This window comes from Neisseria sicca, from assembly GCF_003044565.1.
Lineage (GTDB): Bacteria > Pseudomonadota > Gammaproteobacteria > Burkholderiales > Neisseriaceae > Neisseria > Neisseria sicca_A.
Genome location: NZ_POXG01000005.1, coordinates 1 through 114,691, shown reverse-complemented (window position 1 = coordinate 114,691; position 114,691 = coordinate 1). Strand labels below are relative to the sequence as shown.

Sequence of the window (114,691 nt, the reverse complement as noted above, 5' to 3'; positions counted from 1 at the left end):
ACTTCCGTTTTTTTGATAAAAACGCTCCAGAAATTGGGCGTTTTCCAGCATGGCGGCCCGCACTTCCTGCAACTTGGTATCTGCGACGTATTTTTGGTAAGACGGATAAGCAATCGCCGCCAAAATCCCTACCATCATGATGGTGAAAACCAATTGAGACAAAGAAAATCCCCGCTGAATTTCCTTCATTCTGCCCCCTTTCGAAACATAAACCGAATATTTGATGTTTATTGTTGTGAGATAAAAATGGGGATTGATGTTTTATCTTGGCTCACTTCAAAACCATACGGCGTGGTTGCCTACGGCAAGCCAGAACGGTTTCTGAATCAATCCCTTATCAAATGAGGTTGGTATCTTATCGTCCTTATGACAGGTATTCAAACAATATCTAAATATTTCCTAGCTTATTATTTCTCAATGTATTGAATTCGCAACAGGCACGCCTGCGCCCGATTTATGCGGTGGACACACGAAGCCTACCTGCGGGTACGGCTTTTATAGTGGATTAACAAAAATCAGGACAAGGCGACGAAGCCGCAGACAGTACAAGATAGTACGGAACCGATTCACTTGGTGCTTCAGCACCTTAGAGAATCGTTCTCTTTGAGCTAAGGCGAGGTAACGCCGTCCTGGTTTAAATTTAATCCACTATATTATTCGCGGTGGTAGGGATGGTTGTGGAGAATGGAGACGGCGCGGTAGAGCTGTTCGGTCAGAAGGACGCGCACCATGCCGTGCGGTAGGGTGAGGCTGGAGAGGCGCATCATCATGCGGGCTTGTTGTTTGAGGCGGTCGGTCATGCCGTCGGCGCCGCCGATGACGAAGCAGACGTGTTCGCCGTTTTGCTGCCAGCTTTTGAGGTGTTCCGCCAGCTCGACGGAGGTCGGGGCTTTGCCGCGTTCGTCGAGGACGATGAGGAACGCGCCTTGCGGGATGGCTTCGAGGATGCGTTTTTCTTCCGCCGCCATGCCTTGTGCGGCGTTGACGCCTGCGCCGCGTTTTTCGGGTTTGATTTCTTTGAGGGTGTAGGCGACGTCGCGTCCGAAGCGTTTGGCGTATTCGCCGACGGCTTCGTCCACCCAGCGGGGCATTTTGGTGCCGACGGCGAGGACGGTGATGTTCATGGGTTTCCTTGGTCGGATGGGTCGTCTGAAAGGTTTCAGACGACCTTTTGGTTTGAATGATGGTGAAACGGGATTCTTGAAGCCGATATTGTTATAGTGGATTAAATTTAAACCAGTACGGCGTTGCCTCGCCTTAGCTCAAAGAGAACGATTCTCTAAGGTGCTGAAGCACCAAGTGAATCGGTTCCATACTATTTGTACTGTCTGCGGCTTCGTCGCCTTGTTCTGATTTTTGTTAATCCACTATATTGTTCAGTCAAGGGGTCGTCTGAAAAACGTTGGTTTGGGCAAAGATGGGATTCGGCGTGCGCAATAAAGCCGTCTGTGTACACAGACGGCTTGGGATGGCTGCTTAGTCGGCGGCGTGCCAGGGTTTTTGCGCGCCGGCGTGGAAGCTGGGTTTTTCGCCGCCCCAAAGGGTGTCGATGTCGTAGAAGTCGCGGACGGCGGGCAGCATGACGTGGACGACGAGGTCGCCTGCGTCAACGAGCGTCCATTCGCCGCTGTCGCCTTCGGTGCTGAGGATTTCGAAGCCTGCTTCTTTGAGGCTGACGGCAACGTTGTTGGCGAGGGCTTTGACTTGGCGGGTGCTATCGCCGCTGGCGATGATCATGCGGGCGAACAGTGAGGTTTTTTCTTGGGTTTCGAGGACGGAGATGTCTTTGGCTTTGATGTCTTCGAGAGCTTCAACGGCGGTTTCGACCATTTTTTGCAGGTCTTGCAATTCTTGTTCGTTCATTGTTTTCCTAATGGTGGGAATGAAATGGGGTTTGTACGGTATTATAACTTATCTGTATGAATTTACGCTATTTTCCGATTTGGTACAGTTTGTGTTCGCGGATGTAGCGGGCAACTTGGGGCGGGAGGTCGTCTGAAAGTCTGCCACTTTGGAGGGTTTGGCGGATTTGGGTGGAGGAGGTGTTGTGCAGGGGGGCGTTGAGGATGCGGACGCTGCCGTTTTGGAGGGCTTCGCCCAGCCAGGCGTGGAGTTCGCGCGGGGTTTGGTTGAGGTTGTCGCCTTGGCGCATGGCGACGGCGATGTGGGTTTGGCGCACGAGGGTCTGCCATTTTTTCCAAGTGTGCAGTTTCATGAGGCTGTCGCTGCCCATGAGCCACCAAAGTTGGGCGTCGGGGAATTGCTGGCGGAAGATTTGGACGGTGTCGAAGGTGTACGTTGCGCCGTCGCGGACGATGTCGCAGTCGCTGGCGGCGAAGCGGGGGTCGTCGGCAATGGCGAGTTCGGTCATGATGAGGCGGTCTTGGGCGGAGGCGCGGGACGGGTCTTTGTGGTAGGGGTCGCCTGCGGGCAGGAAGACGACGGTGTCGAGTCCGATTTCGTCGGCGAAGGCGCGGGCGATGTGGAGGTGGCCGTTGTGGATGGGGTCGAAGGTGCCGCCGAAAAGTCCGATGTTTTTCATGGGTGTCCTTGGGTGTAGGGTGCGCTCTGTTTGGGTTTCAGACGACCTGTCGGGTTTATGGGTTGGCGGGGTCGTCTGAAAGGCTTTCTGCTTCGGGGCTGCCGTCAACGACCAGGGTGAGTTTGCCAGTGGTCGGATGGATGACGAGTCCGTGGACGGCGATGTCGGCGGGCATGAGTGGGTGGTTGCGGATGACTTTGACGGTGTGGCGGACGCTGTCTTCTACATTGTCGAAACCGGTCAGCCAGTTGTCGAGGTCGATGCCGGCGTTGCGCAGGGTTTCGATGCGGTCGTCGGGAATGTCGCTTTCGTGTACTTTTTCAAGGAAACCGGCGGCGTTCAGCCCCTTCATGCCGCAGTCGTGGTGGGCGATGACCATGATTTCTTTGACTTTGAGTTCGAACACGGCGACCAAAAGGCTGCGCATGACCGACCCCCAAGGATGGGTAACGACTGCGCCGGCGTTTTTAATGAGCTTGGCGTCGCCGTTTTTCAGTCCGAGCGCGTTGGGCAGCAGCTCGATGATGCGCGCGTCCATGCAGGACAGGATGGCGAGTTCGCGGCCGGGATATTTGTCAGTGAAATATTTTTCGTATTCGCCCGATTCGACAAAATTTTGGTTATAGGCGAGAATTTCGCTCAATTCGCTCATGGTGTTGGACCTCCGACAGAATGGGACGATTATAGCGGTTTTCGGGCGGTTTGGCTTTGCAGCGTGCGCCGCCTGCTTGTGGATAGAGTTGGTTGCAAATTGAGGCGGAGCGGATACAATCCGCTTATGTTTATGTATTGATTGGATTGAGGAACAGTCATGTCTTCGCGCCCTTGTTTTTCCGAAACGCTCGACCGCCGCACCCACGACGCGCTCTACGATTGGGCGCGGGCAAGTTACGGTGCGGCAGACGACTGGAACGCGCTCTATCTGAACGGGCTGGCGTTGGGTCGTCTGAATCCGTTTTGGCGCGAACGGATCAAACAAGACTGGCAGGAAGGGTTTTCTGAAGTTTCAGACGACCTCTACCTGCAAACGGACAACTGGCTGGCGATGGGCGACAGTTTGCAGCACTTGGCGAACGAATGGAAAAGCCTCGGACTGCTGCACGGCTGGCGCGACGAAAAGTTTGACGTGTGCGACGACGCGGGCAAAGTTCTTTTTGCGTTGGAACGCGCCGCCTTCCGCCCGTTCGGACTCATGAGCCAAGCCGTCCACCTCAACGGACTGGTGCAAACCGACGGCGGCTGGCATTTTTGGATAGGCCGCCGCAGCCCGCACAAAGCCGTCGATCCCAACAAACTCGACAACCTCGTCGGCGGCGGCATTGCCAGCGGCGAAACCCCGTTTGAAGCGGTCTGCCGCGAAAGCGAAGAAGAAGCCGGACTGATGCCGCCCGCCCTCGACAACCTCCGAGCCGCCGCCCGAATCCACAGCCTGCGCCCCGTATCGCGCGGTATCCACAACGAAATCCTGCACATCTTCGACATCGTCCTGCCCGAAACCGTCCGCCCCGAAAACCAAGACGGCGAAGTCGCAGGGTTTGAATTGATGAACGTTTCGCAACTTGTCGAAACCATGTTGTCCCAAACCATGATGCACGATGCCCAGCTCGTTACCCTCGAAGCCCTCAAACGCTACGGCGCGCTCGACAGGCAACATTCGCTAAGCCTTTGGCTGGACAGCATTCGCCGCTGAACGAAACCAATAAACAAAACCCCGCCGTTTTCCTTCCCCGATTCCCCAAAAGGTCGTCTGAAACCTATGCTCCGACTTACCGACATCTGCAAACGCTTCGACAGCAAAACCGTCGCCGACCGCATCAGCCTGACCGTGTCCGCAGGCGAAACCCTCGCCGTCCTCGGACGCTCCGGCTGCGGCAAATCCACCCTGCTCAAAATCATCGCAGGCATCGTCAAACCCGACAGCGGCGAAGTCTGGCTGGACGGGCAGAACATCACCGCCGTCCCGCCCGAAAAGCGCAACGTCTCGCTGATGTTTCAAGACTACGCCCTGTTCCCGCACCTGACCGCCCAAGAAAACGTCGGTTTCGGACTCAAAATGCGCCGCCTGCCCAAAGCCGAAATCGAAGCACAAACCATGCAGGCGCTGCGCGACATCGGTTTGGAAAACGAAGCCCGCCGCAAACCCGGCAGCCTCTCCGGCGGCGAACAGCAACGTCTCGCCCTCGCCCGCGCCCTGATTATCAAACCGTCCCTGCTCCTCTTGGACGAAGCCTTCTCCAGCCTCGACACCCACCTGCGCCACAACCTTTACCGCCTGACCGACGAGAGCATCCGCCGTCAAAACATCCCCGCCGTCCTCGTGACCCACTCCCCCGAAGAAGCCGCCGCGCTGGCAGACCGTATCGCCCTCATGCACGAAGGGCGCATCCTCCAATACGGCACGCCCGCCGAACTCTTCCGCCGCCCCGCCAACGCCCAAGCCGCCCGCCTGCTCGGGCTGCCCAACACAAACGATGCGCGCCACATCCCTACGCACGCCATCCGCCCCGACCCGCAAGGTACACCCTGCCGCATCCTGTCCCTCACCCCCCTGCCCGACAGCCTGCGCCTGACTTTCGCCCATCCCGAATACAGCGAACTGACCACCCTGCTGCCCGCCGAACACTTGCCCGCCGGCGATACCGTGCCGATACATATCGATAAAGGACAAATCGTTTGGTTTAAACCATCTCGATGATGTTTTGTGTCCCGCCTGTCTGTTGACACATTAGGCAAATCAAAAAAGGTCGTCTGAAAATTTTCAGACGACCTTTTATGTCAACACATCAAGGCGTTATCAAATATTGGTTTCCAGATAAACGACTTGGGTTTGCAGATATTCTTCCAAACCGTGTTTGCCGTCCGCACCGCCGATACCGGATTTTTTCCAGCCCGCATGGAAGCCCTGCATGGCTTCGAAGTTTTCGCGGTTGATGTAGGTTTCTCCGAATTGCAGGCGGCGGGTGACGTAGAAGGCTTCGTTCAGGTTGGTGGTGTAAACGGAGCTGGTCAAACCGAATTCGCAGTCGTTTGCCAAGGCGATGACTTGGTCGAGCGTGTCGAAAGTGGAAACAGGCAGGACGGGGCCGAAGGTTTCTTCTTTCATGATGTCCATGTTGTTGTCGGTGTCGGTCAGCAGGGTCGGTTCGAAGAAGTAGCCGCGTCCTTCGGCGCGTTTGCCGCCGCAGACCAGCGTCGCACCTTGTTTGACGGCGCGTTCCACTTTTTCGGCAACGGCTTTGACGGCGCGCTCTTCAATCAGCGGACCCATTTCCAGTGCGCCTGCTTCGGCTTCGGCAGGGTTGCCGTAGCGCACGCCTTTCATGGCGGCGGTCATTTTTTCAATGAACGCGTCTTTCAGGCTGCTGTGAACATAGACGCGCTCGGCGCAGTTGCAGATTTGACCGGTGTTGCCGACGCGCGAAGCCAAGATGGATTTCACTGCCAAGTCCAAATCCGCGTCTTTCAAAACGATGGCAGGTGCTTTGCCGCCGAGTTCCAGCGAGACTTTGGTGATGTTGGCGGAAGCGGCTTCCATCACTTGGCGGCCTGCTTCGACGGAGCCGGTCAGGCTGACCATATCGACTTGCGGATGGGCGGACAAGGCATTGCCGATTTCCGCGCCGGGACCGTTCACCACGTTGAACACGCCTGCGGGCAGTCCGACCGCATCGACGATTTCGGCGAAGATGTGGCAGTTGATCGGGGTCACGCTGCTGGGTTTGACGACGATGGTGTTGCCCGTGACCAAAGCGGGGCCCATTTTGCGGGCAATCAGGAAGAAGGGGAAGTTCCACGGCAGGATGCCTGCCACGACGCCCAGCGGACGTTTGAACAATAAAATATTTTCGCGCGGGCGGTCGCTTTGGATGATTTCGCCTTCATAACGGCGCGCCCATTCGGCTTGGTAATCGAGATAGTCGGCGGTGAACATGACTTCTACGCGCGCCAAGTCTTTGGTTTTGCCGCCTTCGGCAACGATGGTGTCGGTCAGCTCGTCGGCGCGTTCGCGTATGCCTTGGGCGATTTTGCGCAAATACGCGCCGCGTTCGACCGCAGGCAGCCGCTCCCATGCCGGTTGCGCCGCACGCGCCGCCGCTACGGCACGGTCAACGTCCGCTTTGCCGCCTTTGGGTTCGCGGGCGATGGCCTCTTCGGTGGAAGGGTTCAATACGTCGCGCCATTCGCCGTTGAAATCGTTTTCAAAGCGTCCGTTGATGTACATGGCCAATTGTTTCATTTCAAGTTCTCCTGTTGTTGTAGTCGCGTGTAGTCAGTGTATGCCTTTTATGCCGCCGCTGCAATAAAAATGCCGTTTGAAAATGCAAATTTAATATAGTGGATTAACTTTAAACCAGTACGGCGTTGCCTCGCCTTGCCGTACTATCTGTACTGTCTGCGGCTTCGTCGCCTTGTCCTGATTTAAATTTAAGCCACTATAATATGGGCGTTTGTTTTCAGACGACCTTTTGCTTTTTTATGTGCAAGGCTGTAAGGTTTGGGCATCCCCAACGTCTAATCATACAAACTGTCCACACAGGAAACATAGAGATGAAACCCCGTACCTTCTTTTCCCTTTGCGCCAAGTTCGGCTGTCTGTTTGCGCTGGGCGCCTGTTCGCCCAAAATCGCCGATGCTGAAGCCGCGACCGTGCCGCACACTTTGTCTACTTTAAAAACCGCGGACAACCGCCCCGCCAGTGTTTACTTGAAAAAAGACAAACCGACCCTGATTAAATTCTGGGCGAGCTGGTGTCCTTTGTGTTTGTCCGAATTGGGGCAGACCGAGAAATGGGCGCAGGACAAGCGGTTCAGCTCCGCCAACCTGATTACCGTCGCGTCTCCGGGCTTTCTGCACGAGAAAAAAGACGGCGACTTCCAGAAATGGTATGCCGGTTTGAACTATCCCAAGCTGCCCGTGGTTACCGACAACGGCGGCACCATCGCCCAAAGCCTGAATATCAGCGTTTACCCTTCGTGGGCGTTAATCGGTAAAGACGGCGACGTACAGCGCATCGTCAAAGGCAGCATCAACGAAGCGCAGGCATTGGCGTTAATCCGCGACCCGAATGCCGATTTAGGCCGTCTGAAAAACGCGTTCTACAAACCCGACACACAGAAAAAGGATTCAAAAATCATGAACACGCGCACCATCTATCTCGCGGGCGGCTGCTTCTGGGGCTTGGAAGCCTATTTCCAACGCATAGACGGCGTGGTTGACGCCGTATCCGGCTACGCCAACGGTAAAACGCAAAACCCGAGCTACGAAGACGTATCCTACCGCGACACGGGCCATGCCGAGACCGTCAAAGTCACCTACGATGCCGACAAACTCAGCCTCGACGACATCCTGCAATACTATTTCCGCGTCGTTGACCCGACCAGCCTCAACAAACAAGGCAACGACACCGGCACGCAATACCGCAGCGGCGTGTACTACACCGACCCCGCCGAAAAAGCCGTCATTGCCGCCGCCCTCAAACGCGAGCAGCAAAAATACAAGCAGCCCCTCGTCGTCGAAAACGAGCCGCTGAAAAACTTCTACGACGCCGAGGAATACCATCAGGACTACCTGATTAAAAACCCCAACGGCTACTGCCACATCGACATCCGCAAAGCCGACGAACCGCTGCCGGGCAAAAGCAAAGCCGCCCCGCAAGGCAAAGGCTTCGACGCGGCAACGTATAAAAAACCTAGCGATGCCGAACTCAAACGCATCCTGACCGAAGAGCAATACCAAGTTACCCAAAAAAGCGCGACCGAATACGCCTTCAGCCACGAATACGACCATCTGTTCAAACCCGGAATTTATGTGGACGTCGTCAGCGGCGAACCCCTGTTCAGCTCCGCCGACAAATTCGATTCCGGCTGCGGCTGGCCGAGCTTCACCCGCCCGATTAACGCCGCCGCCGTTACCGAACACGACGATTTCACTTACAACATGCGCCGTACCGAAGTGCGCAGCCATGCCGCCGATTCGCACTTGGGACACGTCTTCGCCGACGGCCCGCAGGACAAAGGCGGACTGCGCTACTGCATCAACGGCGCAAGCTTGAAATTCATCCCGTTGGAACAAATGGACGCGGCAGGCTACGGCGCGTTGAAAGGCAAAGTGAAATAAAGATGCGATAACACGAAAGGTCGTCTGAAAAACAAAAATCAGTTTTCAGACGACCTTTTTACCGCCGCGGACCTTGTTCCTTCTATCAACATACGGAAGCGCGGATGACTGGCGAATACGGTTTGAAATGATAAAAGGGCGCATCATGCGCCCTTTTTGTCCTTCACACGTCGTCTGAAACCCGACAACGGACAAACCGTCAATCTTCTTCGCCTTCCGACACGCCTTTATCCTGCAAAGTATCCTGCAAGGCGGATTCTTGGGCGGTTTCCGCCAAATCGCGTTGCAGGCGTTTGGTGGTTTTCACGCCCAGCGCACGCAGTTTTTCGGCGCGGCTGACCAAATTACCCTTGCCTTGAGAGAGCTGTTTGAAAGCTTGTTGGAACTGGTTTTGCGCTTGGTCGATGTTTTTGCCGACGCCCTCAAGCGTTTGGACGAAGCCTGTGAATTTGTCGTAAAGCCTGCCGCCTTCTGCCGCGATGGCGAGGGCGTTTTGATTTTGCTGTTCGTTGCGCCAGATGTGGGCGACGGTGCGCAGGGTGGCGAGCAGCGTACTCGGGCCGACCGGCATAATGCGCTTGTCGAAACATTCTTGGAACAGGGCGGCATCGTGTTGCAAGGCGAGCAGGTAGGCGGGTTCGACGGGGATGAACATAAACACGAAGTCCAGCGTGCGCACGCCTTCGAGGTCGGTATAGTCTTTTTGCGACAGGCTGCGGATGTGGGCGCGGATGCTGGCGACGTGGGCGGCGAGTTCGCGCTCGGCGGTTGCAGCGTCGGCGGCTTGGGTGTAGCGGACGTAGGCGGTCAACGAGACTTTGGAATCAATGACGATTTGTTTGCCTTCGGGCAGGTTGACGAGGACGTCGGGCTGGAGGCGGCGCGCGCCGTCTTCTTCTTGGCGGACGGCAGCGGCTTGGACGGTGTATTCACGCCCTTTTTGCAGACCGGAATGTTCCAAAACGCTTTCTAAAATCATCTCGCCCCAGTTGCCTTGCGTTTTGTTTTGCGTGCCGGTGAGCGCGTCGGTGAGGGCTTTGGCGTCGCTGTGCAGTTGGGTGTTGAGGGTTTGCAGGCGTTTGAGTTCGTTTTCGAGGGTCAGCCTTTCGCGCGCTTCTTTTTCGTAGGTTTGCTGAACCAGCTCGCTGAAGCCGTGGATGCGTTCGTTAAGCGGGGTGAGCAGTTGGCTGAGATGGTCGCGGTTTTGCTCGGTGAAGCGGCGGCTTTTCTCTTCCAAAATGGTGTTGGCAAGGTTTTGGAACTGGTCGCCCAAACTTTGTCGGGCTTCAGTCAGCAGCTTGAGCTTTTCGTCGGCGGCGAGGCGTTCCTGTTCGAGCTGGATGTGGAGGCGTTCGTTGCGGACGTGCAGGTTGTGCGCGTTTTCCTGAAGCTCGGCGTAATCTTGTTTCAGACGACCTGCTTCCTGTTCGCGCTCTTGAAGGTAGCCGATTTGGCGTTCGGCGGCGGCGAAGCGGTTGCCCAATTCCTGCAACTCGCCCTGCAAATCTTGGACATGATAACGCGCATCGGCAAGCTCGGCGGCGGTTTGCGCCTGATTTTGTTCGGCAAATTCAAGATGTTGGCGGCACTCGGCAAGCGATTGCATCAGGGCAAACTGCTGCGTCTGCGCCTTGTTGCGGGCGAGCAGCCAAGTGATGAGCGCGCCAGAGAGAAAGGCAAGCGCGGCGGTCAGAAGGAGCGGGAGATTCATAGGTCGTCTGAAAACGGAAAAAGCAAAAACGGCAATATAGCATGTTTGCAGGACAAGCTCGCTGCGCGCTTGAGTAGGATGGGGCGGAATGGCTGATAAACCGATGCCGATCAGCGGATTTCAGAATGCAGGGCGCAGCAGTCGAACTGGATCAATCTGAATCAATTTGATTGAGGCGTGAACGGTATCGACGAAACAGAAAGCCTTTTCAGACGAGCCATCCAACCCATAAATACAAATAGGTCGTCTGAAAACCTGAAAACAAGTGTTGCACGTTTCGCTGCGCCCAAACCGCGCGTTCATCTCCGTCAGCTTGGAAAATCGTTCCCTTTAGGGTTTCGTTTGAAGTAAGGCGGGACAATGTCGCAGCGTCGGATGAGAGATTTATTTAATGAGCGATTTCACAAGAAAACAGCGGATTCAAGTTTGTCGGGCAGGGATTTTGGTTTCAGACGACCTGTTTTTGCCGAAAAAGGATAGATAATTTTAAAAATGGCAATGGCGATTATAGTCTAAGGCTAAAAACCAAAAAGCCAAGCGGAAAAGTGTTGTTTTTTATCTAATTGAAAAATATAAGAAAAATTTAAAATTCGTCCAAAATGATGTAATTTGGCAACAAAAAATCCGAGAGCATCTATTCTAAAATAAACAATTTGTAATCGGCTTGTAACTAAGACATCGGTGTCATTCCTCAAGACATCGGTGTCATTTTCAAAACTAATAATAAATTATCAAAATAATTACAATAAGCCATTTTTACCGCGTATTTCTTTACTAAAAACTGTATAATTTATCAATTAAGGCGGTATCATGACCTCTGTCGATACGGCAGACACGCCGCCGGCAAATGCAGATGTTATTAAATAACATTTAATGAGTATGATAAAGGATTACCTGAAATGAAAAATTTATTGACCTTAGCCGCAGCCTCTTTAATCGGTATGGCCGGTGTTACCGCTTCAGCCGCTATGGTTGCCCGCAATATCGAAACCGCTGCAAAAAAATAATTTGAAAACAAACGAAATATTTTAAACGCTTCCCAAAACCCCACAAATAACCCTTCCCGCCCAAGGCGGAGCGGCTTTCGGCTATCAACCGATTCCGGCATCAGATGCCGACACAAGCACGAACCGCAGACCGCCAAGTTCGGCGGCGGGAACAAAAGAAAGAGAGATTACCATGAAAAACTTAATCAAATTGGCAGCCGCCTCCCTGATTGGCATGTCCGGTCTGACCGCCAGCGCGACGACCGTCGCCAAAAACATCGCCGAAGCCGGCAAATAATAAGCCGACCCGACGATAACATCCGCAACACAAACACAAGAAAGAGACTCAAAATGAAAGAATTGATCAAACTCGCCGCCGCCTCCCTGATTGGCATGTCCGGTCTGACCGCCAGCGCGACGACCGTCGCCAAAAACATCGCCGAAGCCGGCAAATAATAAGCCGACCCGACGATAACATCCGCAACACAAACACAAGAAAGAGACTCAAAATGAAAGAATTGATCAAACTCGCCGCCGCATCCCTGATCGGTATGTCCGGTCTGGCCGCCGGCGCGACCCACATCGCCGACAATATGCGTACCGCGATTAAAAAATAAGCTCGGGCAGTTTTAAACCCCCAAACTCTTGGAAGTAAAAGCAAAGGTCGTCTGAAAAGTTTCAGACGACCTTTTTTGATGGGGCTGGGTTTGCGCGATAAGGTGCAAACCTCAAAACGGGGGCAGCCGTATTGGAGAAACTGTTTTCCTTATATCTGTCAGGAAAGTGTGGTTTTGCGAACTTTATGCCCCACGTCCGAAAGCCGCTTCTTCCCATCCTTTTGCTATCGGGCGGAAGAAAAGACAAGCTTGTCCGTCATGTCGAAGAGGTCGTCTGAAAACATGGAAACGGATTTTCAGACGACCTCTTTGCATTGAATCGGGTGTTCAAGCAAAGGTTGAACTGGATAAAAAACCGACCTTCCGTTTTGCAGCGGATGGTCGGTTTTATAGTGGATTAACTTTAAACCAGTACGGCGTTGCCTCGCTTAGCTCAAAGAGAACGATTCTCTAAGGTGCTGAAGCACCAAGTGAATCGGTTCCGTACTATCTGTACTGTCTGTGGCTTCGTCGCCTTGTCCTGATTTTTGTTAATCCACTATACAAAGCGTTATGCCAATTCGAGCTGTTTTTCCAAGCTTTCCACCAGATTGTCGTCCAGTCCCAAGGCTTGCGACAGGCGGCTGAGGAACACGATTTCTTTGCGCGACAAATCGGCGCAGACCAAACGTGCCGCGAGATAGGTTTCTGCTGCCAATGCCTGATCGGTGCCGACGGCGGCGGCGAGTTCTTCTACGGTCGCCGGATTGTTGTATTCGGCGGCAAGCCATGCGGCGGTTTCGGGGTCTTCGCCGCTTTCACGGGCGATGACTTGTTTTTCGGTTTCGTCAATCAGACCGTCCGAAGCCGCGGCGGCAATCATGGTGCGCAAAATCACGCGGCTGTGGTCTTCGGCGAGCAGTCCGGCAGGTTCGAACGCGCCTTGCGGTACGACCTCCTGCTGTTGGTTTTTCTGCCAATTTTGATAACCCTGATACGCCAGATAACCCAAAGCCGCCACGGAGCCGACTTTGACCAGCGATTTGGCGGTTTTTTTCTTCATCAGCATGGAAGCCAGTCCGCCGACCAAAGCGCCGCCGCCAAATGAATTGAGCGGGCTTTTGGATGCGGATTTTCCGCTTTTTTGAACGGTTCCTAAGATTTGATTGAGCAGGTTGTTGAAGTTCATGATGGTTCCCTCATGGTGGTCGGTTTGGGTCTGAAATGGATGCTTGGGGTCGTCTGAAATCGGGATGGGTGTTTCAGACGACCTGTTCGCACAAGGCTCTTAACCGCGTACCCGTTCAATTTTCGCGCCGACTTGGCCGAGTTTTTTCTCGATGTGTTCGTAGCCGCGGTCGAGGTGGTAGATGCGTTCGACAATAGTTTCGCCGCCTGCGACCAAGCCTGCCATGACGAGGCTGGCGGAGGCGCGCAGGTCGGTCGCCATGACGACGGCGCCGGAGAGTTTTTCCACGCCTTTGACGAAGGCGGTGTTGCCTTCGGTGGTAATGTTCGCGCCCATGCGGTTAAGTTCGGGAACGTGCATGAAGCGGTTTTCAAAGATGGTTTCGACGACGCGGCTGTCGCCTTCGGCAACGGCGTTCATCGCCATAAACTGCGCCTGCATGTCGGTCGGGAAGCCGGGGTGTTCGGTGGTGCGGATGTTTACCGCTTTCGGCCGTTGCTGCATGTCGATGGAAATCCAGTCGTCGCCCGCTTCGATGATGGCGCCGGCTTCGACGAGTTTGTCCAAAACGACTTCCATGGTTTTGGGGGCAGCTTTGCGCAGGACGACTTTGCCGCCGGTCATGGCGACGGCGCAAAGGAAGGTACCGGCTTCGATGCGGTCAGGCACGACGCTGTGTTCGCAGCCGTGCAGCTCTTTCACGCCTTCGACGGTCATGGTTGACGTACCGATGCCGCTGATTTTCGCGCCCATTTTGACGAGGCATTCTGCCAAATCGACGACTTCGGGTTCGATGGCGCAATTTTCCAAAACGGTGGTGCCTTCGGCGAGGGTCGCCGCCATCAGCAGGTTTTCCGTACCGCCGACGGTAATCATATCCATCACCACGCGTGCGCCTTTCAGACGACCTTTGGCTTTGACGTAGCCGTGTTCTATGGTGATTTCCGCACCCATGGTCTCGAGGCCTTTGAGGTGCTGGTCAACGGGGCGCGAACCGATGGCGCAGCCGCCAGGCAGGCTGACTTGGGCTTCGCCGAAACGCGCCAGCGTCGGGCCGAGCACGAGGATGGAGGCGCGCATGGTTTTCACCAGTTCGTAGGGGGCGCAGGTGTTGTTGACGGTGCCGCCGTTGATTTCGAATTCGTGAACGTTGTCGGTCAAAACGCGTGCGCCCATGCCTTGCAGCAGTTTTTGGGTGGTTTTGACGTCGGCGAGCATGGGTACGTTTTTCAGGCGCAGGGTGCCGGAGGTCAAGAGTCCGGCACACATCAGCGGCAGGGCGGCGTTTTTCGCGCCGGATACGATGATTTCGCCGTTGAGCGGGCCGTTGGCGGTGATTTTGAGTTTGTCCACAGTGTTTCTTTCGTTGTTGAGACAAGTCCCGTCGGCGGCTGCCGGCAGGACGGGATTCGGTTAGATTCGGAATTATAAGGGATTTTGACGGTTTTTGCGGGCGGGCGGGGAGAATTCTTCCGAAGGGCGTTTACGGGGTACGAATGGTCGGAAGGGTCGTCTGAAAAAAGGTTGGGCGCAGCTTCGCCGATGTCTGTTCGGACTTCGTTGAAGCTGCGCTTTCAGACGACCTTTTTGCCGTGTGGCGAAGGGAAACCGCGGTACTGCCCAAGCTTTGCCCGACAGACCGTATCCGCCGGACAAGGATGGGTAAAGGCGTTATTCGGCACCGACGACGACAATGTGCAAATCTTCAGGTTTGACGCGGCGCTGCCAAGCGTCTTTGACTTGCTCGACGGTCAGTTTGCCGATGGCTTTGGGGTAGGCTTCGAGATAGTCGTTGGGCAGGTTGTGGTGGCCGATGATGCTGAGGTATTTCACCAGTTTGGCGTTGGAATCGAAACGCAGGGGGAAGCTGCCGATGATGTTGGCTTTGGCTTGTGCCAATTCTTCTTCGGTCGGGCCTTCTTCGATAAATTGTTTGATGACTGCCTGAGCCTGTACGAGCGAATCTTTGGTGTTTTTCTTCTGGGTGGAATAGGCGATGGTGAACATACCCGCTTCGGTTGCCGGTTCGAGGTTGCTGTATACGCCGTAGGTGTAGCCGTAACGGTCGCGCAAAACTTTCATCAGGCGGCTGTCGAAGCCGCCGCCGCCGAGGATGTAGTTGCCGGCAACCAAGGCGTAATAGTCGGGGTCGTGGCGTTTAATCAGCGGCATACCGAGCAAGACTTGCGCCTGTTCGCCGGCAAACGGGATGTCGCGGCGTTGTGCCGGATTGGGTTTGACGGGCGGGACGGTGTGGGCGGCTTTGCTGCGGTCGGGCAGGCCGTTCAACACGTTTTTCACAAGCTGGTCGGCTTGTTTGCGGTTGATGTCGCCGACGATGGCGACGATGGCGTTGTCTTTGCCGTAGCGGCTGCGGTGGAACGCGCGGATGTCGTCAAGGTTGACTTTGCGGATGCTCTCCGCGGTGATGTTGGCGCCGCTGCCGTATGGATGGTCGGGATAGGCAAGTTTGGTCAGGGCGCGTCCGGCGGTGAAGTCGGGGGTGGTTTCCTGTTGCTGGAGGGTGGTCACCGCCTCTTTTTGACGGCGGTCGAACACGGCGGGGTCAAAACGGGGGTGCGTCAGGGATTGGTTGAGCAGTCCGGCGGCTTTTTTGAGCGTTTCGGGGCGACTCAGGCTGCGCAAGACGGCGGCAGAGCTTTCCTGTCCGCTGCTGCTGTCGATTTGGGCGGCAATATCGTCGGCGGCGGCATTAAAGGCTTCTTCGTCCAGCTTTTCCGTGCCGTCGGTCAGCAGGGCAGCGGTGAATTCCGCCACTTCGCTTTTGCCTTCGGGGTTGAACACGCTGCCCGCGCCTTTGAAGTTGACCTGCATATCGACGATGGGGTTGTCGTGTTGCTCGACCAAAAGGACTTCTGTGCCGTTGCCGGTGGTCCAGCGTTGGATGTCCACGCCTGCCTGCGCGGCGGTGGAGAAGGCGAGGGCTAATATGAGGGGAAGGGATTTCATCGGATATTCCTTTGCGGTTTAACCCGGTTACCGGGGCAGAAGGGCGGTTTGGCGCCGTATTCCGTCCCGTTCCGAGTCATGTGCCACTTCGGGCGGGGTCGGTTCGGAGGTCGTCTGAAAACGGGAAAAGCGGTTTCAGACGACCCCTTTGGTCGGTTTATTTAGGTTGAGGCTTGTTTGCCGCCTGAACAATCGGGTGGTACAGGATTTTCGGGTCGGGCATCACGACCACGGTCGCCAAGCGGTCGTCCGTCAGCAACTGCGCGGCGGCCTGCACATCTTCGACGCTGACGGCTTTCAGGCGGCGGCGGATTTCCGCTTCGTCGCTGTATTCGAAGCCGCGCGCCTCCAGCCGCCCGATGATGGAAGCCTGTGCCTCCATAGAGTCGCGCTCGTAGATTTCGGACGCTTCCGACTGCGCTTTGATGCGGTTCAGCTCTTCGGCGCTGACTCCGTTTTCGGCGATGTCTTTCAATTCGCGGCGTAATTCGGCGATGACGGCATCGACTTCGACGTTGTCCGCCGGCATGGCGAAGATGCTGAACAACGGCATTTCACGGCTGATCAGGTCGTAACTTGCGCCCGTACTCAAAGCCATCTGTTTGCCGCGTATCAGGTTTTTATCCAAGCGGCTGGACGAGTTGCCCGACAAGATTTCCGACAGGACATCCAGCGCATAGGGCAGTCTGTCGTCCAGACTTTCCAATCCGGGGACGCGGTAGTTCAAGCTGACCAAGGGTTGGCGCGTGACCACCGAGGTCGTCTGAAAATTCACAGGTTCGCGTTTGAACGGTTCGTTGGCAAGCATATTGCGGTCGGGCTGCTGCTTGGCGGGAATGTTGCCGAACAGTTCCGCTGCGGTTTTGAGCGTCTTCTTGGCATCGACATCGCCGACAATCACCAAAACGGCGTTGTTCGGCGCGTAATATTGCCGATACCAGTCGCGCAAATCGTCGGCTTTGAGCGTGTGCAAATCATCCATATAACCGATGACCGCGGCTTTCATCGAAGGCAGCGTAAAGCTGTTCAGATACACCTGTTCCCACAGCTTGCCGTCCGCCGTGTCTTCCGTGCGTTGGCGGCGTTCTTCGCGGATGACGTTCATTTCATTTTGAAATTCTTCATCGCTGAAATTGAGGTTGTGCATCCGGTCGGCTTCGAGCTTCAACACTTCGGGCAGGTTTGCCGCCGCGATATTTTCGTAATAAACCGTCTCGCTGCGGTTGGTGTAGGCATTGTTCTCTCCGCCCAAAGCGGCGACGCGGCGGTTGAACTCTCCCGAAGGTACGGCCTGCGTGCCTTTAAACATCATGTGTTCCAAGGCGTGGCTCAAACCGCTTTTGCCCTGTTTTTCATCCACGCTGCCGACTTTATACCAAAGCTGCGACACGGCGACCGGCGCGCGGCGGTCTTCTTTCACAATAATCTTCAACCCGTTGGGCAGCGTTTGCGATACGGTCTGCGCCAGCGTGAGTACGGGCGCGGACAAAGCAAATATCAGGGCAAGATGGCGTAAGCTGTTCAATCTGGATTCCTCTCAGTCGGTCTGGCGCAGAGCAGGCTCTGCTTGAGTGCGAAATATTACCGAGAACGGGACGAAACGGCTGTCCGCCCGTTTCAGTCTGCGCTGAAGCAAAATCAATAAAAACGGTGATGAAGCCGCCGTTTTCGAGTGATTCTGCTTCAGCCCAAATATGCCGGAGAGACTTCAAATCAGGACAAGGCGCGGCAACGCCGTATCGCTTTGAAGTCAATCCTTTTATAGAACGTTGCAATGATAAACAGTTCCCATATGCGTAAACAAAAAGGTCGTCTGAAAATCAAAGATTGGGTTTTCAGACGACCCCTGCGTCACAAGATGGGCGTCACATTCAACCGGATTGTCCGTCCCCCTCCAATACCAATTCCATTACCGACACCGTCTCGCCGTTGTGCGGACAGGTCGTGATTTCACGCCAGCCGTATTTCTCGTAAACCGACTGCACGTCCGGCGTATAAAGGTAAAGCTTGGGTAGGCGCATTTGGCGGGCGGCGGCGAGGCAGTGTCCAATCAACAGGCCGCCCACGCCCGACCCTCTGTGTTCGGGCAAAACGAACACATCGCCCAGCCAATATTCGTATTGGGGAAACTCTTCCATATCGTGCCGTTTGAGCGCGGCAGAACCCAGCAGCGCGCCGTCCTTTCCGATGGCGGCAAACGCCAGCGGCAGGTTTTCACCGTTTAGGCATTCCGCGTAATAGGCGCGGATTTTCTCCATAGACGACCACGGCGCAAAGTCATGCCATTGCAGATAAAGCGCACGGGCGAGCGGTTCGACGTGTTCGGGGCGTAAAGGCGTGATGTTCATGAAGGGCATGATACGCCCGCGCCTTCCGCCTGAAAATGCCTCCTTTTTGCCGATACGTTTTCAGACGACCCCTGCTTAAATCAAAATGCGGTTTACCTGTGCAGCCTCAAACCTTTGCCATATGCCGTTTGACAAGTGTTTCAGATTCGGCTAAAACCAAAATATGTTTGGCATCGTAAACTCCTGTAAATCCGAATAAAACCTTTGGATACGGGCGTTTCCGCCAAACCCGCAGGGTGCGGCAGGCAATCCTTAGGCACGCACCCGCTCTAAGAAAAATATTGAAAATGCCGGTGGAGGCGGGCAGGTTTCTGCCGGGGCAGCCCGTCTGCCAAACCTCTGCCAACAGGAGAACTTTAATATGTCTGACAACCATTCCGCCCATAAGGAAAAAACCTTCTTCGGGCATCCCATCCAGCTCTCTACCCTGTTCCACATCGAATTGTGGGAACGTTTCTCGTTTTACGGGATGCAGGGTATCTTAATGATCTATCTCTATTACGCTGCCAATAAAGGCGGTTTGGGCATAGAAGAGTCGCTCGCCGGAGGCATCGTCGGCGCATACGGCGGCAGCGTTTATTTGTCTACCATCCTCGGCGCATGGCTTGCCGACCGGATTTGGGGCGCGGAGAGAACGCTGTTTATTTCCGGCATCGTGGTCATGCTCGGACACATCGTTTTGGCAATCGCACCGGGTCTGTACGGACTGCTATGCGGCTTGGTACTCATCGCACTGGGCAGCGGCGGCGTGAAATCGTCGGCAAGCTCGATGGTCGGCTCGCTTTATGAGGCGGATCACATGAAGCCGCTGCGCGATGCCGGTTTTTCCATTTTCTATATATCCATCAACATCGGCGGCTTTTTAGGCCCGCTCCTGACCGGCTTACTGCAAACGAAGATGGGTTTCCACTACGGCTTCGGCGCGGCGGCAGTCGGTATGGCTTTCGGGCTGTGGCGTTACTCTGTGGGGCGCAAACTTCTGCCGCATACGCCTGCGCCCAATCCGCTGCGTCCTGAAAAAGTGAAAACCGCGGTGGCAGTCGCCGTGTTGATTGTCTTGGTTATCGGCAGCCTGATTGCCTCGGGCGCGCTCAATTTGGACAACTTCTCCAAATTCCTGCTCGGCACGGTCATTCTTACCGTCATTGCCTATTTCGCGCGTCTGCTCGGCAGCAGCCATGTGTCGTCTGAAAACAAACGCCACATCATTGCCTATATCCCGCTGTTTCTGACCATCTGCCTGTTTTGGTCGGTCTGGTTCCAAGTCTATACCGTGGCGACGGTGTATTTTGACAAAACGGTTGACCGCACCCTATTCGGCTGGACTGTCCCCGTCGCATGGAAAGACTCGATCCAAAGTATGTGGGTCGTCCTCTTCTCCGGCGTGATGGCGGCGATTTGGACGAAAATGGGCAAATATCAACCGAAAACCCCGTTTAAATTCGTGTTGGCGATGATTGTTGTCGGCATATCCTATCTTGGATTCGTACCGTATATTTCATCAGAGACACCCATGCCGATTATTGTGTTCGCGCTGATCTTGCTCGCCATCACCATAGGCGAACTGATGATCTCGCCGATTGCACTTTCCATCGCCACCAAAATCGCCCCGCCCATGTTCAAAACCCAAATGGTCGCGCTCAACTTCTTGGGCTTTTCGTTGGGCTTCACTTTGGGCGGCGTGTTGTTCAAAGAAGGATTCAACGACAAAGCCCCGCTGGATTTCTACTGGATGCTTTGCGGCATAGGCGTAATCACCGGTTTGGTATTATTGCTACTCGTACCTATTTTGAATAAAATGCTCAAAGGCGCGGATTAAATACTGATTCATTAAGAAGGTCGTCTGAAATGCCGTTTCAGACGACCTGTTTTTAAGGACTTTGAACCCATGAAACCCCACTCTTTCCTCCTGCTCCTCCTGCTTGCCGGAGCAGCCCATGCCAACGACAGCACAGGTACAGTCAGCACGAGCGGCATCAAATATCTGAAAAATCCGCATATCGATATGCAGAGCGAAGATTTGTACATCAGCGAAAACCAGATTCGCGTGCATTACCGGTTTAAAAACACCTCCTCGCAAGACATTATCGAAACCGTCCTTTTCCCTTTGCCGATTGTTCCTGCTTTCACCGATTACGACTTTGCCGACACCAAAGGCTTGGTTGACAGCTTCCGAATTTACGCCGACGGCAAACCTGTCCGCCCGCAAGCCCACGTCCGCGCCTATTTTGAACGGAGTAACGGCTCGCTAGTGGACGTGACCGCCGATTTGAAAAAATGCGGTTTGAGCGATCAGGAACTGATGCACCCTTGGACGCAAAAGCAAGACGGTGAAAAAATCGGCAGCAAAATCAGAGCCTGCCGCTCCGCCAAAGTCCAATCCATGCTGCCCAAGCAGCCGGATGAACTGCCCGATTGGTCGGCGCAGATTGTTTACAGCTGGAAGCAAACCTTCAAAGCCGGCAGCGTCACCGAAATCAAACACCAATACACCCCGCTGGTCGGCGGCAGCTTCCTGCCTTCGCTCAAAGCCAAAGACAGCAAAGCATTTATTGACGCTTACTGCATGGATGAAAACTTCCTCAACAACTTTAAAAATGTGAAAGAAGAAAAGGTCTATCACCATTTGGGCTATATCCTGACCACAGGTGCCAACTGGGCAAAACCCATCGGTAAATTCACCCTGACCATAGACCGCGAGCCCAATACCGTACTGTCACTCTGCTGGGACAAATCCCTGCGCAAAGTAGGGCCCAACCGCTTCCAAGCAGTCAAAGAAAATTTCCTGCCGAAAAAAGACTTGGACATTATTTTCGTTTACGAAAAACCCTAAGCGGCATACATATAGTGGATTAACTAAATCAGGACAAGGCGAGGCAACGCCGTACCGGTTTAAAGTTAATCCACTATAAAAGGTCGTCTGAAACCTTGTTTTAGGGTTTCAGACGACCTTTTGCTACAATAAGGCTTTTCCGTTTTGCAAGGCATTCCCATGAGCAAATCCGCCGTTTCCCCGATGATGCAGCAGTATCTCGCCATCAAATCGCAGCACGCCGACAAGCTGGTGTTTTACCGCATGGGCGATTTTTACGAGCTGTTTTTGGATGACGCGGTGGAAGCGGCGAAGCTGTTGGACATTACCCTGACCACGCGCGGGCAGATGGACGGCGTGCCGATTAAGATGGCGGGCGTGCCGTTTCACGCGGCGGAGCAGTATCTGGCGCGGCTGGTGAAGATGGGCAAAAGCGTGGCGGTGTGCGAGCAGGTGGGCGAAGTCGGCGCGGGCAAAGGACCGGTGGAGCGCAAAGTCGTGCGCATCGTTACGCCCGGCACGCTAACCGACGCGGCGTTTTTGGAAGACAAGGAAACCAACCGCATCGCGGCGGTAAACGCGGATAAAAAAAACATCGCCATCGCGTGGGCATCTTTGCAAAGCGGCGAATTTAAAACCAAGCTGACGACGGCGGACAAGCTCGCCGACGAGCTGGCGCGTTTGCAGGCGGCAGAAATCCTGTTGCCCGAAGGCAAAAGCCTGCCTAATGGTTTTCAGACGACCTCCGCCAACATCACGCGCCTGAACTCATGGCAGTTTGCCGCCGACGCGGGCGCGAAATTATTGACCGAATATTTTGGCTGCCAAGACCTGCACGGCTTCGGTTTGGACGGCAAAGAACACGAAGCCGCCGTCGGTGCGGCGGGCGCGCTGTTGAACTACATCCGCCTGACGCAAAACCTGATGCCGCAACACTTAGACGGCATTTCGCTCGAAACCGACAGCCAATATATCGGCATGGACGCCGCCACGCGCCGCAATCTCGAAATCACGCAAACCCTCTCCGGCAAAAAATCGCCGACCCTGTTTTCCATACTTGACGGCTGCGCCACCCACATGGGCAGCCGCCTCTTGGCACTCTGGCTGCACCACCCCTTACGCAGCCGCGCCCACATCCGCGCCCGCCAGGAAGCCGTTGCCGCATTGGGTTCGCAATACGAAACCCTGCAAGGCCGTCTGAAAAACATCGCGGACATCGAACGCATCGCCGCCCGCATCGCCGTCGGCAACGCCCGCCCGCGCGACCTCACCGCCCTGCGCGACAGCCTGTTTGCCCTGTCCGAAGTCGAATTGTCCGCCGAGGGCAGCAGTCTCTTAGAAACCCTCAAAGCCGTTTTTCCCGAAACCCTGCCCGTCGCCGAAACCCTCAAAGCCGCCGTGATGCCCGAACCCGCCGTCTGGCTCAAAGATGGCGGCGTCATCAACCAAGGCTATTCGGCAGAACTCGACGAGTTGCGCCACATCCAAAATCACGGCGACGAATTCCTGCTCGACCTCGAAGCGCGCGAACGCGAACGCACCGGCCTTTCCACCCTCAAAGTCGAGTTCAACCGCGTCCACGGCTTCTACATCGAGTTATCCAAAGTCCAAGCCGAACAAGCCCCCGCCGACTACCAACGCCGCCAGACCCTGAAAAACGCCGAACGCTTCATCACCCCCGAACTCAAAACCTTCGAAGACAAAGTCCTGACCGCGCAAGAGCAGGCATTGGCATTGGAAAAACGCCTGTTTGAAGCCCTCCTCAAAGACATTCAGACGACCCTTCCCCAGCTTCAAAAAGCCGCCAAAGCCGCCGCCGCCCTCGACGTACTCTCTACCTTCGCCGCCACCGCCGCCGAACGCGGCTTCGTCTGCCCCGAGTTCGCCGACTACCCCGTCATCCATATCGAAAACGGCCGCCATCCCGTCGTCGAGCAACAAGTGCGCCACTTCACCGCCAACCACACCCGCCTCGACCACAAACACCGCCTCATGCTCCTGACCGGCCCCAACATGGGCGGCAAATCCACCTACATGCGCCAAGTCGCCCACATCGTCCTCATGGCGCACACCGGTAGCTTCGTCCCCGCCGACGCCGCCCAAATCGGACCCATCGACCAAATCTTCACCCGCATCGGCGCCTCCGACGACCTCGCCTCCAACCGCTCCACCTTCATGGTCGAAATGAGCGAAACCGCCTACATCCTCCACCATGCCACCGACCAATCCCTCGTCCTCATGGACGAAGTCGGACGCGGCACCTCCACCTTCGACGGTCTCGCCCTCGCGCACGCCATCGCCGAACACCTGCTGCAAAAAAACAAATCCTTCAGCCTCTTCGCCACCCACTATTTCGAGCTGACCAAACTGCCCGAAGCCCACGCAACGGCGGTCAACATGCACCTCTCCGCACTCGAACAAGGACAAGACATCGTCTTCCTCCACCACATCGAACCCGGTCCCGCCAGCAAAAGCTACGGCATCGCCGTCGCCAAACTCGCCGGCCTGCCCACCCGTGCCCTCAAAGCCGCCCAAAAACATCTGGACGAACTCGAAGCCCAAGCCGCCGCCGTCCGCCCGCAGTTGGACATCTTCAGCATGATGCCGTCTGAAAACGAATATAGCGGGTTTAGCCAAGACGAAACAGCGGACACTGAAGCCCCAACCGCCGCAAGCCAAGAAACCAACCCCGCCCACAACGCACTCGCCGAAGCCCTAAACCAACTCCGCCCCGACGACCTCACCCCCCGTGAAGCCCTAGACGCACTGTACCGCCTTAAGCAGATTGTTGAAGGTGTTGAAGGCGGGGAGTAAGCGCGTTGGTTTATATAAAACAAGGTCGTCTGAAAATTTTCAGACGACCTTTTTAGTAGCGGGGCTTTGCCCACGAAATAAATAACAGACACAGTTTCCCGATTCAGACAACCTGCCCCTCTCCCGTCCGGCGGGAGAGAGCTGGGGAGAGGGTGGCTCTTAGGGCTACACAAATTCGATTTTGCCCAAACCCACAAAGCCACTCCCATCCTAACCTTCCCCCGCTGGTGGGTGAAGGGACAAGTTGCCGTTGCAGCAATCCGTAGCGTGGGTTCTACCCACGAGATGAAAGTAAATTCGATTGTTGTCTAGTATGGGTGGTTAGACAGCAGATTTCGTGGGCAAAGCCCACGCTACTTGAGTTACCCCCAACCTGCGTTGATTGAATAAAAGGTCGTCTGAAAACGAGCATGAACAAGTTTTTCTAAAACTAAAATCTCAAAGTTTTCAGACGACCTTAATTTTAACCTGCAACCCGCCCCCTCTCCCGTCCGGCGGGAGAGAGCTGGGGAGAGGGTGGCTTTATGGGCGGTATAAATCTCATTTTACCTAAACCCACAAAGCCACCCCCATCCTAACCTTCCCCCGCCGGCGGGTGAAGGGACAAGCTGTCTTACAGCCACCCGTAGCGTGGGTTTTACCCACGATATAAATAACAGGTACAGCTAACGGATTTAGATTGGCAAACAGCAAGTTCACAGGCAAAGCCCACGTTACTTGAGTTTTCCCAAGCCAGCTTTCATTGCATAAATGGTCGTCTGAAAATCCGATTCAGGTTTCAGACGACCTCAAAAAGACTACAAAAAGTACGGGGATTGGTTATATCAAGAAGGCTGTCAGCAAATATAGCCCTGGTGTTGTCATTCTCAATGTTCCAAGTACACCTGCTCCGCTAAGAGGAAGAAAGCTTGAAGGAAAACTTATTTTAGAAGTTCCTGCTCAGGTCAATCCAATTCCACAATCTGTATTAAGGGCGGCACAAGAAGAAAATGTTATCATTAGAGATACAACAGGAAGGATTTACAAATGAAGAAAGATATTTTTTATTGTGAGCAGTGGTCTTATGGTTATAAGAAACTTCATAAACCTTTTTCTGAGAAACAAGCTGAGGAAAAACATCTTAAAGGGGAGTTATATACTGCCGTAATAGGTTCGATGACACAACCTGAATATGTAATTACCTTGCGAGAGGAAGTAGGTTTTTTTTCGGTAGATTTTTTCGATAAATTTGGAAGGGATTATTTAACCCATCAATTTCAAAAATATTCTAATTCGAATTATTATTTTCTTTCTATGGCTGTATGGAGAGATTATATAACTTTAGAATCTCATGATTTGGCAGAAGGATATACTTATTTCTTCAATGAAAATACAGATGATTGCTATGTTTTGAAAGAGGATTTTATTAATAATGAGCGATATGAAAAAACAGAATTATATCCCCAAAAAGATAAGGTAATCCTATTTCCAAAGTTTGGCGAATATGATTTGGTGCTGAATCCGGATATTATTTGATTGAATTTTAAGGCTCCTTAATTTGTACCTGCAACCCGCCCCCTCTCCCGTCCGGCGGGAGAGGGGGGCTCTTAGGGCTACACAAATTCGATTTTGCCCAAACCCACAAAGCCACCCCCATCCTAACCTTCCCTCGCTGGCGGGTTAAGGGATAAGTTACCGTTGCAGCAATCCGTAGCGTGGGCTTTGCCCACGAGATAAATAACAGACACGGTTTCCCGATTCGGGTTGTCAGACGGTGGATTCGCGGGCAAAGCCCACGCTACAAACTTGAGTTATCCCCAAGCCCGCTTTGACTCAATAAAAAGGTCGTCTGAAACCTGAAAATTCGGTTTTCAGACGACCTTTCGCTCTTTTTCAAAGCAGAAAATCCATCCTAACGCCGTCAGGCATTATTCGTAAACTTTCAACAGCTCCACTTCAAACACCAATGTCGCGTTAGGCGGAATCACGCCGCCCGCGCCGCGTGAGCCGTAGCCCATTTCGGCGGGGATGGTCAGCTTGCGTTTGCCGCCTTCCTTCATGCCGCCGAAACCTTCGTCCCAGCCTTGAATGACCTGACCCACGCCCAGCGTAATGGTCAGCGGCTGACGGCGGTCGAGGCTGGAGTCGAATTTGGTGCCGTCTTCCAGCCAACCGGTGTAATGCACGGTAATTTCCTTGCCCTTCACGGCCTCTTTGCCGTGGCCTTCCTGCAAATCTTCAATAATCAAACCGCTCATGTTTTATCCTTTCATAGCGTTTTCAATCAGTTAACAATATCGACTCTTCGATATTCCGCGCTGAAGGGTATCATAGCTGCCGTTTCCGATAAAGAAAAAGGTCGTCTGAAAACGGATGGATACGTTTCAGACGACCTTTCAACTTATCGTCAACCGCTTGGCAATCAATTTGAGCCGTTTTGCAATGAGCGGGCATAGGTGTCGTTATAGCCGATGTCGGTAATTTCGCGCACGCCTGTGGCAGGTGCGGTGAATTTTACGCGGTCATCATCCTTGCGCATATCGTGCGCGTCGTGATATTCGACTTTGGTTAAGCCCGGAATGGGGCCGGAGTCGTTGGCATGGTTCCATTCAGGAATGCGGCTGTCGGCGAAAGATGCGGCGGCGGCAACGGCGATGAGGGAGGCGAAGAGTGCTTTTTTCATGATTACTTTCCTTATGATGTTGAGTATTAAGATGAACTGTGTAGGCGTTCAAGCGATGGAAAGCATTTTATTGATTTCGTTTGGATTAATAAATATCCATTTTGTTGAAAGAATATTTATCAATAAGAAACAATAAACCCTAACCCGTTTTCAGACGACCTCCCTGCAAAACTTATCCACAATGGTGCAGCGGCGTAGCCCATTCTTGTTTTACGGTTTTACTTTTTTCGTAGCGTCGCCATGCCTTTTCGTAGAAATAAAAAACGACGGTGTTGGCAAGCGGTTCGACCAGCGCGACTGCGCTTGAAATGCCGATGCTGCCGGTCAAAATATAGGCAACGCCGAACGCGGTGGTGAAATGTAAAATGGCAAAAGTCATGGTTTTAATCATAATGGTTTCCTGATATGGTGATGTCTGTATGATTCGGATAATCATAGTGGATTAACTTTCAACCAGTACGGCGTTGCCTCGCCTTAGCTCAAAGAGAACGATTCTCTAAGGTGCTGAAGCACCAAGTGAATCGGTTCCGTACTATCTGTACTGTCTACGGCTTCGTCGCCTTGTCCTGATTTTTGTTAATCCACTATAACTATTCTCAACTGCGCCGTATCTTTTGAATATTTTATTCAATATTAGTTTATTTAAATCATTATTTTATTTTTGATAGGTAAAACATGAATCCGCTGTGCATTGCCGTTCTCGACCGCGACACGCTTGCCGACCGTCCGTTTGACTTTGATTTTCCGCATACTTTAAGCAGCTATGGTTCGACTGAGGCACATCAGACCGCCGAGCGCATACGGGGCGCGGACATCATCATTACCAACAAAGTCGTGATTTCCGCCGAACACATCGCCGCCAACCCCCAGCTCAAGCTGATTGCGGTAGCCGCGACGGGCGTCAACAATGTTGACCTTGCTGCCGCCAAGCAAGCGGGCGTGGGCGTGTGCAACATCCGCGCCTACGGCAACGAATCAGTGGCGGAACACGCCTTTATGCTGATGATTACCCTGATGCGCAACCTGCCCGCCTATCAGCGCGACGTTGCCGCCGGAGTATGGGAAAAAGCACCGTTTTTCTGCCATTTCGGCGCACCGATGAGCGATTTGAACGGCAAAACGCTGGCAATTTTCGGTCGCGGCAACATCGGACAGACGCTGGCAACTTATGCGCAGGCGTTCAAAATGAAGGTCGTGTTCGTCGAACGCAAACACGCCGAAACCGTCCGCGACGGCTATGTTTCCTTTGACGAAGCCATCCGTACCGCCGACGCGTTGTCGCTGCATTGTCCGCTTACGCCGGAAACGGCAAACATGATAGGCGAAGCCGAGTTGCAGCAGATGAAGCCAGGCGCCGTCATCATCAACTGCGGACGCGGCGGACTGGTGGACGAACACGCACTTATCGCTGCCTTGAAATACGGACAAATCGGAGGCGCGGGCTTCGACGTGTTGACGCAAGAGCCGCCGCGCGACGGCAATCCTTTGCTGAAAGCCCGCCTGCCCAACCTGATCGTTACCCCGCACGTCGCCTGGGCAAGCCAAGAGGCAATCAACCGCCTGTTTGACATCCTTGTGGACAACATCAACCGCTTCGTCGCGGGCAATCCGCAGAATCTGGTTTGATGCCAACCGCCCCCAGTTCTGTTGATAATTTTGTGAACAATTTAAAAGGTCGTCTGAAAATTTTCAGACGACCTTTTTGTATATCAATAGTTTTCAATGAATTAGGTTTGGTTTGATTGAATTGGAGTTAGGTTTAAATTGTGGATAAATTGTGAGCAATCAGTGGATTTTATCAAAAACCGATGCTTTGAAACGGCAAAGGTCGTCTGAAACCTGAATCTTGGTTTTCAGACGATCTTGTTACTAACTCAAACAAATCAAATATCGTAAGTAGTCGATGCGGTATCGCCACCCTTGCCTGTCCAGTTGGTATGGAAGAACTCGCCGCGCGGTTTGTCGGTGCGCTCGTAGGTGTGTGCGCCGAAGTAGTCGCGTTGGGCTTGCAATAGATTGGCGGGCAGGCGTTCGGTGGTGTAGCCGTCTAGGAAGGTAATCGCGGAAGCCATGCAGGGCATGGGGATACCGCATTCGACGGCTTTGGCGACCACTTTGCGCCATGCGGGCAGGCAGTTTTCCAATACGCCTTTGAAATAAGGGTCGGAACCCAAGAACACTAAATCGGGATTGGCTTCGTATGCGTCGCGGATGTTGCCCAAGAACGCGCTGCGGATGATGCAGCCTTCGCGCCACAGAAGGGCGGTATTGCCGTAATTCAATGCCCAATCGTTGTTTTCGCTGGCTTCGCGGATGAGCATGAAGCCTTGTGCGTAGGAGATGATTTTGGATGCCAACAGGGCTTGGCGCAGGGCTTCGACCCATGCGGCTTTGTCACCTTCGACGGGGCTGATGGTTTTGCCAAACAAGCCGCCGGTTTGAACGCGTTGGTCTTTGAACGCGGACACGCAGCGGGCGAACACGGCTTCGGAAATGAGCGTCAGCGGGATGCCCAAGTCGAGGGCGTTGATGCCGGTCCATTTGCCTGTGCCTTTTTGACCGGCGGTATCGAGGATTTTTTCGACCAAAGGTTCGCCGTTTTCGTCTTTGTAGCCCAAAATCGCGGCGGTGATTTCAATCAGGTAGGAATCCAGCTCGGTTTGGTTCCATTCGCTGAAAATGCGGTGCATTTCGTCGTAGCTCAGACCCAAGCCGTCTTTCATGAATTGGTAGGCTTCGCAAATCAACTGCATATCGCCGTATTCGATGCCGTTGTGCACCATTTTGACGAAATGGCCTGCGCCGTCGCGGCCGACCCAGTCGCAGCAGGGTTCGCCTTGCGGGGTTTTGGCGGCAATGGCTTGGAAGATGGGTTTGACGGCGGGCCATGCGGCTTCGTCACCGCCGGGCATGATGGACGGACCGTGACGCGCGCCTTCTTCGCCGCCGGAAACGCCCGCGCCGATAAAGCGGATGCCTTTTGCTGCCAGCTCGTGGGTGCGGTGGGTGGAATCGGGATAGTTGGCGTTGCCGCCATCAATAATAATGTCGCCTTGTTCCAAAAGCGGGACAAGTTGCTCGATAAAGTCGTCAACGACAGAACCGGCGCGCACCATCATCATGATTTTGCGCGGTTTTTCCAGTTTATCCACTAAATCTTGCAATGAATAGGCACCGATAATGTTGGTACCCTTGGCTGCGCCGTTGAGAAAATCGTCTACTTTAGCAGTGGTCCGGTTGTACGCCACGACTTTGAAACCGCGATCGTTCATATTCAAAATCAAATTTTGACCCATAACGGCCAAGCCGATGACGCCGATATCGCCTTTCATTGATGGAAGCTCCATTATTAATTTAATTTATCAGCCGTAACTCTATCTGATTTACAGAGGTTTAACAATCCTTAACTATCTAATTTTTTGAAAAGATGCCTTTACGTTGCGGGCGTTGGCTGCGCGATGGGAAAACAAACTATAAATAAGATTTTAAATAATAAATAGATGATTATATTGAGTCGCGCTTTTTCTTGTGTATAACTTTGATTCCTTTTTCAGTTCAATCAGTTGAATGCTAATTTTGGATGCGGATAAACCGCTGTTTGCCTTGTTGGCAGATGTGGATAATTTTGACATTCGGTTTGGCTCTGTGCATAACTTTCCGGCTATACACACAGCCTGCCGGTTTTATACCGAGCCCGAACGGAACTGTATGACGAGATAAACAGTCCAATCGTTTTTCATGTTTCAGACGACCTTTTGTACTTTTCAACAGCAGGTCGTCTGAAAAATAGCTAACTAAAAGGGAGCAGATATGAAATTTTCCTTTGGATTAAACCTGTTGGCAGTTTTGGTTTTGGCGGCGTGCGCGCACCAGCCGATGCAGAAACCTGATGCCGCGCCTGTGCCGACGGCTGTGGATAACCATGCGCCGGAACAAGGGACGGGGTTGACCGAGCAGAAATTGATCCGCGCCAAACATTATATGGCGGCATCTGCCAATCCGTTGGCGACCGAGGCGGGATATGAGATTTTGAAACGCGGCGGCAGCGCGATAGATGCGATGATCGCCATGCAGACGACCTTGGGCCTGACCGAACCGCAGTCTTCCGGTTTGGGCGGCGGCGCGTTTTTGGTGTATTGGGACAATAAGACGAAAAAACTGACGACGTTTGATGCCCGCGAAACGGCGCCGAAAGCGGCAACGCCGGAGCTTTTTTTGGATGAAAACGGCAAACCGATGGGCTTTATGAACGCAGTGGTCGGCGGTCGTTCGGTCGGCGTGCCGGGGATTCCGAAGCTGCTGGAAGATGTCCATAAGCGTTACGGCAAATTGCCGTGGGCAAGCCTGTTTGACAAACCGATTGCTTTGGCGGAACAAGGCTTTACCGTTTCGCCGCGCATGGCAAAATCCATTGAGCAAAATCTTGAGCCTTTGAAACTCTATCCGCAAACCGCCGCGTATTTCCTGCCCGACGGCAAGCCTTTGGCAGCGGGAACGGTGTTGAAAAACCCTGAATTTGCCCGCTCCGTGCGCCTGTTGGCGGAAAAAGGCAGCGCGCCGTTTTATCAGGGGGAGCAGGCGCAGAATATTGTCCGTGCCGTTACCGGCGCTGTGGATAACCCCGGCAAAATCAGTTTGTCTGATTTGAAAAACTACCGCGTCGTCGAGCGTCAACCGGTTTGCGCCCCTTATCGTGAATACGAAGTCTGCGGCATGGGCGCGCCAAGTTCGGGCGCGATTGCTTTGGGCGAGATTTTGGGCATCTTGCAAAATCAGGATATGAAAGCGTTGGGATCCGAAAATATCCACAGTTGGCGCTGGATAGGCGATGCGTCACGGATTGCGTTTGCCGACCGAGATCATTACATCGGCGATCCCGCGTTTGTCAACGTCCCGACCCGCGCCCTGATTTCGCAGGCTTACCTGAAACCGCGTGCCGAAGAAATCCGCCAAGCCGATAAGGCGCTGGAAAACATTCAGGCGGGCAAGTTTGGTAAGAAATACGCGCAGGGCATGGTGGTAGAGCTGCCGTCCACCAGCCATTTGGTGGTTGTGGATAAAGACGGCAACGTCGTGTCGATGACGACTTCAATTGAAAACGCGTTCGGCTCGGGGCTGATGGCAAACGGCTATCTGCTCAACAATGAATTGACCGATTTCGCTTTCAACCCTGTCGGCGCGGACGGTAAAACCGTTGCCAACAGCGTGGCGGGCGGCAAACGGCCGCGTTCTTCGATGGCGCCGACCATCGTGATGAAAAACGGTAAACCTTATATGGCGGTCGGTTCGCCTGGCGGCAGCCGCATCATCGGTTTCGTCGCCAAAACGCTGGTGGCGCATATCGACTGGGGCATGGATATTCAGGCGGCAATCTCCCTGCCGAACATGCTCAATCGCGGCAGCCAATATGAAATCGAGGAAAAAACCGCTGCGGCGAACAAAGCGTCAGCTCTGGAAAAACTGGGCTACAAAGTCCAAATTCGCGATTTGAATTCCGGCGTACAAGGCATTGTGATCGGCAAAGACGGTTTGCTCGGCGGTGCCGACCCGCGCCGCGAAGGCAAAGTCATGGGCGATTAATCACTGATCGGCTTGTGGATAAAAGGTCGTCTGAAATCCGAATTTGGGTTTTCAGACGACCTTTTTTACCGCTGGAGAAAAGCTATGGATAAAATGTGTATAAAATTTTAGAAAAAATATAATCTTTTTATTTTTCAGAATTATAGATTAGATAGTCATGTGGATAATCATGTCTGAAATATTGGCGGAAGATGGTTTTGTTTTATTGAAAGGTCGTCTGAAAACTTAAAACCAAGATTTCAGACGACCTTTATTCACTCAATATAGTGGATTAACTTTAAATCAGGACAAGGCGACGAAGCCGCAGACAGTACAGATAGTACGGCAAGGCGAGGCAACGCCGTACTGGTTTAAAGTTAATCCACTATAAAAAGGCTGTGGACGAACAATCATCCACAGCCTTTTTGTACGCTGTCTTATCTCAAGCCGCGGGCAGCTCGTGGAAGGCGGACGGCAAATCTTCGTCGTCGCCGAATTCAACCCATTCGTAAGCGGTTTCGTCCGCTAAAACTGCGCGCAATAAAGCGTTGTTAATCGCGTGGCCGGATTTGTAGCCTTCGAATGCGCCGATAATCGGGTGTCCGACGATATATAAATCGCCGATGGCATCGAGGATTTTGTGGCGGACGAACTCGTCGGGATAACGCAAACCTTCCGGATTCAAAACGTCCATGTCGTCAATCACGATGGCGTTGTTCAAATTGCCGCCCAGCCCGAGATTGTGGGCGCGCATCATTTCCACTTCGTGCATAAAGCCGAAGGTGCGCGCGCGCGCGATTTCATCGATGTAGGATTTGCCCGCGAAATCGATTTCAAAAGTGGGCGAGCTGCGGTTGAAAACCGGATGGTCGAATTCGATGGTCAGCGTCACTTTAAAGCCGTCATACGGCGTAAAGCGCACCCATTTGCCTGCTTCCTTGACTTCGACAGGTTTGAGGATTTTCAAAAACCGCTTTTGCGCCTTTTGATCGACAACGCCCGCATCTTGCAAAAGATAAATAAACGGCAGGCTGGAGCCGTCCATAATCGGGATTTCGGGCGCGTTCAACTCAATCAGCGCATTGTCGATGCCGTAGGCGGACAGTGCGGACATGATGTGTTCAATCGTGCCGACGCGCACGCCTTTGTCAGTAACGATGGTGGACGACAGGCGCGTATCGTTGATGAGGTAGGGCGTAAGTTTGATGGTTTCGCCCATTTCGCCGTCCAAATCCGTACGGCGAAAAGAAATCCCGCTGTTTTCAGGCGCAGGATGCAGGGTCAGCGCGACCCGTTCGCCCGAATGCAATCCGACGCCGGTTACGCTGATGGATTTTGCCAAAGTTCGTTGCAGCATAAACCGCCTCCTTATTTAATAATTAGTTTGATTTTTGGATAATACGATAAAAAGGAAAAAATAATCCATTATTTTTAATAGTATTTGCTAATGTAGGCGTTTCAGAACCATAGATTTTTCAGACGACCTTTTGTACCGGTAAGATTATCGACAATATGCCGTGTAATCCGAGTGGAAAAATCCGATTTTATCCACAGAAAAATTCAAACGATTACAGATTATCCGACTTTGTTCTCACAAAAAACAGAACTTGAACGCAGCCTTTAAATGAATCCAACAAATTGATTATACAACCAGTAATAAGGTTATCCACAAAACGGGAAGGTACTCATCACCATCATCATTTTTTTAAATAATTACATATTAATTTTAAAAACAACCAAAATTTATCCCCAAATATGGGGACAAACCGTACCAATCTACATTTTCAGACGACCTATTTCACGGTTTTTTTATTTAAATCAAACATTTTAAAAGTAGCATCGTGTAATTCTAGGTAGTAGTTTTATTTCAGGCTACAATAGCCCTTATTGAAATTTATCCCTTTCCCTACTGACAGGAGTATCAAAATGAGCATCAAAGTAGCGATTAACGGTTTCGGCCGCATCGGCCGTCTGGCATTGCGTCAAATTGAAAAAGCCAAAGGCATCGAAGTCGTCGCCGTCAACGACCTGACCCCTGCCGATATGCTGCTGCACCTTTTCAAATACGACAGCACCCAAGGCCGATTCCAAGGTACTGCCGAATTGAAAGACGATGCCATCGTAGTGAATGGCAAAGAAATCAAAGTCTTCGCCAATCCGAATCCTGAAGAATTGCCTTGGGGCGAATTGGGCGTAGACGTCGTCCTCGAATGTACCGGCTTCTTTACCAGCAAAACCAAAGCCGAAGCCCACATCCGCGCCGGTGCGCGCAAAGTCGTTATTTCCGCGCCCGGCGGCAATGACGTGAAAACCGTCGTATATGGCGTGAACCAAGACATTTTGGACGGTAGCGAAACCGTCATCTCCGCCGCTTCCTGCACCACCAACTGCCTTGCCCCGATGGCGGCAGTCCTGCAAAAAGAGTTCGGCGTAGTCGAAGGCCTGATGACCACCATCCACGCCTACACCGGCGACCAAAATACCCTTGACGCACCGCACCGCAAAGGCGATTTGCGCCGCGCCCGCGCCGCCGCGCTCAACATCGTGCCCAACAGCACCGGCGCCGCCAAAGCCATCGGTTTGGTTATCCCCGAATTGAACGGCAAACTCGACGGCTCCGCCCAACGCGTCCCCGTCGCTACCGGCTCACTGACCGAATTAGTTTCTGTTCTCGAACGTCCAGTTACTAAAGAAGAAATCAATGCTGCGATGAAAGCTGCTGCCAGCGATGCTTTAGGGTACACTGAAGATCAAATCGTTTCTTCTGATGTCATCGGTATCGAATACGGCTCGCTCTTTGACGCCACCCAAACCCGCGTGATGACCGTAGGCGACAAACAACTGGTGAAAACCGTCGCCTGGTACGACAACGAAATGTCCTACACCTGCCAACTCGTCCGCACTTTGGAATACTTCGCAGGCAAAATCTAAAAGATTTCGGATTGGCTAAACCAGTCTGTGGATAAGTAAGAGAAAAGGTCGTCTGAAAACGAGCGTGAACGAGTTTTACTAAACTTAGTTTCACATTTTCAGACGACCTTGTTTTATCTCCAATCCGTCGTCTCTCCTGCCTGGCGGGAGAAGATTAGAAAGAGGGTGACTCCACGGGTTGTACGAATACGAATTTTTTTACCTAAACCCACAAAGCCACCCCCATCCTAACCTTCCCCCGCCGGACGGGGGAAGGGACAAGTTGTCGTTGCAGTAACGAGTAGCGTGGGCTTTGCCCACGATATGAATAAAAATTCGATAGTTATCTGATTCGGATTATCGGATGATGGATTTCGTGAGCGAAGCCCACGTTACGGGGTCGGTTTATCTCAAGCGTTAATTGAATAAGACCCGCATCGATTGATATAGTGGATTAACTTTAAACCAGTACGGCGTTGCCTCGCCTTAGCTCAAAGAGAACGATTCTCTAAGGTGCTGAAGCACCAAGTGAATCAGTTCCGTACTATCTGTACTGTCTTCGGCTTCGTCGCCTTGTCCTGATTTAAATTTAATCCACTATAAAAAGGTCGTCTGAAAACCCAAATCTTAGGATTTTCAGACGACCTCTTTTTTAATTAAATCAATCACTAAATTTCAAACAACGCTTATTCCAACAACCGTCGCACGGTTTCCCTCGATTTGAAACCTGACTTCATAATCCTCAATATTCATGACGTAAATCCGTTCGGGAATATTCTGATAGGCGGGACGCGGGTCTTGGGCAATGCTTTGGCTGATCAGGTTTTTGGTGCTTTCAGATAAATTTTCCGCGCCGATGTTTTCCAACCATACGACTTCCAGCTCTTCGGGTTTGCCGCTGACGAAGCCGGATGATGCGTCGGGTTTGGATTCGACAAAGGGGATGTAGGGCTTGATGTCGACAATCGGTGTGCCGTCCAGCAGGTCTGCGCCGCTGCAATAGAGGCAGACGGGTTTGCCAGTTTCGATGCGTTCGAGTTTTAAGAGCGACAGTCCGAGATGATTGGGGCGGTGGGGGCTGCGCGTGGCGAATACGCCCATTTTTTGTTTGCCGCCGAGCCGTGGCGGACGCACCATTTGCGCCCAGCCTTCATCCAATACGCCGTGAAAGATAAAACTTATCCATACATAATCGAAGCATTCCAGTCCGCGCACGCTGTCAGCGGTAAATTCGGGATTCAGCTCGATGCAGACTTCTGCGGCGGGAACCAATCCGGGCTGGCGGGCGACTCCGAATTTCTGTTTGTAGGGCGAGCGGGCGGTGGCGATGGGGACGATGGTGTAAGTCATGAGGATTGTGGACAAGTTTTTCGGAAAAACGTTATCTTATCACAGCCGGTTTTACCGCTTTTGGGCAGTAATTTGTTATAATACAGGGCATTTTAATCGCTTTGAAATGATGAGATGATTGTTTCCATTGATGTTGATGCACAAAAAACTTTTACGCCTTTGTGTCCTAAAGAGCTGCCTGTAAACGAGGGGCATTTGATTGTTGAAGAATTGAATGCCCAAGCCACTTTGGCGGATTTGCGCGTGATGACGAAAGATGCGCATCATGCGGCAGCGAAATGGCTTGTGGATAACCCTGTTGATATGTTAAAGCCGACAGGTTTGCCCGATGCGGATTTGACTTGGGTGGCTCATGCGATGGTCGGTACGCGCGGCTATGAATTGTTGGACGGACTGCCTTCTGCCAAGGAATACGATTATTGCGTTTGGAAAGGCGTTGATCCTGAATTGCATCCTTACGGCGCGTGTTTTCACGATATCGAGGAAAAACTGAGCACAGGGTTGATCGAATGGCTGCGTTGTCAAAATACGGATACGGTCATTGTCGGCGGGTTGGCTACGGATTATTGTGTGAAAACAACGGTTTTGCAGTTGCTAAAAGGCGGCAATTGGCAGGTTATCGTCAATGAAGCGGCTTGTCGGGGCATTGCGCCGGATACCATCGAAACGGCATGGCAGGAAATGCGTTCTTCTGGTGCAATCATCTTGAAAAACGCTGAAGAAATTAAAAAATATATTAATAATCAATAAGTTAAAATTGTTTCACGTGAAACACCCTTCCTAAATATGAAAATTTTGCTTGTCCGCTTGTCCAGTATGGGCGATTTAATTCACACTTTGCCCGCAATCGAAGATTTGGCGCGACAATGCCCTGATGTAGAACTGCATTGGCTGTGTGAAGCCGGATTTGCGGATATTGCGCGCCTGCATCCGTTCATAAAAAAAATCCATGTGATGAAATGGCGGCAATGGCGAAAACATCTCTTTCAGGCTGAAACTTGGCGGGAAATAGGTCGTCTGAAACAGGTCTTGCGGCAGGAAGCATTTGATTTTGTATTGGACAGTCAAGGTCTGATTAAAAGCGCGTGTTTCGCCAAAATGGCAAAATCCCCTATTTATGGTTTAGATAAAAACAGCGCGCGTGAGGGGTTGGCCGCGTTGGCGTATGCGAAAACATACGCTGTACCGAAAGGGAAAAATGCCGTTTGGCGCAACCGCGAGCTGTTCGCCCAAGTATTTGGATATGCAATGCCGGAAACGCAGGTATTCGGTTTGACCGTTCCCGAAGCAGGTCGTCTGAAAAATTTAGAGCAGCCGTATTATGCGGCTTTGCACGCGACCAGCCGGGACAGTAAGTTATGGCCTGTGGAAAACTGGCGGGCCTTGCTGCAAAAGCTGAATGAAGAACAACAATGCAATGTTTACCTGCCGTGGGGAAATGAAACTGAAAAAATGCGTGCCGAACAAATTGCAGACGGACTGCCATTTGCCATTGTGTGCGACAAAATGAATTTATTGCAGGCGGCGTATCTGCTGAAACACGCGGTCGGAATTGTCGGTGTGGATACCGGTTTGCTGCATTTGGCAAATGCTTTGGAAAAACCTGTGGTCGGTATTTATACCGATACTGATCCGATTAAAACAGGCGTTCAAGTTTCGGCTGTTGCAAAAAATTTGGGCAATATCGGGCAAATTCCGACTGCAGATTTGGTTTATCAAACGTTGATGGATTGTGTGGCTGCCGATGAAGGCTCAAAGGTCGTCTGAAACTGATATAGCGGCATGACATTTTCCAGTTTGTTGAGTACAGGAATGTATATCCTTCAGCCTGAGTAAATGCTTTAAAAATGGTATAATCGGCAATCATTATCTGAAAGATTTCTGAATGAATTCGTTTTTAAGAAAAAACGGATTTGATTTTATAGAGAAGAAGGTTTGGTTTCGCTGGATGGTGAAAGCAACGTTCTTTTTAGGAGAATTCAATGAAAGCACTGGTCGCAGTAAAGCGCGTAGTGGACTACAACGTCAAAGTTCGTGTAAAAGCCGATGGTTCGGATGTGGATATCGGCAATGTCAAAATGTCGATGAACCCGTTTGACGAAATCGCTGTGGAAGAAGCCGTCCGCCTGAAAGAAGCCGGGAAAGTAAGCGAAATCGTAGCGGTTTCTTTGGGTGAGAAAAAATGCGAAGAAACGTTGCGTACAGCTTTGGCGATGGGTGCCGACCGTGCAATTCATGTTGAAACCGATACTAAATTGGAGCCGCTGGCAGTTGCCAAGCTGCTGAAAGCCGTTGCGGACAAAGAAAATCCACAAATTTTCTTTTTGGGCAAACAAGCGATTGATGACGATGCCAACCAAGTGGCGCAAATGCTGGCTGCTTTGCTGAATGCGGCGCAAGGTACGTTCGCGTCCAAAGTACAAATTGAAGGCGACGAAGTGCAGATTGTGCGCGAAATTGATGGCGGCGAAGAAACCCTAGCATTGAAACTGCCTGCTGTTATCAGTGCGGATTTGCGTTTGAACGAGCCGCGCTTTGTCAAACTCCCCAATATTATGGCGGCAAAGAAAAAACCTTTGAAAAAACTGGCTCCTGCTGATTTGGTTGCGGATATTTCACCTCGTCTGAAAACGGTGAAATTTGCCGAACCTAAAGCGCGTCAGGCAGGCGTAAAAGTAGCAAGCGTTGCCGAATTGGTTGAAAAATTGAAAAACGAAGCCAAAGTGATTTGAGGAGACTGAAATGAGCGTATTGATTATTGCTGAACACGACAACAAACAGTTGAATCCTGCCACTTTGCATGCCGTTACCGCTGCTGCCAAACTGGGTAAAGTCGATTTATTGGTTGCCGGAAACGGCGCATTGGCTGTAGTGGAATCCGCGAAACAAGTAGCGGGTGTGGATAAAGTTTTGGTTGTGGATGCTGCCCATTATGCCGAAGGTTTGGCTGAAGAACTGGCTCCACTGGTTGTCAAATTGGCAGCGGATTACCGCTATGTTGCAGCAACGGCAACCACATTCGGTAAAAACCTTCTGCCCCACGTAGCCGCTTTATTAGATGTACCGCAAATTTCTGATTTGACTGAGATTGTGGATAACACGACTTTTGTGCGCCCCATTTATGCGGGTAATGCATTTGAAACCGTGCAAGCCGATTCAGAAAAATTGGTGCTGACCTTCCGTGCGACGGCTTTTGATGCAGCGGCGGCGCAAGGTGGTCATGCTGAGGCAGTTAACGTTGAAGCGACCCCTGCTCAAAACCTGAGCCGTTTTGTGAACCGCCAGCTTTCTCATTCCGATCGTCCTGAGCTGACTCAGGCAAAAGTGATTGTTTCCGGCGGTCGTGCTCTGGGTAGTGCGGAAAAATTCAATGAAGTGCTGACACCGTTGGCAGATGTTTTAGGTGCGGCAATCGGTGCATCCCGTGCGGCAGTTGATGCCGAATATGCGCCGAATGATGTGCAAGTCGGACAAACCGGCAAAGTAGTTGCGCCGCAGCTCTATTTTGCAATCGGTATTTCAGGTGCGATTCAACACGTTGCCGGTATGCAAGACAGCAAGGTGATTGTTGCAATCAATAAAGATGCTGATGCGCCGATTTTCAATGTAGCTGATTACGGATTGGTTGGCGATTTATTTGAAATCGTTCCACAATTAACAGAAGCATTGAAAAATTGATGTTTCACGTGAAACGTTCAGACGACCTTGTTATTAATGAGGTCGTCTGAAAACATTTCAGCATGATTACGACTTATAAAACCATTACTTCCCCGACGCAGGCTGAATTTAAAGATAAAGGCAGCCGTTTTATTGCATTTGCCTATCCGATTCGGACATTGGCTGATGTGAAAAAATATCTCGATCCGTTAAAGGAAGAACATCATAAAGCGCGGCATTGGTGCTATGCCTATCGTCTGGGTGTGGATGGTACGCAATTCCGTGCCAACGATGATGGAGAACCGTCAGGAAGTGCGGGTCGGCCGATTTTAGGGCAGATTGATTCGGTGGGCGTAACCGATGTTTTGGTCGTGGTCGTCCGCTATTTCGGCGGTACTTTATTGGGTGTTCCCGGTCTGATACATGCGTATAAAGAGGCAACGGCTCAAGCGTTGGCAGTTGCGGAAGTGGTTGAAAAGAATATTGAAAAAACCGTTTGGCTGAAATGTGAATATCCGTTTTTGAACGAAGCAATACGCATCGCTAAACAATATCAGGCGGATATATTGGAACAGGATTTACAGTTGGATTGTCGATTGACGGTAAGTTTGTCGTTGGCAAATTATGAGGCCTGTATTTCGGCTTGGAAGAATACACGGCAAATTGAAGTAAATACAGAAAAGCCTTTTGAATGAAAAGATCGTCTGAAATGCTTTGTGATGGTATTTCAGACGACCTCTTCTCTCATAAATCTTCTTGTGTGTATCTGTCTAAGGCATCGATGCTGGAGCGCAAATATAGCCATGCCAATTGATGGAATTCGCCCAGCGCGTTCCATAACGCATCTTCACTCATAATGCTGTATTCGCCTTCCGTACTCAAATCCAGTTCTGCCCCGTCCTCAATGGCTTGATGGCACGCCTGATACTCATGGGTATAAAAATTGTCCATATCGCGAATCAAAGCGACGGCATGTTTCCAACGCCGGATGTCTTCTTCCAATTGCGGTAGTAGATGACACCATTCGCGGTATTTTCTTTGGATTTCATCAATACGTTTTTGCATGGTTGTTTGTCCTTTTTTTAATTTTGTGGATAAGTTGAATAGGTTGCAGAGTGGAATGAAGTGGTCTTTGTTTGATTCCACCAAAATTTCTTCAAACGGGACAAAAGTCCCCTTGTGTCGAGTTTTCGTTAAAAGTACATATTTGTCAAGGAGATGGCATGAAACTGCTGGTTATCGGTAATGGCGGTCGCGAACACGCATTGGCTTGGAAATTGGCGCAGTCGCCCAAAGTGGAAACAGTATTTGTTGCGCCCGGTAATGCCGGTACGGCGATTGAACCCAAGTTGCAAAACATCGCCTTGACTGCGCATCAGGATTTGATTGAATTCTGCCGTAAAGAAAATATTGCTTTTACCGTCGTCGGCCCTGAAGCGCCTTTGGCGGCGGGTATTGTGGATGATTTCCGTGCCGCAGGGCTGAAAATATTTGGTCCGACACAATATGCGGCGCAGTTGGAAAGTTCTAAAGATTTCGCCAAAGCATTTATGGCGAAATACAACATTCCGACCGCGCAATATCAAACCTTTGAAAATGCCGATGCTGCACATGATTACGTCAATCAGAAAGGTGCGCCCATTGTCATCAAAGCCGATGGTTTGGCGGCAGGTAAAGGCGTGATTGTGGCGATGACTTTGGATGAAGCGCATGCTGCGATTGACGATATGCTGCTGGGCAACAAAATGGGTAATGCGGGCGCGCGTGTTGTAATTGAAGATTTCCTGCAAGGCGAAGAAGCGAGCTTTATCGTCATGGTTGATGGCAATCATGTGTTGCCTATGGCGACCAGCCAAGACCACAAGCGTCTTTTAGACGGCGACAAAGGTCCGAATACGGGCGGTATGGGCGCGTACAGTCCCGCGCCTGTGGTAACGCCTGCCGTGTACGAGCGCGCGATGAACGAGATTATTTTGCCGACCGTGGCGGGTATGAAAGCGGAAGGGCATGAGTTTACCGGCTTCCTGTACGCAGGTTTGATGATTGATCAAAGCGGCGCACCCTATACGATTGAGTTTAACTGCCGTTTTGGCGATCCCGAAACTCAACCGATTATGAGCCGTCTGAACAGTGACTTGTCGGATTTGGTCGAAGCGGCAATAGACGGCAAACTCGATAGCGTAACTGCAGAATGGAACCCGCAAACTGCCGTAGGCGTGGTGCTGGCGGCGCAAAATTACCCCGAAACGCCTAAAAAAGGCGATGTTATTTCCGGTCTGGATGCTGCCAACCAAATCGGCAAAGTTTTCCATGCTGGCACAAGGGCAAACGAGAAAGGCGACGTATTGACCAACGGCGGCCGTGTATTGTGTGTCGTAGGATTGGGCGACGATGTGGCGCAAGCCAAAGCCAAGGCGTATAGCGCATTGGAAAAAATCAGCTTCGACGGCATGCAATACCGTAAAGACATTGCCGATAAAGCAATCAACCGTTAATCAAAGAAACAGGTCGTCTGAAAACGTATAGTGGATTAACTTTAAACCAGTACGGCGTTGCCTCGCCTTAGCTCAAAGAGAACGATTCTCTAAGGTGCTGAAGCACCAAGTGAATCGGTTCCGTACTATCTGTACTGTCTGCGGCTTCGTCGCCTTGTCCTGATTTAAATTTAATCCACTATAATTGTGTTTCAGACGACCTTCCCTATCATGCTATTCCCCAGAATCCTTTCAGCCTCGACACGTCGCAAGCTGCAATCCCATCTTAAAAAAGGCGGCTTGGTCGCCTATCCTACCGAGTCCTGTTACGGCATAGGCTGTATCCCAACCTTGCCTAAAGCACTCAACCGACTGATTCATCTGAAAAAAAGACCGCAACATAAAGGCATGATTGTCATTGGCAACCAATTGGAGCAATTACAGCCCCTGCTCAAAAGGTCGTCTGAAAACATTCAAACCATGCTTAGAAACGAATGGCCTGCACCCAAAACCTTTCTGCTTCCTGCTGCTGTTGACGTTTTGCCCGCACTGCGCGGAAAAAGGCGCAGCAAACTGGCGGTCAGGGTTCCTGCCCATGCAGGTGCGCGCCGCTTGTGTCAGGCTTTGAAAACGCCTTTGGTCTCGACTTCATGCAACCGCGCAGGCAAACGCGCGTGTAAGACGGAGCGGGAAGTGAGAAGGCAGTTTGGAAGGAATGTATGGGTAGTCGGCGGTTTAATCGGCAAACAAAGGTCGCCGAGTCAGATTATTGATGGGGAAACAGGTGTCCGTTTGCGTTAGAAATCGGATGGGTGGGATGATTAGGAATTATGCTTTGAACCGATAAACCGCTTATTTGAGAAAATGTGGATAATCCTGAATATAACTTTCTCAAAAAAACCAAAAAGGTCGTCTGAATCCCCATATTCATGGTTTTCAGACGACCTTTTGATTTGATTATCTTGTGGATAAGTATGTAGATAAGTTGAGTATTAGAGCTTGCTGCCGCATACGGCTTCGAATTGTTTTTCGGTAATCGTACCGTTCATCACGCTCATCGGGCGGATATTTGTCGCGGTGTAGCTGTGTTTGGAAATTTCTTTGCCGTGTTCGTCGAGGAGCTGCAAAGCGGTCAGGCGGTAGGTCTTGTTGGTGCAATGGATTTCCCAGTCGCCAATGGCGGTTTTGTAGGCAGGCGTGTTGACGAAACGTTCTTCTTTCATCTTCGATACGGTTTTTCTATCGCGGAAAGTGACCAAAGTACCGTTTTTCTTGATGCTGTTTTTATCAATCGCCACCTTGATATTGCCGTCGGAAATCGTGCCGATGTTGTCCCAGTTGCCGCTGACGCCGCCGCTTGTGGTCGTAGTCGTTTGACAGGCGCTCAGGAGCAGGGCTGTCGATAAAGTCGAAATAAGGGAAAAGTGTTTGATGTTCATAAGTTTCGGTTGCTTAGGATAAATTATTAGACTGCCGTATTATGCGCGAAGATGGCGGGGCAGTAAATCGGCTTTGCAAAGTCTTAAAACCGCCAAAAAATGAAAAGGTCGTCTGAAAACAGGTTTTCTAGTCGATTGATTGGAACCAGTATGCCGCCGCTTCGCCTGAGATTAAAAAGAACGGTAAAGCATTGAGTAAACCAGTTTCCTACATCCGTATTGTGGGTAGTTACGCCATCTTGTCAAATCAAAAATCAATCCACGATACCCAACCAAGCATAATCCGTTTTCAGACGACCCCATGTGGATAACTCAAATATCCCCCATGCAGGCAGTGTCTAAAACCGCTAAAATAACGCTTTTCCCTTCCTACGGAACCATCATGCCCCAGCCTTCCGCCCAACAGATTTTGCACGAAGTATTCGGCTATCCCGAATTTCGCGGCAAGCAGGAGGCTGTCGTCAATACATTGGCAGGCGGTGGAAGCCTGCTGGTATTGATGCCGACGGGTGGGGGCAAGTCGTTGTGTTACCAAATTCCCGCGCTGATGCGCGAAGGCGTCGCTATCGTCGTTTCGCCGCTGATTGCTCTGATGAACGACCAAGTGGCGAGCCTGCACGCCGCAGGCATAGAAGCAGCGGCGGTCAACAGCAGCACAACGGTGGAAGAAGCTCGTGAAGTGGCGGACAAACTCGCCCAAGGTCGTCTGAAACTGCTCTACGTCGCACCAGAGCGGCTCGTTACCGACCGTTTCCTGCGTTTTCTCGATCAGCAAACCATCAGCCTTTTCGCCATAGACGAGGCGCATTGCGTCAGCCAATGGGGACACGATTTCCGCCCCGAATACCAGCAATTAGGGCTGCTTGCCGAACGCTATCCGCAAGTGCCGCGCATTGCCCTGACTGCGACCGCCGATGCGGCAACCCGCGCCGACATCAAACATTTCCTCCATCTGGAAGATGCGCCCGAATTCATCTCCAGCTTTGACCGCCCGAATATCTATTATCAGGTCATCGAAAAAAACAACGGCAAAAAGCAGCTTCTCGACTTCATCCGCAAAGAGATGGGAGGGCAAAGCGGCATCGTCTATTGCCTAAGCCGCAAAAAAGTCGAAGACATCGCCCAATTCCTTTGCGAAAACGGATTGGACGCGATTCCTTACCATGCCGGCTTGAGCATGGAAGTGCGCGAAGCAAACCAACGCCGTTTTACCCGCGAAGACAACATTATCGTCGTCGCCACTGTTGCCTTCGGTATGGGCATAGACAAACCGGACGTGCGCTTCGTTGCCCATCTCGATATGCCCCAAAGCGTCGAACATTTCTACCAAGAATCCGGTCGCGCCGGGCGGGACGGGTTGCCTGCCGTGAGCTGGCTGTGTTACGGGCTGAACGACTGGGTATTGCTGCGCGAACGCATCGCCGAAGGCAACAGCGACGAAGTGCAGAAACAAATCGAAATGCAGAAGCTCGATGCCATGCTTTCCGTCTGCGAAACCGCCGCCTGCCGCCGTGTTCTCTTGCTCAAACATTTCGGCGAAGAATCCACCCCCTGCGGCCATTGCGACAACTGCCTGCATCCGCCCGTACGCTTCGACGGCACCGTCCTTGTACAAAAGCTCCTCAGTTGCGTGTATCGCGCCGGACAACGCTTTGCCGCCGGCTATATCATCAACCTGCTGCGCGGTAAAAGCGACGACTGGATACAGCGCAACGGCCATGACAAACTCTCCACTTTCGGCATCGGCAACGGGCAAACCGACAAAGAATGGCGCAGCGTCATCCGCCAGTGCATCAGCCTCGGCTACCTCACCGTCAACACCGCCCAATATCAGGCATTGCAACTGACCGAAGCCGCAAAAAAAGTCCTCAAAGGCGAAACCGAAGTCATGCTGCGCCCGTTGCGCCGCGAAAAAGCCACCACTCAAAAGCCCAAAGACAACTGGCTGCGTACCGAACGCGAAGAACGCCTATGGCAGGCATTACGGCGTTGGCGGCAGCAGCGCGCCCATGTCGAAGAAGTCCCCGCCTACGTCGTATGCGGCGACAAAACCCTGCGCGACATCGTCGAAAAAATGCCGCAAACGCTGGAAGATTTGCATCAAATCTACGGTTTAGGCGAGGCAAAAATCAACAAATTCGGCATCGACATCCTCAATGTCTGCGAGAACGCCGCCGAAAACCAAAGCGGGAAAACGAGCAACGAAGAACCCCTATTCACCCCCCAAACCGAGCGCGAACAGCAATTACAGCAAAAGCTGGAAACCTGGCGTGCCGAGCAGGCAGCCGCCAAACAATGCGCCTTGGGCAAAGTCCTTTCCAACATCAGCCTGACCGACCTTGTCGTCTTCACACCCGCCGAAGAAGCCGACCTGCTCGGTATTTACGGCATAGGCAGTGAAAGAATTGCCCAATACGGGCAGGTAATACTCGACATCTGCCGCCCCTACGCAGACGTGCTTTCCGAGCCGAAACAGGCAGAACGCCAGCTCGCCCGCCGCCTGTTCCAATGGTGTCTCGATACCGCCCGATATGAAGGCGGAGAGATGCACGCCGTCGCCAAAAAACAGACTTTACGCGCCATCGCCAAAGCCCAGCCGCAAACGTTGACGGCGCTTTCTAAAATTGATGACGTGAGCGGGGAATGGTTGGACAAATACGGTGAAGAAATCATAGAAATCTGCACGGCGGATTGACGGTTTAAAAGATATAGAAAAAGGTCGTCTGAAACCTTGAAAACCTGTTTTCAGACGACCTTCTGAATATTAATATCGTTATAAAACAATAACAAACAAAATTTTTTCAATTGGCTTGTAAGCATTTTCAAGCTGCCGCGTCTAATCGGGTATGAAATGATTTTATGAAATGGTTATGATGAAAACGAATATCACAGCCCCGTGGCAATCGGCTTTAGGTTTATTGGTTTTGCGCCTGTTTGCTGCTTACGAATTTTGGGAAGCGGGCATGCAGAAATGGAGCGGCGAAAACTGGTTTGCCGAAATCAACGACCAATTCCCCTTTCCGTTTTATCTGCTGCCCGACAGCATGAATTGGAACTTGGCGATGTGGGCGGAGCTGGTTTTTCCGGTTTTGCTGCTTTTAGGATTGGCAACCCGCCTGTCTGCCTTGGGATTAATTATTGTAACGGGCGTAGCATGGGCGGCAGTCCATGCGGGTGCGGGTTATAATGTCTGCGACAACGGCTATAAAATGGCTTTGATTTATATCGTGGTTTTAATCCCGATTCTGCTACAAGGCGCGGGCTGTTTATCGCTGGATGCACTGTTGAAAAAACGTTTTTGCCCGAAATGCCGCGTCGGAAATCAATGAAAAAGGTCGGGGAGCGGACTTTAAACGCGCCAACTCAAATTCTTAATCTGTTTAACTTGATACTTTAAAAAGGAAATCAATATGAAAAAAAATGTAGCCGCTGCCCTTGCAGGTGCTTTGTCTTTGTCTTTGGCTGCCGGCGTTGTTGCCGCTGACAAACCGGTAAGCAGCAAAGCAGGCGTTCAGAAATCTGCTCAAGGCTCTTGCGGTGCGGCTAAAGCTGCTGAAGGTTCATGCGGCGGCGCTGCTTCTAAAGCAGGCGAAGGCAAATGCGCTTCAACCGTAAAAAAAGCCCCCGCTAAAAACGCCAAAGCAGCAAAAGCCAAAGCTAAAGCAGTTGAAGGCAAATGCGGCGAAGGCAAATGCGGTTCCCTGTAATTTGAAACAAAAAGCCGCATTTTATTGATAAATGCGGCTTTTTATCTGATTTTGACAGCAATTTCGTACCAAAACCGTCGGAACACCATCCAAAACGGAGCAACATCATGATTCAACACGCAGGCTTAGGCTACCGCCGCGACTTGGCGGAAGACTTCCTCTCGCTTTCAGACGACAGCCCGATACGCTTTATCGAAGCCGCACCCGAAAACTGGCTGAAAATGGGCGGCAAGGCGCGCAAACAGTTTGACCGCGTGGCGGAACGGCTGCCGCTGGCGTTGCACGGATTATCCATGTCGCTGGGCGGACAAGCCCCGCTGGATACCGCCTTGATAGACGGCATCAAAGAAATGATGCGCTGTTACGATTGCACGTTTTTCTCCGACCATTTAAGTTACTGCCACGACGGCGGTCATCTCTACGACCTGTTGCCGCTGCCCTTCACCGAAGAAATGGTGCGGCATACCGCGCGGCGTATCCGCGAAGTGCAAGACCGGTTGGGCTGCCGCATCGCCGTAGAAAACACCTCCTACTACCTGCATTCCCCGCTTGCCGAAATGAACGAAGTCGAGTTCCTCAACGCCGTTGCACGCGAAGCCGACTGCGGCATTCATCTCGATGTGAACAATATCTACGTTAACGCCGTTAATCACGGTCTGTTGTCGCCCGAAACCTTTTTAGAAAACGTTGACGCAGAGCGCGTGTGCTACATCCACATCGCCGGACACGACGTCGAAACGCCCGAATTGTTGATTGATACCCACGGCGCGGCGGTTTTACCGACCGTGTGGGACTTGCTCGAACTCGCCTACACCAAGCTGCCGACCATCCCGCCCACCCTGTTGGAACGCGATTTCAATTTTCCGCCTTTTGCCGAACTCGAAGCCGAAGTCGCCAAAATCGCCGAATATCAAACGCGCGCCGGAAAGGAATACCGCCGTGCAGCCTGAAACCTCCGCCCAATACCAACACCGTTTCGCCCAAGCCATACGCGAGGGCGAAGCCGCCGCCGGACTGCCGCAAGACCGATTGAACGTCTATATCCGCCTGATACGCAACAATATCCACAGCTTCATTGACCGCTGTTATACCGAAACGCCGCAATATCTCGACAGCGAAGAATGGGGTCGTCTGAAAGAAGGCTTCATCCGAGACGCGCGCGCCCAAACCCCTTATTTTCAAGAAATTGCCGGCGAGTTCCTCCAATACTGCCAAAGCTTGCCGCTTTCAGACGACCTCTTGGCACTGATGGACTTCGAACACACCCAACTGCTCGCCGAAGTCGCACAAACCGACAGCCAAACCCCGCCCGCCGATTCAGACGATTTGGCGTATACCCTTTCTCCTGCTACCTTTGTGCGCCGTTATCAGTATGATGTTACCGACGAATTGCAGGCGGTGGAAACCGCCGTTTTGGTGTGGCGAGACAGCGAAGACGACGTGATGTACCAAATCCTCGACGATTTCGACGATTTCGACGCATTATTGCTGGAAACGTTGGCAGACACGCCCACCTCCCTGAACGGCCTGCAAACCATGCTGGCAGAGTTTATGTCGTCTGAAAACGGCTGGCAGGATGCCTTAACGCAAAAATGGTCGGACTGGCTGGAACAAGGCATTTTGGTTGCCGCATCAGCCGAGGTCGTCTGAAATGATCGAATTGACGTAGTGGGCAGGAAATTCCTATAAAAGCGCACTATCGTCCCCCCTTCCCGAAGGAAACGGCACAGAGACAGGCAGAAATCGAAATGTCGGCGGCCTTTACTGTTTTCAGACGACCTTTTTTATATTGGGGGTAAAGACCCGCTAAAAGGCTTGGCAGGTCGTCTGAAAATGCACGCAGCCGGTTAACGAAAAACAAAAAGCTACGTAATCGTTTATGTATTTGATGACACACATGCTCAGTATCAGCGTAAAATCAGAAGCTCATAGCAATAATTCATTCAATGCTGATACATTATGTCCCTCCCCGAATTGACTGACGCCGAACTTGCCGAATCCCGCAAGCTGCTCCTGCGTTTCGCCCGCATCCAGTTGCCCGACCGCCCCGATTTGGCGGAAGACCTTGTGCAGGAAACCATGCTTTCCGCCTACCGTGCTGCCGAAGGTTTTAAAGGAGATGCACAAGTGGGCAGTTGGTTGTTTGCCATTTTGAAAAACAAAATTACCGACTGTCTGCGCCAAATCGGACGGCAGCGCGAAGTATTCGCCACGCCTGCGGAAGAAATGTTGGACGAAGTCTTTGAAGAACGGTTTTTGTCAGACGGACATTGGACGGCGGACGGCCATCCGCAAACTTGGACTTCGCCCGAAAAAACGTTGGATAACAAAGAATTTTGCCAGGTTCTGCAAACCTGCCTCTATCAAATGCCCGAAAACACCGCCCGCGTGTTTACCATGAAAGAAATCCTCGGCTTCTCGTCCGATGAAATCCGCGAGCAATGCGGCATCAGCACGTCCAACTACCACACCATCATGCACCGCGCCCGCGAAACCCTGCGCCAATGCCTGCAAATCAAATGGTTCGGCAATGCAGAACATGCCGGTTAAGCCAGTTAGGAAACCACGATGAACAAATGCCGCAAAGCCGCCTACCTGCTCTCCAAAAAACAGGACGAAACCCGCCTGACCGTTCCCGAACGTGTCTTTTTAGGCAGCCACCTGCTGATCTGTCCCCATTGTCGCGAATATAAAAAACAGCTTGACCTTATTCATAAAGCCATGAAAAAAATGTTTTGAGGCTGGCGGATAAGGTAAAAAGGTCGTCTGAAACCCAATATTGGATTTCAGACGACCTTTTTCATAAGAGGAAGCACGGATTGATCGCCGTTGAAGATGAATTTTCTATGAAGTGGAAAGCCCATAAAAAAGCCGGGTTTTTAAACTCGGCTTTTGAAATTTGGCGGGATATGGGCGGATTTGAAGACGCGGCAGACAGTGTTCAAACCGCCCAATAAGCTGGCGGTTTATAGGAATGGTCGTGCGGTGTCAACATTTTCTACCTTTTTTCAGCACAAAATATGACTTATACCAATATTTATTACTACAACCCGCTACATCGGTAAAAACATTCATATTATATGTGTTAAAATTTTTTTAGCTGTTTAATAAACAGTACCTTAACCAAAAAAATTTAAGAAGGATAGGACATGAACAAATTACTAATTGCTGCGATGATGATGGCTGCATTGACAGCTTGTTCTCAAGAGGCTAAACAGGAAACTAAGGAAGCAGCTACCGCTGTTGCCTCCGATGTTAAAGACGCTGCGGCTTCTGCTACCGATACCGTTGCCTCTGCTGCTCAAGCAGCGGCAAGCAAAGTAGAAGATACTGCTGCCAAAGCCGCATCAGAAGTGAAAGAAGCTGCCTCTGAAGCCAAACCTGCCGAGAAAACAGAAGCTGCGCCTGCAGACGCGAAACAAGATGCTTCTTCTGCCAAAGTGGACGGAAAAGCCGTTTTCGAAGCCAACTGTAAAATGTGCCACGGCGGTACCATCCCGGGTGCTCCGGTTGTCGGTAAAAATGACGACTGGGCTCCGCGTATCAAACAAGGTAAAGACACCGTGTACAAACACGCACTCGAAGGCTTCAACACCATGCCGGCAAAAGGCGGCAACGCAGGTTTGAGCGACGACGAAGTGAAAGCTGCGGTTAACTACATGGTTAATGAATCCGGCGGTAAATTCTAAATCGTATAGATGATAGAAACGCACCTTGCAATAAGGTGCGTTTTTCTATGGTGGACTACGGCTAAAAGCAGGGATGGTTCGGGTTCGTTTTGATTAGAAATGATATGACGGATTAAGTTGAAACCAGTACGGCGTTGCTTCTCATTATCCTGATTTAAACTTACTTCCATCGCTACACAGGAGGCTAATGGAAGCTCGTCTGAAACATCATCCCGTTTTCAGACGACCTGTTTCTTTGATTAATGATGGCACAGCTTGGATTTCAGAATCGGGATTGTAAGTACGAAAGACAATAAAAAAGCTGAGTTTTTCAACTCAGCTTTTTAAATTTGGTGGGTCGTGAGCGATTCGAACGCTCGACCAACGGATTAAAAGTCCGCTGCTCTACCGACTGAGCTAACGACCCGATAAGCTGTGAATTTTATAGAAACAGCCGGGCGGTGTCAATGTTTTTCTGTATTTTTTTGGAACAAAACAGAACTTAGATTGGCATTTATCATCTTATAGAAGAGATTATTAATATGATATGTGTTACAATTTTTCCAGCTGTTTATCTAAAACAGTGTTTTAACCAAAATCTTAACCAAAAAACTCAAGAAGGATAGGACATGAAAAAATTACTGATCGCTGCGATGATGGCGGCTGCTCTGGCGGCTTGTTCCCAAGAAGCCAAGCAAGAGACTAAGGAAGCAGCTCAAGCCGTTGCGTCCGATGTTAAAAACACCGCAGCTTCTGCCGCTGATTCTGCTGCTTCTGCCACTCAAGAAGCAAAAGATACAGTCAAAGACGCTGCTGCTGATGCGAAAGCAAGTGCCGATAAAGCTGTGACTGAAACTAAAGAAGCTGCTGACAAAGCTGCTACCGATGTAAAAGAAGCGGCTGATAAAGCAGTAACCGAAACTAAAGAAGCTGCCGGTAAAGCCAAAGAAGCGGCAACTGAAGCTGCTAAAGACACTTTGAACAAAGCTGCTGATGCGACTCAAGAAGCTGCGGACAAAATGAAAGACGCTGCTAAATAATTTGTCGTTTTGACAAAAAAGGTCGTCTGAAAACCGAATTTGGTTTTCAGACGACCTTTTGGTTTATAGAAACCCTGTTTACGCCTGCGCTATCGGGCTGTCTTCTTCCTGCCGCTCTTCTTCGTGTTCCGCGCTGTTGAGCAATTTCAGCAGCTTTTCGGTTTTTTCCGAGTCTTCGCTGCGTAGGATTTTGGCGGTTTCGGTTTCGAGCAGGGCGGTGTTGCTGTGCAGGATGATGTTTTTGACGGGCAGCAGGTTGTTGGAGTTCATGGAGAAACGGCGCAGCCCCATGCCCAGCAGCATCCGCGTGTAGGCGGTGTCGCCTGCCATTTCGCCACATATGGAGACGCTTTTTTCCATGCGGTTGGCGGTGCGGATGATGTGTTGCAGCATTTTGAGGACGGCGGGGTGTCCGGGCTGATAGAGGTGGCTGACGCTGTCGTCGCCGCGGTCGACCGACAAGATGTATTGAATCAGGTCGTTGGTACCGATGGAGATGAAATCGACGAGTTTGAGGATGCTGCCGACGGTCAGGGCGGCGGACGGGATTTCAATCATGCAGCCGACGCTGACCGTGCCGAAGGTTTCGCCGCGTTCGGCGAGCTGGCGTTGGGCCGTGTCGAGGTGGATAAGGCATTGGCGCACTTCGGACAAGGAGGTAATCATCGGCCACATCATGCGCACGGGACCGTGGGCGGCGGCGCGGAGGATGGCGCGCATTTGGGTGCGGAACATGACGGGTTCGGCGAGGCACAGGCGGATGCCGGTGAGTCCGAGCGCGGGGTTGAGGCTGCCGTTGGGGGTGGAATTTTGACCGAACCAGCGGGGGTTTTTGTCCACGCCCAAATCGACGGTGCGGATGGTGATGCTTTTGCCTTTCATCGTTTTCACAATCGCGCTGTACACTTCGTACTGCTCGTCTTCAGACGGCATGGTGTCGCGGTTGAGATAGAGGAATTCGCTGCGGAAGAGGCCGACGCCGTCTGCACCGAAATTGTGCAGGGCTTTGATGTCTTCGGCGGATTCGATGTTGGCGAGCAACTCGATGTTGATGCCGTCGGCGGTGGTGGCGGCGGTTTTTTTGAGCTTGTTGAGTTCGCGCTTGTGGAGGCGGTATTCGCGGGCGAGGCGGCGGTATTCGTTGAGGACGACTTCGTCCGGGTCGATGATGAGGACGCCGTTGATGCCGTCAACAATGACGGTTTCGTTTTCGGTAATGAGCCTGCGGGCGTTGTGCAGGCCGATGACGGAAGGGATGTCGAGGCTGCGGCCGAGGATAGCGGTGTGGCTGGTCGGGCCGCCGACGTCGGTAACGAAGGCGGTGATGCGCTGCTCTTTAAAGAGGACGGTGTCGGCGGGGGAGAGATCGTGGGCAATCAGGATGGTGTCTTCAAACAAACCTTCGGTCAAATTCAGGTCGTTGCTTTGCCCGACGAGATTGTTGTGGATGCGGCGGACGACTTGCAGCATGTCTTGTTTGCGTTCGCGCAGATAGTCGTCTTCGATGCTGTCAAACTGGGCGGCGAGCTTGTCGCTTTGCTGTTTCAATGCCCATTCGGCGTTGATTTTTTGTTCTTTTAAAATATCGACGGGTTCGCGCGAGAGGGTAACGTCGGTCAGCAGCATAAGGTGCAGCGAAATAAACGCGCCCAATTCGGTCGGGGCGTTTTCGGGAATCGCGCTGCGCAACTGTTCCAACTCTTTGCGCGTGGCTTTTATGGCGGCATCGAAACGGGCGGTTTCGGCGTCGATGAGGTCGTCTGAAACGTCGTATTGCGGCACTTCCGCCGTTCCGCGCGTAATCAGGTGGGCTTGTCCGATGGCGATGCCTTTGCCCGCCGCAACGCCGTGCAGCACGATACTCATTATTCGCCCTCGCCGAAGTAGTCGTTGATTAAGTCGGTCAATGCCTTCATGGCTGCGGCTTCGTCCAAGCCGTCGGTTTCCAGCTCGATGATTGTGCCTTTGGCGGCGGCGAGCATCATTAAGCCCATGATGCTTTTACCGTTGACGCGGCTGCCGTTTTTCGTTACCCAGACTTCGCTTTGAAACTGAGACGCGGTTTGGGTGAATTTGCTGGAAGCGCGGGCGTGGAGTCCGAGTTTGTTGATGATTTCGATTTGTTGTTTTTGCATGTTCGGCTTTCGGGTGTGCGGGGTCGTCTGAAAACGTGTCGGTAGGCTTAGACGGCTTCGGCGTGCTGTTTGCACACCAAATCTTCCGGTTCGGCGGTAATGGCGAAAATGCCTTTGACGGCGGCTTCCCTGACCGTTTCGGTAAAGGCGGCGAGGTCTTCCGCCATAGGCGAGTATTGGGTCGCTTTAATCATCATCGGCGCGTTCAGTCCGGTCAGAATGGCGGACTTGCCCGCGCGCACCAGCCTGCGGGCAGCGTTGCACGGCGTCGCGCCGAAGATGTCGGTCATAATCAATACGCCGTGGTTTTCAGGAAACTCTTGCAGCGCGGCGATGGCATTGTTGATGATGTCGGTTTGGTCTTCGTCAGGCTCTACGCCGAGGATGCGGATGTTTTCCGGCATGCCCGTCGGGAAGAAATGATGGGTCAGGCTGCGGTAGGCTTCGCCTACTGCCTCGTGGGTAATGATTAAAAGGTTGATCATGATGTGTTCCCTGATGATATTTTATTCGGTCGGTGTGGGCGAAAGTATCGTCCGTTCACCCGCCACATAGCGCGATATGGTGGCACAAAGGTCGTCTGAAAAGGTTTTCAGACGACCTTTTTTAACTCAGCATCAGCCTTGGTTGAGCGCGTAAATCTCGCCCAAATTGCGCCAGCAGCCCGCCGCGTCCATGCCGTAGCCGAAGACGTAGCGGTTGGGAACATCCATTCCGACATAATCCGCCTTGGTCGGTTTTTCCTTGTCGATCAACTTGTTGGCAAACACCGCCGCACGGCAGCTCGCCGCCCCCATTTCCAAGAGCTTGGACTGAATCGCTGACATCGTGTGTCCCTCGTCCAGAATATCGTCCAACACAACCACATGGCGACCGCGAATCTGCTCCGGGTCGGGCATCCGTTTCCAGTTGAACGCCCCGCCCGCCAGCTTGTCGCCGTAACGGGAAACATGAACATAATCAAAGTCCAACGGAAAGCGCAACAGCGGCAGCAACTGCCCCGTAAACACCACCGCCCCGCCCATCACAGGCAGCAGGAGCGGATATTTGTCCCCCAAGTCGCGCGTAATCTCGTCCGCCACTTTTTGCAGTGCGGCACGGCATTGGTCTTGGTCGAACAAAAGCTCGGCATTATCAAGCATGGCTTGGGTTTCAAGGCGTTTGGTTTCTAAATCGATCATGGTAAACGGGGAAATCAGTTGGAAAAAAGGAAATTATAAACCCAAAACGGGCTGAGGTCGTCTGAAATCCCATGTACGCCTTGCCCTGTTTTACCGTTTTGTGAACTTGGAAAACCATTTTCGCAGACAAAGCCCGCGTGGCGGGCGTTGGCGGAATGCGCTGAAGCGGTTTGGATTTTGGTTGAAACCATGTTTTCAGACGACCTTTCGACCATCGGCTTTCACCTGTCCGTCCTGACCCGCACAAACGTGGCAAATTTCGGCGTGCCTTTTTGTGTGAAGCCGCGGTAGCGGTATGTGATGACCGCGCCGATTTTGGGTGGGTTGTCGCGGTCTTTGTCTTTGAAGCCGCTGCCGATGCGGAATTCGCCGTGTTGGTTTTTGCAGCCGACTGCACCCAGCCGTCCGGCGTTGCGCCCTTTGCCTTCATAATGCCGAGTTACCGTGCATTCGTCGTCGTATTGGCTTTTCAGTTTCAATAATTGGCTGCTTCTGCCGCCGCTGTAACGCGATTCGGGCTGACGCAGCATTACGCCTTCGCCGCCCTGCGCTTCGATTTGTTTTAAAAAGTCCATCGCGTGCTGCCGGTCGCGCACTTTGGTTTGCGGGATGATGGTGATGGGCGCGTTCGGATGCGTTTTCAGCCATTGCGTTGCGACTGCGAGGCGTTGGTAGAGATTGCCCTGCGCTTTGGGTACGTCGAAAACGTGCAGGCGGATGCCGCGCCAGTCGCCGGAAGACGAGCGCACGGCGGCGGAAATCTGTTCAAACTGTCCGCGCCCGCTATACAGCTCGCCGTCGAGCGGATAGGGCGGGAACTGCGCAGTAAAACCTTTGGGCGGGGTAAACGCGTAGCCCTGCCTGCTGACCAGTTGCCGCCCGTCCCAATACGCGCGCACGCCGTCGAGCTTCTCGCTCATCGCCCAGCCCGCAATCTCTTGGTCTTTGTATTCCTGCGCCAGCATCAAATCCGCGCCGAGCGCCGTTTGGATGAAAAAAGCGGCAAAAATCGGTATCATGCCCTGCATTGAAGTTCTCATAAGCGTTCCTGTAATGTGAGTGATTATTTCAAATATAATAATGATACCGCATAAGCAGACCGAAGGTCGTCTGAAAATATCCGCCCCGTCCAACCACTACCCAAGGAATCCCGCCTCATGGCACTTCAAGCCGAAATCATTGCCGTTACCCCTTTCCGCCAAAACTGCACCCTTTTGTGGGACGACGAAACCCGCGAAGCCGTCCTGACCGATGTCGGCGGCGACGTTTCCTACCTCCTGCAAGAGCTGGACGCGAAAAACCTCACCCTGACCGCCATTTGGCTGACCCACGGACACCTCGACCATGCAGGCGGCGTGGTGGAATTGCGGGAACACCGCCCCGTCCCCGTCATCGGTCCTCATGCAGACGACGGTTTCCTGCTGCAAGCCCTGCCCGAAACGACCGCCCAATACGGCTTTCCCGTTTCCCCCGCGTTCGAGCCGACCCGTTGGCTGACCGAAGGCGAAACGCTCAAGGTCGGCAGCCACGCCTTCCAAGTCCTGCACATCCCCGGCCACACGCCCGGCCACGTCGTTTTCTACTGCGCCGAAGCAGGGCTGCTTATCGCGGGCGATGTATTGTTTTATGAAACCATAGGCAGAACCGACTTCCCACGCGGCAACCACGCCGACCTCATCCATAATATCCGCACCAAACTGTTCGTCCTGCCCGAAGACACGCGCGTCATCGCCGGACACGGCAGAATGACCGACATCGGGCATGAAAAACGACACAATCCGTTTTTTTAAAACCTGAAAGCGAAAGGTCGTCTGAAACACGGATAAGCGTTTCAGACGACCTTTTTATAGAAAATGAGTAAAATGCAATTTAGAACACTTCAAAGGAAATTCGTAATATGAAAACCGCGCATGAAACATTAGCTGAGTTCATTCAACAAATGAAAGATTATGAATTGTATTGGGGAGGGCTTACTCAAAAAAGTTTGGATGAAGGTACTTTTTTGAAATTGATGAAGATGAAAACAGCAAAAAAAGATCTGACGAAATCAAAAAAATACACCACCAATTTTTATCTAAAAAAGCTTTATCTTTAAAGCGAGCTAGACAAGAAGCCCCTTCTTTTCGAATGCCACCAGAATATAACCAAACCATTACAGCCGAAAGGAAAATCAGTGATAAAAAATATGAAATAGATGTGTTGGATGATAGTGGGGAAAAGAAAACCTATACGCTGGTTTTGGAAGGTGGGGAATGGAAAATCGATCAGATGGGTTTTATGTATTACGATAAATGGAAGAAGTCCCGCCAATTGTTTTGAATAGACGATAACTTGTCGTTAGTAAATGGAGGTCGTCTGAAAACCTGCGCTTTGCAAACCTGTGGTTTAGGATTAGTATAACTATACCAATTTATCCTAAATCCATTTCAAATCATTCACTTCGGAGAGATTCCATGAGCTACACGGCCCCTGTAAACGAATTGCGTTTCGGCATCCGCGTGCACGGCAGGTTGGACGAAGTCCTGCAACTGCCCCATGCGGAAGGTTTGGATGCGGAAACGGTGGATGCGGTGCTGGACGAAGCGGCGCGGTTTGCGTCGGAGCAATGGGCGGACACCAACCGCACCGGCGATTTGCACGGCGCAGGTTTTTCAGACGACCTGATTACCACCCATCCGGATTTGGCGCGTGCCTACTATGATTTCTGCGAAGCGGGCTGGGCGGGTTTGCGCGCGCCGGCGGAGTTTGGCGGACAGGGACTGCCGGCGGTCGTGTCGGCGGCGTGCGAAGAGATGTGTTGCGCCGCCAACCTTGCCCTGTCGCTGATGCCGATGCTGACGCTGGGGGCGGTGGACGCGCTGTTCAAACACGGCAGCGAGGAGCAGAAACAGACCTACCTGCCGAAAATGTGCAGCGGCGAATGGGCGGGAACGATGAATTTGAGCGAACCGCAGGCGGGTTCGGATTTGAACCACATCGCCACCCGCGCCGTGCCGAAGGAAAACGGCGCGTATGCCCTCAGCGGTCAGAAAATCTTCATCACTTGGGGCGATCAGGAAATGACGGAAAACATCGTCCATCTGGTGCTCGCGCGCTTGCCCGATGCCGCGCCGGGCGTGCAGGGGGTGTCGATGTTTATCGTGCCGAAATATTTGGTGAACGCGGACGGCAGCTTGGGCGGATGTAATGGCGTGCGCGCCATCGGCATCGAACACAAGCTCGGCATACATGCCAGCCCGACCTGTACGATGGAGTTCGACGACGCCGAAGGCTATCTGGTCGGCAGGGCGGGCAAGGGTTTGGCGTATATGTTTACCATGATGAAAACCGCGCGGCTGAACGTCGGCATAGAAGGCCACGCCGTCGCCGAACGCGCCTACCAAAACGCGCTCGCCTATGCCAAAGAACGCGTACAGGGACGCGACGAGGCGGACGGTTCAGACGACGTGGCGATTATCCGCCATCCCGACGTGCGCCGTATGTTGTTGATACAAAAGGCAACGCTCGCCGCCCAACGCGCCCTCTATCTGCGCGCCGCCGCCCTGACCGATTTTGCCGCCGCCTGCCCCGACAACGTATTGCGCAAAGAAGCGGAGCGCGAACTGGATTTCCTGATTCCCATCGTCAAAGCCTGGCCGACCGACAATGGCGTCGTCCTGACCAACCTCGCCATTCAGATTTATGGCGGCGCGGGTTACGTCGAAGAGAGCGGTGTGGCGCAATACCTGCGCGACGTGCGGATTACGCCGATTTACGAAGGCACCAACGGCATACAGGCCGCCGATTTGGCAGGGCGCAAAACCACCGGCAAAAACGGTGCGTTGCCCTTGAAGCTGCTCGCCGAAGGCAAAGAACTGGCGGACAAACTCGCCACCGCCGAACCCGCCGCCGCGCAGCAACTGGCGCAAGCCATTGAAACAGCGGAACAAAGCATCGCCCGCATGGTCGGATACGCCGACCATCCCGCCCTCGCCGCCGCCGCGTCCAACGCCTACCTGCAACAAATGGGGCTGACGCTCGGCGCCATCGGACTCGCCCGCGCCTACCTTGCCGCCGAAGCCGCCCAAACGGAAGACGCCGACGGCTTCGGCAGCGGTTTCTACGCCGCGCAGCAACACAACGCCCGCGTCTATTGCGCCCACGTCCTACCGCAGGTTTACGCCTGCGCCGCGCAGATTGAAAACGCGCAGGCATTGTTGGACGTACCGTTAGAGCTTTATTGACGGATAGGAGTTTGAAAAGAGGTCGTCTGAAACCGGATTTTGAGTTTCAGACGACCTCTTTTGTCGGTTTTAGAATGGATTGAAGCAGAACGCATGAGTCGAATTTGGCAATCTGTCCGATCGAGCATTGGACGGAAATGGAAAGGAAACAAGATTGCCGCAGCGTAAAAAGGTCGTCTGAAAACCTGATTTTCAAGTTTTCAGACGACCTTTCATTCATTCCGCCAAACCGTTCAGCCTTTCGGATAAAACCGCACCACATTTTCCCCCTCGGGCAGCGTCAGTTTCTTCACGGCATGGCCGTACACGGTTTCGAGCGTGACGGTCAGACCGCCTTCGGTTTCAAAAATCTTATCCACAAACGCTTCAGCCGCTTGGGCATCGCTGAATTTCAAGGCGTGCCACAAGCCCAAGGTTTCCATGTCCTGCCGGAACGTCGCCGCCTTGCGGTAGCTCAATTCGAGCTTGGCGGTATCGGTCACGGGGTCGTAGAAACCGTTGTCGGCAAGCATGTCGCCGAGGTCGTGCATATCGATTAAGGTCGGCGTTTCACAGGCTATCCCCGCGCTTTTCAGACGACCTGTCAGCTCGGTCAGGCTGTCGCGGCCGAAATGGGTGAAGAATAATAAACCGTCTGTTTTCAGGGCGTTAGCCCAGTTTTTGAGGACGGGCAGGATTTCGTCCGCGCGGGGCAGGCTGAGGTTCGCCCACAACATATCGGCACAGGCTTCGGGCAGCGGGTCGGTGAGGGCTTGGCAGTGTTGCGGGACGGTTTTGCCAGTGAGTTTTTGCCAAAAACCGCTTTTACGCGCGGCTGCGGCGGTTTGGAGGAAGTCGGCGCGCGGGTCGTATTCTTCGAATACTGCGTTCGGATAGCGCGCGGCAAGCAGGCTGCGGCTGATGTCCGCGTCCGCACCGACCAGCAGGACGCGCTTGGGCGCGTGGCGGACGATTTGCAGCCGCTTGTCGGTGTCTTGGGCGAGATGGCGGTGGATTTGCCAGCGTTTGTCTTGGGGGTTCATGTTTCAGACGACCTTTTTCTTCTTTTTTGAAGGGGGTGGATTTTGCGTGCCGCCATTTAGGGGCGGTATGGATTTCTTTTAATTTCAATCGACTATGTTAAAAAACAGCAACTGCCGCGCTCGGTTACCGGCTTCCTCTTTTGTCCAGCGGGAGGGGATGGTTCTATTTTATTCCGTACATCTTAGAACCATCCCCATCCTAACCTTCCCCCGCCGGACAGGGGAAGGGACAAGGCTGTCGTTGCGGTAGCAAGGCGTCGTTCCTGCCGACGGATTTCACACTTTGAAGCTTTGTTATCCCTTAAGTTTTGGATTCACGCCTGAACGACAACAACGGCAAAAAGGTTTTTCAGACGACCTTTTCGACAAAATCGCGGTAGCGTTCGGCAAATTCGTCGGCTTGGCTCAAAAACGGGGCGTGTGCCGCTTTTTCCATCAATACCAATTCGCTATCTTTCAAGTGGCGGTTGAGGTATTCGCCCATGCGCGGCGGGGTGATGGCGTCTTTTTGTCCAAACACCAAAAGCGACGGGGCTTGGATGCTTGAAAGCAGGGGGCGGGCATCGGCTTGGTTGACGGCATCCAACGCGGCTTGCAGGGCGGGCGGTGCGCCGTGGCGGGAGAGGTCGGGCAGGATGTTGCCGATGATTTCGGCGGCATTTGGTGTGTGAAGCAACTGTAATTGTAGAAACTGTTTGATATGTTTGGCATAATCCTGCCGAAACGCGCCGACCATCTTGCTCAAAGCGGGGTTGGACAGTCCTTCGGGGTAGTCTGCGTCGGCGGTCAGGCGGGCGAAACTTGCGGTCAGGCAGAGCGAGCGGACTTTGTCGGGGCGGCGTGCGGCGAGATGGAGCGCGACCAAGCCGCCGAGCGACCAACCGAGGATGTGGGCGGGCGCGTCGATTTCTTCGGCGAAGGCTTCGGCAATTGCGGCAATGTCGAAAGGTTCGGCAAAGGGCGCGTCGCCGTGTCCGGGCAGGTCGAGGGCGCGGATGTCCCAATCGGCACTCAGGCGCGGGATGAGGTCGTCGAAGACGTGGCGGTTCGCTGCCCAGCCGTGTATCAGATAAACTTTTTTGGCGGAGTGCGGCATGGCTGTTTTCTCTATGGATGTGTTTTCTTGGTGGCGCAATGCGGGATGGCGGAACAAAAGCCGTTGCGTATTATGCCACGCCTTGGTTTCAGCGTGCGAAACCCGACCATACGGCGGTTTTTGCGGCGGTTGCGCGGCGGACTTGGAAGAATTTTTTACGGATGCGGCAAACAGTTGCCCTTTGTGTTTCCGCCCTATACAGGGCGGGGCGGTGTGCGGAGGCTGCCAGAAGAAGCCGCCGGCATTTGAGCGGATGTGGGCTTCGCTGTATTATGAGCCGCCCGTCAGCAGTATGATACGCGCGTTGAAGCATTTGGCTGACCTCGGCATGAGCCGTCCGCTGGCGGAACTGATGCGCCGCCATGCGCCCGACTGGTTGGAAACGGAGCGTTTCGATTTTGTGCTGCCCGTGCCGTTGAGCAAAGAGAGGCGGCTGCATCGCGGTTTCAACCAAAGCGAGGAATTGGCGGATATTCTGTCCGAACATTACGGCTGGACGCTGCTGCCGCGACGGACGGTTTTCAGACGACATCGCGAGCCGCAAAGCACGCTGAAAAGCGCAGACAGGGTTCGCAATATAAAAAATGCTTTTGAAATCAACGGTCATATCTCGAAAAACTGTAATATTTTGTTAATCGACGATGTGTTCACCACCGGCTCGACGCTGAACGAACTGGCGCGGACGCTGAAAAAATCAGGCGCAGGCAAGATTTTTTGCTGGAGTTTGGCGCGTCCGCCAATGAAAAAATAGCTAAAGTTTTTGACACCTGCGGAACATTTCGGCATTATGCCCCTCAATAAGTGATTGATTTATATGTTTACCATAGTTTTGTACCAACCCGAAATCCCGCCTAATACGGGCAATATCATCCGATTGTGCGCCAACACCGGAGCCGATTTGCATCTGGTCAAGCCGCTCGGTTTTCCGCTGGATTCGGCAAAAATGAAACGCGCAGGTTTGGATTATCACGAGTTTGCAAAACTGACGGTACACGAGAATTTCGAAGATTGTCTCAAAGCCTTGGAAGGTCGCCGCATTTTCGCGCTGACCACCAAAGGCAAAACCCGTCCCGACGAAGTTTCTTTTGTTGAGGGCGATGTCTTTTTGTTCGGCCCCGAGACACGCGGACTGCCCGCCGAAATCCTCGACGCCCTGCCCGAAGGGCAAAAGCTGCGCCTGCCTATGAAGCCTGGCAGCCGGAGCATGAATCTTTCCAACACTGTCGCCGTGATTCTGTTTGAAGCATGGCGGCAAAACGGTTACGCAGGCGGTGTATAACATCCGCAAGGGAGTCTCCCTGAGCCGTTTGACAAAAACCAAGGCGATACTGTCCGACGACAGCTTGGTTTTTGTCAAACCGCCAATACGTCGTCTGAAACCGCTTGGGAGCCATCCCGCCGCGTTATCAACTCTAGAACGGACTACGTTTTGACTTTATCTAAAACCACCCTTTTCTCCACCCTGACTGCCGTTGCAATCAGCATCCTTTCCATTCATTCCGCCTCAGCCGACTCCATTGTCCGCACCGAGAAGCTGCATTCCTCCGCCAACCGCAGCTACAAAGTCGCCGGCAAACGCTACACGCCGATGACCAAAGTATCCTCCTTCGTCCAAACCGGCAATGCCTCATGGTACGGCAGCCAGTTCCACGGCCGTAAAACTTCCAGCGGCGAGCGTTACAATATGAACGCCCTGACCGCCGCCCACAAAACCCTCCCCATTCCCAGCTACGCCCGTGTGACCAACACCAAAAACGGTAAAAGCATCATCGTCCGCGTCAACGACCGCGGTCCTTTCCACGGCAACCGTGTGATCGACGTTTCCAAAGCCGCTGCCCAACAATTAGGTTTCATCAACCAAGGCACGGCACACGTCAAAGTCGAGCAAATCGTTCCGGGTCAAAGCGCCCAAGCCTACAACGGTCAAGACATTTTTGTCGATTTGAAATCCTTCGGTACCGAGCGCGAAGCGCAAGCCTATATGAACCAAGCTGCGGTAAACCTTTCTTACGGCAAAATGAATCCGAAAGTTTCCATGGAGAAACGCGACTACGAATACGTCGTCAAAATGGGTCCGTTCACCTCGCAAGAGCGTGCCGCCGAAGCCGAAGCCAAAGCACGCGGTCTGATTCAGGCAGCTTCGCTGTCTCTCTAAGCCGTATCCGTGTTTTCAGACGACCTGTTGCAAGACAGGTCGTTTTGTATTGAAGCATAGGTATAGTGGATTAACTTTAAACCAGTACGGCGTTGCCTCGCCTTAGCTCAAAGAGAACGATTCTCTAAGGTGCTAAAGCACCAAGTGAATCGGTTCCGTACTATCTGTACTGTCCGCGGCTTCGTAGCCTTGTCCTGATTTAAAGTTAATCCACTATACAAAGCCGTCGTATCCTTGCACCCTTTCCCTTATAATCCCACGCTTCTCAACCAAAGGAATCCCCACCATGTCCCTCCCACCTTGCCCACAATGCCAATCCGAATACACCTACGAAGACGGCAGCCAATACATCTGCCCCGAATGCGCGTTTGAATGGACGGAAAACGACGGCGAAGCCGCCGAAGAAACCCTGAGCGTCAAAGATGCCAATGGCGCCGTGTTGCAAGACGGCGACACCGTTGTCCTGATTAAAGACCTCAAAGTCAAAGGCAGCTCTATGGTTATCAAGCAAGGAACCAAGGTAAAAGGCATACGCCTGCAAGAAGGCGACCACAATATCGGTTGCAAAATCGACGGCAGCGCGATGAATTTGAAATCAGAGTTTGTCAAAAAGGCATGATATTGGTATAATAATCGTTGGTGGGTCGCTAGGCCGACCTGAAAACCGTTTGTAAAGCTACTTGTCTCCGTAAGGGTTGCTTTCAAACGGTTTTCGCCTTTTTTCGGCAGAGGAAATAGGCGCTGCACAAATTGACGGCAGCGATATTGCGTCCGCCACATCAAACAAAGGTCGTCTGAAACCTGTTTTCGGTTTCAGATGACCTTTTTCATGGTGCGGCAAAATGGCTGTGTTGAATCAAAACGCATCTGCAGGCATTTTGCCGTATCGGGATTTTTCGTTATCGGACTGTTGCCCGATTTGGCTTAGTCCAACAACGCGTCTACAAACGCGCGCGCGTTAAATGGGCGCAAATCGTCTATGCCTTCGCCCACACCGATGTAGCGGACGGGGATAGGGCGGTCGGAAGCAAGCGCGGCGAGGATGCCGCCTTTTGCCGTGCCATCGAGTTTGGTGACAATTAAGCCGGTCAGACCCAGCGCTTCGTCAAAGGCTTTGACTTGGTTGACGGCGTTTTGCCCGATGTTGGCATCGAGCACGACGATGATTTCGTGCGGCGCGTCGGGCATGGCTTTTTGCAGCACGCGTTTTACTTTTTTGATTTCTTCCATCAAATGAAGCTGCGTGGGCAGGCGGCCGGCGGTGTCGGCAAGCACGATGTCGATGCCGCGCGCTTTGGCGGCTTGGACGGCATCGAAGCAGACGGCGGCGGAATCACCCGTGGTTTGCGAGATGACGGTTACGTTGTTGCGTTCGCCCCATGCCTGAAGCTGCTCGCGGGCGGCGGCGCGGAAGGTGTCGCCTGCGGCAAGCAGTACGGATTTGCCTTGCGCTTGGAAATATTTGGCGAGTTTGCCAATGGAGGTGGTTTTGCCCGCGCCGTTGATGCCCGCCAACATGATGACGAACGGCTCTTTCGTTTCGGGCAAGACCAGCGGTTTTTCCAACGGCTTAATCAAGTCGTACAAGGCTTCTTTCAACGCGCCGCGCAACTCGTTGCCGTCTTTCAGCCCTTTGAGGCTGACGCGGTTGCGCACGTCTTTCATCAGGTATTCCGTCGCTTCCATGCCCATGTCGCTGGTAATCAGCACGGTTTCCAGCTCTTCGTACAAGTCTTCGTCGATTTGCCCGCCGCCGAACACGCCCGCCAGCGATTTTGCCATTTTGTCGCGCGATTTGGTCAGACCCTGTTTCAAACGCGCCGCCCATCCGAGCTTGGGTTCGGTTTCGGACGGTTCGAAGGTTTCAGACGACGTTGCGACGGCTGTATTTTCAGGGGTTTGCACAGAATGTTCTTCGGATGTTGCAGGCGCGGCTTCAGCTTGGGTTTCTAAGGTTTCAACGGCTTCTACGGTTTCAGACGACCTATAGCTGACCGCTTCGTGGACGTGTTCGACTGCTGCAGAAACATTTTCGGCAACGGTTTCGCTGACGGCTTCAACGCGCTCTTCCACTTTTTCAACCGTTTCAGACGACGTTTCGCTGACTGCCGCGTGGATGTGTTCGACCGTTTCGGAAATATGTTCAACCACAGTCTCGCGGATTTCTTCGGCACGCTCTTTTGCACTTTCTACTGCCGTTTCGACTGCCGCCGTCAGCTCTTCCGCTTTTTCGCCGATATTTTCCTGAACCGTTTCAAGCGTTTGCGAAACGGTGGTTTCGGCGCGTTCTACGGCTTCGGCGGCGGTTTCCTGAATGCGGGTTTCTTCTTGAGCGGGCGTTTCCTGTTTTTTCTTGCGGCGGAAGAAGCTGAACATTGAATTTTCCTTTTAATTTTAGAAGCTTGAAATAGAGCGTATTGTAGCGTATTTTACGCGGCAAGGTCGTCTGAAAACCTGGATATCGGTTTTCAGACGACCTTTTGTTTCGGAGGGCGGGATACGCCTTATCCCAGCGAAACCATTTCGATTTGTTCCATGCTGCGTCCGAGGAAGCGTTCGCCTATGGTGCGGAAGCGCAGGGGGATGTCGCTGACGTAGAAGCGGTAGTCGGGGCTGTCGTTTTCAGTGTTGAGTAACCCTGCTTGGGCGAGCGCTTGGGCGGTCGCTTCGGCGGTGGTGATGGCGGAGTCGACCAGGGCGACGTTTTGCGCTTCTTTGCCGATCAGGGGCTTGAGCAGCGGGAAGTGGGTACAGCCGAGGACGAGTGTGTCGATGTCATCCACCAAGAGCGGTTTGAGATATTCGCGCACGGTCAGGCGGGTTACTTCATGGTCAAGCCAGCCTTCTTCCACCAGCGGCACGAGCAGCGGCGTCGCCTGCGTGCGCACGAGTGTGTCGGGATTTTGGGCGTGAATGGCGCGGGCGTAGGCGTTGCTGTTGACGGTGGTGTTGGTGGCGATGATGCCGATTTTGTTGTTGCGCGTGGTGTTCAAGGCTGCCTGCGCGCCGGCGGAAATCACGTCCAATACGGGCATATTGCCTGCTTTTTGGCGGATTTTCTGTCCGGCAACGGCGGCGATGGTGTTGCACGCGATGACCAGTGCCTTAACATCGTTTTCCAGCAGGAAATCGACAATCTGCATGGCGAAGGTTTCGATGGTGGCGCGGGATTTGGTGCCGTAGGGAACGCGGGCGGTGTCTCCGAAGTAGATGATATTTTCCATCGGCAGGCGTTCCATCAGGGCGCGGACGTTGGTCAGTCCGCCGACGCCGGAATCGAAAACGCCGATGGGGCGTTGTTTGCTGGTAGTCATGATGCGGTTTGTACGGATTAGGTATGATGGGGCGGATTGTACACGTTCGGCGCAAGGCTTAACAGGGACGGGGTCGTCTGAAAGGGTTTGGGCTGCGTGGAAACGGCGTTTTCAGACGACCCCTGAAGCGTTTGGACGGCAAACGGCAAAGATGCCGATTGAACATCTTTATCTAACTTTATCCTCCCTTATGTTTGCAAATGCCCGTAAATACAGCATAATTAAGGTTTTTAGAACACGATAAGGCTGATTTCATGAGCGACGGCGCATCCCTTTCCCGCCAGCTTCCCGACGAAGAGTCCACACTCAAGCTGGGCGGGAGTTGGGCAGAATCGCTGCGCGCGCCATTGGTCATCCATCTGCAAGGCGATTTGGGCGCGGGGAAAACCACGTTCACGCGCGGCATCCTGCGCGGACTCGGACACACCGGCGCGGTCAAAAGCCCGACCTACGCCATCGTCGAATCCTACCCGCTGGAAGCGTTCACGCTTCATCATTTCGACCTTTACCGCTTTGCCTCGCCCGAAGAATGGGAAGATGCCGGTCTGGACGACCTATTCTCCCCTGACAGCGTCTGCATCATCGAATGGCCGCAACAGGGCGGCGCGTTCACTCCGCCCGCAGACATCACCGTATCCCTGAATCACGCCGCGCAGGGCAGGACCTGCACCGCTACCGCACACACCGCCAACGGACAAAAAAGTTTAGAAGCATGGTTAAATTCAAACTGACACGAAGACAAGTCGTCCGCCAAACTGCCGGACTGTTGTTCACCCTCACGCCGATTGCCTCCGCCCTCGCCAAAGCCGCGCCGCCAGCCCAATTCGTCGCCGCCCGTATTTGGCCTTCGCACGCCTATACCCGTATTACCATCGAAAGCTCGCGCGCGCTGCAATATCAGCATTTCGCCTTGGAAAACCCCGGCAGGCTCGTCGTTGACATCCAAAACGCCAACATCAACAGCGTCCTGCAAGGCATTTCCGGCAAAGTCCTGCCCGACGACCCCTACATCCGCAGCATCCGCGCCGGACAAAACACCCCGACGACCGTGCGCGTTGTGATCGACCTCAAGCAAAACGCCCATCCGCAAGTCTTCTCGCTTGCCCCTGTCGGCGGCTTTAAAAACCGCCTCGTGATCGACCTTTATCCGCACGGTGTCGATGCCAACGACCCGATGATGGCGCTGCTCAACGGCAATCCGCCGAAACGCATGCAAACGCAACGTCCTGCCGAGCGCACGAACATTGCCCAAGACGCACCTCCGCGTTCCAACCGCGGCGGCGGCCGCCGTCCCGTCGTCATGATAGACCCCGGTCATGGCGGTGAAGACCCTGGTGCCATCGGTCCGAGCGGCTTGAAAGAGAAAAACGTCGTCCTCTCCATCGCCCGCGAAGCCAAAAAACGCCTCGAAGGCATAGGCTACACCGTTTACATGACCCGCAACGAAGACATCTTCATCCCACTGGGCGTACGCGTCGCCAAAGCCCGCGCGCGCAATGCCGACGTGTTCGTCTCCATCCACGCCGACGCCTTTACCAGCCCGTCTGCGCGCGGTACCGGCGTGTATATGCTCAACACCAAAGGCGCGACCAGCTCTGCCGCTAAATTCCTCGCCCAAACCCAAAACAACGCCGATGCCATCGGCGGCGTTGCCAAAAGCGGCAACCGCAGCGTCGATAACGCCATTCTCGACATGACCCAAACCGCTACCATGCGCGACAGCCGCAAGCTCGGACATTCCGTCCTGACCGAATTGGGCAAACTCAACCAACTCCACAAAGGCCGCGTTGACGAAGCCAACTTCGCCGTCCTGCGCGCGCCCGACATCCCATCCATCCTCGTCGAAACCGCCTTCCTGTCCAACCCGACCGAAGAGCGGCTGCTCGGCAGCGACTCCTTCCGCCGCCAATGCGCCGACGCCATCGCCACCGGCATCCAAAAATACGTCAACAACGCCGTATTGCGCAGAGGCTAAACCGAGTTTGTTGGAAAAGATAAGAGGTCGTCTGAAAACAGGTTTTCAGACGACCTTTGTGTTTTTATGCTTTAAAACGGTTTGTTCGGCGCGGGCAAGCTGCTGTTGCCATGTCGGCTTGCCGCAGACTCGGTTTGCTTGGTTCGGAAGAGGGTGTCAGGTGCGGCTTGGGCTTTCTCTAAGCGGGCAAACGCTGTTTATGTTCGGCAAGCTGTATCACTCATTCCGCCCATTTCGTTTGTTTTTTCTTCGGCTTCCAACTTGTTTGCTTTAAGCCGAACGCCTGACGAATACGCTGTACCTGCTCCGCCTGTTTGTCGCGTTTGATGCGATGGAACAGGTTTGGCTGATGACAGATTTGTTCCTTCCATAATATAGTGGATTAACTTTAAATCAGGACAAGGCGACGAAGCCGCAGACAGTACAAATAGTACGGAACCGATTCACTTGGTGCTTCAGCACCTTAGAGAATCGTTCTCTTTGAGCTAAGGCGAGGCAACGCCGTACTGGTTTAAATTTAATCCACTATACTGATGACAGATTTGTTCCTTCCATGACAAAAGGTCGTCTGAAACCCTATTTCGAGGTTTCAGACGACCTTTGCTTTCAGACCTTCTTAGCAGCGCGGCTTATTCTTTGCCGATGCCTTTATCCAGCCCTTGCGTCAGACCGTTGATGTCGCCGCCGTTCAGACCCAATTCTTTCAAGAGGCCGTCAACCAGCGGGGCTTGGCTGCGGTAGCGCAGGGCGCTGTTGACCATTTGGTCGGCGAGGCTGGCTTGTGTGGTTTGACCGTCCGACACGCCTTCGGAGCCGTTGGCAGCGCCGCTGAATCCGCCCAAGCCGTTGACTTGCAGAATCTTGATGTCGTCGATGTTTTCCATCGGGCGCACGGATTCGCGGATGATGTCGGGCAGGTGTTTCAAGAGGGCGAGGCGTACTTGCATTTCGACTTGCTCGACGCTCAGGACGTTGGCGGCTTCGTTCACGGCGCGGGTACCTTCGGCATCGACTTTGTATTGCTGCTCTTGCGCTTGTGCCAGCAGGACTTTGGCATCGGCTTCACCTTTGGCTTGCAGGCGTTGTTTCTCAGCTTCGGCTTCGGCGGCGATGCGCACGGCTTCGGCGCGGTCTTGCGCGGCCTGTTTCTCGGCTTCGGCGGCGACGGTGAGCGAAATCGCGTCTTTTTGTGCGGCTTCTTCGGCGGCAATCAGTTCGACCGCTTTGGCACGTTCGGCGCGTTCGGTTTCGCGTACGGTAATCACGCTCTCTTCTTCACGCACGGCGGCGGCACGGGCTTTGTCTGCCTCGGCTTTGGCTTCGGATTCGGCACGCGATTTCTCGGCAACGGCGATGGCGCGGTCTTGTTCGGCAAGCTCGATGGCTTTGCGGCGTTCGACCTCCGCCTGCTCGACGGCTTGGGCTTTGCGGATGTCTTCGTTTTTAATGTCGCGTTCGGCGGCGATGCGTTTCAAATCCACTTCGCGTTCGGCGGCAATTTTGGCTTCTTCCGCCTCGCGTTTTTTCTGCGCTTCCTGCTCGGCAATGCTGGCTTCCTGTTCGGCGCGGCGCACGGAGATTTCGCGTTCTTGTTCGAGTTTGGCGTATTCTTCTTCGCGCGAGATTTTCAGGCGTTGCTGCTCGGCTTCGAGGTTTTTGGTTTTAATCGCCAAATCGGTGTCTTGTTCGATTTCGTTGCGTTTTTTGCGGCGGCCTTCGATGGTTTCGGTCAGTTTGGTCAGACCTTCCGCGTCAAAGGCGTTTTGCGGGTTGAAAAACTCAAAGCTGGTCTGGTCGAGGCCGGTCAGGGAGACGGTTTCAAGTTCGAGGCCGTTTTTAAACAAGTCTTCGCTCACGACTTGTTGCACTTTCTGAACGAAATCAACACGTTTTTCGTGCAGCTCTTCCATCGCCATTTCGGCGGCGACGGCGCGCAGGGCATCGACGAATTTACCTTCGACGAGGTCTTTCAATTCGTCGGGCGACATGGTTTTCATACCCAGCGTTTGCGCGGCAGTGGCAATGCTCTCGGCGCTGGGTTTGACGCGGACGTAAAATTCCGCCATGACGTCAACGCGCATCCGGTCGCGGGTAATCAACGCCTGCTGCGCCGCGCGGCGCACTTCGAGGCGCAATGTGTTCATGTTGACGGGGATGATTTCGTGCAGTACGGGCAGCACCATCGCGCCGCCGTTCATGATGACTTTTTCGCCGCCGAAGCCGGTACGGACGAAGGAGACTTCTTTGCTGGCGCGGCGGTACAGGCGGGTAAGGATAAGGCCGAGTACGAACAGCGCGACGAGTATGACGCCGGCGATGATGCCGATGGAAACTAAGTTCATGGGTTTTCCTTTCTTGTTGTCGATATACCCTTGAGGGGCGTGGGTTCAGACGGTTTTTTTAGGGTTTGGGGTCGTCTGAAAGGTTAAAAATAGCGGTTTTAAAGGTAGGTCGGATTCTTGAATCCGACAATAATCCGACAATTTCGGTTATGTGCAATACGGCTGAAGCGGAGCGGTTCGTCGGATTCAAGAATCCGACCTACCAAGCTTATACCTTGAATACCACTGCCAACCTGTTAATTCAATAAATGCGTTTTGGGAAGCTGTTGTACAAATATTGTGTCTTCCTAAGCCCAGTAGCCCGAAGATGACTGTTGTTCCTTTGCGTTCGGTAATTAGACTGACTCCGACGATGTTCCGTATATGGTCAAACTTCCTGTAAGCCCCGTCATGTCCGCCTTGATAACGGATGCGTCCGAATGCACCGTAAATAATCAATTTTTCGCGATCAATATAAATTGATTTTCGGGTCGTCAGCCCGCACCACCAACGTTCCGCACGCCACAACCACCATAGCGTAAGTACAATCGCCAGCAGCCAAGTCATGTTGCTTGAAAGCGATAGATTCATCCATTTCACTATCTTCAGCCAGAGACCGCCTACGCCGATGAGGTCGAACAAGAAAGCAACCAAGGGTTGAAACAACAAACCTCTAAATAACGAATGTTTAAACAGCAGCCCGTCGCCGACAACGATAACCCCTCGCGGCAGTTTGTTTTTCAACGCTTCGATGCGGGATTGCATATCGCGCGCAGGTTGCGCCAAATGATCCATATCGATCCCCGTTTTGTTTTTCTAATCTGATAAAAATGATGCTTCATTGCAAACCGGCGTTTATCTTTTCAGACGACCTCAATCCACCAAACTCCCGCTCGGATTCAAAATCGCTTTAAACGTATTTCCCTCCAGCGACACCAGCAACACCGCGTCGCCCTGTTTCAACACTTCGTCGGAATCCGGTTCTGCCATCACATAATGCTGCTGTCCGTACACATCCTTCACCCGCACCTGCGCCGCGCTGCCTGCCCGTGCTTCGCCCAATACCACCGTGCCGATGCGTCCGATCAGGCTTTCCTGCGAAACGGCGGTGGTTTCGTCTTTGGGCATGATTTTGTACAGTCCGCCCGCGGTCAGGCGCACCAGCGGCAGCGAAATGAACCACACGGCGACTGCCGCCAGCCATCCGTTCAGATAGCTGCCGAACACGGCGGCAAAGGTCGTCTGAAAGAGATAGCCCGTCAGTCCGTACACGGCAAGGAACACGACCATCAGCATCAACACCGGCACGCGACCGACATACAGCCAGCTCAGAAACCTGACGAACACGCCCGCGTCCGCAGCGTCCAGCCCGACTTCGGCGTGCGCGGTTTCGGTCAGGCTGTCGGGCAGCAGGTTGTCCAGCCAGTCGCTGATGCCGCCCGCCAGCATGGAGATGACTTCCAACACGCCGAGCAAAACCATCAGCGCGATGGCGATGCCGAAGATTTCGGTTTCGGGGGCGTTGATTAAATTCCACATTATCGTGTTCCTTTTTATTCTTGCATTTCAAAGGGGTATTGGGTTTTCAGACGACCTATCTCTTTGCTCTCAATTTCGGCGGAGTAGGTGTGTTTTCTGCTTATTTTGATATTTTTTCAATCATTTACCGTTCGCGGCAATAAGACCGTATCAGCCTTAAAACGTCAGTTCTATTCGAGCCAGAAATAGGCAGATACGCCAGCCATCACGCTGATGCCCAGCCACAGCAGAATTTTGGTTTCCGCCCATACGTCATCCCAATACCGCCCCCGCAGCGCGCTGATAATGTCGGGTGTGCAATAGAATTCGACGCATTCGACAAATTCGTCCCAATCCTTAAACATCACAAAGTAAAGCAATACGGCGGTTAGCAAACCGATCAAAATGGCAAAAATCATGAAATTCCCCTATTTTTCAGACGACCTGTGCGTATCGTAAAGAAAGGTCGTCTGAAAACGCTCCTAACTTTTCCCTAAGTCCTGCGTGTTTAAATGTCTATACCGACAACAGACGCAAAGGGAACGAAATGAAACATTCTCAGTCGCAATATACAAAACCGTCCAAACCGCTTTTGAAAAAATTGCTGCTTCCTGTCGCCGCTGTTTGCGCCATTTTTCTTGCAGCAGAAGGTTTCGACCTTTACGAAGACTACGCCCAATACCGTATGGAGACAGACCCCGCGTTCGCGCAACACCACGACCGCGCTTTGTCCATCCTGCACAGCAGAGGCTACGAGGTCCACGATTCCGACACCGACCTGCATTGGGCAAGACCCGTTTTGGAATTTGAGGCCTACAAAGGCAGCTTGGAATACAAAATCGTGATGTCTTATCCCGATTTGAACATTATCGAAGAACGCGTTGATTTATAATCCGCTTCCGAATATTCTTGATTTGACTTACCCCACGTCCCGAAAGGATACGACATGAAAAAACTCTTACCGGTATTACTCTTAGGCAGTATCGCACTGACCGCTTGTGCCGCCCCTTATCCTTACGACTATTACGATGACGACTATCGTACCGACCGCTACGAGCAGCGTTATGACCGTTACGACGACCGCTATGATGACCGTTATGAGCGCGATTACGACCGTTATGACGACTACCGTTACCGCGACAGCAAGTATTACGATGACGACTACATCGAACACCAAATTTACAGCGATCCGTCTTTCGAGCAAAAACGCGCACAAGTGATGCGGATTCTCGAACGACGCGGCTACCAAGTTCACGAAATCGAAGCCGATGACCGCCGCGGACGCCCCGTATTGAAAGCTGAAGCCTTCAAAAACGGACGCGAATACGACATCGTTTTCTCATGGCCGGATTTGCGGATTATCAGCGAACGTATCGACTATTAATTCGATTAATCCGTTCCGCCACACGCCGCAAGGACAAGCTCCGCGCGGCGTTTTTCGTTTTCAGACGACCTTGTTTGTTGAGGAGGTCGTCTGAAAACTTATTTCCCCGCCTTCAACGCCGCCAATCTTTCAGCAATACGGTTGTTGCGGCTCAAGTCTTCCAATTCCTTCAATTTTGCCAACTGCGCCGCATCGGTGCTGCTGTGTACCGCGTTCTGACGACCCATCACGCGGTCGAAGGCGTTGCCGCTTTTTTCGGCATCACGGGCGATGCGGTTGAGGTCGCTGCCGCCTGCCGCTTTGCCTGCGCCAGCATTCTGCTGTGCGGCGCGCCAGTCTTGCAACTGCTGCTGCATCTCGCGTTTTTTCGCCTGCAAGGCGGCGATAAAGCCCTCCAGTTCTTTTTCCTGCGCGGCACAGTCGGCGATGGTGTTTTCCAAAACAGGCAGACGCGCTTCGATGTCCATTTGTTCGGCGATGCCCGCCTCGGCAAGATCGTCGCGCCCCGCCGCTACGGCGGCTTGCAGGTTGGCATCGATGGCTTCGTGGCGGTTGCTTTCGTCCGCCATTTTCTTGGCGGCAAGGTGTTTCTGCGCCAACACTTTGCCCAATTCGGCACGCACTTCGTCCACCGCCCGCTCAATTTCGCGGATGCTCTCGTTCATGACTGCCTCAGGCGCAAGGTTTTCTGCCGCATCAATCAGGGCATGAAAACCGCCGCTCACCAGACGGCCCACTCTGCGGGATAGGGTTTCGCTCATTTGGATTTTCCTTTCAATAAAATGTGTTTGATTTAAGTTGGCACGGGGGTAATCAACCGTCCGTCATTCCCGCGCAGGTAGGAATCCAGACCTTGGCGTTTTCGGAATATTCGGGCATGGCAGCCTGTACAGGAATAGCGGCAAACAAATACTTCTATTTCATGCGCCCCATTTTTTCAGACGACCTCAAACCTCGCCCGCCTGCTGCACAATTTTCGCCAGTTTCAAAGTGTTTTCAAGCTGTTGCAGCACAGTATCGTCGTATGCCGCGCCTTTGCCGGTTACGGCGAGCTGCAAGATGCTGTCGGTGAGGCGGACGATGCGCCACATCAGTTCGCGTTCGTATTTTTTCAAACTGTCGAGGTCGGCTTCTTCGGGCAGGTCGGCGGCGAGCGTCGCGCCCAAGTCGGGCAACTGCTCAAACAAACGCGCCACGATATGCGAATGCGCCCCCGCCTGCTTTTCCGCGTGCAGCACGTCATGTTTTGCCGCTTGGAAAAACTGCTCCTGCGCCGTCAGCGCGGAACCGTAATCGCGCGTCTGCGTATGCGCCAAACGCGCCTGCTTGAGCAGCTCGCGGATTTTTTCAGACGGCGTATTCGCGCCTTCGATTTTTAATTCAGCAATAAAATCAGCGTCTTCCTGAGTAATTCGCACGCTGACGGGGATACGGTTTGTCGCATTCATATTCATTTGATTTGGTTTGTATTCATTTGTATGCAAATATACAAGATGAAATGACAAGGCGCAATATTTGAAATGGTTTATTTTTGTAAACCCTAAAATGCGCTGAAACACGTTTGCGGATACATGGGGAGAACCGAGCTTTTCCTTTATAATCCATCCATCTATTTTTCACTTATTTCAAGCAGGTTCACCATGTCCAAACCCACTCTCCTCCTCGTTGACGGCTCTTCTTATCTCTACCGCGCTTATCACGCGATGGCGCAGTTGTCCGCGCCTGATGGTGCGCCGACGGGTGCGCTTTACGGCGTGTTGAACATGCTGCGCCGGCTGCGGGCGGATTATGTACATGATTATTGTGCGGTGGTGTTTGATGCGAAAGGCAAGAATTTCCGCCACGAGATGTTCCCCGACTATAAGGCGACGCGCCCGCCGATGCCGGACGATTTGCGCCCGCAAGCGGAAGCCTTGCCGGATTTGGTGCGGCTGATGGGCTGGCCGGTGTTGGTCATTCCGCAAGTCGAAGCGGACGACGTTATCGGCACGCTGGCGGCGATGGCAGGCGAAGCGGGTTGGAATGTGGTGGTGTCCACCGGCGATAAGGACATGGCGCAGCTGGTGAACGAGCGCGTGACGCTGGTGAACACGATGAGCGGCGAAACGCTGGACATTGAAGGCGTGAAGGAGAAATTCGGCGTGCGCCCCGACCAAATCCGCGATTATCTCGCGCTGATGGGCGACAAGGTGGACAACGTGCCGGGCGTGGAAAAGTGCGGCCCGAAAACGGCGGTGAAGTGGCTGGAAGCCTACGGTTCGCTGGCCGGTGTGGTGGAACACGCTGCGGAAATCAAGGGCAAGGTCGGCGAAAACCTGCAAGCTGCGCTGCCCCAACTGCCGCTTTCGTATGATTTGGTGACGATTAAAACCGATGTGGATTTACACACCGAGCTTTCAGACGGCCTCGAAAGCCTGCGCCGCACTTCGCCGAAATGGTCGCAGCTTGCGGTCGATTTCAAACGCTGGGGCTTCCGCACTTGGCTGAAAGAAGCGGAAAGCCGTATGCACGAAGCGGCGGACGGCGATTTGTTCGGTAGCAATACGATAGGCGAACAGGCGGCGTTGGACATGGAAACGTCGTCTGAAAAAATCATAGAACATGCACCCGCCCCCGAAAAGCTGGATTATCAAGCCATTACCACCGAAGCGCAGTTTGCCGCCTTGTTGGACAAATTGTCGCAGGCGGACACAATCGGCATCGACACGGAAACCACCTCCCTAGACGCGATGAACGCCTCGCTGGTCGGCATCAGCATCGCGTTCCAAGCAGGCGAGGCGGTTTACATCCCCGTAGGACACAGCCTGACTGCCGCACCCGAACAGCTTGATTTGCAGGACGTATTAGGTCGTCTGAAACCGCATTTGGAAAACCCCGCCCTGAAAAAAATCGGGCAAAACCTCAAATACGACCAACACGTTTTCGCCAACTACGGCATCGCCCTGAACGGCATTGCCGGCGACGCCATGCTCGCTTCCTACATCATCGAAAGCCATCTCGGACACGGTTTGGACGAATTGTCCGAACGCTGGTTGGGCTTGGAAACCATTACCTACGAATCGCTGTGCGGCAAAGGCGCGAAGCAAATCGGGTTTGCCGATGTCGCCATTGAGCAGGCGACCGAATACGCCGCCCAAGACGCAGATTTCGCCCTGCGCCTCGAAGCGCACCTGCGCGCGCAAATGGACGCCAAACAGCTTGAAATGTATGAAAAAATGGAGCTGCCCGTTGCGCAAGTATTGTTTGAAATGGAACGAAACGGCGTGCAAATCGACCGCGCCGAACTCGCCCGCCAAAGCGCGGAACTCGGCGCCGAGCTGATGAAGCTCGAACAAGAAGCCTACGCCGCCGCAGGCCAGCCGTTCAACCTCAACTCGCCCAAACAGCTGCAAGAAATCCTGTTCGACAAAATGGGCATCCCCACCAAAGGCCTGAAAAAAACCGCCAAAGGCGGCATTTCCACCAACGAAGCCGTGCTCGAACAGCTCGCGCCCGACTACCCCCTGCCCAAAATCATCCTGCAAAACCGCAGCCTGGCGAAACTCAAATCCACCTACACCGACAAACTGCCCGAAATGATTTCCCCCAAAGACGGCCGCGTGCATACCACCTACGCCCAAGCCGTCGCCATTACCGGCCGCCTCGCCAGCAACAACCCCAACCTGCAAAACATCCCCATCCGCACCGCCGAAGGCCGCCGCGTGCGCCGCGCCTTCACCGCACCGCAAGGCAGCGTCATCGTTTCCGCCGACTATTCCCAAATCGAGCTGCGCATTATGGCGCACCTCTCCGGCGACAAAACCCTCATCGCCGCGTTCCAAAACGGCGAAGACGTACACCGCCGCACCGCCGCCGAAGTATTCGGCATCGCCCCCGAAAACGTCTCGCCCGAACAACGCCGCTACGCCAAAACCATCAACTTCGGCCTCATTTACGGCATGGGCCAATACGGCCTCGCCAAATCGCTGGGCATAGACAACCTGTCCGCCAAAACCTTCATCGACCGCTACTTCGCCCGCTACCCCGGCGTCGCCGAATACATGCAGCGCACCAAAGAACAAGCCGCCGCCCAAGGCTTCGTCGAAACCCTGTTCGGCCGCCGCCTCTACCTGCCCGACATCCACAACAAAAACGCCAACGCCCGCGCCGGAGCCGAACGCGCCGCCATCAACGCCCCCATGCAAGGCACCGCCTCCGACCTTATCAAACGCGCCATGATAGACGTGTCCCGCTGGCTTTCAGACGACCTCTTACAAAGCAAATTGATTATGCAGGTGCATGACGAACTGGTGTTGGAAGTACCCGAAGCCGAACTGGATTTAGTCAAAGAAAAACTGCCGCAGATTATGGCGAAAGTGGATGAGGGGATGTTGAAAGTACCGCTGGTGGCGGAGGTTGGTGTGGGAATGAATTGGGAAGAGGCGCATTGAGATGGCATGGTGGTTAACAGATTGTTTTGATAAAGGAATAAAGTAATGAGTGTTTGGAGTTTAATTAACGAAGGTATAGCGTTATTCAAGAACAAAAAATTTGATAAAGCGATAGAGAAGCTGAATCAGGCTTTAGATGAAATTAAAGATAAAGATAGCCATATTCAGGTGCAAAATAAAATTCACTTTGGGCTTGGTCGCTGCTATTTAGAGCAGGCGATGAAAGCCAAAGACAAGGAGTCGGAACAGTTATTTGAGCATGCCGTTGAGCATTTCCAGCAATCGTTAGAATTTACCAAACAGCTGGAAGATAAGCAAAACAGCTTTCAAGAACAATACTATGCCCAACATTGGTTAGGCCACTGCTATTTAGAGCAGGCGATGAAAGCCAAAGGCAAGGAGTCGGAACAGTTATTTGAGCATGCCGTTGAGCATTTCCAGCAATCATTAGAATTTGCCAAACAGCTGGAAGATAAGCAAAACAGCATTCAAGAACAAAATAATGCCCAATTTTGGTTAGCCCGCTGCTATTTCGATCAGGCGATAAAAGCCGAAGGCAAGGAGTCGGAACAGTTATTTGAGCATGCCGTTGAACATTTCCAGCAATCGTTGGAATTTGCCAAACAGCTGGAAGACAAGCAAAACCGCCTTCAACAACAAATCAATGCCCAATCTTGGTTAGGTCACTGCTATTTAGAGCAGGCGAAGAAAGCCCAAGGCAAGGAGTTGGAACGGTTATTTGGACAGGCAGTTGAGCATTTCCAACAGCGATTGCGTCTTGCAGCACAGCTGGCAGACAAGCAAAACCGCCTTCAAGAACAAATCAAAGCACAATCTTGGTTAGGCCGCTGCTATTTAGAGCAGGCGAAGAAAGCCAAAGGCAAGGAATCGGAACAGTTGCTTGGAAATGCAGTTGAACACCACCAGCAACAATTGAGGCTTGCCGAGCAGCTGGAAGATAAACAAAACAGCCTTCAAGAACAAAACAATGCACAATCTTGGTTAGGCCGTTGTTATTTCGAACAAGCCATAATTCAAAAAAAATGGGAAAGATATTTTGAATGGAAAAAACAGAAAATACAGGGAGATTTATTTGAAACTAAAGAGGGAGATTTAATAAACGCCATCACTACCATTCTGGCAGTTTTAAATATCCCGCCTATGGAATTGGGGGCGATTCCCCTTGCTCATTACACTTCTCCTTCAGTATGCGAAAGATTATTCGGGATTGTCCGCGATAAAACTGATGATCAAACCGATGATAACGATCCTGTTGACAGTAGTAAGGTTAGTCCAATGAGAATCGGTAGCTCCACTTATATGAATGACCCGACTGAAGGAGAAGGACTGTTGGAGTTGCTGAATCTGCAGGATTTGGAATTGGAAAACAAGGCAGATTGCCCTGCCTATAATGCTTTCTTTACCTGTTTCTCCAGCCGCGTCAACGATTTGAACCAGTTCCGTCTGTATGGTAAAGAAAACGACGTGGAAGCATCGGGCTGCTGCTTGGTATTTAATAAAAACGGGGATTGGTTGAAAGAGCCTGATATTTCTGCTTCGTTCAGAAGTTTTAAAAATGAACATAATGAATATTTAAAAGAACCAGCGGAGGTAGGTGTAGTGAGTTCAGAAGATGAAAACCTGCCGCTTTATCAGGTAGCTTATATCGCTTATTACGATGAATATATTGCTAAGGAAAAATGCACAATATTACTGCCTAATGCAAGAAAACCAAAATTCGGCATTCGATTAAAGCCTGTTGGAAAAAATATAAAATGGCATAAGTTCCGTATTAAGGAGCTCAAAGCAGCGTTGTGGAAGTTAATGAACCTATCTAAGATCAAAAATGAAGACAAAAAAGCTTTGGAATATATCCGCTATCTGTTTAAAGATTTCGCTTTCCGCGACGAGGAAGAATTCCGCCTGCTGAAAATCGAACAAATCGGTTCGGATAACATCGAATATTGCCAAACCACAAAATCCGTCTATCTGCCTTATGCCGATATACGCGATATTGTGGATGAAGTGATTTTGGGGACGAATTACGAAAAGAGCGGAAAAGAGCGCAAGGCGGAAGTGTTTCAGCACTTGATGCGGAAGCATTATCCAAACGTTAAAGTTTCCCGCTCGTCGTTGCCGATTAATGCCAATCCGCCGATTAAGAAGGATTAGCCAGCCGTAGGTCGGATACTTGTATCCGACAAAAGCCGCTGCCATCTCAAATAGCCGTCGGATTCGAGAATCCGACCTACTGAAACTGGGCATCGGGTGTAGGGTGTGTGCGGTACGCACGCACGCGGTGCTTGCAACCCAAAACACACCCAAGGTCGTCTGAAAACTTGAAAATCAGGTTTTCAGACGACCTTTATTCTTCCCGCCGACAGGCATACAATCACGGGCGCGGTCCCCTTTATGGATTCAATACGGTTCAGGTACGCAGCTTTAAGGTCGTCTGAAAAGATAGGCAGGCTTGCCGCAAAACCAATAATATCCAAAATTTTCACCATTCTTAAACCATAAATAAAAATCATGAATTTCGATCTTGAAAACCTCTCTTCATTCTCAGGCTGGGAGCGTCTCGTTGAAACCGGCATGGCATTCGGTACCAACCTCGTTGCCGCGTTGGCGATTTTCTTTGTCGGCAGATGGATAGCCTCCCGTCTCGTCATCCTGATGAAAGCTGCGCTAACCCGTGCCAAAGTGGACAGAACGCTGGTGAGCTTTCTGGGTAATGTAGCTAATATCGGTCTGTTAATCCTGATCATCATTGCCGCACTGGGCAAGCTGGGCATTCCGACTACGTCGGTTACCGCCTTAATCGGCGGTGCGGGCTTGGCAGTGGCGTTGTCGCTGAAAGACCAACTGTCCAACTTTGCCGCCGGCGCGCTGATTATTCTGTTCCGCCCGTTTAAAGTCGGCGACTACATCAAGGTCAACGGCTTCGAAGGCTTTGTTAGCGAAATTAAAATGGTGCAGACCGCGCTGAGTACGCCCGACAATGAAGAAGTTATCCTGCCCAACAGTATTGTCATGAGCAACTGTATCGTGAATCGTTCTTCCATGTCGCTGTGCCGCGTGCAGGTGGTAGTCGGTGTGGATTACGCCTGTGATTTGAAAGCCGCCAAAGCCGCCGTCTTGAAAGCCGCCACCGAGCATCCTTTGTGCGTACAGACCCAAGGCAAAGAGGCAGTAACATATATTACCAACTTGGCCGACAGTGCCATCGAAATCACGCTTTGGGCGTGGACGAACGAAGCCGATTTGGGCGCGTTCCGCTTCGGGTTGAACGAGCAGGTAGTGGAAAACCTGCGTGCCGCCAATATCAATATTCCTTTCCCGCAGCGAGACGTGCATATCATCCAGCAGTAGTAGGTTGGATACTTGTATCCGACAAAAGCCGCTGCCATCTCAAATAGCCGTCGGATTCGAGAATCCGACCTACTGAAACTGGGCATCGGGTGTAGGGTGTGTGCGGTACGCACGCACGCGGTGCTTGCAACCCAAAACCCACCCAAAGTCGTCTGAAAACTTTCTAAACGTTTTCAGACAACCTTTTTTATATTCTTTCCGTTTCCTGTATTATTCATATTGATTTGAACACTCTTTCTTGAAAGGTATAAATAATGTCGCTCACTTTAAAATCTGTTCTGACCGCCGGTTTGCTCCTTCTTGGATTCCAAGCCGCTGCCCAAGATATTCCGCAAGCGTTTCAAGGCAAATGGGCCGGGCATTATGAAGGGAAGGTATCGCCCAAACATATAAGGGCTTTATGTGCCATGGGTTATGATGAAAACGCTGCTATGGATAATGTTGACGTGTCGGAAGATAGCGGCTTTTATATTAAAATAGGTAAAAAATCAATTGAATTAAATGGTTGGGAATGGGGCGCGAAATATACGAAACTGAATTATCGAATTTATTCACCCGATAAAATTGCAGGTACGGCACGCGTTCGGGAAGAGGAGCCGGAGCAAGGTACGCAGATTTATAACGATAATTTTGAGTTTTCGTTAAACCGAGGCGTGCTGACGCAAAGATTCCGTGACTCTTCGACTGACGGCTCAGGCAAAAAAGTTTGGCGGACGCGGATGATGATGCGTTGTAAATAATGTTGGGCAAACCGTAGCCGGTCGCAGGTTGGAGGCTTGTATCCGACAACAGCCGCTGCCATCTCAAATAGCCGTCGGATTCGAGAATCCGACCTACGGCAAAAAACGTAGCAAGAGAGAATAGCAACCCGTAGCGTGGGCTTTGCCCACGAATCAAACTCAAAATTTCAGACGACCTCTTTTACCCAACATTATCGTGGGCAAAGCCCACGCTACAATGTATACCGACTACTTACGAAATTGAATGATTACTTTGCCGAAAATGGTATCCAAACGGCTTGATTTGAGTTTTGGTATTTTTGCCTGACGGGGTGAAAAATACAGTTGCTACTGAAACTGGGCATCGGGTGTAGGGTGTGTGCGGTACGCACGCACGCGGTGTTTGAAACCCAAAATATACCCGAGGTCGTCTGAAAACTTGAAAATCAGGTTTTCAGACGACCTTTATTCTTCCCACCGACAGGCATACAATCAAAAGTGCAGTACCTTTCATTGATTCAATACAAGGAGACAGTTATGCGCGGCATAAAATCAGTTGCATTGTTGTGTACTTTGGCATTGGGTGCGCCGGCGTTTTCGGCGGGTTTGACCAAAACGCTGCCGGGCGATTTGACGACGGCTCAGGCACAGGCGGTGGTGCAGGCTTCGATGAAAAAGGCGCGTGAAATCAAGGTGCCGATGAATATTGCGGTCATGGACGCGGGCGGTAATTTGAAGGCGTTTACTCGTATGGACGATGCGTTTATCGGCAGCATTGATATTGCACAGAAAAAGGCGAAAACGGCGCGCTATTTCAATATGTCCACCCGCGAACTGGGCAAGGCTTCGCAGCCGGGCGGCGAGCTTTACGGTATTGAGGTGACCAATGATGGTTTGGTGATTTTTGCCGGCGGTGTGCTGCTGGTGGATAAAAACGGCGTTATCGTCGGCAGCGTCGGTGTGAGCGGCGGTTCGGTCGATGAAGACGAAAGCGTCGCGAAAGCAGGTGCGGCGGTATTGTCGGGCAGGTAAGCCGCAGCTTGAGGCAACCCGCCGCGTTTCTTTTCATTGATTTGCGTTGGGTTGTTGAAATGTGCAGAGGTCGTCTGAAAATGTGGGTCTAAACTCCCGCAGTCTTTTCAGACGACCTTTTTATAGTGGATTAAATTTAAATCAGGACAAGGCAACGAAGCCGCAGACAGTACAAATAGTACGGCAAGGCGAGGCAACGTCGTACTGGTTTAAATTTAATCTACTATACATTTGTTGGCATTTTACCGCTTTGAGCATGACGTTCGGGCATATGGGGTCGTCTGAAACCTGAAATGCTGTCTTTCCCAAGCACAATTTGCCGCAATGGGATATGATTATCCTTTTTCAGACGACCTATTCTTAAATATAGGTCGTCTGAAAAGTCGATTCCGTCGGGTGCGGCGGAGTCCTGAGAAGCCGTTAAGTCATACAAGAAAGTCAAGATGTCCGAAACAGCAGTCCAAGAAACCCAAGAAACGCCAAACAGTGTGCCTACGTCGTCTGAAACACAACCCACCCCGCCCAAGCGCAAGAGACGCTGGTTGCGGGGTCTGTTGCTGACGTTGGTTGTGCTGGTGTGCGCGCTGGCGGGCTTTATTGCTTGGCTGGTGGGGACGGAATCGGGTTTGCGTTTCGGTTTGTACAAGATTCCGTCGTGGTTTGGCGTGAAGATTGCTTCGGAAACGCTGGAAGGTACGCTGGTTAAGGGGTTTCACGGCGATAAGTGGATGGTTGAAACGGATGGGGCGGATGTGAAAATCAGCGCGTTTCGTTTTGATTGGAAGCCGTCCGAACTGTTTCAGCGCAGCCTGCACATTACTGAAATTGTGGCGGGCGATATTGCGGTCGTGCCGAAGCCGACGCCGCCGAAAGAGAAAAAGCCGTCCAAAGGGCTGCCTGAGAGCATTGATTTGCCTGTGTTGGTGTTCGTCGACCGTTTGGAAACGGGCAGACTCAGCGTGGGCAAAAATTTTGACAAGCAGACGGTCTATCTCGACCATCTGAATGCGGCATACCATTACGATCAGAAAGAACACCGCTTGGATTTGAAAGCCTTCGATACGCCGTGGAGCAATTCGACGGGTTCGGCGGTGGTCGGGCTGGAGAAGCCGTTTGCGCTCAATACGACGATTCAGACGAAGGGCGAGCTGGAAGGCGAGACGATAGAGGGTAAGGCGCGCCTGTGGGGCAGCTTGCAGGACGTGCAGACTGAAATTCTGCTGGACGGCGACGATGTGCATTTGTCGGCGAAATCGACGGTGCATCCGTTTGCAGCTTCGCTGGATAAGATGATCGGCGAGGTGCTGGTCAAGGGTTTCAACATCAATCCGACTGCGTTCCTGCCGTCGCTGCCTAAGGCAAACCTGACGTTTGACGCGACTGTCGTGCCTTCGTTTACGCACGGTATCGCGCTGGACGGCTCGCTCGACTTGGAAAACAAGGCGGCGGGTTTTGCCGATGCAAAATCCATTCCGGTGCGCAATATTCTGGCGGACTTCACGATTAACGACAACGGCGTGGTAACCGTCCAAGAGTCTGAAATCGGGCTGTTGGAGGAAGGTTCGTTCAATGTTGCCGGTACGGTCGATACGGTGAAAAACGCGCTTGCGCTCAAGATTAATGTGAACAACCTGGTTTCAGACGACCTCGTCCGCACCAATGTTGCCGGTCAGTGGAACGGATTTATCGGCGTCAAAGGCGAAACCGCCTCGCCCTCTGTGGACTGGAATCTTGAAAGCAGCAACGCGCAACTTTCCGGTCTGCTATCCTTTGTTACCGACAGACAACATGGTCAACGCACCCTCAAACTCGACCGCGTCCGCGTCGCGCCGCAAAACGGCGGCGAACTGACGGCGCAAGGTTCGCTCGAGCTTTTCAAAGACCGCCTGCTCAAGCTCGATGTTTCCAGCAAGGCGTTCAATCCTTCCCGCCTCGACTCAAAACTGCCCGCCGGCAGCGTCAACGGCACCATCAACCTCTCGGGCGAACTGGCGAAAGAAAAATTCGCCGGCAAAATGCAGTTTGCGCCGAGTACGTTAAACAACGTCCCCCTCAGCGGCAAAGCCGACGTCGTTTACGAATCCGGACATCTCCCGCGCGCGCTGACCGATCTGCGTTTGGGCAACAATATCGTTAAAACTAACGGCAGCTTCGGCAAAAAAGGCGACCGTCTCAATATCGACATCACCGCTCCCGACCTTTCCCGTTTCGGTTTCGGACTGGGCGGGCTGCTCAACATGCGCGGCTATATTTCAGGCGACCTCAAAGGCGGGCTGAAAACCTACGAAGCCGACCTTTCCGGCGAAGCGCGCGCACTGCGTGTCGGCGATGCCGTAAACATCCGTATGCTTGACTTCAAGCTCAAAGGCACGCCCGACATCAACCGTCCGCTTGCCGCCGACATCAAAGGCAGCCACATCGCCCTTTCCGGCGGCTCAACCGTCATCGATGCGGTCAACCTGTCGCTCAACGGCACGGGTGCGCAACACCGCATATACGGCAGCAGCAGCATGGCGTTGGACGGCAAACCTTACAAACTCGAAGTCAACGCGGCGGGCGGTCTGAACAAAGACTTCAATCAGTGGAAAGGCAGCGTGGACACGCTCGACATCGGCGGCGCGTTCAACCTCAAACTGCAAAACCGCATGAACCTCGAAGCAGGCGCGGAGCGTGTTTCCATGAGCGCGGCGCGCTGGAGCGCGATGGGCGGCAGCCTCAACCTGCAAAACTTCGTTTGGGACAAAAAAGCCGGCATCACCAGCAAAGGCAGCGCGCAAAGCCTGCACATCACCGAGCTGCAAAACTTCGTCAAAATCCCCGTCGAACACAACTTGGTACTCGGCGGCGATTGGGATTTGGCGTACAGTCAAAATGCCCGCGGCTACCTCAACATCAACCGCCAAAGCGGCGACATCATCCTGCCGAACAAAGACCCGAAAAAACAGATGCCTTTGGGCTTAAGCGCGCTCTCCCTGCGCACCCGTTTCCAAAACGGCCGCATCGACAGCACGCTTGACGGCAGCACCCGTTTCGGCAGCGTCAACGCCAATCTGGGCATCAGCCAGCAGTTCGGCAACAAAATCGCCAACGCGCCCATAAGCGGCAAAATCAACCTCAACGTCCCCGACTTGGGCGCAATCAAAACCTTCCTGCCCGCCACCGCGCAAGGCATTACAGGTCGTCTGAACGCAGCCGCCACCATAGGCGGGCGCGTCGGTTCGCCCACCATCGCAGCCACCTTGAACGGCACCAGCAACTACGGCACAGCCGAAGGTACGGTCAACATCGGACAAGGCGCCAGCATGGACACCGCGCCTTTGAGCGGCAAACTCAACCTCAACGTCGCCGACCTCGAAGTCTTCCGCAACTTCCTGCCCGTCGGACAAACCGTCAAAGGTCGTCTGAATGCCGCCGTCAGCCTTGGCGGACGCGTCGGCGAACCGCAGCTTTCCGGTACGCTCAACGGCGAAAACCTCTACTACCGCAACCAAACCCAAGGCCTCATCCTCGACAACGGCGTTTTACGTTCCCATTTGCAGGGACAGCGCTGGGTCATCGACAGCCTCAAGTTCCATAAAGGCGGTACGCTCGAGCTGAAAGGCTCGGTCAACCTTGCCAACGCCGATCCGGACGTTGACGTGGATGTCGTCTTCGACAAATACGACACCCTTTCCCGTCCGAACCGCCGCCTGCGCCTCTCCGGCAGCGCGAAAGTGCAATACAACCAGCAAAAAGGCGTGTTCCTCAACGGTACGTTAAACAGCGACTACGGTATGTTCGGTTCGCAAAAATCCTCCATGCCCTCGTTGGACGACGATGTCGTCGTGTTGGGCGAAGAGAAAAAACAAACCGCCGCCGTGACACCTATCAACCTTAACCTCACGCTCAACCTCAACGACAATATCCGTTTCGTCGGTTACGGCGCAGACATCACCATAGGCGGCAGGCTGAACATCACTTCCCGACCGGGTGAAACCGTCCAGGGCGTCGGTACGGTGAAAGTCGTCAAAGGCCGTTACAAAGCCTACGGTCAAGACCTCGACATCACCAAAGGTACGGTTTCTTTCGTCGGTCCGTTGAACAACCCCAACCTGAACATCCGCGCCGAACGCCGTCTTTCTCCCGTCGGTGCAGGCGTCGAAGTTCTCGGCAGCCTAAACAATCCGCGCGTGACCCTTGTTGCCAAAGAAGCGATGAGTGAAAAAGACAAGCTCTCTTGGCTCATCCTCAACCGCGCCAGCAGCGGCAGCGACGGCGACAATGCCGCACTTTCCGCAGCAGCAGGCGCGCTCCTTGCCGGACAAGTCAACGACAGGCTCGGACTGGTGGACGATTTGGGCATCACCAGCCAACGCAGCCGCAACGCCCAAACCGGCGAACTCAACCCCGCCGAACAAGTATTGACCGTCGGCAAACAGTTCACCAACAACCTTTATGCGGGCTACGAATACGGTCTTTCCAGTGCCGAACAGTCGGTCAAGCTCGTGTACCAGCTCACCCGCGCCATCCAAGCCGTTGCCCGCGTCGGCAGCCGTTCATACGGCGGCGAGTTGAAATACACCATCCGTTTCGACAGGCTCTTCCGTTCGGATTACGAAAACGACCGCAAAATCGAAGAAGCGGAAAAACAGAAAGCCGAGCAAACGCAATAACGCCGACGAAAAAGAAAAGGTCGTCTGAAAACCACACTTTAGGGTTTTCAGACGACCTTTTTCATGCGCGGCAATCTCGTTCCTTTTTCTTGAGGACAGACAGGCAGGTCGGTCATATCCGTTCCGCAGGGGCGCTGTCGGACAGGTTTTCAGACGACCCCATAGCCCCCGTCCCGCCCTAAAATCCTGTTAGAATACCGTTTCATTTCATTCATAATAATCAAACCATTCCAATTTAAAGCTGCGCCCAATACGATGAAACTCCCGCCGCTCAAACCCCTCATCATCACCTCGCTGCCCGTCTTCGCCAGCGTCTTTATCGCCGCGACCCTTGTCTGGCGGTTTGGTACGCCCAAGCTCGCCATGCCTTTCGTACTCGGCATCATCGCGGGCGGCCTCGTCGATTTGGACAACCGCCTGACAGGTCGTCTGAAAAACATCATCATCACCGTCGCCCTGTTTACCATTTCATCGCTCGTCGCCCAAAGCACGCTCGGCACCGGCCTGCCCTTCATCCTCGCCATGACCCTGATGACGTTCGGCTTTACCATTTTGGGCGCGGTCGGGCTGAAATACCGCACTTTCGCGTTCGGCGCGCTCGCCGTCGCCACCTACACCACGCTCACCTACACCCCCGAAAACTTCTGGCTGACCAATCCCGTCATGATTCTGCTCGGGACCGTGTTATACAGCACCTGCACACTCGTTTTCCAAATCATCCTCCCGCACCGCCCCGTTCAAGAAAGCGTCGCCAACGCCTACGAAGCGCTCGGCGGCTATTTTGACGCCAAAGCCGACTTTTTCGATCCCGACGAAGCCGCTTGGCTCGGCAACCGCCAAATCGACCTCGCCATGAGCAACACTGGCGTCATCACTGCCTTCAACCAATGCCGCGCCGCCCTGTTTTACCGTCTGCGCGGCAAACACCGCCACCCGCGCACCGCCAAAATGCTGCGCTACTACTTTACCGCCCAAGACATACACGAACGCGTCAGCTCCGCCCACGCCGACTATACCGAGCTGACCGACACCCTCAAAAACACCGATCTCATCTTCCGCATCCGCCGCCTGCTCGAAATGCAGGGGCAGGCATGCCGCAACGTTGCCGCCGCCCTGAGGAACGGCAAAGACTACACATACAGCAAACGCCTCGGACGCGCGATGGAAGGCTGCCGCCAATCCCTTTCGCACTACACCGACGACCACCCCGAAAGCCGCAACATCCACCACATCCGCCGCCTGCTCGACAACCTCGGCAGCGTCGACCACCAACTGCGCCAACTCCAACACAGCGATTCCCCCGCCGAAAACGACAACAGCAGCGACACCCGCATCGCCGCCCTCGAAAACAGCAGCCTGAAAAACGTCTGGCAGACCGTCCGCAGCCAGCTCAACTTCGAGTCGGGCGTGTTCCGTCACGCTACGCGCCTCTCCATCCTCGTTGCCGCCTCCTGCATCATCGTCGAAATCCTCCATCTCAACCTCGGCTACTGGATACTCCTGACCGCAGTCTTCGTCTGCCAACCCAACTACACCGCCACCAAAAGCCGCGTGTACCAACGCATCGCCGGCACCATACTCGGCGTCATCGTCGGCTCCCTCGTGCCTTATTTCACCCCATCCGTCGAAACCAAACTCTGGATCGTCATCGCCAGCACCACCCTGTTTTTCATGACCCGAAGCTACAAATACAGCTTCTCCACCTTCTTCATCACCATCCAAGCCCTCACCAGCTTCTCCCTCGCCGGGCTGGACGTCTATGCCGCCATGCCCGTCCGCATCATCGACACCATCGTTGGCTCCGTCCTCGCGTGGGCAGCCGTCACCTACCTCTGGCCGGATTGGCGTTACCTCACCCTCGAAAAAACCGCCGCCCAAGCCGTCGGCGGCAACGGTGCCTACCTCAGAAAAATTCTCGACCAGCTCCAATACGGCATCGCCGACGACGTCGAATACCGCACCGTCCGCCGCCAAGCCCACGAACGCACCGCCACCCTCAGCAGCACCCTCTCCGACATGAGCAGCGAACCCAAAAAATACGGCAACAACCTGCAAAGCGGCTTCACCCTCCTCAAAACCAGCTACGCCCTAACCGGCTACATCTCCGCACTCGGCGCATACCGAAGCGAAATGGACGGCGCGTGCAGCCCCGACTTCGTCCGCAAGTTCTACCAAAGCGGCTACCGCATCGCCGACCTGCTCGAACGCCTTCCGCAAACCGGCGAACAAGATTTTCAGACGACCCTGTCACAAATCCAAACCGATTTGGAAGCCCTGCAAACAGAAGCCGGCGACGCACGCCAAAGCCACATCCTCCACCGGCAGCTCACCCTCATCGCCAAACAGCTCGACCCCTGCTACCGCAGCCTGCACGACATTGAAGCCATCCCGCAAGCCGCGTGATATTAATCAGCAGACAAACGAAAGGTCGTCTAAAAACCCGAAACAAGGTTTTTCAGACGACCTTTCCTTCATTTGCACCCGCAAACCATTGCCACCTGTCAAATCCCCCCGAAAAAGCGTACAATTCCACGTTTATTTTTGAATTCATTATATTTTCAGACGACCTCCGTCAGAGAAAAGGGGTCGTCTGAAACCATTAGGCACGTTGAAACACATGACCCACATGATTTACCCCAAAACCTACGACGTCATCGTCGTCGGCGGCGGACACGCAGGCACGGAAGCCGCGCTTGCCGCCGCACGCATGGGCGCGCAGACGCTTTTGCTCACACACAACATCGAAACGCTCGGACAAATGTCGTGCAACCCGTCCATCGGCGGCATCGGCAAAGGACATTTAGTACGCGAACTCGACGCGCTCGGCGGCGCGATGGCGTTGGCAACCGACAAATCCGGCATCCAGTTCCGCCGCCTGAACGCCAGCAAAGGCGCGGCAGTGCGTGCCACGCGCGCGCAGGCGGACCGTATTTTATACAAGGCCGCCATCCGCGAAATGCTGGAAAACCAAGAAAACCTCGACCTCTTCCAGCAGTCGGTTGACGACGTAACGCTCGACGGCGACCGCATCAGCGGCGTAATCACCGCGATGGGCGTGGAATTTAAAGCCCGCGCCGTCGTGCTGACCGCAGGCACGTTTTTGTCCGGCAAAATCCACATCGGTTTGGAAAACTACGAAGGCGGCCGCGCCGGCGATCCCGCCGCCAAATCGCTGGGCGGACGTTTGCGCGAGTTGAACCTGCCGCAAGGTCGTCTGAAAACCGGCACGCCGCCGCGCATCGACGGCCGCACGATTGATTTCTCCCAGCTCACCGAACAGCCCGGCGACACGCCTGTGCCCGTTTTCTCCGTGCGCGGCAACGCCGAAATGCACCCGCGCCAAGTGTCCTGCTGGATTACGCATACCAACCTGCAAACCCACGACATCATCCGCTCAGGCTTCGACCGCAGCCCCATGTTCACCGGCAAAATCGAAGGCGTCGGTCCGCGCTACTGCCCGTCCATCGAAGACAAAATCAACCGCTTCGCCGACAAAGACAGCCACCAGATTTTCCTTGAACCCGAAGGCCTGACCACCAACGAATACTACCCCAACGGCATCTCCACCAGCCTGCCGTTCGACATCCAAATCGCCCTCGTGCGCAGCATGAAAGGCCTTGAAAACGCCCATATCCTGCGCCCCGGCTACGCCATCGAATACGACTACTTCGATCCGCGCAACCTCAAAGCCAGCCTCGAAACCAAAACCATCCAAGGCCTCTTCTTCGCCGGACAAATCAACGGCACCACCGGCTACGAAGAAGCCGCCGCACAAGGCCTGCTCGCAGGAGCAAACGCCGTGCAATACGTCCGCGAACAAGACCCGCTCCTGCTGCGCCGCGAACAAGCCTATCTCGGCGTATTGGTCGACGACCTCATCACCAAAGGCGTGAACGAACCCTACCGCATGTTCACCAGCCGCGCCGAATACCGCCTGCAACTCAGAGAAGACAACGCCGACATGCGCCTGACCGAAGACGGCCACAAAATCGGCTTGGTGGGTGAAGAGCAATGGCGCATGTTCAACGAAAAACGCGAAGCCATCGAACGCGAAATCCAACGTTTGAAAACAACGTGGTACACGCCGCAAAAACTCGCCGAAGACGAACAAATCCGCGTGTTCGGACAAAAACTCAGCCGCGAAGCCAACCTGCACGACCTCCTGCGCCGCCCGAACCTCGACTACGCCGCACTGATGACGCTCGAAGGCGCAAGGTCGTCTGAAAATCTCTCCGCCGAAGTTATCGAACAAGTCGAAATCCAAGTCAAATACCAAGGCTATATCGACCGCCAAAACGAGGAAATCGACAGCCGCCGCGATTTGGAAACGTTGAGGCTACCTGAAAACATCGATTACAGCAAAGTCAAAGGCCTGTCCGCCGAAGTGCAGCAAAAGCTCAACCAGCACAAACCCGAAACCGTCGGACAAGCAAGCCGAATTTCCGGCGTCACGCCTGCGGCAGTGGCATTGCTGATGGTGCATTTGAAGCGCGGGTTTAAAGGGGCGAAGTAAGGTTTACCCGAAGATAGGAAAAGGTCGTCTGAAACCGAAAATTAGGTTTCAGACGACCTTTTTAATACCGATACATATTTATGTAGATTAAAATAGAAAGCACCCTTGCCGTCATGATCATAATAATTCAAGTGCCGTAGGTCGGATTCTCGAATCCGACATCTTAGACGGCTGGGTCGGATACAAGAATCCGACCTACGTTACTAGCGGTAGAAGCGGCAGTGAAAAATAGGGTGGTGGCAAGAAATGTTGTGATAAATGTAGATAACGTATGAAAGCCAATTGACCTATGATCAAAATTGTTGGGATTAAAAATTTAATTGATTCAAAAGAAAGTCTTTTAGACTATGGCTTTCTTTATACATTAAAAGATGATGATGTAGAAACCCAAGAAGGATTACTCAAGTGTACTTTTTTATTACCAGAAACTGAAAGTGATGAGCTTTTTATAGAAAATAATAAAGATTACCAAAACTGGCTTGAAGCTCCAATGTTCATTGACATAATTGATATTTATACAGAAAACCATTCTGATGCTACGACATGTTCCTTAATTAATGCAGTTTTACATTATTGGAATCATGATGATTTTTTAGATTAATTGTTTAATTATCAAAATACAACCATAAGTCGGATTCGAGAATTTAACATCTTAGACGGCTGTGTCGGATACAAGTATCCGACCTACGGCTTGCTACGGCGGTTTATTTCTTTTGAAAGAATAACGATACAAAACAGGAGGAAAGAAAAATGGAATCCATAGAATTGCAAGATATCCCCAACGAGGTATTTTTAGAGGATATCGAAGATCTCACGCAGGCATTTCCACTTGAATTTCCTCATTTATTCCAGCAAATCAAAGATTACTTAGGCATAGAAGAGGAAAATATCTATATTACCGACTTTGTAGAAGATGAAAATCAAGAAGACTGTTTCTACGGTTATTTCTTTGATGCGTTAAATAGAAAAATCTACCACTATGCCTTTGAAGGGGAGAAAACCGTATTTCAGGAAGCTGATACAGCTGCCTTAACGATGCGGGATACTTTCAGCATCAAAGTGCTGCATCTTCTGTTGTAAACGGGTAAACAGAAAAATTTCCACGGGCTGATTTTCAAATTATTTTGTAGGTCGAATTAGCCCATAACCCCAAACCCAACTTTCCAACCCATGAAAAAAATAAAAATCTTACTTACTTTCTTTGTTGCAACCCTGCTTATTTTAGGCATTTTGTCCCAACTGTCCGTATGGTACGACAACCGTACTGCCGAGCCGGCAAAGCGTCTGTTGCAGGGTGAAATACCGCGCGGCGACAGTGAAGGAACGGATGCACTGTGGTTGATGCCTTACGATATTCCCGATGCCGCGGAACGCCGTCAAATCATGGCAAAACTGGGCAATAAAGTGCCGGAGGACGACCAGCTGCCCGAAAGCCTCCGCCAGCGCAAACTGATTACGAAGGATGAAGAAGGGCAAAGCCTCGACTGTATATCTAGAAACAATGATGGAGCGATCGTTGCAGACTGCCTGCAAAACGTGCGTGCCCACGCCGATGCCTACCGTGCTGTTGTGGCGAAATATGCCAAACTTTTTGACAATGCCGACCGCGTGTCGCAATACAGCAATTTGGATGTGCGCGCTCTAAATATTTCGGATGCCTTTCCAACATACCACTATCTTGTTTACCAAACTACGCCTGCCGCCGTGGACTGGCTGGACGGCAAACCCGAAGCCGCATTTGCCCGAATCTGCCGCAACATTCGCACCGGCAAAACCTTACAGCAATCGCGTGGCGGACTCCTTCCTGCAATGATTGGCACCACTATTATCCAGAACAATACAAGACTCGCCGCCGCAATGCTCGCCGAACAGCCGCAATGGGCAGGCAAACTGCCTGAAAACTGTGCCGACGCGTTCGCACCGACTGGCGACAACGCAGAAAACTACTGCCGTATCATGCAGTTCGAGTATCACTATATGGATAACTTCATCGCCAATCTTCCGACCCAACTGAGCCAAGAAATGCCCGCATGGATCGTGCCTGTGTTGTTCTCGCCTGAGCACTCGCGAACACTTGCCAGCAAACAGTTTGCTTTTGGCTGCGAGCCTCCGGCACAGCAGGCCTTCGCGCAAGATCTGCCTGTATGGGCGCCGCAGGATGCCCAAATGCCGCAAACTTTCTGGCAGCAGTACGGCAGCCTTGCCTGTCTGCGTAATGCGCTGGGTTGCCAGTTTATTAACGGAGATTACGGCGGCGACGTTGATCCCTATGCCCGCCGCCTGCAAGACACGCAAATGCAGCAGCATGCTTTTCAGGCTGCACTTGCCTTATACAGACTGCCCAAAAACCAACGTGCCACCGAGCTGCCCAATATCCTTGCCCGCCATGGCAGCCCGTCCCGTGAGCTGCACTACGACCCCGAAGCAAAAGCCATCGTGTTTACCCCGTATCAACACCATGTACGGTTTATATTGAATGTTCCGCTGGCATTGCCGCCAGGGCAGCATAGTGAAATGACGGATAAACTGCCGAAGTCGCAGCAGTAATGAAAGTCCGTGTCCACGTTGAGATAGTGTGACAGTAAACAAAAGGTCGTCTGAAACCCAAAATCAGGTTTCAGACGACCTTTGTTCTGTTTTCTGACCGGGATTAGAAACTGTAATTCACCCGCGCCGTATAAGTGCGCGGCGCGCCGGGCATGGCGTCGGAACGCCAGTATTTTTGATTGAACAGATTGCCGACGGCGAAAGTGAGGTTCAGATTTTTGCGGTTCCAGCCGAGCATGGCATCGGTGCGGACGAAGCCGGGAAGCGTGGTGGTTGCTTTTTGGCTCGAATTGTAGCCGTAGCGTTTGCCCGTACCGGTTACGCCGATTTCGCCGTAGAGGTTTTCAGTCGGCGTGTAACGGAAAAACAGGTTGCCGGTAACGTTGCTGGTGTTTTCCAAATGGATGCCCACGCGGTTTGGATTTTCCTTGTCTTCAACCACTTTCGCCTGCATTACGCCCAACGATCCGCGCAGGTAGAGTTTTTTGGGGATGATTTGTCCGATGGCGGACAACTCCACGCCGTGCGAACGGTGTTTGCCGCCGACTGCCCAAGTGTAGGGATCATTTTGCGCGTCGGGGCGGTAGCGGATATTGAAGCGTTCGATTTGGTAGGCGGACAATGTGGTGCTGAGGCGGTCGTCCAGCCAACTGCTTTTGACGCCGGTTTCGTATTGGCGGGTGTACTCGGGGTCGGCGTTGAACACGGCGGCAGACGAAGTGTCGATACTCAAATAGCCGCCGCGTCCGCCATAAGGTGCGAAGCCTTTATTATACGAGGCGTAGAGCGTGTGGGCGGGCGTTACGTTCCACACTGCGCCGATGTTGGGGCTGAACGAATGGCCGCTGTATTGGCGGCTGCTGCCGGTGAGTTTGTTTTCGGAATTAAAGGTGTATTTATCGTAACGGCCTCCGAGGACGAATTTCAAATCGGGCGTGGCGGAGAAGATGTTTTGCACAAAGATGCCGTAGGAGTCAGCTTTGTGGCGGTTTTGGGTGAGGACGGGTTGCAGCCTGCCCGAAGCCGGCCAGCTTGCGCGGTCGTAGGGGTTGATGGAGACGGAAAAGGCACGGCTGAAACCCAATGTCGGGTTGCGGTGTTCGCGGCTGTAATCCATGCCTACGGTCAGGTGGTTTTCAAAACGGCCGATGTTGTAGTCGCCGTTGAGCGTGAAGTTGGACGACAGGGTTTTGTTGTCGGTCTGCTGCCAGGCGTAGTTGCGTTTGATTCGGCCGCCGTTTTCGCTGCCTGCATAAAAATGGTCGAAATCCTGCGCCGCCGTGCGGTGGGCAAGCTGCCATTGGGCGTGCCATTTGTCGTTGAAGGCGTATTCAAGGTCGGAACGCCAAACTTGCAGCTTGTCTTTCACAAAATCGTTCGGGTGGGCAAAACCCATGCGGTAAGGCAGTCCGAAGCGGTCGTACACGGACTTGGTCGGGCTGCGGTCGGGCGTGCGCTCCACATTGTCGTAGGTGTATTGTCCCGTCCATTTCAAGCCGTTGTCGAGTTTGACGGTAATGCTGGGCGAAATCATGACGTTTTTGCTGTCTATGCCGCTGCGGAACGAATTGGCGCGCCCGACTTCGCCGGTGAGGCGGATGGCGACGTTTTTGTTCAGCACTTCGTTGATGTCCATATTCAGGCTGCGGTTTGCCCACGAGCCGTAAACCGCACCGATGTTGCGGCTTTGTTTGAAGTTGGCGTATTTGCTGACCATGTTGATGACACCGCCGCCGTTGGTGCGGCCGTAAAGCACGGAAGACGGGCCTTTCAGGATTTCCACGCGCTCGATGTTGGCAGTGCTGCGGCGCACCTGGCCGCTTTCGCGTACGCCGTCGCGGTAAATATCGGATGCGTCGGCTTGAAAACCGCGCAGGAAAATGCTTTCGCCGCGCATATCGTAGGCAGCGTCGATGCCGGCGTTGCCTTCGAGGATGGAACTCAAATCGTTAGTGCCGTAATTTTTGTTTTTCTGGATATTGAGCGTATCGACGGTTTGCGGCGTTTCTTTGATGAACTGGCCGTTGCGGGTAACGGCGGCTTCGTCGTAGTTAATGTAGCCTTTGAGTACGCTGGTGTCAGACTGTCCGACCACGGTAACGGTGGGCAGCGTGGCGGTATAGCGTTCGCCGGTATCGTCGTTATCGGCGGCATGGAGCGGGAAGGCGGCGGAAATCAGTGCGGCAATCAAGGAGAGGCGGGTGTAATGTTGCATTTTCAACTCGTCAGATAAACAGATGCCGCATTATAGGGAAAAGTTGCATACAAAATATAGAAAATAATAACAATTCTCGATATTGGATTAAATCATGTTTATATTTTGCAACAAAAGAACAGACTAATCTGGAATAATATTTAATCTGAATATAATTTACTGATTTTAAAATGAATTCAGACTTTCACAAACAAGGACGCTATAAGTCGAAAGGTCGTCTGAAACTTAATTTTCGGTTTCAGACGACCTTTTTTCATATCGATACATTACGCAAAGCCAAACGCAGAAGAGATTTAATTAACAGCCGATAAGACAGCGTTTAATAAAGACTTGGGGAATCTACGCATAATTCTTCTTTTGTCGATCGGTAACACGTCCAGCTTTTGCCTTTGAATGTACGCTCGGTGGTGGTGTAAGTCTTGTTATTCATCAGTTTGGTCGAATGAGTCCATTTGCCGCCTGTCGGATTGGATTCTTTCGTTTTCATAAAGGCTTCATACGAAAAAACAATCGTTTTTCCATTTTTCAATTTGTACTCTTCCCCGTTCCCCGCGATATAGCCGCCGCGTTTTTCATCGTAGACTTGTGCGCTTTCCCAAGCCAGGCTGCTGCAAGCCGTTGTTTGCGGCCGGCTGTTGGGGGCGGTCAAATCTTGGTATGTGCAAGTCAAATTGTCTGATGAATAAGTGTGGCTGGCATAGGCAGTTGTAGACAAAAACAGGATAGTGAAAAGTATTCTTTTCATTTTGGCTGACCTTTAAAAATCAAACTGAAATAGTGTAAAACGACCTTGCTTCGCGCGGGAAACAACGCCATGAAGCGATAAACTGAGAAGAGCAGCATTGTACTTTTATAGTGGATTAACTTTAAACCAGTACGGCGTTGCCTCGCCTTAGCTCAAAGAGAACGATTCTCTAAGGTGCTGAAGCACCAAGTGAATCGGTTCCGTACTATCTGTACTGTCTGCGGCTTCGTCGCCTTGTCCTGATTTAAATTTAATCCACTATATCTGCTGAATACGTCAGCAAACCCTATTTGCATCTGCTCTCTATGAAAAAGGTCGTCTGAAAACACAAAAACCAAGTTTTCAGACGACCTTTCTTTATCCAATCTGGTGCCGGAGAAGGGAATCGAACCCCCGACCTTCGCGTTACGAATGCGCTGCTCTACCGACTGAGCTACACCGGCACGGTGTTCGTTATCATATACTCAACTGATGCGGATGGCAATGTGTTGTCGGGCTGGTTTTATTGCTGCTGCTTTGTTGCTTGAATTGGTAAGGTGTTAATGATATCGGCTTTTCAGCGAGCAGATTTAGGAATAACGAGGTCGTCTGAAATGCCTGTTTCGGGTTTTCAGACGACCTTTTGTCATGTTCAAACCTTCTTCAAAACCACCATATGCCGTTCTGCATCCAAGCCGGGGACGTGGAGGGCTTCGACGCGTTCGACGGCGACTGTGTCGGGGAGTTTGGCGATTTCTTCTTCGGGGTACACGCCTTTCATGGCGACCCAGCGGCCACCGTCTTTCAGCAGGTGTGCCGTCCAGTTGACGAAGTCGGCGAGTTCGGCGAAGGCTCGGCTGGTGATGATGTCGGCTTGGAAGTCTTGAACGGCTTCGACACGACCGTTGACGACGCGGACGTTGGCGAGTCCGAGTTCGATGACGGCTTGTTGCAGGAAGGCGGTTTTTTTGGTGTTGGCGTCCAAGAGGGTGATGTTGAGGTCGGGACGGCAGATGGCGGTGGGAATGCCGGGCTGTCCGCCGCCGGAACCGACATCCAGCATGGTGTGCGCGCCTTGGAGGTAGGGGAGCAGGGTCAGGCTGTCGAGCAGGTGGTGGCTGACCATTTGCGCTTCGTCGCGCAAGGCGGTGAGGTTGTAGGTCTTGTTCCACTTTTTGAGCAGGCTGGTATAGGCGAGCAGCAGGGTTTGCTGTTCTGCGGATAGATCCAAACCTAATGCCTGTATGCCTGATTGGAGTTGCTGTGTCGGGGTCATGGTGTTTGTCCGTGTTGTGTCGGGCGTTATGGTAGCGGAAAAAAAGGTCGTCTGAAAGGCGTGGGTTATTAAGGGATTAGGTTCTCAGGGCGGTGGAGTTGTAGCGTGGGCTTTGCCCGCGAAACTTGTTGTCTGACAATCCGAATCCGTTCGTTGTTTTTTCAGTCATGTCGTGGGCAAAGCCCACGCTACGGGTTTCAGACGACCTTTGGGTGTTTTCGGGAACGGTTGGTATTTCATTTTCCGAGCGAGCTGTAACGTGGGCTACGTTGACCGAAAATATAGAAAATTTTTCAGACGACCTGAGCAATCAGTTTTCCGTTTGGCGGATCAGCATGTAGGCTGCATCGGACAATTCACCACACGGGGAAACCGTTTCACCGTTTTCATTCAGGATGGTAAAGGATTCCTGTATCCCGCCGATTTCCGCTTCGCCATCCAAGCCGAGCAATAAGGAATACATTACGTCGTCCAATGCCGATTCCAATGCGGAGTCAAACAGACGACGTTGCTTGTCTGTTAATTCCAGCATGTTTATCTTTTGCGCCGTCGCGGAAACGGAACGGTGGTTTTTCAATTCTGACAGATAACTTTTTTTGAAATTCAGCCAGCGTTGGACAAATTCTTCGGCAGGTAGGATGTTGTGATTTGAGGGCATGATTTATCTTTCAGACGACCTTCCCTGCGTTTTCCAGCATCAGGACAAATTGTGCCAAGTCTTGCGGCAGCGGGGCTTTTAAGATGAGTTTTTCGCCTGTCAGCGGGTGGTCGAGGTGCAGCTCGGCGGCGTGCAGGAACATTCGTTTCAAACCGAGTTTCTGGAGGCGTTTGTTGGCTTGGTAGTCGCCGTAGCGTTCGTCGCCAGCGATGGGGCATTGCTGCGATTGGAGGTGGACGCGGATTTGGTGGGTGCGGCCGGTTTTCAGGGTGGCTTGCACGAGAGTGAGCTGCGAGAGGCCGACTTGGTGCAGGAGGTCGTCTGAAAAGTGGTTGAGCACGCGGAAGATGGTGTGCGCGGATTGTCCGTCTTCGCTGACGCGCACCATTTTTTCGCCTTGCGCGCCGGTGTATTTGAACAGGGGCAGTTTGACGTGGAAGCTGTCGTTTGGCAGTTTGCCTACGCCCAGTGCGAGGTAGATTTTTTTGGGGTGGTCGTTGCGGATGGCTTCGTGCAGTTTGACGAGCGCGCTGCGTTTTTTGGCGATCATCAAGAGACCGCTGGTGTCTTTGTCGAGGCGGTGGACGAGTTCGAGATAGCGGGCTTCGGGGCGGGCGCGGCGGATTTGTTCGATGACGCCGAAGCTCACGCCGCTGCCGCCGTGGACGGCGGTGCCTGCTGGTTTGTCGATGACGAGCAGCGCGTCGTCTTCGTAGATGATGGTAAATTCGCGCGCGGGTACGGCTTGGGCGCGGTTTTCAGACGACCTTTGTTTTTCGGCGGTGCGCACGGGCGGGATGCGGAGCAGGTCGCCTGTTTGGATGCGGCTGTCGGGCTTGCAGCGTTTTTTGTTCAGGCGCACTTCGCCGGCGCGGATAATGCGGTGGATATGGCTTTTGGGTACGCCTTTGAGGATTTTTATCAGATAGTTGTCAAGGCGTTGGCCGGCTTCGTGTTCGGCGACGGTAATCAGGCTGACTGAATCTTTGCTTATTGCGTGCGTTTTCATCTATAATCCCGAACATCCGTTTCGGCAGAAACCTGTACAAACAGGCCGTATGGGACGGATGGTATTGTTAAAACGAGATTTTATATTAAAAACGCACTCTGCAAAGCATTTTCCCTGCGTTTATGCCAAAGCCCGTAAACGCAGGAGCGTAATTAAGTTTGATTTGATTTTGCCGATTTGACCGGGCATAAGACGAGGGGCGGGTGTTTGACAAACCTGCCGCGCCGCACCGTTCGAAACTTCCGGCATAACGATAATAAGAAGATGTCGGCTACCTGTTTTCTAAGCCGGGCTTGTACCGTCCGGACTTCGGCGGCGGACGGAGTGTTCCGCCGCATTGTTCTTTATTGCCTTCTTTATCCGTATCCTTCCGCACACGGCCGCATTGTTTTGGGCGGCGTGCAACCTTGCGGACTTCAACTCAAAAACTGATTGCTCATCCGGGTTTCTGCATCCCGCGCCGAAAAGGGGCGCGGGCTATGCCTAATCCCGCCCGCCTCGCAGAGTGTCTGACAGAGCAGGCAGGTCGTCTGAAAAGGCTGCCCGCTTGTGCGAGGTAATCATTATGAAAAGAATGTTGTTCAATGCAACGCAAGCCGAAGAGCTGCGCGTTGCCATTGTCGATGGGCAAAACCTTTTGGATTTGGACATCGAAACGCTGGGTAAAGAGCAGCGCAAAGGTAATATTTATAAGGGTATCATCACCCGTATCGAGCCGTCGCTGGAAGCGTGTTTCGTGGATTACGGAACCGACCGCCACGGCTTTTTGCCGTTTAAGGAAGTATCGCGTTCGTATTTCCGCGATTACGAAGGCGGCAGGGCGCGTATTCAAGACGTGCTCAAAGAAGGCATGGAAGTCATCGTCCAAGTCGAAAAAGACGAACGCGGCAACAAAGGTGCTGCGCTGACCACCTTCATCAGCCTAGCCGGACGCTATTTGGTATTGATGCCGAACAACCCGCGCGGCGGCGGCGTATCCCGCCGTATCGAAGGCGAAGAGCGCCAAGAACTCAAAGCCGCTATGGCGGAACTCGACATTCCGAACGGCATGAGCATCATCGCCCGCACCGCAGGTATCGGCCGCAGCGCAGAAGAGTTGGAATGGGATTTGAACTACCTCAAACAACTCTGGCAGGCGATTGAAGAAGCCGGCAAGGCACACCACGACCCTTACCTCCTCTTCATGGAAAGCTCGCTGCTCATCCGCGCCATCCGCGACTATTTCCGTCCCGACATCGGCGAAATTTTGGTGGACAATCAAGAGGTTCACGACCAAGTTGCCGAGTTTATGAGCTACGTCATGCCGAGCAACGTGGGTCGTCTGAAACTCTATCAAGACCACACGCCGCTGTTCTCCCGCTTCCAAATCGAACACCAAATCGAAAGCGCGTTCGCCCGCAGCGTCAGCCTGCCTTCAGGCGGGGCGATTGTGATCGACCACACCGAAGCCCTGGTTTCCATCGACGTCAACTCCGCCCGCGCCACCCGCGGCTCGGACATCGAAGACACCGCGTTCAAAACCAATATGGAAGCCGCTGAAGAAGTCGCCCGCCAAATGCGCCTGCGCGACTTGGGCGGTTTGGTCGTCATCGACTTCATCGACATGGAAAACCCCAAGCATCAGCGCGATGTTGAAAACGTCCTGCGCGACGCACTCAAAAAAGACCGCGCCCGCGTCCAAATGGGCAAACTCTCCCGCTTCGGCCTCTTGGAATTGAGCCGCCAACGCCTGAAACCCGCTTTGGGCGAAAGCAGCCACGTTGCTTGTCCGCGCTGCGCCGGTACCGGCGTGATCCGCGGCATCGAATCGACCGCCCTGCACGTTTTGCGCATCATTCAAGAAGAAGCGATGAAAGACAACACCGGCGAAGTACATGCACAAGTACCCGTCGATGTCGCCACCTTCCTGTTGAACGAAAAACGCGCCGAGCTGTTTGCGATGGAAGAGCGTTTGGACGTCAACGTCGTCCTAATTCCGAATATCCATCTGGAAAATCCGCACTACGAAATCAACCGCATCCGCATCGACGACGTAGAAGAAGACGGCGAACCGAGCTACAAACGCGTTGCCGAGCCGGAAGAAGACGAATCCGCCAAACCTTTCGGCAGCGAAAGAGCCAAAGCCGCCCGCCCCGAACCCGCCGTCAAAGGTGTGCGCCATACCCAGCCTGCGCCGGTTGTAGCCGAGCAGAAGAACGGTTCATGGTGGGATAGCTTCAAAGCATGGCTCAAACGCATTTTTGGCGGCAATACCGCAGCCGAAACCGCACCTGTTGCCGAAGTGGCAGAAAAACGCACTTCAAGCGGCAACAACCGCAACGGCAATTCCGGCAATCGCCGCCCGAACAACCGCCGCCAAAACCCGCGCCGCAACAACAGGCACGACGGCAGCAAGGTAGAAGTGCGCGAAGTGGCGGACTTCAAAGACAAAGCAGCGGACAATCAGGCAGCGGAAAACGAAACCCGCAACGCCAAAGACAACCGCCGCAGCCGCAACCGCCAAAACGAGCGCAACGCCGCAGCGGAAGCCGAAAACCTCGAGGTCCAAGCACTTGCCGCTGCAACGTCGTCTGAAAACGAATCCCGTTCGGGCGAGCAGGCGCAAGGCAACAAACGCCGCCGCAACAACAACCGCAACGAACGTAACCGCGAACAAGCGGACATCCGCGCGGAAGAAACCTTGTCCGAAACAGTGGACAATGTGGCGGAAGAGGGCGTACAAACTGCTGAGGCTGATGCGCCGAAAGGCAACGAACGCCGCCAACGCGAGCGCAATAACCAACGCGACCGCCGCGAACGCAACAATCAGCGCGACCGCCGTCAAAACGGTAAAAAACGCAATATTCCGTCTGCCGCCAAAATCGAGCAGTACCTGAATATTCATGATACCGCCGACAAAGTCCTCTTCGCTGCTGCGCACGTTATGGGCAATACCGTCGAAGAAGAGCCGTTTGCCGTGACCATCCCCGTTCCCGAGGATAGCGGCGAGCCTTTGGTTGTCGTGGTTTCCGAACCCGTTACCGTTGCTGAAGAAGCGTTCGTGTTCTCCATCGAAGGCGAAGATGTGGACAGCGACATCTTGATCGAAGACAGCACCGACGACGAATGCAGCATCATCGACTCCGCCATCGGCAGCGTCGAAGAAACTTCGACTTCCGTATTCGCCATCGAAACCGAAGACGGCTACCAACCGATGACCGCCGTCCCTGCCGAAGGCGAAGTAGAAGCCGTTGCCGAAATGGAGGAAGAACTGGTCGTTTGGAAGGCCGAACGCGAAGCCGCCGCCGCCATCGAAGCCCTTGCCGCAGCAGCAGCGGCCGCCGCAGCCGCCCAAGCAGCAGAATCCGAACCGCAAACTGTAGCGGAAGCAAGCCAAGCGGAAGAAACTGCTCCCGCCGTTGCCGCGATGCCCGACTTAGGCGGTTTGGTGTTTGTCGAAACCAATCCCGAAGCCGTCGCCGCTTTTGCCGAACAGGTTCAGCCCGAACCCGAATCCGGCCTGCGCCGCGCGGACGTGCCGAAGGTTGAAGCCGAACCCGTTGCCGCCGCCGAAATGGTCTTGGTGGAAACGCGCAAAGACTGAAAGCTGAAAGAATAGGGCATCGCCAAGATGCCCGAATCGATATAGTGGATTAAATTTAAATCAGGACAAGGCGACGAAGCCGCAGACAGTACAGATAGTACGGCAAGGCGAGGCAACGCCGTACTGGTTTAAAGTTAATTCACTATAAAAAGGTCGTCTGAAACCGTAAATCCAGTTTCAGACAGACCTTTGTCTGTTTAAAAAAGATTATTTGAAGCGATAGCCGACAGTAGCCATGTAGCTGTTGTTGTGGACTTTCAAATTGTCTTTTTTATAACGGGTTTGCTCCCATTCGGCACCGACTTCGACATTCGGCGTAACGGCGTATTTCGCGCCCACACCGTAGCCGAGGCCGTTCATATTGTTGCGTTTCGCGCCCAGATTATCGAAGCGGCCGTAGTGGTAGCCGACCTTACCGTAAGCCAGCGCATTGTCGGTCAGGCGGTAGCCTTGGACGTAGGAAACGTTGGCATCAACTTTTTGTTTCGCATTGCCCGCGATTTTGCGGTGTAGCGGTTTGATGCCGGCTTCAACGCCGCCAATCCAGTTGCTTTGTCCGAATTGTGTGCTGTAGCTGCCGCGTACGGCAACGTCGCCTTTGGTTTTTTCATTCAGCTTAGCATTGCGCACATCACTTTTGGTCACGCCCGCGCCGACTTCCAAGCCTGCGCCGGTAAATGAACCGTCAGCGAAAGTAATAGCGGAAGCGGTAGCCAATAAAACAGTCAGTAAGGTTTTTTTCATGATAATGTTCCTTCACGGATAAACAGGAAGCGTGTTTCTGCTTCCGACGAATCCAGTATCGGACGCTTGCGGATGACCCGCAACCGCCTTTGCCGAGGCGTTACCCATTTTCTCAAGTGCTTAACGTTTGTAATTCATTGAAACGGCTGAATTTGTGCCGACCGAAATGTCGAGGTGCGCGATTTATAATTTGCGTAAAGTGCGATGAAAAGTATGAAGATTTATGAACCTTGCTGTGTGGAGAGAGGAGCGTTTGGCAGCGGCGGTGGAGTGTAGAAAAAATGATAAAAGCTTAGATGACGGTTTACATTGGGTGGTGTGGCTTTATTGCCATAAGCGCGAGAAAGGTCGTCTGAAAACTTGGTTTTCGGATTTCAGACGAACTTTGTTTTATCGTGTTTGTATGATTTTTTTCTGATTTCTTTATGCGAAGGTTATAATCCTTGCTTCTTCCAACCTCTCGCCAAGAGAAATACTATGAATAAAACCTTGAAATTAAGCATGTTGGCACTTATTGTCTCGTTTTCCCTGACAGCTTGCAGCAATAAAACCCCCGATACTTCTTCAACTACGACCACGCCTTCATCCCTTGACGGTACAACTGCAAAAGAGACCGAGGCTTCTGCTGAGTCGGATACATCTTCATCTTTCAAAAGTTTGTATGAAAAAGGCAGCTATGCAATGGGTATGGACTTTGGCAATTCCTTGAAGCAGATGAAGGAGCAGGGTTTCGACGTCGATATGAAATCCTTCTTTAACGCCGTACAGGATGTATACGATGGCAAACAGACTAAATTGAGTGAATCGGAAGCCACCATAGCTCTGATGGGAATCATGGAGGAACTCCACTACAAAGCAAACAAAAAATACGAGGAAGAAGCCCAAGCCAATAAAGAAAAAGGCGAAGCTTTTTTGAAAGAAAATGCCACTAAAGAGGGCGTGAAAACAACAGCATCCGGTTTGCAGTACAAAATGATCAAAGAAGGTACAGGCAGACAGCCTCGGAAAAAGGATCTCGTACATGTCGAATATGAAGGCCGCCTGATTGACGGTACTGTTTTCGACAGCAGTAAAGAAAGGGTAAGTGATGACGGAGTAGGTGGCATTATTTCTTTTCAGCTTGACCAAACCATACCGGGCTGGATAGAAGGTTTGCAGCTTTTGAAAGAAGGCGGTGAGGCTACCTTTTATATTCCTGCCAAACTCGCTTACGGAGAAAAAACGGTTGGCAATAAAATCGGTCCGAATTCAGTTTTGATATTCGACGTCAAATTGGTCAAAATCAACAGAAACGGCAAACATCGTATTCGGTAATCTGCTTTTTCAATGAGGGAAGGTTGAGATTGGTGTTCATGCGAAACTGGACATCGACCAAAGTCAACTCCCGACAATTGTCTTTCTTCTGAAACCTTTTTAAGGTGGAGGGGCAGGCAATCCGCTATACCAAATAACAAAGGTCGTCTGAAAACTTGGTTTGGGTTTTCAGACGACCTTTGTTTTGTCGGGCTTGAATGGTTTCCTTTGATTTCTTTATGCGAAGGATAAAAATATGGAGGGACTCGCCGCCAAAGAAATAAAAAAATCTGATGAAGAAGCCCAAACCATTAAAGAACAAGGCAAGGGTTTTTTAAAAGGAAATACGCCCAACAGATGGCTAATTGTTCTCGAATTTCAAATAACGCCACAGCAAACCTAAACCCAAGACGCTGCATACCAAATAAATGATGCTGGAAATGCCGTGCCACATACCGAAAGAGCCGCCCAATAACGAAAGCAGCCAGTTTGCCGTGCCTGCCTTGTGTGCCGCGATAACAGGGCTTATTAGGAATTGGTTGGATGCGGTCAGCAGCAGAAGGAGGATAATGAATTTCGGCGCTACTTTACCGTTGTTGTTCAACGAACGGTTGTGTTCACTCCGCACCACCAGCCAAGCCATTGTCCAAGCCAGCAGACCAAAATAATTGTTGATTGAAAACAGTACGCCGGCAATATTGCCTGCTTCCTGCTTGCCAAGCCGTTCAAATAAAATCGGGGCGGCAATATAGCCCGCCATTATCTGCATGCCCAGCCACAGGCTGGTCAGCAATGCGCACAATCGGTTCATCATTTTGTCCTGAAATCCAAATCTGCCGCATACTAACATAGTTTTCAGACGACCTGAGGATCACGCCGCCTTACGCTAAATTCGATCCGTCCTGCGGATGCGGATAAATGCAAACTCAGCGAGCGTAAAAGCAATCAAACCTATCACTAAAAGAGGGGGAAACGACAGCATCCGGTTTGCAGTACAAAATGATCAAAGGTCTCGAGGAAATATGAAAGAAGGTCGTCTGAAAAACCTGAATTGAGGTTTTCAGACGACCTTTGTTTTGCCTGAAATCGGGTGTTTAAGAAATCAGGTTCAAATCGCTGATGCGGTCGTAGAGGCGGTCGGGGTCGTTGCCTTCTTCGTGCATTTGGATGCGCAGGCGCAGGTCGTTGGTGGAAACGGCTTGGCGCAGGGCTTCGTCGTATTCGATTTGACCTTTGATGTAGAGTTCGAACAGGTGTTGGTCGAAGGTCTGCATGCCGTCCGTGCCGGAGCGCGTCATGAGTTCGCGGATTTCCATGAGCTCGCCTTTGAAAATCAAATCCTGCATGGCGGGGGTGTTGAGCAGCAAATCGACGACGGCGGTACGCTGGCTGCGGTTTTTCTTGATGGCGAGGCGCTGGCCGATGATGCCGGTCAGGTTGAGCGCCAAATCCATGAGGACTTGTTTGCGGCGGTCTTCTTGGTAGAAGTTGATGATACGCTCGATGGTTTGGGCGGCGGTGTTGGCGTGGATGGTGAAGACGCACAAGTGGCCGGTTTGGGCAAGCTGGAGGGCGTATTCCATACTGGCTTCGCTGCGCACCTCGCCGATACAGACGACGTCGGGCGCTTGACGCATCGCGCTTTGTACGGCGATTTTCCAGTCGTTGGTGTCGATGCCGACTTCGCGCTGGGTGAAGATGCTGCGGCGGGGTTTGTAGATGAATTCGATGGGGTCTTCGATGGTGACGATGTGGCCGGGCATTTTGTGGTTGCGGTAGTCGAGCATAGATGCCATGGTGGTCGATTTACCGGAACCGGTCGGGCCGGCAAGGATCAGCAGGCCGCGCGGGGAAAGGGAGAGGTCTTTGAGTTTGGCGGGCAGACCGAGGCTCTCCATTTCGGGGATTTCTTGGTTGATGCGGCGCAAGACCATGCCGACGCGGCCTTGTTCGTGGTAGGCGTTGACACGGTAACGGGTGTTGCTGCGGGATTGGACGGAGTAGTTGAGTTCCCATTCGCGGTTGAAGGTCTCAAGCTGCTCGGGGTTCATGGTGGATTCGACGATGGCGGCTGTGTCTTCGCCGGTCAGGGCTTTGTGCGGGACGGGGGTCAGGGTGCCGCTGACTTTGACGGCAGGCGGGAAGCCTGCGCTGATGAAGATGTCGGATGCGCCGCGTTTTTCTGCTTCGACGCACATACGGTCGAGCAGGGGATGGAGGTGTGTGCCGATTTCGGCGGGGGTGGGGATATGCGGCGGTTGGTTTTTTTGCGAGTAGGCTTGCACCATTTCGCTGAGTAAGTCGTGTAAAGGAGTTGTTTCGCTCATTTTGTGTACTCTTTATCAGTAAGTGAATATTGAGACCGGCAGGCGGTTTGTTTGTTATTGGGTGTTGTGCCTGCCTTGCGGAGGTCGTCTGAAAACGGGAAACGGGTTTCCTCGTTATGTAAACTGCCTGCGTTTATCAGACGACCTGGTCTGTTCCCGATAATGGAATGTATTTATCAGACGATGGTCATGCTTTCGCTGTTTTGCGCTTTGCTGCGGGCTACGTCGGGGCTGATGGTGCCTTGGCGGACGAGGGTTTGCAGCGCTTGGTCGAGGGTTTGCATACCGTGTGATTGACCGGTTTGCAGCGCGGAGTTGATTTGGGCGATTTTGTTTTCGCGGATCAGGTTGCGCACTGCGGGGGTGGAAATGAGGATTTCGTGTGCGGCGACACGGCCGTTGCCGTCGCGGGTTTTCAGCAAGGTTTGCGAAATGACCGCGCGCAGGGACTCGGACAGCATCGAACGCACCATTTCTTTTTCGCCGGCAGGGAATACGTCGACGATACGGTCTACGGTTTTGGCAGCGCCGGTGGTGTGCAGTGTGCCGAATACCAAGTGGCCGGTTTCGGCTGCGGTCAGCGCGAGGCCGATGGTTTCTGGGTCTCGCATCTCGCCCACGAGGATTACGTCGGGGTCTTCACGCAATGCGGAACGCAGAGCGTTGGCAAAGCTGTGGGTGTGTTGGTGCAGCTCGCGCTGGTTGACGAGGGCTTTTTTACTTTGGTGGACGAACTCGATCGGGTCTTCGATGGTGAGGATGTGTGCGGGTTGGGTTTCGTTGATGTAGTTGATCATCGCCGCCAGCGTGGTGGATTTACCGGAACCGGTCGGGCCGGTTACCAATACCAAGCCGCGCGGGTTGTCGGCGATTTTTTGGAAAATACGCGGTGCGCGCAGGTCTTCCAGCGTCAATACGGCGCTCGGAATGGTACGGAAGACGGCGGCAGGGCCGCGGTTGGAAGTAAATGCGTTGACACGGAAACGGGCGACGTTGGGCAGCTCGAAGGAGAAGTCCACTTCCAAATCTTGTTGGAAGAGTTTGCGCTGGTGGTCGTTCATGACCGAAGTAACCATGTTGCCGACTTCTTCGGCGGTCATTTCGGGCAGGTTGATGCGGCGGATGTCGCCGTGTACGCGAATCATGGGAGACATTTCCGAGCTTAAGTGAAGGTCGGAAGCTTTGTTTTTGACGCCGAAAGCGAGTAAGTCGGTAATCTGCATAATGTGGCCTTGTTTTAGTTTAGAATAATGAGGCGGAACCCGATTAAAAATGCGGACGCGGAATGCCGGGCGTTTCCCTGTTCAGGTTCCGATAAATTGTATTATTTTAAATACATAAACCGTTCAGACCAAGTAAAATTTTCAAAATCGCTGTAATTGATGTAATAAAGGAAGAAATCATGTCGGTATTGCAACAAAATTATGCGGAGGTGTGCCGCCGCATTGCCGAAGCCGAGCAAAAGGCAGGCAGGCGGGCGGGTGGAGTGGGTTTGATTGCGGTCAGCAAAACCTTTCCTTCAGACGACATCCGCGAGGTATATGCCGCAGGACAGCGTGATTTTGGGGAAAACTATATTCAGGAGTGGTACGAGAAAACGGAAACGCTCGCGGATTTGCCCGACATCGTTTGGCACGTCATCGGCGATGTGCAGTCGAACAAAACCAAATTTGTCGCCGAACGTGCGCATTGGGTGCATACGATAGGTCGTCTGAAAACCGCCCGCCGCCTGAGCGAACAGCGTCCGCCCGAAATGCCGCCTTTGCAGGTGTGCATCGAAGTCAATATCGCGGGCGAGGAGGCGAAACACGGCGTTGCGCCCGATGAGGCGGTCGCGCTGGCGGTGGAAGTGGCGAAGTTGCCGAATGTGGTTGTACGCGGGTTGATGAGTGTCGCCAAAGCTGACAGCAGCGAAGCAGAATTGCGCGATCAGTTCCAAACCATGCAGCAACTGCTTGCCAACCTGAATGCGGCGGGCGTTGATGCGGATGTGTTGTCTATGGGAATGTCTGACGATATGCCTGTGGCGGTCGCGTGCGGCGCAACGCATGTGCGCATCGGCAGCGCGATTTTTGGCAGACGGGAACAAAAAGGGAACGACGGTCAATGAAACAGATTATCTCGGTCTTTTTGCTTGGTTTGACCTTAACGGGTTGTCGGTTGATGGGCTGGTATCAATGCGAGTCCTTATCAGGCTGGTGCAAGCCCAAAAAGCCGGCAGCAATAGATTTTTGGGAAATTAAAGGCGAGCCGCCGCCTTCTATCGAGGATTTCCGCGGAACGCGTTTGGCGGACGGGAGTTATTCTGTTGACGACAATGCTTATCGTACTGCAGCTAATGATTATTTCATGAGGAAAATCAGAAAGTTTGAAGCTTGCGGACTAGCTTGGCACACCCGCGATAAACGCCCTTTGGCGGAAACTTTCAAACAAGAAGGCTTCGATTGTTTGGAAAAACAGGGTTTATACCGAACATCGCTGCCCGAAAGCGTCCGTTGGTAAAAAGGTCGTCTGAAATTTTTCCAGTTTGATAGAAACGGCTTTTTCAGACGACCTCAGCAAATGTATCTCATTTAAAAAATTAAGGAAATTTATGAACATCTACTTTTTAGGCGGCGGCAATATGGCAGCCGCGATTGCGGGCGGATTGGTCAAGCAGGGCGGATACCGCATCCACATCGCCAACCGTGGCGCGGAAAAACGCGAGCGTTTGGCAAAAGAATTGAATGTCGAAGTTTCCGAATCCCTGCCCGAACTGTTTTCAGACGACGTATTAATCCTTGCCGTCAAACCGCAGGACATGGAAGCCGCGTGCCGCAACGTTCGTGTCAACGGCGCATTGGTGCTTTCCGTCGCCGCCGGTTTGTCTATTGATACCCTCAGCCGCTACCTTGGCGGAACACGCCGCATTGTCCGTACCATGCCCAATACGCCGGGAAAAATCGGTTTGGGCGTATCCGGCATGTTTGCCGGAGCGGAAGTATCCGAAGCTGACCGCGCCGCCGCCGACCGGATTATGCGCTCCGTCGGTTTGACCGTTTGGTTGGGTGAAGAAGACAAGTTGCACAACATTACCGGCATCAGCGGTAGCGGTCCCGCCTACGTCTTTTACTTGCTCGGCGCGCTCCAAGCCGCCGCTCAGGTGCAAGGGTTCGACGAAGAAGATGCACGCGCCCTCAGTCTCGCCACGTTCAAAGGCGCAGTCGCCTTGGCAGAGCAAAGCGGCGAAGAGTTCGCGCGATTACAGCAAAACGTTACTTCCAAAGGCGGAACCACCCACGAAGCCATCGAAACGTTCAAATCATGCCACGTCGCCGAAGCCATTGCCCAAGGCGTTGAAGCCTGCGTCAAGCGTTCTCAAGAAATGGCACAACAATATAAGGTCGTCTGAAAATGCGTGGAGATTTATTGATATTGCTTGCCGACGGCATCGTCATCCTGTGTTTGGCACGTCTCTTCCTGCAAGCGGCGGGTTTGAGTGAAAATCATGCGCTCTTGGCGTTCAGCAAGCGATCAACCGATTGGTTGGTCAATCCGCTGCACAAAATCCTGCCCATAAAAAAATACGACCCAGCCTGCCTGTTGTCAGGACTGTTGTTATATTACATCGTATTTACCTTCATCACTTTAGTGGCGCAACCTACCGCATTCAGCGTCAAAATCATCATCGCCAATTTTATACTGGCAATATTGAATACAATTAAATCAGCAGCTTATGTGTTGTTGATAGGGTTGTTTATCCGCATGGCGCTCAGTATTAAAGATCCTTATTCCCAACTTTCCGTCGCTTTGGAACGGATATATCGCCCCATACTTTCTCCCGTGCAATTTTTAAAGTACGGACGCTACGATTTTTCAGGTAGTATATTGGCATTATTGCTGTGGATTTGGTTAAGCAGTCTATCGCCTCAAATTACCCGTCAAATCAACTTGTGGCTACTGCAATAGACAGCAAGTTCATTAAGAATTTGCAGTATGACGTAAGCAAAACGCAAAAAAGTGAAAATCAAAACCACGGCTGTGAAAACATGGTATTATGCCGCCATTTCTAAACGGACTTAAGAAAAGAAGTTCTAAGAAATCAATAAAATAAACCACTTGAGTAGCATTTCGTTTCCCACAATAGATTGAAAGAAAAATTATGGCAAAGCTGACAGAACAAGACATTTTGAATTGGGACGGCCCGGAAGAAGACTACATGAATAGCGACCAGTTGGCATTCTTCCGCGAACTGCTGGTAAAAATGCAAGACGAACTGATTGAAAACGCATCTGCCACCACCGGCCACCTGCAAGAACACGAATCCGCTCCCGATCCTGCCGACCGCGCCACTCAAGAAGAAGAGTACGCGCTGGAATTGCGCACCCGCGACCGCGAACGCAAACTCCTAGGTAAAGTACAAGCAACCATCCGTAGCATCGACGAAGGCGAGTACGGCTTCTGCGCAGATACCGGCGAGCCCATCGGCCTCAAACGCCTCCTTGCCCGCCCGACTGCCACACTTTCCGTAGAAGCACAAGAACGCCGCGAACGTATGAAAAAACAGTTTGCCGACTAAAATAACGAAATCGGCTGATTGAATTAGGCAGTAAGAAAATACAAAGGTCGTCTGAAAAAGATTTCAGACGACCTTTGATGCTATGGGTGTTGAGAGTTGAGTTTCTGTTTGTAGTTGTGAGAATTGGATAGTTTTGGGTCGTTTGGGTTTGGATTGATGGTGTTTTG

The 114,691-nt window shown here is 52.7% G+C and carries 105 protein-coding genes, 2 tRNA genes and 1 pseudogene (1 of these 108 cut by a window edge); 60 read left to right on the top strand and 48 right to left on the bottom strand.

Going from position 1 to position 114,691, the window contains the following annotated elements:
* From DBZ16_RS10745 to DBZ16_RS10715, 5 genes are all read right to left on the bottom strand, one after another.
* Positions 1-189, bottom strand: partial view of a type IV pilin protein gene (locus DBZ16_RS10745; RefSeq protein WP_107813988.1) — the 5' portion only. 264 nt of this gene lie to the left of the window's left edge; only the first 189 of its 453 coding nucleotides appear in the window; it begins with the start codon at positions 187-189; the stop codon falls past the left edge of the window.
* Positions 190-653: 464 nt separating this feature from the next.
* The gene (gene rlmH, locus DBZ16_RS10735; RefSeq protein WP_009312525.1) at positions 654-1,124 is read right to left on the bottom strand and encodes a 23S rRNA (pseudouridine(1915)-N(3))-methyltransferase RlmH; all 471 of its coding nucleotides are present in this window, start codon (positions 1,122-1,124) and stop codon (positions 654-656) included.
* Positions 1,125-1,476: 352 nt separating this feature from the next.
* Positions 1,477-1,863, bottom strand: coding sequence for a ribosome silencing factor (rsfS, locus tag DBZ16_RS10725; RefSeq protein ID WP_039410466.1), 387 nt, complete (start codon positions 1,861-1,863; stop codon positions 1,477-1,479).
* A 67-nt stretch (positions 1,864-1,930) separates the two neighbouring features.
* Positions 1,931-2,542 (bottom strand): nicotinate-nucleotide adenylyltransferase, encoded by a 612-nt coding sequence (nadD, locus tag DBZ16_RS10720; RefSeq protein ID WP_107813986.1) that lies wholly within the window; start codon positions 2,540-2,542, stop codon positions 1,931-1,933.
* 55 nt (positions 2,543-2,597) lie between these two features.
* A complete protein-coding gene (locus tag DBZ16_RS10715) occupies positions 2,598-3,194 on the bottom strand; it encodes a beta-class carbonic anhydrase (protein ID WP_107813985.1) in 597 nt (198 codons plus the stop codon).
* Between the two features lie 159 nt (positions 3,195-3,353).
* Here DBZ16_RS10715 and DBZ16_RS10710 point away from each other — a divergent pair, with 159 nt between their 5' ends.
* A complete protein-coding gene (locus tag DBZ16_RS10710; protein ID WP_107813984.1) occupies positions 3,354-4,232 on the top strand; it encodes an NUDIX hydrolase in 879 nt (292 codons plus the stop codon).
* Positions 4,233-4,298: 66 nt separating this feature from the next.
* The gene (locus tag DBZ16_RS10705; RefSeq protein WP_107813983.1) at positions 4,299-5,237 is read left to right on the top strand and encodes an ABC transporter ATP-binding protein; all 939 of its coding nucleotides are present in this window, start codon (positions 4,299-4,301) and stop codon (positions 5,235-5,237) included.
* A 99-nt stretch (positions 5,238-5,336) separates the two neighbouring features.
* On the opposite strand, the gene aldA is transcribed toward DBZ16_RS10705, so the two are convergent.
* Entirely contained in the window at positions 5,337-6,779 is a 1,443-nt protein-coding gene (gene aldA / locus DBZ16_RS10700) for an aldehyde dehydrogenase (protein ID WP_003760973.1), read from the bottom strand.
* A 311-nt stretch (positions 6,780-7,090) separates the two neighbouring features.
* On the opposite strand from aldA, the gene msrAB reads away from it, so the two are divergent.
* Positions 7,091-8,659, top strand: a complete 1,569-nt coding sequence (gene msrAB / locus DBZ16_RS10690; RefSeq protein ID WP_107813982.1) for a bifunctional peptide-methionine (S)-S-oxide reductase MsrA/peptide-methionine (R)-S-oxide reductase MsrB — start codon at positions 7,091-7,093, stop codon at positions 8,657-8,659.
* Positions 8,660-8,858: 199 nt separating this feature from the next.
* Here msrAB and rmuC read toward each other — a convergent pair whose 3' ends face one another.
* A complete protein-coding gene (rmuC, locus tag DBZ16_RS10685; RefSeq protein ID WP_107813981.1) occupies positions 8,859-10,370 on the bottom strand; it encodes a DNA recombination protein RmuC in 1,512 nt (503 codons plus the stop codon).
* Positions 10,371-12,147: 1,777 nt separating this feature from the next.
* Between rmuC and DBZ16_RS15135 the strand changes: the two genes are divergently transcribed.
* Positions 12,148-12,291, top strand: a complete 144-nt coding sequence (locus DBZ16_RS15135; RefSeq protein ID WP_159070324.1) for a hypothetical protein — start codon at positions 12,148-12,150, stop codon at positions 12,289-12,291.
* Between the two features lie 232 nt (positions 12,292-12,523).
* Here the strand turns inward: DBZ16_RS15135 and DBZ16_RS10670 are convergent, their stop codons facing one another.
* The 5 genes from DBZ16_RS10670 to DBZ16_RS10645 form a co-directional block, all read right to left on the bottom strand.
* Positions 12,524-13,141, bottom strand: a complete 618-nt coding sequence (locus DBZ16_RS10670; RefSeq protein WP_107813980.1) for a tellurite resistance TerB family protein — start codon at positions 13,139-13,141, stop codon at positions 12,524-12,526.
* Positions 13,142-13,240: 99 nt separating this feature from the next.
* A complete protein-coding gene (gene murA, locus DBZ16_RS10665) occupies positions 13,241-14,494 on the bottom strand; it encodes a UDP-N-acetylglucosamine 1-carboxyvinyltransferase (protein ID WP_070497785.1) in 1,254 nt (417 codons plus the stop codon).
* 318 nt (positions 14,495-14,812) lie between these two features.
* Positions 14,813-16,111 (bottom strand): M16 family metallopeptidase, encoded by a 1,299-nt coding sequence (locus tag DBZ16_RS10660; protein WP_107813979.1) that lies wholly within the window; start codon positions 16,109-16,111, stop codon positions 14,813-14,815.
* A 157-nt stretch (positions 16,112-16,268) separates the two neighbouring features.
* Positions 16,269-17,636 (bottom strand): M16 family metallopeptidase, encoded by a 1,368-nt coding sequence (locus DBZ16_RS10650; RefSeq protein WP_003763270.1) that lies wholly within the window; start codon positions 17,634-17,636, stop codon positions 16,269-16,271.
* Positions 17,637-17,982: 346 nt separating this feature from the next.
* The gene (locus DBZ16_RS10645) at positions 17,983-18,468 is read right to left on the bottom strand and encodes a GNAT family N-acetyltransferase (protein WP_107813977.1); all 486 of its coding nucleotides are present in this window, start codon (positions 18,466-18,468) and stop codon (positions 17,983-17,985) included.
* A 352-nt stretch (positions 18,469-18,820) separates the two neighbouring features.
* Between DBZ16_RS10645 and DBZ16_RS10640 the strand changes: the two genes are divergently transcribed.
* The 5 genes and pseudogenes from DBZ16_RS10640 (at position 18,821) to DBZ16_RS10615 (ending at position 25,600) form a co-directional block, all read left to right on the top strand.
* Positions 18,821-20,278, top strand: coding sequence for an oligopeptide:H+ symporter (locus DBZ16_RS10640; protein WP_107813976.1), 1,458 nt, complete (start codon positions 18,821-18,823; stop codon positions 20,276-20,278).
* A 69-nt stretch (positions 20,279-20,347) separates the two neighbouring features.
* A complete protein-coding gene (locus tag DBZ16_RS10635) occupies positions 20,348-21,292 on the top strand; it encodes a DUF4424 family protein (protein WP_107813975.1) in 945 nt (314 codons plus the stop codon).
* A 159-nt stretch (positions 21,293-21,451) separates the two neighbouring features.
* The gene (mutS, locus tag DBZ16_RS10630; protein WP_107813974.1) at positions 21,452-24,085 is read left to right on the top strand and encodes a DNA mismatch repair protein MutS; all 2,634 of its coding nucleotides are present in this window, start codon (positions 21,452-21,454) and stop codon (positions 24,083-24,085) included.
* An 802-nt stretch (positions 24,086-24,887) separates the two neighbouring features.
* Positions 24,888-25,115, top strand: a pseudogene (locus DBZ16_RS10620) (hypothetical protein); the annotation flags it as partial.
* Entirely contained in the window at positions 25,112-25,600 is a 489-nt protein-coding gene (locus DBZ16_RS10615; RefSeq protein ID WP_107813973.1) for a hypothetical protein, read from the top strand. The pseudogene DBZ16_RS10620 and the gene DBZ16_RS10615, both read left to right, overlap by 4 nt.
* 392 nt (positions 25,601-25,992) lie before the next feature.
* On the opposite strand, the gene DBZ16_RS10610 is transcribed toward DBZ16_RS10615, so the two are convergent.
* The 3 genes from DBZ16_RS10610 to DBZ16_RS10600 form a co-directional block, all read right to left on the bottom strand.
* Positions 25,993-26,322, bottom strand: a complete 330-nt coding sequence (locus tag DBZ16_RS10610) for an FKBP-type peptidyl-prolyl cis-trans isomerase (RefSeq protein WP_107813972.1) — start codon at positions 26,320-26,322, stop codon at positions 25,993-25,995.
* A gap of 164 nt (positions 26,323-26,486) precedes the next feature.
* The gene (locus tag DBZ16_RS10605) at positions 26,487-26,747 is read right to left on the bottom strand and encodes a hypothetical protein (protein WP_049230198.1); all 261 of its coding nucleotides are present in this window, start codon (positions 26,745-26,747) and stop codon (positions 26,487-26,489) included.
* Positions 26,748-26,919: 172 nt separating this feature from the next.
* Entirely contained in the window at positions 26,920-27,138 is a 219-nt protein-coding gene (locus DBZ16_RS10600) for a DUF2061 domain-containing protein (RefSeq protein ID WP_107813971.1), read from the bottom strand.
* Positions 27,139-27,422: 284 nt separating this feature from the next.
* On the opposite strand from DBZ16_RS10600, the gene DBZ16_RS10595 reads away from it, so the two are divergent.
* Positions 27,423-28,373, top strand: coding sequence for a D-2-hydroxyacid dehydrogenase (locus DBZ16_RS10595; protein WP_107813970.1), 951 nt, complete (start codon positions 27,423-27,425; stop codon positions 28,371-28,373).
* A gap of 257 nt (positions 28,374-28,630) precedes the next feature.
* Here DBZ16_RS10595 and gnd read toward each other — a convergent pair whose 3' ends face one another.
* Complete coding sequence (gene gnd / locus DBZ16_RS10590; protein ID WP_107813969.1) at positions 28,631-30,079, bottom strand: decarboxylating NADP(+)-dependent phosphogluconate dehydrogenase; 1,449 nt, start codon at positions 30,077-30,079, stop codon at positions 28,631-28,633.
* 478 nt (positions 30,080-30,557) lie between these two features.
* On the opposite strand from gnd, the gene ggt reads away from it, so the two are divergent.
* Positions 30,558-32,327, top strand: a complete 1,770-nt coding sequence (gene ggt, locus DBZ16_RS10585) for a gamma-glutamyltransferase (RefSeq protein ID WP_107813968.1) — start codon at positions 30,558-30,560, stop codon at positions 32,325-32,327.
* 421 nt (positions 32,328-32,748) lie between these two features.
* On the opposite strand, the gene lpxC is transcribed toward ggt, so the two are convergent.
* Positions 32,749-33,663, bottom strand: a complete 915-nt coding sequence (lpxC, locus tag DBZ16_RS10575; protein WP_107813967.1) for a UDP-3-O-acyl-N-acetylglucosamine deacetylase — start codon at positions 33,661-33,663, stop codon at positions 32,749-32,751.
* A gap of 569 nt (positions 33,664-34,232) precedes the next feature.
* Here lpxC and gap point away from each other — a divergent pair.
* Positions 34,233-35,237 (top strand): type I glyceraldehyde-3-phosphate dehydrogenase, encoded by a 1,005-nt coding sequence (gene gap / locus DBZ16_RS10570; RefSeq protein ID WP_107813966.1) that lies wholly within the window; start codon positions 34,233-34,235, stop codon positions 35,235-35,237.
* A gap of 654 nt (positions 35,238-35,891) precedes the next feature.
* Here the strand turns inward: gap and tsaA are convergent.
* Positions 35,892-36,566: a tRNA (N6-threonylcarbamoyladenosine(37)-N6)-methyltransferase TrmO gene (tsaA, locus tag DBZ16_RS10560; protein WP_107813965.1), complete on the bottom strand. Its 675-nt coding sequence runs from the start codon at positions 36,564-36,566 to the stop codon at positions 35,892-35,894.
* 114 nt (positions 36,567-36,680) lie between these two features.
* Between tsaA and DBZ16_RS10555 the strand changes: the two genes are divergently transcribed.
* From DBZ16_RS10555 to DBZ16_RS10535, 5 genes are all read left to right on the top strand, one after another.
* A complete protein-coding gene (locus tag DBZ16_RS10555) occupies positions 36,681-37,316 on the top strand; it encodes a nicotinamidase (protein ID WP_107813964.1) in 636 nt (211 codons plus the stop codon).
* 36 nt (positions 37,317-37,352) lie between these two features.
* The gene (gene waaC, locus DBZ16_RS10550) at positions 37,353-38,333 is read left to right on the top strand and encodes a lipopolysaccharide heptosyltransferase I (RefSeq protein ID WP_107813963.1); all 981 of its coding nucleotides are present in this window, start codon (positions 37,353-37,355) and stop codon (positions 38,331-38,333) included.
* A 215-nt stretch (positions 38,334-38,548) separates the two neighbouring features.
* Positions 38,549-39,298, top strand: coding sequence for an electron transfer flavoprotein subunit beta/FixA family protein (locus DBZ16_RS10545; RefSeq protein WP_107813962.1), 750 nt, complete (start codon positions 38,549-38,551; stop codon positions 39,296-39,298).
* Positions 39,299-39,308: 10 nt separating this feature from the next.
* Positions 39,309-40,244, top strand: a complete 936-nt coding sequence (locus tag DBZ16_RS10540) for an electron transfer flavoprotein subunit alpha/FixB family protein (RefSeq protein WP_107813961.1) — start codon at positions 39,309-39,311, stop codon at positions 40,242-40,244.
* Between the two features lie 62 nt (positions 40,245-40,306).
* The gene (locus tag DBZ16_RS10535; RefSeq protein WP_107813960.1) at positions 40,307-40,918 is read left to right on the top strand and encodes an IMPACT family protein; all 612 of its coding nucleotides are present in this window, start codon (positions 40,307-40,309) and stop codon (positions 40,916-40,918) included.
* A 49-nt stretch (positions 40,919-40,967) separates the two neighbouring features.
* Here the strand turns inward: DBZ16_RS10535 and DBZ16_RS10530 are convergent, their stop codons facing one another.
* Complete coding sequence (locus DBZ16_RS10530; protein WP_003779629.1) at positions 40,968-41,288, bottom strand: DUF4298 domain-containing protein; 321 nt, start codon at positions 41,286-41,288, stop codon at positions 40,968-40,970.
* A gap of 158 nt (positions 41,289-41,446) precedes the next feature.
* On the opposite strand from DBZ16_RS10530, the gene purD reads away from it, so the two are divergent.
* Positions 41,447-42,718 (top strand): phosphoribosylamine--glycine ligase, encoded by a 1,272-nt coding sequence (gene purD, locus DBZ16_RS10525; RefSeq protein WP_107813959.1) that lies wholly within the window; start codon positions 41,447-41,449, stop codon positions 42,716-42,718.
* A 210-nt stretch (positions 42,719-42,928) separates the two neighbouring features.
* A complete protein-coding gene (locus DBZ16_RS10515; RefSeq protein WP_107813958.1) occupies positions 42,929-43,498 on the top strand; it encodes an L-threonylcarbamoyladenylate synthase in 570 nt (189 codons plus the stop codon).
* 191 nt (positions 43,499-43,689) lie between these two features.
* Here the strand turns inward: DBZ16_RS10515 and DBZ16_RS10510 are convergent, their stop codons facing one another.
* A complete protein-coding gene (locus tag DBZ16_RS10510) occupies positions 43,690-44,136 on the bottom strand; it encodes a surface-adhesin E family protein (protein WP_107813957.1) in 447 nt (148 codons plus the stop codon).
* A 382-nt stretch (positions 44,137-44,518) separates the two neighbouring features.
* Between DBZ16_RS10510 and recQ the strand changes: the two genes are divergently transcribed.
* The 8 genes from recQ to DBZ16_RS10475 all read left to right on the top strand — a co-directional run bounded on the left by recQ (position 44,519) and on the right by DBZ16_RS10475 (position 51,532).
* Positions 44,519-46,831: a DNA helicase RecQ gene (recQ, locus tag DBZ16_RS10505; RefSeq protein WP_107814021.1), complete on the top strand. Its 2,313-nt coding sequence runs from the start codon at positions 44,519-44,521 to the stop codon at positions 46,829-46,831.
* Positions 46,832-47,009: 178 nt separating this feature from the next.
* Entirely contained in the window at positions 47,010-47,465 is a 456-nt protein-coding gene (locus tag DBZ16_RS10500; protein WP_107814020.1) for an HvfX family Cu-binding RiPP maturation protein, read from the top strand.
* Between the two features lie 81 nt (positions 47,466-47,546).
* Positions 47,547-47,843 (top strand): hypothetical protein, encoded by a 297-nt coding sequence (locus DBZ16_RS10495; protein WP_107813956.1) that lies wholly within the window; start codon positions 47,547-47,549, stop codon positions 47,841-47,843.
* A gap of 107 nt (positions 47,844-47,950) precedes the next feature.
* Positions 47,951-48,793, top strand: a complete 843-nt coding sequence (locus DBZ16_RS10490) for an HvfB family MNIO-type RiPP peptide maturase (protein ID WP_107813955.1) — start codon at positions 47,951-47,953, stop codon at positions 48,791-48,793.
* Positions 48,783-49,493 (top strand): HvfC family RiPP maturation protein, encoded by a 711-nt coding sequence (locus DBZ16_RS10485; protein ID WP_107813954.1) that lies wholly within the window; start codon positions 48,783-48,785, stop codon positions 49,491-49,493. The genes DBZ16_RS10490 and DBZ16_RS10485 overlap by 11 nt, the downstream gene beginning before the upstream one ends.
* Before the next feature lie 309 nt (positions 49,494-49,802).
* Positions 49,803-50,393: a sigma-70 family RNA polymerase sigma factor gene (locus DBZ16_RS10480; RefSeq protein ID WP_107813953.1), complete on the top strand. Its 591-nt coding sequence runs from the start codon at positions 49,803-49,805 to the stop codon at positions 50,391-50,393.
* Positions 50,394-50,411: 18 nt separating this feature from the next.
* Positions 50,412-50,582: a hypothetical protein gene (locus DBZ16_RS15130; protein WP_003741908.1), complete on the top strand. Its 171-nt coding sequence runs from the start codon at positions 50,412-50,414 to the stop codon at positions 50,580-50,582.
* 410 nt (positions 50,583-50,992) lie between these two features.
* Positions 50,993-51,532: a c-type cytochrome gene (locus DBZ16_RS10475; protein WP_070496478.1), complete on the top strand. Its 540-nt coding sequence runs from the start codon at positions 50,993-50,995 to the stop codon at positions 51,530-51,532.
* Between the two features lie 330 nt (positions 51,533-51,862).
* On the opposite strand, the gene DBZ16_RS10470 is transcribed toward DBZ16_RS10475, so the two are convergent.
* Positions 51,863-51,938, bottom strand: a tRNA-Lys gene (locus DBZ16_RS10470).
* A gap of 202 nt (positions 51,939-52,140) precedes the next feature.
* On the opposite strand from DBZ16_RS10470, the gene DBZ16_RS10465 reads away from it, so the two are divergent.
* Positions 52,141-52,551, top strand: coding sequence for an Ag473 family lipoprotein (locus tag DBZ16_RS10465; protein ID WP_107813952.1), 411 nt, complete (start codon positions 52,141-52,143; stop codon positions 52,549-52,551).
* Between the two features lie 78 nt (positions 52,552-52,629).
* Here DBZ16_RS10465 and ptsP read toward each other — a convergent pair whose 3' ends face one another.
* The 6 genes from ptsP to DBZ16_RS10435 form a co-directional block, all read right to left on the bottom strand.
* Positions 52,630-54,417 (bottom strand): phosphoenolpyruvate--protein phosphotransferase, encoded by a 1,788-nt coding sequence (ptsP, locus tag DBZ16_RS10460; protein ID WP_107813951.1) that lies wholly within the window; start codon positions 54,415-54,417, stop codon positions 52,630-52,632.
* On the bottom strand, positions 54,417-54,686 hold the full coding sequence (locus DBZ16_RS10455; RefSeq protein WP_003767811.1) for an HPr family phosphocarrier protein: 270 nt from the start codon (positions 54,684-54,686) through the stop codon (positions 54,417-54,419). Before DBZ16_RS10455 ends, ptsP begins: the two co-directional genes overlap by 1 nt.
* A 47-nt stretch (positions 54,687-54,733) precedes the next feature.
* Positions 54,734-55,171, bottom strand: coding sequence for a PTS sugar transporter subunit IIA (locus DBZ16_RS10450; protein ID WP_070496480.1), 438 nt, complete (start codon positions 55,169-55,171; stop codon positions 54,734-54,736).
* A 132-nt stretch (positions 55,172-55,303) separates the two neighbouring features.
* Positions 55,304-55,867 (bottom strand): hypoxanthine-guanine phosphoribosyltransferase, encoded by a 564-nt coding sequence (locus DBZ16_RS10445; RefSeq protein WP_003767818.1) that lies wholly within the window; start codon positions 55,865-55,867, stop codon positions 55,304-55,306.
* 14 nt (positions 55,868-55,881) lie between these two features.
* On the bottom strand, positions 55,882-56,058 hold the full coding sequence (locus DBZ16_RS10440) for a hypothetical protein (RefSeq protein ID WP_159070323.1): 177 nt from the start codon (positions 56,056-56,058) through the stop codon (positions 55,882-55,884).
* A 30-nt stretch (positions 56,059-56,088) separates the two neighbouring features.
* The gene (locus DBZ16_RS10435) at positions 56,089-56,895 is read right to left on the bottom strand and encodes a DNA ligase (protein ID WP_107813949.1); all 807 of its coding nucleotides are present in this window, start codon (positions 56,893-56,895) and stop codon (positions 56,089-56,091) included.
* 129 nt (positions 56,896-57,024) lie between these two features.
* Here DBZ16_RS10435 and DBZ16_RS10430 point away from each other — a divergent pair, with 129 nt between their 5' ends.
* The 4 genes from DBZ16_RS10430 (at position 57,025) to DBZ16_RS10420 (ending at position 60,090) form a co-directional block, all read left to right on the top strand.
* Entirely contained in the window at positions 57,025-57,657 is a 633-nt protein-coding gene (locus DBZ16_RS10430) for an MBL fold metallo-hydrolase (RefSeq protein ID WP_003779657.1), read from the top strand.
* Between the two features lie 107 nt (positions 57,658-57,764).
* Positions 57,765-57,962: a hypothetical protein gene (locus DBZ16_RS16415; RefSeq protein WP_240600351.1), complete on the top strand. Its 198-nt coding sequence runs from the start codon at positions 57,765-57,767 to the stop codon at positions 57,960-57,962.
* On the top strand, positions 57,875-58,186 hold the full coding sequence (locus DBZ16_RS16410; protein WP_346426868.1) for an NTF2 fold immunity protein: 312 nt from the start codon (positions 57,875-57,877) through the stop codon (positions 58,184-58,186). Before DBZ16_RS16415 ends, DBZ16_RS16410 begins: the two co-directional genes overlap by 88 nt.
* A gap of 134 nt (positions 58,187-58,320) precedes the next feature.
* Positions 58,321-60,090: an acyl-CoA dehydrogenase family protein gene (locus DBZ16_RS10420; protein ID WP_107813948.1), complete on the top strand. Its 1,770-nt coding sequence runs from the start codon at positions 58,321-58,323 to the stop codon at positions 60,088-60,090.
* 233 nt (positions 60,091-60,323) lie between these two features.
* On the opposite strand, the gene DBZ16_RS10415 is transcribed toward DBZ16_RS10420, so the two are convergent.
* Positions 60,324-61,112, bottom strand: coding sequence for a methyltransferase (locus tag DBZ16_RS10415; protein WP_107813947.1), 789 nt, complete (start codon positions 61,110-61,112; stop codon positions 60,324-60,326).
* Positions 61,113-61,461: 349 nt separating this feature from the next.
* The gene (gene bioH / locus DBZ16_RS10410) at positions 61,462-62,208 is read right to left on the bottom strand and encodes a pimeloyl-ACP methyl ester esterase BioH (protein WP_107813946.1); all 747 of its coding nucleotides are present in this window, start codon (positions 62,206-62,208) and stop codon (positions 61,462-61,464) included.
* A 13-nt stretch (positions 62,209-62,221) separates the two neighbouring features.
* Between bioH and DBZ16_RS10405 the strand changes: the two genes are divergently transcribed.
* From DBZ16_RS10405 to DBZ16_RS10385, 4 genes are all read left to right on the top strand, one after another.
* Entirely contained in the window at positions 62,222-62,959 is a 738-nt protein-coding gene (locus DBZ16_RS10405) for a ComF family protein (RefSeq protein ID WP_167390290.1), read from the top strand.
* 63 nt (positions 62,960-63,022) lie between these two features.
* The gene (gene trmL, locus DBZ16_RS10400) at positions 63,023-63,487 is read left to right on the top strand and encodes a tRNA (uridine(34)/cytosine(34)/5-carboxymethylaminomethyluridine(34)-2'-O)-methyltransferase TrmL (RefSeq protein WP_029609489.1); all 465 of its coding nucleotides are present in this window, start codon (positions 63,023-63,025) and stop codon (positions 63,485-63,487) included.
* A 150-nt stretch (positions 63,488-63,637) separates the two neighbouring features.
* Positions 63,638-64,363 (top strand): septal ring lytic transglycosylase RlpA family protein, encoded by a 726-nt coding sequence (locus DBZ16_RS10395; RefSeq protein WP_107813944.1) that lies wholly within the window; start codon positions 63,638-63,640, stop codon positions 64,361-64,363.
* 286 nt (positions 64,364-64,649) lie between these two features.
* Positions 64,650-64,982, top strand: coding sequence for a zinc ribbon domain-containing protein YjdM (locus DBZ16_RS10385; protein WP_003741903.1), 333 nt, complete (start codon positions 64,650-64,652; stop codon positions 64,980-64,982).
* Positions 64,983-65,287: 305 nt separating this feature from the next.
* On the opposite strand, the gene ftsY is transcribed toward DBZ16_RS10385, so the two are convergent.
* The 3 genes from ftsY to DBZ16_RS16545 all read right to left on the bottom strand — a co-directional run bounded on the left by ftsY (position 65,288) and on the right by DBZ16_RS16545 (position 67,826).
* A complete protein-coding gene (gene ftsY / locus DBZ16_RS10380) occupies positions 65,288-66,739 on the bottom strand; it encodes a signal recognition particle-docking protein FtsY (protein WP_107813943.1) in 1,452 nt (483 codons plus the stop codon).
* A 128-nt stretch (positions 66,740-66,867) separates the two neighbouring features.
* Positions 66,868-67,677, bottom strand: a complete 810-nt coding sequence (gene murI, locus DBZ16_RS10375) for a glutamate racemase (protein WP_003741204.1) — start codon at positions 67,675-67,677, stop codon at positions 66,868-66,870.
* Between the two features lie 17 nt (positions 67,678-67,694).
* Positions 67,695-67,826 carry a hypothetical protein gene (locus DBZ16_RS16545; protein ID WP_276308311.1) on the bottom strand — a complete coding sequence of 44 codons (132 nt, stop codon included), beginning with the start codon at positions 67,824-67,826 and terminating at the stop codon, positions 67,695-67,697.
* 105 nt (positions 67,827-67,931) lie between these two features.
* Between DBZ16_RS16545 and tsaE the strand changes: the two genes are divergently transcribed.
* Both tsaE and DBZ16_RS10365 read left to right on the top strand, forming a co-directional pair.
* Positions 67,932-68,408 (top strand): tRNA (adenosine(37)-N6)-threonylcarbamoyltransferase complex ATPase subunit type 1 TsaE, encoded by a 477-nt coding sequence (tsaE, locus tag DBZ16_RS10370; RefSeq protein WP_107813942.1) that lies wholly within the window; start codon positions 67,932-67,934, stop codon positions 68,406-68,408.
* Positions 68,390-69,652, top strand: coding sequence for an N-acetylmuramoyl-L-alanine amidase (locus tag DBZ16_RS10365; protein WP_107813941.1), 1,263 nt, complete (start codon positions 68,390-68,392; stop codon positions 69,650-69,652). Before tsaE ends, DBZ16_RS10365 begins: the two co-directional genes overlap by 19 nt.
* Before the next feature lie 629 nt (positions 69,653-70,281).
* On the opposite strand, the gene DBZ16_RS10360 is transcribed toward DBZ16_RS10365, so the two are convergent.
* The 4 genes from DBZ16_RS10360 to DBZ16_RS10345 form a co-directional block, all read right to left on the bottom strand.
* Positions 70,282-71,994 (bottom strand): flotillin family protein, encoded by a 1,713-nt coding sequence (locus DBZ16_RS10360; RefSeq protein WP_016687490.1) that lies wholly within the window; start codon positions 71,992-71,994, stop codon positions 70,282-70,284.
* 186 nt (positions 71,995-72,180) lie between these two features.
* On the bottom strand, positions 72,181-72,768 hold the full coding sequence (locus DBZ16_RS10355; protein ID WP_107813940.1) for a hypothetical protein: 588 nt from the start codon (positions 72,766-72,768) through the stop codon (positions 72,181-72,183).
* 78 nt (positions 72,769-72,846) lie between these two features.
* Positions 72,847-73,512: a YqiJ family protein gene (locus DBZ16_RS10350; RefSeq protein ID WP_107813939.1), complete on the bottom strand. Its 666-nt coding sequence runs from the start codon at positions 73,510-73,512 to the stop codon at positions 72,847-72,849.
* A gap of 170 nt (positions 73,513-73,682) precedes the next feature.
* Entirely contained in the window at positions 73,683-73,910 is a 228-nt protein-coding gene (locus DBZ16_RS10345) for a hypothetical protein (protein WP_019271530.1), read from the bottom strand.
* Between the two features lie 128 nt (positions 73,911-74,038).
* Between DBZ16_RS10345 and DBZ16_RS10340 the strand changes: the two genes are divergently transcribed.
* Together DBZ16_RS10340 and DBZ16_RS10335 are read left to right on the top strand one after the other, a co-directional pair.
* Entirely contained in the window at positions 74,039-74,383 is a 345-nt protein-coding gene (locus DBZ16_RS10340; protein WP_070496498.1) for a hypothetical protein, read from the top strand.
* A gap of 54 nt (positions 74,384-74,437) precedes the next feature.
* On the top strand, positions 74,438-74,875 hold the full coding sequence (locus DBZ16_RS10335; protein WP_107813938.1) for a PepSY domain-containing protein: 438 nt from the start codon (positions 74,438-74,440) through the stop codon (positions 74,873-74,875).
* 98 nt (positions 74,876-74,973) lie between these two features.
* On the opposite strand, the gene DBZ16_RS10330 is transcribed toward DBZ16_RS10335, so the two are convergent.
* Both DBZ16_RS10330 and DBZ16_RS10325 read right to left on the bottom strand, forming a co-directional pair.
* Entirely contained in the window at positions 74,974-75,636 is a 663-nt protein-coding gene (locus DBZ16_RS10330; RefSeq protein WP_107813937.1) for a PspA/IM30 family protein, read from the bottom strand.
* Between the two features lie 186 nt (positions 75,637-75,822).
* Complete coding sequence (locus DBZ16_RS10325; protein WP_009312451.1) at positions 75,823-76,323, bottom strand: hypothetical protein; 501 nt, start codon at positions 76,321-76,323, stop codon at positions 75,823-75,825.
* 192 nt (positions 76,324-76,515) lie between these two features.
* On the opposite strand from DBZ16_RS10325, the gene polA reads away from it, so the two are divergent.
* The 11 genes from polA to DBZ16_RS10260 all read left to right on the top strand — a co-directional run bounded on the left by polA (position 76,516) and on the right by DBZ16_RS10260 (position 96,137).
* Complete coding sequence (gene polA, locus DBZ16_RS10320) at positions 76,516-79,305, top strand: DNA polymerase I (protein ID WP_107813936.1); 2,790 nt, start codon at positions 76,516-76,518, stop codon at positions 79,303-79,305.
* Positions 79,306-79,350: 45 nt separating this feature from the next.
* Positions 79,351-81,477, top strand: a complete 2,127-nt coding sequence (locus tag DBZ16_RS10315; protein ID WP_107813935.1) for a hypothetical protein — start codon at positions 79,351-79,353, stop codon at positions 81,475-81,477.
* 357 nt (positions 81,478-81,834) lie between these two features.
* The gene (locus DBZ16_RS10310; protein WP_107813934.1) at positions 81,835-82,674 is read left to right on the top strand and encodes a mechanosensitive ion channel family protein; all 840 of its coding nucleotides are present in this window, start codon (positions 81,835-81,837) and stop codon (positions 82,672-82,674) included.
* A gap of 254 nt (positions 82,675-82,928) precedes the next feature.
* Positions 82,929-83,414: a hypothetical protein gene (locus tag DBZ16_RS10305; protein ID WP_107813933.1), complete on the top strand. Its 486-nt coding sequence runs from the start codon at positions 82,929-82,931 to the stop codon at positions 83,412-83,414.
* A 516-nt stretch (positions 83,415-83,930) separates the two neighbouring features.
* Positions 83,931-84,425 (top strand): GlcG/HbpS family heme-binding protein, encoded by a 495-nt coding sequence (locus DBZ16_RS10295; protein ID WP_107813932.1) that lies wholly within the window; start codon positions 83,931-83,933, stop codon positions 84,423-84,425.
* A 443-nt stretch (positions 84,426-84,868) separates the two neighbouring features.
* Complete coding sequence (locus tag DBZ16_RS10285; protein WP_107813930.1) at positions 84,869-89,077, top strand: translocation/assembly module TamB domain-containing protein; 4,209 nt, start codon at positions 84,869-84,871, stop codon at positions 89,075-89,077.
* Between the two features lie 255 nt (positions 89,078-89,332).
* Positions 89,333-91,480, top strand: coding sequence for a YccS family putative transporter (gene yccS / locus DBZ16_RS10280; RefSeq protein WP_107813929.1), 2,148 nt, complete (start codon positions 89,333-89,335; stop codon positions 91,478-91,480).
* A gap of 214 nt (positions 91,481-91,694) precedes the next feature.
* On the top strand, positions 91,695-93,590 hold the full coding sequence (mnmG, locus tag DBZ16_RS10275) for a tRNA uridine-5-carboxymethylaminomethyl(34) synthesis enzyme MnmG (RefSeq protein ID WP_107813928.1): 1,896 nt from the start codon (positions 91,695-91,697) through the stop codon (positions 93,588-93,590).
* A 289-nt stretch (positions 93,591-93,879) separates the two neighbouring features.
* Positions 93,880-94,191, top strand: a complete 312-nt coding sequence (locus DBZ16_RS10270; protein ID WP_107813927.1) for a hypothetical protein — start codon at positions 93,880-93,882, stop codon at positions 94,189-94,191.
* Between the two features lie 149 nt (positions 94,192-94,340).
* Entirely contained in the window at positions 94,341-94,670 is a 330-nt protein-coding gene (locus DBZ16_RS10265) for a hypothetical protein (RefSeq protein ID WP_107813926.1), read from the top strand.
* Between the two features lie 90 nt (positions 94,671-94,760).
* Positions 94,761-96,137 carry a hypothetical protein gene (locus tag DBZ16_RS10260; protein WP_107813925.1) on the top strand — a complete coding sequence of 459 codons (1,377 nt, stop codon included), beginning with the start codon at positions 94,761-94,763 and terminating at the stop codon, positions 96,135-96,137.
* Positions 96,138-96,240: 103 nt separating this feature from the next.
* Here DBZ16_RS10260 and DBZ16_RS10255 read toward each other — a convergent pair whose 3' ends face one another.
* From DBZ16_RS10255 to DBZ16_RS10225, 6 genes are all read right to left on the bottom strand, one after another.
* Entirely contained in the window at positions 96,241-98,352 is a 2,112-nt protein-coding gene (locus DBZ16_RS10255) for a TonB-dependent receptor (RefSeq protein WP_107813924.1), read from the bottom strand.
* Between the two features lie 319 nt (positions 98,353-98,671).
* On the bottom strand, positions 98,672-99,097 hold the full coding sequence (locus DBZ16_RS10250) for a hypothetical protein (protein WP_107813923.1): 426 nt from the start codon (positions 99,095-99,097) through the stop codon (positions 98,672-98,674).
* Between the two features lie 367 nt (positions 99,098-99,464).
* Positions 99,465-99,540, bottom strand: a tRNA-Thr gene (locus tag DBZ16_RS10240).
* Positions 99,541-99,728: 188 nt separating this feature from the next.
* Positions 99,729-100,352: a 16S rRNA (guanine(527)-N(7))-methyltransferase RsmG gene (rsmG, locus tag DBZ16_RS10235; RefSeq protein WP_107813922.1), complete on the bottom strand. Its 624-nt coding sequence runs from the start codon at positions 100,350-100,352 to the stop codon at positions 99,729-99,731.
* A 310-nt stretch (positions 100,353-100,662) separates the two neighbouring features.
* Positions 100,663-101,010, bottom strand: coding sequence for a hypothetical protein (locus DBZ16_RS10230; RefSeq protein WP_107813921.1), 348 nt, complete (start codon positions 101,008-101,010; stop codon positions 100,663-100,665).
* A 10-nt stretch (positions 101,011-101,020) separates the two neighbouring features.
* Positions 101,021-102,019, bottom strand: a complete 999-nt coding sequence (locus DBZ16_RS10225; RefSeq protein ID WP_107813920.1) for an RluA family pseudouridine synthase — start codon at positions 102,017-102,019, stop codon at positions 101,021-101,023.
* A gap of 407 nt (positions 102,020-102,426) precedes the next feature.
* Here DBZ16_RS10225 and DBZ16_RS10220 point away from each other — a divergent pair, with 407 nt between their 5' ends.
* Together DBZ16_RS10220 and DBZ16_RS10215 are read left to right on the top strand one after the other, a co-directional pair.
* Entirely contained in the window at positions 102,427-102,579 is a 153-nt protein-coding gene (locus tag DBZ16_RS10220) for a hypothetical protein (protein ID WP_218015735.1), read from the top strand.
* 5 nt (positions 102,580-102,584) lie between these two features.
* A complete protein-coding gene (locus DBZ16_RS10215; protein WP_107813919.1) occupies positions 102,585-105,602 on the top strand; it encodes an Rne/Rng family ribonuclease in 3,018 nt (1,005 codons plus the stop codon).
* A 207-nt stretch (positions 105,603-105,809) separates the two neighbouring features.
* Here DBZ16_RS10215 and DBZ16_RS10205 read toward each other — a convergent pair whose 3' ends face one another.
* A complete protein-coding gene (locus DBZ16_RS10205; RefSeq protein WP_107813918.1) occupies positions 105,810-106,346 on the bottom strand; it encodes a porin family protein in 537 nt (178 codons plus the stop codon).
* Between the two features lie 477 nt (positions 106,347-106,823).
* Here DBZ16_RS10205 and DBZ16_RS10195 point away from each other — a divergent pair, with 477 nt between their 5' ends.
* Positions 106,824-107,660 (top strand): FKBP-type peptidyl-prolyl cis-trans isomerase, encoded by an 837-nt coding sequence (locus tag DBZ16_RS10195; RefSeq protein ID WP_107813916.1) that lies wholly within the window; start codon positions 106,824-106,826, stop codon positions 107,658-107,660.
* 235 nt (positions 107,661-107,895) lie between these two features.
* The gene (locus DBZ16_RS15120; protein ID WP_159070322.1) at positions 107,896-108,042 is read left to right on the top strand and encodes a hypothetical protein; all 147 of its coding nucleotides are present in this window, start codon (positions 107,896-107,898) and stop codon (positions 108,040-108,042) included.
* Here the strand turns inward: DBZ16_RS15120 and DBZ16_RS10190 are convergent.
* From DBZ16_RS10190 to DBZ16_RS10180, 3 genes are all read right to left on the bottom strand, one after another.
* Complete coding sequence (locus DBZ16_RS10190; protein WP_107813915.1) at positions 108,001-108,450, bottom strand: DUF4149 domain-containing protein; 450 nt, start codon at positions 108,448-108,450, stop codon at positions 108,001-108,003. The two genes, DBZ16_RS15120 and DBZ16_RS10190, sit on opposite strands and share 42 nt — an antisense overlap.
* Positions 108,451-108,733: 283 nt before the next feature.
* Positions 108,734-109,966, bottom strand: a complete 1,233-nt coding sequence (locus DBZ16_RS10185; RefSeq protein ID WP_003744423.1) for a PilT/PilU family type 4a pilus ATPase — start codon at positions 109,964-109,966, stop codon at positions 108,734-108,736.
* Between the two features lie 176 nt (positions 109,967-110,142).
* Positions 110,143-111,189: a type IV pilus twitching motility protein PilT gene (locus DBZ16_RS10180; RefSeq protein ID WP_107813914.1), complete on the bottom strand. Its 1,047-nt coding sequence runs from the start codon at positions 111,187-111,189 to the stop codon at positions 110,143-110,145.
* A gap of 179 nt (positions 111,190-111,368) precedes the next feature.
* On the opposite strand from DBZ16_RS10180, the gene DBZ16_RS10175 reads away from it, so the two are divergent.
* The 5 genes from DBZ16_RS10175 (at position 111,369) to dksA (ending at position 114,524) form a co-directional block, all read left to right on the top strand.
* Positions 111,369-112,076, top strand: coding sequence for a YggS family pyridoxal phosphate-dependent enzyme (locus tag DBZ16_RS10175; RefSeq protein WP_107813913.1), 708 nt, complete (start codon positions 111,369-111,371; stop codon positions 112,074-112,076).
* Positions 112,073-112,468: an RNA-binding protein gene (locus DBZ16_RS10170; RefSeq protein ID WP_107813912.1), complete on the top strand. Its 396-nt coding sequence runs from the start codon at positions 112,073-112,075 to the stop codon at positions 112,466-112,468. The genes DBZ16_RS10175 and DBZ16_RS10170 overlap by 4 nt, the downstream gene beginning before the upstream one ends.
* A 91-nt stretch (positions 112,469-112,559) precedes the next feature.
* Positions 112,560-113,357, top strand: a complete 798-nt coding sequence (gene proC / locus DBZ16_RS10165) for a pyrroline-5-carboxylate reductase (RefSeq protein WP_107813911.1) — start codon at positions 112,560-112,562, stop codon at positions 113,355-113,357.
* Positions 113,358-113,359: 2 nt separating this feature from the next.
* Positions 113,360-113,914: a YggT family protein gene (locus DBZ16_RS10160; protein WP_107813910.1), complete on the top strand. Its 555-nt coding sequence runs from the start codon at positions 113,360-113,362 to the stop codon at positions 113,912-113,914.
* A gap of 193 nt (positions 113,915-114,107) precedes the next feature.
* Positions 114,108-114,524: an RNA polymerase-binding protein DksA gene (dksA, locus tag DBZ16_RS10155; protein ID WP_003744416.1), complete on the top strand. Its 417-nt coding sequence runs from the start codon at positions 114,108-114,110 to the stop codon at positions 114,522-114,524.
* Positions 114,525-114,691: the final 167 nt, after the last annotated feature.

Excerpts from the sequence above, each read along its gene's own strand:
- DBZ16_RS10595 (WP_107813970.1), top strand. The coding sequence starts at position 27,423 with ATGAATCCGCTGTGCATTGCCGTTCTCGACCGCGACACGCTTGCCGAC.
- ftsY (WP_107813943.1), bottom strand. The coding sequence starts at position 66,739 with ATGTTCAGCTTCTTCCGCCGCAAGAAAAAACAGGAAACGCCCGCTCAA.
- DBZ16_RS10495 (WP_107813956.1), top strand. The coding sequence starts at position 47,547 with ATGAAAAAAAATGTAGCCGCTGCCCTTGCAGGTGCTTTGTCTTTGTCT.
- DBZ16_RS10260 (WP_107813925.1), top strand. The coding sequence starts at position 94,761 with ATGAAAAAAATAAAAATCTTACTTACTTTCTTTGTTGCAACCCTGCTT.
- DBZ16_RS10315 (WP_107813935.1), top strand. The coding sequence starts at position 79,351 with ATGAGTGTTTGGAGTTTAATTAACGAAGGTATAGCGTTATTCAAGAAC.
- DBZ16_RS10180 (WP_107813914.1), bottom strand. The coding sequence starts at position 111,189 with ATGCAGATTACCGACTTACTCGCTTTCGGCGTCAAAAACAAAGCTTCC.
- DBZ16_RS10440 (WP_159070323.1), bottom strand. The coding sequence starts at position 56,058 with ATGGTTTCAACCAAAATCCAAACCGCTTCAGCGCATTCCGCCAACGCC.
- DBZ16_RS10600 (WP_107813971.1), bottom strand. The coding sequence starts at position 27,138 with ATGATTAAAACCATGACTTTTGCCATTTTACATTTCACCACCGCGTTC.
- DBZ16_RS10190 (WP_107813915.1), bottom strand. The coding sequence starts at position 108,450 with ATGAACCGATTGTGCGCATTGCTGACCAGCCTGTGGCTGGGCATGCAG.
- DBZ16_RS10265 (WP_107813926.1), top strand. The coding sequence starts at position 94,341 with ATGGAATCCATAGAATTGCAAGATATCCCCAACGAGGTATTTTTAGAG.
- DBZ16_RS10500 (WP_107814020.1), top strand. The coding sequence starts at position 47,010 with ATGAAAACGAATATCACAGCCCCGTGGCAATCGGCTTTAGGTTTATTG.
- msrAB (WP_107813982.1), top strand. The coding sequence starts at position 7,091 with ATGAAACCCCGTACCTTCTTTTCCCTTTGCGCCAAGTTCGGCTGTCTG.
- DBZ16_RS10430 (WP_003779657.1), top strand. The coding sequence starts at position 57,025 with ATGGCACTTCAAGCCGAAATCATTGCCGTTACCCCTTTCCGCCAAAAC.
- DBZ16_RS10640 (WP_107813976.1), top strand. The coding sequence starts at position 18,821 with ATGTCTGACAACCATTCCGCCCATAAGGAAAAAACCTTCTTCGGGCAT.
- DBZ16_RS10205 (WP_107813918.1), bottom strand. The coding sequence starts at position 106,346 with ATGAAAAAAACCTTACTGACTGTTTTATTGGCTACCGCTTCCGCTATT.
- DBZ16_RS10405 (WP_167390290.1), top strand. The coding sequence starts at position 62,222 with ATGGATGTGTTTTCTTGGTGGCGCAATGCGGGATGGCGGAACAAAAGC.
- DBZ16_RS10615 (WP_107813973.1), top strand. The coding sequence starts at position 25,112 with ATGAAGAAAGATATTTTTTATTGTGAGCAGTGGTCTTATGGTTATAAG.
- DBZ16_RS10490 (WP_107813955.1), top strand. The coding sequence starts at position 47,951 with ATGATTCAACACGCAGGCTTAGGCTACCGCCGCGACTTGGCGGAAGAC.
- DBZ16_RS10230 (WP_107813921.1), bottom strand. The coding sequence starts at position 101,010 with ATGCCCTCAAATCACAACATCCTACCTGCCGAAGAATTTGTCCAACGC.
- ptsP (WP_107813951.1), bottom strand. The coding sequence starts at position 54,417 with ATGAGTATCGTGCTGCACGGCGTTGCGGCGGGCAAAGGCATCGCCATC.
- DBZ16_RS10250 (WP_107813923.1), bottom strand. The coding sequence starts at position 99,097 with ATGAAAAGAATACTTTTCACTATCCTGTTTTTGTCTACAACTGCCTAT.
- rsfS (WP_039410466.1), bottom strand. The coding sequence starts at position 1,863 with ATGAACGAACAAGAATTGCAAGACCTGCAAAAAATGGTCGAAACCGCC.
- polA (WP_107813936.1), top strand. The coding sequence starts at position 76,516 with ATGTCCAAACCCACTCTCCTCCTCGTTGACGGCTCTTCTTATCTCTAC.
- proC (WP_107813911.1), top strand. The coding sequence starts at position 112,560 with ATGAACATCTACTTTTTAGGCGGCGGCAATATGGCAGCCGCGATTGCG.
- rsmG (WP_107813922.1), bottom strand. The coding sequence starts at position 100,352 with ATGACCCCGACACAGCAACTCCAATCAGGCATACAGGCATTAGGTTTG.
- lpxC (WP_107813967.1), bottom strand. The coding sequence starts at position 33,663 with ATGCTGCAACGAACTTTGGCAAAATCCATCAGCGTAACCGGCGTCGGA.
- DBZ16_RS10670 (WP_107813980.1), bottom strand. The coding sequence starts at position 13,141 with ATGAACTTCAACAACCTGCTCAATCAAATCTTAGGAACCGTTCAAAAA.
- DBZ16_RS10545 (WP_107813962.1), top strand. The coding sequence starts at position 38,549 with ATGAAAGCACTGGTCGCAGTAAAGCGCGTAGTGGACTACAACGTCAAA.
- DBZ16_RS10530 (WP_003779629.1), bottom strand. The coding sequence starts at position 41,288 with ATGCAAAAACGTATTGATGAAATCCAAAGAAAATACCGCGAATGGTGT.
- DBZ16_RS10715 (WP_107813985.1), bottom strand. The coding sequence starts at position 3,194 with ATGAGCGAATTGAGCGAAATTCTCGCCTATAACCAAAATTTTGTCGAA.
- DBZ16_RS10455 (WP_003767811.1), bottom strand. The coding sequence starts at position 54,686 with ATGCAAAAACAACAAATCGAAATCATCAACAAACTCGGACTCCACGCC.
- purD (WP_107813959.1), top strand. The coding sequence starts at position 41,447 with ATGAAACTGCTGGTTATCGGTAATGGCGGTCGCGAACACGCATTGGCT.
- DBZ16_RS10475 (WP_070496478.1), top strand. The coding sequence starts at position 50,993 with ATGAACAAATTACTAATTGCTGCGATGATGATGGCTGCATTGACAGCT.
- recQ (WP_107814021.1), top strand. The coding sequence starts at position 44,519 with ATGCCCCAGCCTTCCGCCCAACAGATTTTGCACGAAGTATTCGGCTAT.
- murI (WP_003741204.1), bottom strand. The coding sequence starts at position 67,677 with ATGACTACCAGCAAACAACGCCCCATCGGCGTTTTCGATTCCGGCGTC.
- tsaE (WP_107813942.1), top strand. The coding sequence starts at position 67,932 with ATGAGCGACGGCGCATCCCTTTCCCGCCAGCTTCCCGACGAAGAGTCC.
- waaC (WP_107813963.1), top strand. The coding sequence starts at position 37,353 with ATGAAAATTTTGCTTGTCCGCTTGTCCAGTATGGGCGATTTAATTCAC.
- mnmG (WP_107813928.1), top strand. The coding sequence starts at position 91,695 with ATGACCCACATGATTTACCCCAAAACCTACGACGTCATCGTCGTCGGC.
- DBZ16_RS10335 (WP_107813938.1), top strand. The coding sequence starts at position 74,438 with ATGAAAAAACTCTTACCGGTATTACTCTTAGGCAGTATCGCACTGACC.
- DBZ16_RS16415 (WP_240600351.1), top strand. The coding sequence starts at position 57,765 with ATGAAAACCGCGCATGAAACATTAGCTGAGTTCATTCAACAAATGAAA.
- DBZ16_RS10450 (WP_070496480.1), bottom strand. The coding sequence starts at position 55,171 with ATGATCAACCTTTTAATCATTACCCACGAGGCAGTAGGCGAAGCCTAC.
- DBZ16_RS10195 (WP_107813916.1), top strand. The coding sequence starts at position 106,824 with ATGAATAAAACCTTGAAATTAAGCATGTTGGCACTTATTGTCTCGTTT.
- DBZ16_RS10285 (WP_107813930.1), top strand. The coding sequence starts at position 84,869 with ATGTCCGAAACAGCAGTCCAAGAAACCCAAGAAACGCCAAACAGTGTG.
- dksA (WP_003744416.1), top strand. The coding sequence starts at position 114,108 with ATGGCAAAGCTGACAGAACAAGACATTTTGAATTGGGACGGCCCGGAA.
- bioH (WP_107813946.1), bottom strand. The coding sequence starts at position 62,208 with ATGCCGCACTCCGCCAAAAAAGTTTATCTGATACACGGCTGGGCAGCG.
- DBZ16_RS10350 (WP_107813939.1), bottom strand. The coding sequence starts at position 73,512 with ATGTGGAATTTAATCAACGCCCCCGAAACCGAAATCTTCGGCATCGCC.
- DBZ16_RS10295 (WP_107813932.1), top strand. The coding sequence starts at position 83,931 with ATGCGCGGCATAAAATCAGTTGCATTGTTGTGTACTTTGGCATTGGGT.
- DBZ16_RS10635 (WP_107813975.1), top strand. The coding sequence starts at position 20,348 with ATGAAACCCCACTCTTTCCTCCTGCTCCTCCTGCTTGCCGGAGCAGCC.
- DBZ16_RS10185 (WP_003744423.1), bottom strand. The coding sequence starts at position 109,966 with ATGAGCGAAACAACTCCTTTACACGACTTACTCAGCGAAATGGTGCAA.
- DBZ16_RS10170 (WP_107813912.1), top strand. The coding sequence starts at position 112,073 with ATGAAACAGATTATCTCGGTCTTTTTGCTTGGTTTGACCTTAACGGGT.
- trmL (WP_029609489.1), top strand. The coding sequence starts at position 63,023 with ATGTTTACCATAGTTTTGTACCAACCCGAAATCCCGCCTAATACGGGC.
- DBZ16_RS10270 (WP_107813927.1), top strand. The coding sequence starts at position 93,880 with ATGATCAAAATTGTTGGGATTAAAAATTTAATTGATTCAAAAGAAAGT.
- DBZ16_RS10710 (WP_107813984.1), top strand. The coding sequence starts at position 3,354 with ATGTCTTCGCGCCCTTGTTTTTCCGAAACGCTCGACCGCCGCACCCAC.
- DBZ16_RS10435 (WP_107813949.1), bottom strand. The coding sequence starts at position 56,895 with ATGCAGGGCATGATACCGATTTTTGCCGCTTTTTTCATCCAAACGGCG.
- DBZ16_RS10415 (WP_107813947.1), bottom strand. The coding sequence starts at position 61,112 with ATGAACCCCCAAGACAAACGCTGGCAAATCCACCGCCATCTCGCCCAA.
- DBZ16_RS10305 (WP_107813933.1), top strand. The coding sequence starts at position 82,929 with ATGTCGCTCACTTTAAAATCTGTTCTGACCGCCGGTTTGCTCCTTCTT.
- DBZ16_RS10465 (WP_107813952.1), top strand. The coding sequence starts at position 52,141 with ATGAAAAAATTACTGATCGCTGCGATGATGGCGGCTGCTCTGGCGGCT.
- DBZ16_RS10310 (WP_107813934.1), top strand. The coding sequence starts at position 81,835 with ATGAATTTCGATCTTGAAAACCTCTCTTCATTCTCAGGCTGGGAGCGT.
- rmuC (WP_107813981.1), bottom strand. The coding sequence starts at position 10,370 with ATGAATCTCCCGCTCCTTCTGACCGCCGCGCTTGCCTTTCTCTCTGGC.
- DBZ16_RS10160 (WP_107813910.1), top strand. The coding sequence starts at position 113,360 with ATGCGTGGAGATTTATTGATATTGCTTGCCGACGGCATCGTCATCCTG.
- gap (WP_107813966.1), top strand. The coding sequence starts at position 34,233 with ATGAGCATCAAAGTAGCGATTAACGGTTTCGGCCGCATCGGCCGTCTG.
- DBZ16_RS10420 (WP_107813948.1), top strand. The coding sequence starts at position 58,321 with ATGAGCTACACGGCCCCTGTAAACGAATTGCGTTTCGGCATCCGCGTG.
- DBZ16_RS10340 (WP_070496498.1), top strand. The coding sequence starts at position 74,039 with ATGAAACATTCTCAGTCGCAATATACAAAACCGTCCAAACCGCTTTTG.
- rlmH (WP_009312525.1), bottom strand. The coding sequence starts at position 1,124 with ATGAACATCACCGTCCTCGCCGTCGGCACCAAAATGCCCCGCTGGGTG.
- DBZ16_RS10345 (WP_019271530.1), bottom strand. The coding sequence starts at position 73,910 with ATGATTTTTGCCATTTTGATCGGTTTGCTAACCGCCGTATTGCTTTAC.
- DBZ16_RS10540 (WP_107813961.1), top strand. The coding sequence starts at position 39,309 with ATGAGCGTATTGATTATTGCTGAACACGACAACAAACAGTTGAATCCT.
- DBZ16_RS10555 (WP_107813964.1), top strand. The coding sequence starts at position 36,681 with ATGATTGTTTCCATTGATGTTGATGCACAAAAAACTTTTACGCCTTTG.
- DBZ16_RS10535 (WP_107813960.1), top strand. The coding sequence starts at position 40,307 with ATGATTACGACTTATAAAACCATTACTTCCCCGACGCAGGCTGAATTT.
- DBZ16_RS10215 (WP_107813919.1), top strand. The coding sequence starts at position 102,585 with ATGAAAAGAATGTTGTTCAATGCAACGCAAGCCGAAGAGCTGCGCGTT.
- DBZ16_RS10605 (WP_049230198.1), bottom strand. The coding sequence starts at position 26,747 with ATGAAAAAAGCACTCTTCGCCTCCCTCATCGCCGTTGCCGCCGCCGCA.
- DBZ16_RS15130 (WP_003741908.1), top strand. The coding sequence starts at position 50,412 with ATGAACAAATGCCGCAAAGCCGCCTACCTGCTCTCCAAAAAACAGGAC.
- DBZ16_RS10255 (WP_107813924.1), bottom strand. The coding sequence starts at position 98,352 with ATGCAACATTACACCCGCCTCTCCTTGATTGCCGCACTGATTTCCGCC.
- DBZ16_RS10365 (WP_107813941.1), top strand. The coding sequence starts at position 68,390 with ATGGTTAAATTCAAACTGACACGAAGACAAGTCGTCCGCCAAACTGCC.
- yccS (WP_107813929.1), top strand. The coding sequence starts at position 89,333 with ATGAAACTCCCGCCGCTCAAACCCCTCATCATCACCTCGCTGCCCGTC.
- tsaA (WP_107813965.1), bottom strand. The coding sequence starts at position 36,566 with ATGACTTACACCATCGTCCCCATCGCCACCGCCCGCTCGCCCTACAAA.
- DBZ16_RS15120 (WP_159070322.1), top strand. The coding sequence starts at position 107,896 with ATGGAGGGACTCGCCGCCAAAGAAATAAAAAAATCTGATGAAGAAGCC.
- aldA (WP_003760973.1), bottom strand. The coding sequence starts at position 6,779 with ATGAAACAATTGGCCATGTACATCAACGGACGCTTTGAAAACGATTTC.
- DBZ16_RS10385 (WP_003741903.1), top strand. The coding sequence starts at position 64,650 with ATGTCCCTCCCACCTTGCCCACAATGCCAATCCGAATACACCTACGAA.
- DBZ16_RS10480 (WP_107813953.1), top strand. The coding sequence starts at position 49,803 with ATGTCCCTCCCCGAATTGACTGACGCCGAACTTGCCGAATCCCGCAAG.
- DBZ16_RS10705 (WP_107813983.1), top strand. The coding sequence starts at position 4,299 with ATGCTCCGACTTACCGACATCTGCAAACGCTTCGACAGCAAAACCGTC.
- mutS (WP_107813974.1), top strand. The coding sequence starts at position 21,452 with ATGAGCAAATCCGCCGTTTCCCCGATGATGCAGCAGTATCTCGCCATC.
- DBZ16_RS10175 (WP_107813913.1), top strand. The coding sequence starts at position 111,369 with ATGTCGGTATTGCAACAAAATTATGCGGAGGTGTGCCGCCGCATTGCC.
- ggt (WP_107813968.1), top strand. The coding sequence starts at position 30,558 with ATGAAATTTTCCTTTGGATTAAACCTGTTGGCAGTTTTGGTTTTGGCG.
- DBZ16_RS10645 (WP_107813977.1), bottom strand. The coding sequence starts at position 18,468 with ATGCCCTTCATGAACATCACGCCTTTACGCCCCGAACACGTCGAACCG.
- DBZ16_RS10325 (WP_009312451.1), bottom strand. The coding sequence starts at position 76,323 with ATGAATGCGACAAACCGTATCCCCGTCAGCGTGCGAATTACTCAGGAA.
- gnd (WP_107813969.1), bottom strand. The coding sequence starts at position 30,079 with ATGAAAGGCGATATCGGCGTCATCGGCTTGGCCGTTATGGGTCAAAAT.
- DBZ16_RS10510 (WP_107813957.1), bottom strand. The coding sequence starts at position 44,136 with ATGAACATCAAACACTTTTCCCTTATTTCGACTTTATCGACAGCCCTG.
- DBZ16_RS10360 (WP_016687490.1), bottom strand. The coding sequence starts at position 71,994 with ATGAACTTAGTTTCCATCGGCATCATCGCCGGCGTCATACTCGTCGCG.
- DBZ16_RS10610 (WP_107813972.1), bottom strand. The coding sequence starts at position 26,322 with ATGAGCGGTTTGATTATTGAAGATTTGCAGGAAGGCCACGGCAAAGAG.
- DBZ16_RS10225 (WP_107813920.1), bottom strand. The coding sequence starts at position 102,019 with ATGAAAACGCACGCAATAAGCAAAGATTCAGTCAGCCTGATTACCGTC.
- DBZ16_RS10330 (WP_107813937.1), bottom strand. The coding sequence starts at position 75,636 with ATGAGCGAAACCCTATCCCGCAGAGTGGGCCGTCTGGTGAGCGGCGGT.
- DBZ16_RS10355 (WP_107813940.1), bottom strand. The coding sequence starts at position 72,768 with ATGGATCATTTGGCGCAACCTGCGCGCGATATGCAATCCCGCATCGAA.
- nadD (WP_107813986.1), bottom strand. The coding sequence starts at position 2,542 with ATGAAAAACATCGGACTTTTCGGCGGCACCTTCGACCCCATCCACAAC.
- DBZ16_RS10445 (WP_003767818.1), bottom strand. The coding sequence starts at position 55,867 with ATGATCGATTTAGAAACCAAACGCCTTGAAACCCAAGCCATGCTTGAT.
- DBZ16_RS10515 (WP_107813958.1), top strand. The coding sequence starts at position 42,929 with ATGCTATTCCCCAGAATCCTTTCAGCCTCGACACGTCGCAAGCTGCAA.
- DBZ16_RS10660 (WP_107813979.1), bottom strand. The coding sequence starts at position 16,111 with ATGAAATCCCTTCCCCTCATATTAGCCCTCGCCTTCTCCACCGCCGCG.